The 83,556-nt window shown below is 59.2% G+C and carries 77 protein-coding genes and 2 pseudogenes; 53 read left to right on the forward strand and 26 right to left on the reverse strand.

Annotated features, from left to right (window positions below):
* Positions 1 to 401: molybdopterin-binding protein (locus tag HMPREF0308_RS12110; RefSeq protein ID WP_005532034.1), on the forward strand; the 401-nt coding region annotated here is incomplete at its 5' end.
* Positions 402 to 417: 16 nt separating this feature from the next.
* On the opposite strand, the gene HMPREF0308_RS12115 is transcribed toward HMPREF0308_RS12110, so the two are convergent.
* The 5 genes from HMPREF0308_RS12115 to HMPREF0308_RS12135 all read right to left on the reverse strand — a co-directional run bounded on the left by HMPREF0308_RS12115 (position 418) and on the right by HMPREF0308_RS12135 (position 5,645).
* Positions 418 to 1,020, reverse strand: coding sequence for an NTP transferase domain-containing protein (locus HMPREF0308_RS12115; RefSeq protein WP_005532036.1), 603 nt, complete (start codon positions 1,018 to 1,020; stop codon positions 418 to 420).
* A gap of 3 nt (positions 1,021 to 1,023) precedes the next feature.
* The gene (gene moaC / locus HMPREF0308_RS12120; protein WP_005532038.1) at positions 1,024 to 1,503 is read right to left on the reverse strand and encodes a cyclic pyranopterin monophosphate synthase MoaC; all 480 of its coding nucleotides are present in this window, start codon (positions 1,501 to 1,503) and stop codon (positions 1,024 to 1,026) included.
* 32 nt (positions 1,504 to 1,535) lie between these two features.
* Positions 1,536 to 2,771 carry a molybdopterin molybdotransferase MoeA gene (locus tag HMPREF0308_RS12125; RefSeq protein ID WP_050765480.1) on the reverse strand — a complete coding sequence of 412 codons (1,236 nt, stop codon included), beginning with the start codon at positions 2,769 to 2,771 and terminating at the stop codon, positions 1,536 to 1,538.
* 25 nt (positions 2,772 to 2,796) lie between these two features.
* Positions 2,797 to 3,813 carry a GTP 3',8-cyclase MoaA gene (gene moaA, locus HMPREF0308_RS12130; RefSeq protein ID WP_005532042.1) on the reverse strand — a complete coding sequence of 339 codons (1,017 nt, stop codon included), beginning with the start codon at positions 3,811 to 3,813 and terminating at the stop codon, positions 2,797 to 2,799.
* Positions 3,814 to 3,884: 71 nt separating this feature from the next.
* Positions 3,885 to 5,645, reverse strand: a complete 1,761-nt coding sequence (locus tag HMPREF0308_RS12135) for a long-chain fatty-acid--CoA ligase (RefSeq protein ID WP_005532044.1) — start codon at positions 5,643 to 5,645, stop codon at positions 3,885 to 3,887.
* Positions 5,646 to 6,011: 366 nt separating this feature from the next.
* Here HMPREF0308_RS12135 and rho point away from each other — a divergent pair, with 366 nt between their 5' ends.
* From rho to HMPREF0308_RS12245, 22 genes are all read left to right on the forward strand, one after another.
* The gene (rho, locus tag HMPREF0308_RS12140) at positions 6,012 to 8,015 is read left to right on the forward strand and encodes a transcription termination factor Rho (protein WP_005532045.1); all 2,004 of its coding nucleotides are present in this window, start codon (positions 6,012 to 6,014) and stop codon (positions 8,013 to 8,015) included.
* Complete coding sequence (prfA, locus tag HMPREF0308_RS12145; protein ID WP_005532046.1) at positions 8,015 to 9,091, forward strand: peptide chain release factor 1; 1,077 nt, start codon at positions 8,015 to 8,017, stop codon at positions 9,089 to 9,091. Before rho ends, prfA begins: the two co-directional genes overlap by 1 nt.
* Positions 9,092 to 9,093: 2 nt before the next feature.
* Complete coding sequence (gene prmC, locus HMPREF0308_RS12150) at positions 9,094 to 9,984, forward strand: peptide chain release factor N(5)-glutamine methyltransferase (RefSeq protein WP_005532047.1); 891 nt, start codon at positions 9,094 to 9,096, stop codon at positions 9,982 to 9,984.
* Positions 9,985 to 10,040: 56 nt separating this feature from the next.
* Positions 10,041 to 10,709 (forward strand): L-threonylcarbamoyladenylate synthase, encoded by a 669-nt coding sequence (locus HMPREF0308_RS12155; RefSeq protein WP_005532048.1) that lies wholly within the window; start codon positions 10,041 to 10,043, stop codon positions 10,707 to 10,709.
* A gap of 74 nt (positions 10,710 to 10,783) precedes the next feature.
* The gene (locus tag HMPREF0308_RS12160) at positions 10,784 to 11,959 is read left to right on the forward strand and encodes an MraY family glycosyltransferase (RefSeq protein WP_034657597.1); all 1,176 of its coding nucleotides are present in this window, start codon (positions 10,784 to 10,786) and stop codon (positions 11,957 to 11,959) included.
* A gap of 28 nt (positions 11,960 to 11,987) precedes the next feature.
* Positions 11,988 to 12,434, forward strand: coding sequence for a Cg1360 family ATP-synthase-associated protein (locus HMPREF0308_RS12165; RefSeq protein ID WP_005532050.1), 447 nt, complete (start codon positions 11,988 to 11,990; stop codon positions 12,432 to 12,434).
* A gap of 540 nt (positions 12,435 to 12,974) precedes the next feature.
* A complete protein-coding gene (gene atpB / locus HMPREF0308_RS12170; protein WP_005532051.1) occupies positions 12,975 to 13,775 on the forward strand; it encodes a F0F1 ATP synthase subunit A in 801 nt (266 codons plus the stop codon).
* Between the two features lie 105 nt (positions 13,776 to 13,880).
* Positions 13,881 to 14,120: an ATP synthase F0 subunit C gene (locus tag HMPREF0308_RS12175; RefSeq protein ID WP_005532052.1), complete on the forward strand. Its 240-nt coding sequence runs from the start codon at positions 13,881 to 13,883 to the stop codon at positions 14,118 to 14,120.
* Positions 14,121 to 14,165: 45 nt separating this feature from the next.
* Positions 14,166 to 14,732, forward strand: coding sequence for a F0F1 ATP synthase subunit B (locus HMPREF0308_RS12180; protein ID WP_005532053.1), 567 nt, complete (start codon positions 14,166 to 14,168; stop codon positions 14,730 to 14,732).
* Positions 14,733 to 14,738: 6 nt separating this feature from the next.
* Positions 14,739 to 15,554, forward strand: coding sequence for a F0F1 ATP synthase subunit delta (locus HMPREF0308_RS12185; RefSeq protein ID WP_005532054.1), 816 nt, complete (start codon positions 14,739 to 14,741; stop codon positions 15,552 to 15,554).
* A gap of 59 nt (positions 15,555 to 15,613) precedes the next feature.
* Positions 15,614 to 17,254 carry a F0F1 ATP synthase subunit alpha gene (gene atpA, locus HMPREF0308_RS12190; RefSeq protein ID WP_034657598.1) on the forward strand — a complete coding sequence of 547 codons (1,641 nt, stop codon included), beginning with the start codon at positions 15,614 to 15,616 and terminating at the stop codon, positions 17,252 to 17,254.
* 57 nt (positions 17,255 to 17,311) lie between these two features.
* On the forward strand, positions 17,312 to 18,295 hold the full coding sequence (locus HMPREF0308_RS12195) for a F0F1 ATP synthase subunit gamma (RefSeq protein ID WP_005532059.1): 984 nt from the start codon (positions 17,312 to 17,314) through the stop codon (positions 18,293 to 18,295).
* A gap of 3 nt (positions 18,296 to 18,298) precedes the next feature.
* Positions 18,299 to 19,744, forward strand: coding sequence for a F0F1 ATP synthase subunit beta (gene atpD / locus HMPREF0308_RS12200; protein WP_005532061.1), 1,446 nt, complete (start codon positions 18,299 to 18,301; stop codon positions 19,742 to 19,744).
* Positions 19,745 to 19,754: 10 nt separating this feature from the next.
* Positions 19,755 to 20,126 (forward strand): F0F1 ATP synthase subunit epsilon, encoded by a 372-nt coding sequence (locus tag HMPREF0308_RS12205; protein WP_005532062.1) that lies wholly within the window; start codon positions 19,755 to 19,757, stop codon positions 20,124 to 20,126.
* Positions 20,127 to 20,304: 178 nt separating this feature from the next.
* Positions 20,305 to 20,784 (forward strand): DUF2550 domain-containing protein, encoded by a 480-nt coding sequence (locus HMPREF0308_RS12210; RefSeq protein WP_005532065.1) that lies wholly within the window; start codon positions 20,305 to 20,307, stop codon positions 20,782 to 20,784.
* Positions 20,785 to 20,805: 21 nt separating this feature from the next.
* Entirely contained in the window at positions 20,806 to 21,498 is a 693-nt protein-coding gene (gene nucS / locus HMPREF0308_RS12215) for an endonuclease NucS (protein WP_034657599.1), read from the forward strand.
* Positions 21,498 to 21,782 carry a hypothetical protein gene (locus tag HMPREF0308_RS14270; RefSeq protein ID WP_080548664.1) on the forward strand — a complete coding sequence of 95 codons (285 nt, stop codon included), beginning with the start codon at positions 21,498 to 21,500 and terminating at the stop codon, positions 21,780 to 21,782. Before nucS ends, HMPREF0308_RS14270 begins: the two co-directional genes overlap by 1 nt.
* Positions 21,783 to 21,792: 10 nt before the next feature.
* The gene (locus HMPREF0308_RS12225) at positions 21,793 to 22,101 is read left to right on the forward strand and encodes a thiamine-binding protein (RefSeq protein ID WP_005532073.1); all 309 of its coding nucleotides are present in this window, start codon (positions 21,793 to 21,795) and stop codon (positions 22,099 to 22,101) included.
* Positions 22,098 to 22,988: a tetratricopeptide repeat protein gene (locus HMPREF0308_RS12230; protein ID WP_005532075.1), complete on the forward strand. Its 891-nt coding sequence runs from the start codon at positions 22,098 to 22,100 to the stop codon at positions 22,986 to 22,988. Before HMPREF0308_RS12225 ends, HMPREF0308_RS12230 begins: the two co-directional genes overlap by 4 nt.
* A 275-nt stretch (positions 22,989 to 23,263) precedes the next feature.
* A complete protein-coding gene (locus HMPREF0308_RS12235) occupies positions 23,264 to 24,703 on the forward strand; it encodes a C4-dicarboxylate transporter DctA (protein ID WP_005532077.1) in 1,440 nt (479 codons plus the stop codon).
* A gap of 120 nt (positions 24,704 to 24,823) precedes the next feature.
* Positions 24,824 to 26,401 carry a peptide ABC transporter substrate-binding protein gene (locus HMPREF0308_RS12240; protein ID WP_034657602.1) on the forward strand — a complete coding sequence of 526 codons (1,578 nt, stop codon included), beginning with the start codon at positions 24,824 to 24,826 and terminating at the stop codon, positions 26,399 to 26,401.
* Between the two features lie 47 nt (positions 26,402 to 26,448).
* Entirely contained in the window at positions 26,449 to 26,853 is a 405-nt protein-coding gene (locus HMPREF0308_RS12245; protein WP_005532079.1) for an arsenate-mycothiol transferase ArsC, read from the forward strand.
* Between the two features lie 26 nt (positions 26,854 to 26,879).
* Here the strand turns inward: HMPREF0308_RS12245 and glgB are convergent, their stop codons facing one another.
* Together glgB and HMPREF0308_RS12255 are read right to left on the reverse strand one after the other, a co-directional pair.
* Positions 26,880 to 29,000, reverse strand: a complete 2,121-nt coding sequence (glgB, locus tag HMPREF0308_RS12250) for a 1,4-alpha-glucan branching protein GlgB (protein ID WP_005532080.1) — start codon at positions 28,998 to 29,000, stop codon at positions 26,880 to 26,882.
* A 51-nt stretch (positions 29,001 to 29,051) separates the two neighbouring features.
* Positions 29,052 to 31,058, reverse strand: a complete 2,007-nt coding sequence (locus HMPREF0308_RS12255) for a maltotransferase domain-containing protein (RefSeq protein WP_034657603.1) — start codon at positions 31,056 to 31,058, stop codon at positions 29,052 to 29,054.
* A gap of 94 nt (positions 31,059 to 31,152) precedes the next feature.
* Between HMPREF0308_RS12255 and HMPREF0308_RS12260 the strand changes: the two genes are divergently transcribed.
* The 8 genes from HMPREF0308_RS12260 (at position 31,153) to HMPREF0308_RS12295 (ending at position 40,439) form a co-directional block, all read left to right on the forward strand.
* Entirely contained in the window at positions 31,153 to 31,968 is an 816-nt protein-coding gene (locus HMPREF0308_RS12260; protein ID WP_005532084.1) for an ABC transporter ATP-binding protein, read from the forward strand.
* A 12-nt stretch (positions 31,969 to 31,980) separates the two neighbouring features.
* Positions 31,981 to 32,808, forward strand: coding sequence for an NUDIX hydrolase (locus tag HMPREF0308_RS12265; RefSeq protein WP_005532085.1), 828 nt, complete (start codon positions 31,981 to 31,983; stop codon positions 32,806 to 32,808).
* Positions 32,805 to 33,998, forward strand: a complete 1,194-nt coding sequence (locus HMPREF0308_RS12270; protein WP_005532087.1) for a THUMP-like domain-containing protein — start codon at positions 32,805 to 32,807, stop codon at positions 33,996 to 33,998. The genes HMPREF0308_RS12265 and HMPREF0308_RS12270 overlap by 4 nt, the downstream gene beginning before the upstream one ends.
* 24 nt (positions 33,999 to 34,022) lie before the next feature.
* On the forward strand, positions 34,023 to 34,799 hold the full coding sequence (locus HMPREF0308_RS12275; protein WP_005532089.1) for an electron transfer flavoprotein subunit beta/FixA family protein: 777 nt from the start codon (positions 34,023 to 34,025) through the stop codon (positions 34,797 to 34,799).
* Between the two features lie 8 nt (positions 34,800 to 34,807).
* Positions 34,808 to 35,749 carry an electron transfer flavoprotein subunit alpha/FixB family protein gene (locus HMPREF0308_RS12280; protein WP_005532091.1) on the forward strand — a complete coding sequence of 314 codons (942 nt, stop codon included), beginning with the start codon at positions 34,808 to 34,810 and terminating at the stop codon, positions 35,747 to 35,749.
* Positions 35,749 to 36,858 (forward strand): cysteine desulfurase family protein, encoded by a 1,110-nt coding sequence (locus HMPREF0308_RS12285; RefSeq protein ID WP_005532092.1) that lies wholly within the window; start codon positions 35,749 to 35,751, stop codon positions 36,856 to 36,858. Before HMPREF0308_RS12280 ends, HMPREF0308_RS12285 begins: the two co-directional genes overlap by 1 nt.
* A gap of 70 nt (positions 36,859 to 36,928) precedes the next feature.
* Positions 36,929 to 38,137: an alpha/beta hydrolase gene (locus tag HMPREF0308_RS12290; RefSeq protein WP_005532093.1), complete on the forward strand. Its 1,209-nt coding sequence runs from the start codon at positions 36,929 to 36,931 to the stop codon at positions 38,135 to 38,137.
* Positions 38,124 to 40,439, forward strand: coding sequence for a bifunctional lysylphosphatidylglycerol flippase/synthetase MprF (locus tag HMPREF0308_RS12295; RefSeq protein ID WP_005532094.1), 2,316 nt, complete (start codon positions 38,124 to 38,126; stop codon positions 40,437 to 40,439). The genes HMPREF0308_RS12290 and HMPREF0308_RS12295 overlap by 14 nt, the downstream gene beginning before the upstream one ends.
* On the opposite strand, the gene HMPREF0308_RS12300 is transcribed toward HMPREF0308_RS12295, so the two are convergent.
* Positions 40,411 to 41,595 carry an HNH endonuclease signature motif containing protein gene (locus HMPREF0308_RS12300; protein ID WP_005532095.1) on the reverse strand — a complete coding sequence of 395 codons (1,185 nt, stop codon included), beginning with the start codon at positions 41,593 to 41,595 and terminating at the stop codon, positions 40,411 to 40,413. The genes HMPREF0308_RS12295 and HMPREF0308_RS12300 overlap by 29 nt on opposite strands.
* A gap of 194 nt (positions 41,596 to 41,789) precedes the next feature.
* On the opposite strand from HMPREF0308_RS12300, the gene HMPREF0308_RS12305 reads away from it, so the two are divergent.
* On the forward strand, positions 41,790 to 42,890 hold the full coding sequence (locus HMPREF0308_RS12305; RefSeq protein ID WP_049146429.1) for a glycoside hydrolase family 25 protein: 1,101 nt from the start codon (positions 41,790 to 41,792) through the stop codon (positions 42,888 to 42,890).
* Here HMPREF0308_RS12305 and HMPREF0308_RS12310 read toward each other — a convergent pair.
* Positions 42,871 to 43,692 (reverse strand): spermidine synthase, encoded by an 822-nt coding sequence (locus tag HMPREF0308_RS12310; RefSeq protein WP_005532097.1) that lies wholly within the window; start codon positions 43,690 to 43,692, stop codon positions 42,871 to 42,873. The genes HMPREF0308_RS12305 and HMPREF0308_RS12310 overlap by 20 nt on opposite strands.
* Before the next feature lie 93 nt (positions 43,693 to 43,785).
* Between HMPREF0308_RS12310 and mnmA the strand changes: the two genes are divergently transcribed.
* Positions 43,786 to 44,871: a tRNA 2-thiouridine(34) synthase MnmA gene (mnmA, locus tag HMPREF0308_RS12315; protein ID WP_034657604.1), complete on the forward strand. Its 1,086-nt coding sequence runs from the start codon at positions 43,786 to 43,788 to the stop codon at positions 44,869 to 44,871.
* Positions 44,871 to 45,782, forward strand: coding sequence for a uroporphyrinogen decarboxylase/cobalamine-independent methonine synthase family protein (locus HMPREF0308_RS12320; protein ID WP_005532100.1), 912 nt, complete (start codon positions 44,871 to 44,873; stop codon positions 45,780 to 45,782). Before mnmA ends, HMPREF0308_RS12320 begins: the two co-directional genes overlap by 1 nt.
* On the opposite strand, the gene HMPREF0308_RS12325 is transcribed toward HMPREF0308_RS12320, so the two are convergent.
* Entirely contained in the window at positions 45,783 to 46,691 is a 909-nt protein-coding gene (locus HMPREF0308_RS12325; protein WP_005532102.1) for an ATP-binding protein, read from the reverse strand.
* A gap of 204 nt (positions 46,692 to 46,895) precedes the next feature.
* On the reverse strand, positions 46,896 to 47,567 hold the full coding sequence (locus HMPREF0308_RS12330; protein ID WP_005532105.1) for a 3'-5' exonuclease: 672 nt from the start codon (positions 47,565 to 47,567) through the stop codon (positions 46,896 to 46,898).
* 76 nt (positions 47,568 to 47,643) lie between these two features.
* On the opposite strand from HMPREF0308_RS12330, the gene ligA reads away from it, so the two are divergent.
* Positions 47,644 to 49,680 (forward strand): NAD-dependent DNA ligase LigA, encoded by a 2,037-nt coding sequence (gene ligA / locus HMPREF0308_RS12335; protein WP_034657639.1) that lies wholly within the window; start codon positions 47,644 to 47,646, stop codon positions 49,678 to 49,680.
* A 3-nt stretch (positions 49,681 to 49,683) separates the two neighbouring features.
* On the forward strand, positions 49,684 to 50,445 hold the full coding sequence (locus HMPREF0308_RS12340) for an HAD family hydrolase (RefSeq protein WP_005532108.1): 762 nt from the start codon (positions 49,684 to 49,686) through the stop codon (positions 50,443 to 50,445).
* A gap of 17 nt (positions 50,446 to 50,462) precedes the next feature.
* Here HMPREF0308_RS12340 and HMPREF0308_RS12345 read toward each other — a convergent pair whose 3' ends face one another.
* Entirely contained in the window at positions 50,463 to 51,122 is a 660-nt protein-coding gene (locus tag HMPREF0308_RS12345; RefSeq protein ID WP_034657605.1) for an ACT domain-containing protein, read from the reverse strand.
* Positions 51,123 to 51,320: 198 nt separating this feature from the next.
* On the opposite strand from HMPREF0308_RS12345, the gene gatC reads away from it, so the two are divergent.
* The 3 genes from gatC to HMPREF0308_RS12360 are packed head-to-tail and all read left to right on the forward strand — an operon-like array spanning position 51,321 to position 53,922.
* Entirely contained in the window at positions 51,321 to 51,623 is a 303-nt protein-coding gene (gene gatC, locus HMPREF0308_RS12350) for an Asp-tRNA(Asn)/Glu-tRNA(Gln) amidotransferase subunit GatC (protein ID WP_005532113.1), read from the forward strand.
* Positions 51,623 to 53,107 (forward strand): Asp-tRNA(Asn)/Glu-tRNA(Gln) amidotransferase subunit GatA, encoded by a 1,485-nt coding sequence (gene gatA / locus HMPREF0308_RS12355; protein WP_005532114.1) that lies wholly within the window; start codon positions 51,623 to 51,625, stop codon positions 53,105 to 53,107. Before gatC ends, gatA begins: the two co-directional genes overlap by 1 nt.
* 5 nt (positions 53,108 to 53,112) lie before the next feature.
* Positions 53,113 to 53,922 carry a siderophore-interacting protein gene (locus tag HMPREF0308_RS12360; RefSeq protein ID WP_005532116.1) on the forward strand — a complete coding sequence of 270 codons (810 nt, stop codon included), beginning with the start codon at positions 53,113 to 53,115 and terminating at the stop codon, positions 53,920 to 53,922.
* A 145-nt stretch (positions 53,923 to 54,067) separates the two neighbouring features.
* On the opposite strand, the gene HMPREF0308_RS12365 is transcribed toward HMPREF0308_RS12360, so the two are convergent.
* Positions 54,068 to 54,391, reverse strand: a complete 324-nt coding sequence (locus HMPREF0308_RS12365; protein WP_005532119.1) for a hypothetical protein — start codon at positions 54,389 to 54,391, stop codon at positions 54,068 to 54,070.
* Between the two features lie 47 nt (positions 54,392 to 54,438).
* Between HMPREF0308_RS12365 and HMPREF0308_RS12370 the strand changes: the two genes are divergently transcribed.
* From HMPREF0308_RS12370 to HMPREF0308_RS12390, 5 genes are all read left to right on the forward strand, one after another.
* Positions 54,439 to 55,839, forward strand: coding sequence for a DHA2 family efflux MFS transporter permease subunit (locus tag HMPREF0308_RS12370; RefSeq protein ID WP_034657641.1), 1,401 nt, complete (start codon positions 54,439 to 54,441; stop codon positions 55,837 to 55,839).
* 10 nt (positions 55,840 to 55,849) lie between these two features.
* Positions 55,850 to 56,881 (forward strand): ATP-dependent 6-phosphofructokinase, encoded by a 1,032-nt coding sequence (locus HMPREF0308_RS12375; protein ID WP_034657607.1) that lies wholly within the window; start codon positions 55,850 to 55,852, stop codon positions 56,879 to 56,881.
* A 164-nt stretch (positions 56,882 to 57,045) separates the two neighbouring features.
* Positions 57,046 to 58,551 carry an Asp-tRNA(Asn)/Glu-tRNA(Gln) amidotransferase subunit GatB gene (gene gatB / locus HMPREF0308_RS12380; RefSeq protein WP_005532125.1) on the forward strand — a complete coding sequence of 502 codons (1,506 nt, stop codon included), beginning with the start codon at positions 57,046 to 57,048 and terminating at the stop codon, positions 58,549 to 58,551.
* Positions 58,552 to 58,635: 84 nt separating this feature from the next.
* The gene (locus tag HMPREF0308_RS12385; protein WP_005532127.1) at positions 58,636 to 59,688 is read left to right on the forward strand and encodes an NAD(P)-dependent alcohol dehydrogenase; all 1,053 of its coding nucleotides are present in this window, start codon (positions 58,636 to 58,638) and stop codon (positions 59,686 to 59,688) included.
* Positions 59,689 to 59,840: 152 nt separating this feature from the next.
* A complete protein-coding gene (locus HMPREF0308_RS12390) occupies positions 59,841 to 61,271 on the forward strand; it encodes a YkvI family membrane protein (RefSeq protein WP_005532128.1) in 1,431 nt (476 codons plus the stop codon).
* Between the two features lie 5 nt (positions 61,272 to 61,276).
* Here HMPREF0308_RS12390 and HMPREF0308_RS12395 read toward each other — a convergent pair whose 3' ends face one another.
* A complete protein-coding gene (locus HMPREF0308_RS12395) occupies positions 61,277 to 62,551 on the reverse strand; it encodes an Nramp family divalent metal transporter (protein ID WP_050765482.1) in 1,275 nt (424 codons plus the stop codon).
* A gap of 151 nt (positions 62,552 to 62,702) precedes the next feature.
* Positions 62,703 to 63,371, reverse strand: a complete 669-nt coding sequence (locus HMPREF0308_RS12400; RefSeq protein WP_005532131.1) for a LysE/ArgO family amino acid transporter — start codon at positions 63,369 to 63,371, stop codon at positions 62,703 to 62,705.
* Between the two features lie 69 nt (positions 63,372 to 63,440).
* Between HMPREF0308_RS12400 and HMPREF0308_RS12405 the strand changes: the two genes are divergently transcribed.
* A complete protein-coding gene (locus HMPREF0308_RS12405) occupies positions 63,441 to 64,301 on the forward strand; it encodes a LysR family transcriptional regulator ArgP (protein ID WP_005532133.1) in 861 nt (286 codons plus the stop codon).
* Positions 64,302 to 64,314: 13 nt separating this feature from the next.
* Here HMPREF0308_RS12405 and HMPREF0308_RS12410 read toward each other — a convergent pair whose 3' ends face one another.
* Positions 64,315 to 65,406, reverse strand: coding sequence for a glutathione S-transferase C-terminal domain-containing protein (locus HMPREF0308_RS12410; protein ID WP_005532135.1), 1,092 nt, complete (start codon positions 65,404 to 65,406; stop codon positions 64,315 to 64,317).
* Positions 65,407 to 65,643: 237 nt separating this feature from the next.
* Between HMPREF0308_RS12410 and HMPREF0308_RS12415 the strand changes: the two genes are divergently transcribed.
* From HMPREF0308_RS12415 to HMPREF0308_RS12425, 3 genes are read left to right on the forward strand one after another with little or no spacing between them, the layout of a single operon-like run.
* Complete coding sequence (locus tag HMPREF0308_RS12415) at positions 65,644 to 66,852, forward strand: DoxX family protein (RefSeq protein WP_005532137.1); 1,209 nt, start codon at positions 65,644 to 65,646, stop codon at positions 66,850 to 66,852.
* Between the two features lie 26 nt (positions 66,853 to 66,878).
* The gene (locus tag HMPREF0308_RS13055) at positions 66,879 to 67,244 is read left to right on the forward strand and encodes a hypothetical protein (RefSeq protein WP_005532138.1); all 366 of its coding nucleotides are present in this window, start codon (positions 66,879 to 66,881) and stop codon (positions 67,242 to 67,244) included.
* The gene (locus tag HMPREF0308_RS12425; protein WP_005532140.1) at positions 67,237 to 67,530 is read left to right on the forward strand and encodes a winged helix-turn-helix transcriptional regulator; all 294 of its coding nucleotides are present in this window, start codon (positions 67,237 to 67,239) and stop codon (positions 67,528 to 67,530) included. The genes HMPREF0308_RS13055 and HMPREF0308_RS12425 overlap by 8 nt, the downstream gene beginning before the upstream one ends.
* On the opposite strand, the gene HMPREF0308_RS12430 is transcribed toward HMPREF0308_RS12425, so the two are convergent.
* The 3 genes from HMPREF0308_RS12430 to HMPREF0308_RS12440 all read right to left on the reverse strand — a co-directional run bounded on the left by HMPREF0308_RS12430 (position 67,523) and on the right by HMPREF0308_RS12440 (position 71,348).
* A complete protein-coding gene (locus HMPREF0308_RS12430; RefSeq protein WP_050765484.1) occupies positions 67,523 to 68,779 on the reverse strand; it encodes a glycosyltransferase family 87 protein in 1,257 nt (418 codons plus the stop codon). The genes HMPREF0308_RS12425 and HMPREF0308_RS12430 overlap by 8 nt on opposite strands.
* Before the next feature lie 87 nt (positions 68,780 to 68,866).
* On the reverse strand, positions 68,867 to 70,720 hold the full coding sequence (gene ilvD, locus HMPREF0308_RS12435) for a dihydroxy-acid dehydratase (RefSeq protein WP_005532143.1): 1,854 nt from the start codon (positions 70,718 to 70,720) through the stop codon (positions 68,867 to 68,869).
* A gap of 64 nt (positions 70,721 to 70,784) precedes the next feature.
* Positions 70,785 to 71,348: a PH domain-containing protein gene (locus HMPREF0308_RS12440; RefSeq protein ID WP_005532144.1), complete on the reverse strand. Its 564-nt coding sequence runs from the start codon at positions 71,346 to 71,348 to the stop codon at positions 70,785 to 70,787.
* A 398-nt stretch (positions 71,349 to 71,746) separates the two neighbouring features.
* On the opposite strand from HMPREF0308_RS12440, the gene HMPREF0308_RS12445 reads away from it, so the two are divergent.
* From HMPREF0308_RS12445 to HMPREF0308_RS13440, 4 genes and pseudogenes are all read left to right on the forward strand, one after another.
* On the forward strand, positions 71,747 to 73,594 hold the full coding sequence (locus tag HMPREF0308_RS12445) for an acetolactate synthase large subunit (protein ID WP_034657608.1): 1,848 nt from the start codon (positions 71,747 to 71,749) through the stop codon (positions 73,592 to 73,594).
* Positions 73,595 to 73,599: 5 nt separating this feature from the next.
* Entirely contained in the window at positions 73,600 to 74,115 is a 516-nt protein-coding gene (gene ilvN / locus HMPREF0308_RS12450) for an acetolactate synthase small subunit (protein WP_005532147.1), read from the forward strand.
* An 89-nt stretch (positions 74,116 to 74,204) separates the two neighbouring features.
* The gene (ilvC, locus tag HMPREF0308_RS12455; protein ID WP_005532148.1) at positions 74,205 to 75,218 is read left to right on the forward strand and encodes a ketol-acid reductoisomerase; all 1,014 of its coding nucleotides are present in this window, start codon (positions 74,205 to 74,207) and stop codon (positions 75,216 to 75,218) included.
* Between the two features lie 882 nt (positions 75,219 to 76,100).
* Positions 76,101 to 76,442, forward strand: a pseudogene (locus HMPREF0308_RS13440) (DUF2335 domain-containing protein); the annotation flags it as partial.
* Positions 76,443 to 76,531: 89 nt separating this feature from the next.
* On the opposite strand, the pseudogene HMPREF0308_RS12465 reads toward HMPREF0308_RS13440, so the two are convergent.
* From HMPREF0308_RS12465 to HMPREF0308_RS12485, 6 genes and pseudogenes are all read right to left on the reverse strand, one after another.
* Positions 76,532 to 77,809, reverse strand: a pseudogene (locus HMPREF0308_RS12465) (IS256 family transposase).
* Between the two features lie 306 nt (positions 77,810 to 78,115).
* Positions 78,116 to 78,712 (reverse strand): cytidine/deoxycytidylate deaminase family protein, encoded by a 597-nt coding sequence (locus tag HMPREF0308_RS13445; protein ID WP_174775574.1) that lies wholly within the window; start codon positions 78,710 to 78,712, stop codon positions 78,116 to 78,118.
* 253 nt (positions 78,713 to 78,965) lie between these two features.
* Positions 78,966 to 80,408 carry a mercury(II) reductase gene (merA, locus tag HMPREF0308_RS12470; RefSeq protein WP_005532160.1) on the reverse strand — a complete coding sequence of 481 codons (1,443 nt, stop codon included), beginning with the start codon at positions 80,406 to 80,408 and terminating at the stop codon, positions 78,966 to 78,968.
* Between the two features lie 119 nt (positions 80,409 to 80,527).
* A complete protein-coding gene (locus tag HMPREF0308_RS12475; RefSeq protein ID WP_005532161.1) occupies positions 80,528 to 81,076 on the reverse strand; it encodes a TlpA family protein disulfide reductase in 549 nt (182 codons plus the stop codon).
* Complete coding sequence (locus tag HMPREF0308_RS12480; protein ID WP_005532162.1) at positions 81,073 to 82,038, reverse strand: cytochrome c biogenesis CcdA family protein; 966 nt, start codon at positions 82,036 to 82,038, stop codon at positions 81,073 to 81,075. The genes HMPREF0308_RS12475 and HMPREF0308_RS12480 overlap by 4 nt, the downstream gene beginning before the upstream one ends.
* Complete coding sequence (locus tag HMPREF0308_RS12485) at positions 82,035 to 82,427, reverse strand: hypothetical protein (protein WP_034657644.1); 393 nt, start codon at positions 82,425 to 82,427, stop codon at positions 82,035 to 82,037. Before HMPREF0308_RS12485 ends, HMPREF0308_RS12480 begins: the two co-directional genes overlap by 4 nt.
* 227 nt (positions 82,428 to 82,654) lie before the next feature.
* Here HMPREF0308_RS12485 and HMPREF0308_RS12490 point away from each other — a divergent pair, with 227 nt between their 5' ends.
* A complete protein-coding gene (locus HMPREF0308_RS12490; RefSeq protein WP_370445677.1) occupies positions 82,655 to 83,038 on the forward strand; it encodes a heavy metal-responsive transcriptional regulator in 384 nt (127 codons plus the stop codon).
* Positions 83,039 to 83,100: 62 nt separating this feature from the next.
* Here the strand turns inward: HMPREF0308_RS12490 and HMPREF0308_RS12495 are convergent, their stop codons facing one another.
* Complete coding sequence (locus HMPREF0308_RS12495; RefSeq protein WP_236251949.1) at positions 83,101 to 83,313, reverse strand: alkyl hydroperoxide reductase; 213 nt, start codon at positions 83,311 to 83,313, stop codon at positions 83,101 to 83,103.
* Positions 83,314 to 83,556: the final 243 nt, after the last annotated feature.

An 83,556-nucleotide genomic window follows, 5' to 3' on the forward strand; every position in this document is an offset into this window, starting at 1 on the left:
CCAAGGAGCTTTTGTTGGCTCAGGGGCTCAAAGTGGCGAGCCACGATGTCGTTGCGGAAGGCTACGCCCGCGTGGCCGAAGCACTGCGCGAGCAAGTACGGGCCGGCGTCGACGTCATTGTGGTCATCGGAGGAACTGGCATCGGTCCCACCAACTACACACCTGAAGTAACCGAAGAGTTCATTGCTGCCCGCCTGCACGGGCTGGAAACCCAGGTGCTGATCAAAGGCCTAGAGGGTTCGCACAAGGCTGGCCTTTCCCGCGGGGTCATTGGCATGACTGACCGCGGCTGTGGCTCGCTGATTATCAATTCCGCGTCCTCCCGCGGCGCAGTTGCTGACACCTTGGGTGTCGTTCTCCCTTTGCTCGGGGATATTTTTCGGGACGCGAAGGGTAACTGATAAGCGCGGTTACTTATTAAGCTCGGCGGCGCTCCCACTCGGCGAGTTCAGCCAAAGTATCGTAGTCCATTTCCGCGCCTGTACCCGGCACCGCGATGAGGCGGGGGACTGCGTGCAACAGCCTGCGGGCTGACTTGTTGTGCAGGCAGTCGAAGGAATCTACCGCTTGGCGCAGGCCGTCGTAGTGCCACAGTGCGCACAGCGGCTGAATAAAATCGCCGCTTAAAGCTGCCGCTACCGAGGGAATCGAGCTTTGCGCTCCGCAGGCGGCGAGTTTTTTCAACAACTTTGGCAGCATTTGGGGCGAATCCGGCGCATCCACAGATAACACTGCGATATAGCGAAGTGGCGCTAAACTACGTGCTTCCAGGTTCTTCAGGCCTGCCGCGATGCCAGCTGCAGGCCCACCAAAAAGCGGATTTTCGCATACCTGCGGCAGGCCCAGCGGAAACGGGGAAACCACGCAGACCGGCGCGCCATAAGGAAGCTGTCTGCGCACGACGTCGACAAGCCTTTCGCCCCGCACACGCACCGACCCCTTATCGCGCCCGCCCATCCTGGTGCCGCGGCCGCCTGCCAGGATGATGACTCCTAGCTCGTGCGGTTTGTAGTTCAGCATTGCCTAGGTTTTAGGAAGCTCGCGGCTCCAGTCGCCGGAACGGCCACCGGATTTTGCGGTGATCCCACAGCGGCGGATAAAAGCGGAGCGGTCGACGCCTTTGACCATATCGATGATGGACAGCGCCGCGACGTTGACCGCGGTAAGCGCCTCCATCTCCACACCGGTGCGATCGGCGGTTCGCACCGTTGCCTCGATGAAGACGTGGTCGTCTCGGATTTCTAGATCGACCGAGCAACCATGCACGCCGATGGTGTGGGCGAGAGGAAGCAGTTCCGGAACCTTCTTGGCCGCCGAGATGCCGGCGATGCGCGCGACCGCTAGCACGTCGCCCTTGGGAACCGTGCCGTCGTGAAGCGCTGAAAGAACCTCACGAGAACATGCAACCTCGCCTTGCGCGGTAGCGGAGCGGACGGTGGGCTGCTTTTCTGTCACATCCACCATGTAGGCGGAGCCGGAGGAATTGAGATGGGTAAATTTCATGGGTTCTAGTCTAATTAAGGCCTAATCGAGAATTAATAGATAACCACGCGGACTTCATCGCCAGCCTGAATTTCGGAGGTCACCTCAACCAGGCCGCACGTGCCATGGAGCGAGGCCACGAAGTGGCTGCTCAACCCGCTGGCAAAAGGGTACGCCACGACGAATTCGCCGAACTCCAAGCGCGTGGGCACAAATGCCGTGCCGTGCTTGTGTGCCATGGGGAACTCCTCCCCGGCGCGCGCGACGATGGTGCGCCCGCTGCAGACCTTCGTGCGGGCAGGGCGCCCGCTCAAGGCCTCGAGGAAAGGCGAAACATACAGGTGATAGGAAACAAACGCCGCTACGGGATTGCCCGGCAGGGAGATAACCGGCAAACCTCCATAGAGGGAAAAACCTTGCGGCGTGCCCGGCTTTTGCTTGACCCCGCCAAACCAAGCCTCACAGTCCTCTGCGGCCTGGAGCGCGGTCTGCGTGACGTCGAAGGCGCCGGCGGAAACACCGCCCGTCGTGATTACTACTTCGTGGGAATGAAACAGCTGCTCAATCGTCTCGCGCAGCTGCTCCGGGGCGTCGGAAGAGCGCTTGTGCGTTACCACCGCGTGCGGGATAGTGGAGCGAATCAGCGACTCGATCATCGGCCCATTCGAATCGGGTAGCTGGCCCGGCTCGAGGCTTGAGCCCTCGACCAGTTCGTCGCCGGAGGAGACCACGCCTACGAGAATGGGGCGGTAGACGCGAACGTGCGTGATGCCAGCCGAAATCAGCGCGGCAATAAGGCCGGCATCGACCACGGTGCCCGGCTTGGCGATGGTCGCGCCCTCCCGAACGTTTTCTCCCTTCGGGCGGATGTGCGTGCGCCTGGGTGTCTCGTTGATGGTGACCTCACTCGGCAGCTCGTGTGGGCCGGCTGGAATATCGGTCAACTCCACCGGGACTACAACTAGGCCATCGTTGTCCTCCGGAACCGGCGCGCCGGTCATGATGCGCACCGCCTTGCCCGCTGGCACCTCCTTGGGGGCCTGGCCCGCCGGAACGTCGCCTGCGACGGGCAAACGCGCAGGCAGCTCAAGCAGATCCTTTACGTGTACCAAAAAGCCATCCATCGCAGAGTTGCTAAACGGCGGCACCGCTAGGCGCGCAGTGACGTGTTCTGCAATAACGCGGCCCAAAAGTTTCTCGTTGACCGGCTGGACTTCCGGAAATACCTCTACCGGCACCGGCCGGGCGTGAGACATTATCGCATCGAAGTGTTCTTGTGGGGAGCGCATACTTTTCAAACTATATCCTTAGCCTTTAGCCACCGATTGCTGCCATCAAGCGATCCGGCTGCAAGAAACCCTCGTCATTCACGCCGTGGCCGGGCAGCTTCGCCCACATTTCGGCGGCCCATGCCTCCATGAGCTCTTCATCGCTGGCGCCCGCGCGCATGAGGTCGCGCAGCGAGGTTTCAGAGTTTCCAAACAAGCAGTTGCGCACTGCACCATCCGTGGTCAAACGTGTGCGATCGCAGGAACCGCAGAAGGAGTGGGTGACTGAGGCGATGACACCGATCTTGCCCACATGTTCGCCGCCTCGGTAGGCGTTCCACAATGCCGCGGGTGCGGAGCCGCGCGGTTCACTGGCTGGTTCAAGTTCAAAGGAAGCGCGCAGACGCTCCAAGATATCTTCTGCCGTCACCATGTTCTCGCGGCGCCACTTATCACGTGGCCCCAACGGCATCTGCTCGATGAAGCGCAGCTGCGTGCCCGCCTCGATGCAGTACTCGGCCAGCGGAACGATGGAGTCCTCGTTCACGCCGGGCATGACCACTGCATTGACCTTGACCGGGTGCAGCCCGGCGCGCGTTGCTGCCTCGATGGATGTGAAGACATCCTGGATGCGGTCGCGCCGGGTTAGCCGGGCATAAAGCTCGCGGTCGGTGGTATCGAGCGAGATGTTCACGCGGTCGAGGCCTGCTTCCACCAGTCCATCGATACGCCGGTCGAGGCCCAAGCCGTTCGTGGTCAGTGCGGTAGACGGTGATTTACCTTCGTCGGTGCGCAATTGCTTAGTGGCAGCGACAATCTTCTCCAAAGACTTGCGCAGGAGCGGTTCGCCGCCGGTGAACCGTACCTGGCGGATACCTAGTTTTTCGACGCCGATGCGGATTAGGCGGATCGTTTCATCATCGCTCAAGGTTTCTGTGGTGGGAAACCACTCGAGACCTTCAGCCGGCATGCAATACGTGCAGCGGAGATTGCAGCGATCAGTAAGCGAAACGCGCAGGTCGCGGGCCCTGCGGCCGTATTTGTCTAGAAGCGGATAAGTCATTGTCGTCCTAGTCTATAGGCAGAGTGGTCTTATCCATATTAACCCGGAAATATTCGAGTTTAATCCGGGAGCTAATCACGGGGCGGAAAATGCTGCGGCAAGTCATCTAGGCGCTGTGACTCGCCAGGGCCTTTCAGTCGAATGATGTTGTATTCGCCTTCAGCCAAGTGTGAGCGCAGGTCCTTCTTATCGAACTTGCCCACCGAGGTTTTGTCGATGTTCTTTACGAAGGTCCAGTACTCCGGAAGCATCCAGGAAGGGAGCTCCTTGCGCATGCCTTCACGGATGCGCTCGGCGGTTTCGATTGTTGGAGAAAACCCTGGTGCCAACACCGTTACCGCGAGAGGGCGTTCCACCCACTGTTTATCCGGATAACCGATGACCGCGGCTTCCACCACGACAGGGTTGGCCATGATGAGGTTCTCCAGCTGCACGGAATAGATCCACTCACCACCAGAGCGGATGACGTCGCGGGCGCGGTCCTCCACAGTAAGGAAGCCATCTTCGGTGACGGAGCCGACGTCGCCAGTGCGCAGCCAGCCATCCGCGGTGAATTTGGATTCGGCATCCTCGACCTGCTTGCCGCGGAACTCTTCTGCTGAGCCGCCCGGCTCGGAGGTGGGTGAGTGGTAATAAGAGCCCGTGACCAGGTTGCCGCGCACCTGAATCTCGCCGGCGTTGCGGTCGGAACTGGGCACGACCACGCCGTCGTTGACCACGCGGTATTGCAGCGAGGCAGGAAAACGGCCTTGGGAGACGCGGTAGGCCCAGCGGGTATCGCCATCGGCGCCCTGGGGTGGACGGGCAACCGTGCCCACCGTGGTGGTCTCGGCCATGCCCCAGACGTGGACAACATCAACGCCGTATCGCTCCTCCCACATCTTGATCAGTTGCGGCGGCACCGGCGAGCCGCCTGCGAAGATTTCCGTAAGCGTCATGCGGCTTGGCGGGTTCTTGAGGTAGTGAACGAAGAGCTGAATCCAAATCGTTGGCACGCCATGCGCCACGCGCGGCGACGTTGCCGCGATGATGCTGGCGAGCGTCGGTGCGGAAACATCGGCGTCGGGAAGCACCAACGGCGTACCCGTCATGAAAGCCGCAAACGGAACACCCCAGCTCAACACGTGATAGATAGGGATGCAGCACAGGAAGGTCTCGCCGTGGGTCACGCACAGTGAGTCGGATGCGCGCAGCTGCATGCTCTCAAGGTAGAGCGCGCGGTGGGAGTAGAGCACGGCCTTCGGTGCGCCGGTGGTGCCGGTGGAGTAACACAAGGCTGCCGCCGTATGCTCTTCCAGCTCCGGCCAGTTGTATTCGGTGGAACGTCCGTCAAGCAGCGCCTCGTAGGAGTACACCTCGACGCCCCGTCCAAACTTTCCTGCGTGCGACTGCGGATTGCTGGCCCCGATAAACAGCACGGCGCGCACGGATTCTGCTCCGGCTAGAACCTTAGCGAGCTGATCTGCCAGACGTGGGTCAGCGACGATGACCTCCACCTCAGCATGGTTAATGATGTGCCGGATTTGGTCATTCATCAGCTGCTTGTTCAAGGGAGTAAAAACAGCGCCCTTGCAGGCTACGCCAAACATCACCTCGAGATGTTCCGCACAATTCCACATGAAGGATGCGACACGCTGATCCCCGGTAACTCCAAGTTCGTCGTGCAGCACGTGCGCGAAAGCTGCGGCTCGTGCGCCGATGGCGGAGAAGCTGGTCTTTTCCGGTTCCGAGTTGCTATGCCACGTGGTCACCTGTGTCTGCCCATGAACGGTGGACCCGTATTCCAGGATGCGTGTAAGGGAGAGCGGGATGTCCTGCATGGTGGAAAGCATGCTGTCTACTTTAGCGGTGTCACTTCCAGCTTGCGCGTACAATGCGTTATAGTTGACAGCGACTGGTGCGGATTGGCTTGACAAGTGTTTCCGAGTCGCCGCGCAACCGAGTATTCCGAGGACGCAACCTCGTGTTACTTTCTCGCTCGCAGTCGCCTTCTACTAATTCTCCTCCGTGGCAATCCTTTTCCCAGGGGAGAGGCCTAGATATTTCACCGCCCGCGCAGTTAACCCGAATAATTCGTTACTTCGGAACTTGCTTCGCTCGTGGCGGCATGCACCATAAAAATACAGATTGGCTTCCAGCGCGTAGGCCACATTTCAGGCTACGCAAATCAATGCTGGTGAAGCGACGAAAGGATATCCGTGAGCAATACGGACAAAGCCGCAGCACAGGATTACGCATCCCTGAAGCTGCCGGAACTGCGCAAGCTTGCTGCAGAGCGCGGCCTTCGAGGCGTCTCTGGTTTGCGCAAGGGGGACCTCATCACTGCACTGACCACTGGCCAGGTTCCAGCCAAGGCCGCCAAAGCTGCCAAGGCCGCAAAGCCCGTAGCGGACGCTGCGCCTGGCGACGCCGCGGCGAAGCAGGAATCTGCAGCCGATGCAGCTGAATCGAAGAACGCTGGCGCAAACCCGCGCCGGGTTCGTAAGGCTACCCGCAAGGCTGGTGCTGCACACGACCACGCAGCGAACGACCACGCGGACAACGACAATTCCGCGAACTTCGCAAACGCCGCAAACGCCGCTGCCGCCGAGGCTCAGAACGAGAACAAGGGCGAGCAGAAAGGCGAGCAGAAGGGCGACGAGCAGCGCTATGAGTCCCGTTCCCAGGCCCGTCGTGCCCGCCGTAACCGTGCTCGCCGCCAAGAGCGCGAGAACGCCGAGAACACCAAGTCTGACAACGATGCTGGCAATGGCGCTGCGAACGAGGGTTCCCAAGATTCCTCCAGCGAGCAGCAGGGCAACGAAGACAAGCGCGAGAACAACGACCGCGGCGACCGTGGCGACCGTGGCGATCGCAACGAGCGCAATGACCGCAATGACCGTGGTGGTCGCAACAATCGTCGCAACACCGATGATGACGATGACAACAACGGCGGACGTCGTAACCGCCGCAACCGTCGTAACCGCCGCAACCGTGGCGGCAACGACAATAACGGCGGCGGCAATGACCTGCAGATCCGTGAGGGTGATGAGGTGCAGGCAGTCGGCGGCATCCTCGAGGTCGTGGACAACAACGTAGCTTTCCTGCGCACCACCGGTTACCGCGCGGCAAGCTCCGACGTCTTCGTGAACAACAACCTCGTTCGCCGCCTGGGCCTGCGCTCTGGCGACGCCCTGACCGGTAAGGTCAAGGTCTCCGGCCCAACGCACACCCACGGCAATGGCCGCAACCGCCGTAAGTACAACCAGTTGGTGCAGGTTGACACGGTTAACGGTGCGGATCCTTCGACCGCGCAGAACCGCCCGCACTTCTCCAAGCTGACCCCGCTGTACCCGAACCAGCGCCTGCGTCTGGAGACCGATCCGAAGATCCTGACCACCCGCGTCATCGACCTCATCATGCCGATCGGTAAGGGCCAGCGCGCGCTCATCGTCTCCCCGCCTAAGGCCGGTAAGACCACCATCCTGCAGAACATCGCCAACGCGATCTCCGCAAATAACCCAGAGTGCTACCTCATGGTCGTCCTCGTCGACGAGCGCCCAGAAGAGGTCACCGACATGCAGCGCAGCGTCAAGGGCGAGGTCATTGCCTCCACCTTCGACCGCCCGCCATCAGAGCACACCTCCGTGGCCGAGCTCGCCATCGAGCGCGCAAAGCGTCTCGTGGAGCAGGGCAAGGACGTCGTCGTCCTGCTCGACTCCATCACCCGCCTGGGCCGTGCATACAACAACTCCTCGCCGGCTTCCGGCCGCATCCTCTCCGGCGGTGTGGACTCCAACGCCCTTTACCCGCCGAAGCGTTTCCTCGGTGCTGCCCGCAACATCGAAGACGGCGGCTCCCTGACTATCATCGCTACCGCAATGGTCGAGACCGGCTCCACCGGTGACACCGTCATCTTCGAGGAGTTTAAGGGCACCGGTAACGCCGAGCTCAAGCTCGACCGCGCTATCTCCGAGCGCCGCATCTTCCCGGCTGTCGACGTTAACCCGTCTGGCACCCGTAAGGACGAGCTGCTGCTCGTTCCGGAAGAGGCACGCATCATGACCAAGCTGCGCCGCATCCTGTCCGGCCTAGACTCCTTCGCCGCGATCGACTTGCTCATCAAGCAGCTCAAGAAGACCCGCTCCAACGGCGAGTTCCTCATGCAGGTGGCAAGCTCTGCACCGATGGTTGCTGACAAGGAAGCTGAGGATTACATCTAATGGCAAGCCAAGTTTCACTCGTTGACGACATCGTCTCCGAGTACCAGGGCATCGAAATGCAGATGGGCGACCCAGAGGTCGCCGGCGATCAGAAGCTCTTCCGCAAGCTTTCCAAGCGCTACGCGGAGCTGCGTCCTATCGTTGCCGTCAACAACGACCTGGTCCAGGCACGTCAGGACCTCGAGGACGCCAAGGAAATGGCATACGAGGACCATGACTTCCAGGACGAGGTCGATCGCCTTGAGCCGCTGGTAGTCGAGCTCGAAGAAAAGCTCGCCGACCTGCTCGCGCCGCGCGATGAGCACGACTCCGAGGACATCATCATGGAGATCAAGGCCGGTGCCGGTGGCGAAGAGGCAGCCCTTTTCGCAGGCGACTTGGCCCGTATGTACGAGCGCTTCGCCGACAAGGCTGGCTTCCAGTGGGAAGTCTTGGGACTCAACGAGTCCGACCTCGGCGGCGTGAAGGACATGTCCATCTCCTTCAAGTCCAAGACCCCGTCCCGCGACGGCGCTTGGTCCGTATTCAAGTTCGAGGGTGGCGTGCACCGCGTGCAGCGCGTCCCGGTCACCGAGTCCCAGGGGCGCATCCAAACCTCCGCCGCTGGCGTGCTGGTGTACCCAGAGCCGGACGAGGTCGAGTCCGTCAACATCGACGAGAAGGACCTGCGCGTTGACGTCTACCGTTCCTCCGGTAAGGGCGGCCAGGGCGTTAACACCACCGACTCCGCAGTGCGTATCACGCACCTTCCCACCGGCTTGGTGGTGACCTGTCAGAAGGAGCGTTCCCAGATTCAGAACAAGGCCCGTGCACTGCAGGTGCTGCAGGCCCGCCTGGATCAGATTGAGCGCGAAGCTCGCGAGGCTGAGGCCGGCGAGCAGCGTGCCTCCCAGGTCCGTACCCTGGACCGCTCGGAGCGCATCCGCACCTACAACTGGCCGGAGAACCGCATTACCGATCACCGCATTGGCTACAAGGCGAACAACCTGGATGCCGTGCTCAACGGTGACATGCAGGATCTCATCACCGCCCTGCAGGCCCAAGAGCGAGCGGAGCGCTTGGAGGCGGAAGGCTAAAGGTGGCTTTTCACACCTACGCAGAAGCGCTTCGCGACGCCGCGGAGCGCTTTCGCGCATCTGGAGTTCCCAGCCCCGAGTGGGATGCCCGTTTGTTGGCCGCCGAGCTCATCGGCTGCGGGCACATGGACATCGACCTTGACGCAGCTCCCATCCCGGGCTTCGACATCGCGTATGAGGGCTGGGCGGCGCGCCGTGCTGCGCGCGAGCCGCTGCAACACATCCTCGGTACTGCGTGGTTTGGCCCGCTTGAGCTCGAGGTCGGACCAGGCGTGTTCATCCCGCGCCCCGAGACTGAAGTCCTGGCGGATTGGGGAGTGCGCATGCTTCGCGACGTCGCTAAGCACACAGCTCCTACAGCTCTTACAGTTCCCGCGTCGCCTCCGCGTGTCGTCGACCTGTGTACCGGTAGCGGCGCGCTGGCCGGCTACGTCAAGCACGAAATGCCGGAAGCCGAGGTGTACGCGGTCGAGCTCTCCGATGAGGCGTTTTCCTATGCGCAGCGCAACCTCTCCCGCGTGGCCGGCGAGGGGCTGCGGCTTGTCCAGGGCGACGCGACTGCGCCTGCGACCTTGCGCAAGCTCGACGGCAGCGTCGACCTCGTGCTCACCAACCCGCCCTATGTGCCGGAAACCCCAGATCTCGAGCCCGAGGTCTACCACGACCCACACATGGCAGTCTTTGGTGGGGAGGACGGTATGGCTATAATCAACCGCCTCGTCCCGCGCATCGCGGAGCTGCTCAAGCCCGGCGGGAGAGTGGGCATCGAGCACGACGACGCCACCAGCGCTGCAGTGCAGGCTGTGCTCCACGCTGATGGACGGTTCACCGATATCGCCGTGCTGCGGGATCTGACAGGCACCGCCCGTTTCGTTACGGCGCGCAAAGTGTAAGCGCCTACTCCGCAGGAGTACAGTAGGTTGGTCTGTAAACATGAAGTGAGGAAAGCATGCAGGGAAAGATTTATAACTGCGCCGACCAAGCAGAGCGCGAAGAGGGAATGGCACTCGCAGTAAAGGCTGCGAAGTCGGGCCGTCTGGTTGTGATGCCAACTGACACTCTTTACGGCCTGGGCTGCGATGCGTTTGACAACGACGCCGTGGCAAGCCTGCTGGCCACCAAACATCGCGGTCCTGACATGCCGGTCCCAGTATTAGTGGGATCGTGGGACACAATTCGCGGCCTGGTTGCCAGCTATACCGATACCGCACGTACCTTGGTCGAGGCTTTCTGGCCGGGCGGCCTGTCCATCGTGGTGCCACAGGCTCCGTCTCTGCCCTGGAACCTCGGCGATACCCGCGGCACCGTGATGCTGCGTATGCCGCTGCACCCGATCGCGATTGAACTGTTGCGCGAGGTAGGCCCCATGGCTGTGTCTTCCGCAAACATTTCCGGTCAGACCCCGCCGACCACCGCCCTTGAGGCAAAGCAACAGCTGGGTAAAGCCGTGACCGTTTACCTCGATGGCGGCGAGACCGCAATTGGAAAGCCCTCCACCATCATCGACCTCTCCGGGGAGCGTCCGTACCTGCTGCGCGAGGGTGCGCTGTCCGCGGAGGAAATCGCTGCGGTTATTGGTGTGACCGCAGAGTCTCTGCGCACCCGTCCTGGCGCCTAGGCGCTGAGGCGTAGTAGTGCCTAGGCGCTGAGGCGCAGTAGCAAAGACAAGAACCCGAGCGAAAAGGAGAGTGTGTGGGCGGAACTGGAGTACCGCTGCGCGAGATAGCCCTCGTTATTCTCGTCGCAGCGACCTTTACCTATCTTGCCACTGGCTTAGTTCGGAGCTTTTTGGTCCGCACTGGCCGAGTGGCAGAAATTCGCTTGCGAGATTCGCATTCTCAACCCACCCCGCAGATGGGCGGCGTGGCGATGTTTACCGGGTTTGCGGCCGCGGTATTCATTGCGGGTCAGTTTCCAGCATTGACTCGCGGCTTTATGCCCGTTACCCCGGAGATGAACGCGGTCTTATGGGCGGCGCTGGCCATAGTGCTTGTGGGTGTCATCGACGATCTTGTTGAGCTCAGTGCGGTAGTCAAACTAGTGGGCCAATTACTGGCCGCTGGAATCATGAGCGGCCTCGGTCTGACGTGGACGTTGCTCTTCATCCCGCTGGGGGATGGAACTACGGTTCTTCTTGACCAAATCCAGGGCACGCTCTTGACTACATTCTTTACGGTGCTGCTGATTAACGCTATGAACTTCGTGGATGGCCTTGACGGTCTCGCCGCCGGCCTAGGCCTTATTGCAGGCGCCGCGATCCTGGTCTTCTCCCTGACCGTCTTGCATGATCAAGGTGGTGCGGTCTCCGCATATCCGCCCGCAATCATCGCGGCAGCGCTGGTGGGTATATGTGCCGGATTCCTGCCCCACAACTTTGAGCCTTCTCGTATCTTCATGGGGGACAGTGGATCGATGCTCATTGGCCTGCTGCTGGCGGCGGCTTCGACGTCTGCCTCGGGCAAGATCAATATGTCCTTGTACGGTACTGTCGACATGGTGGCTCTCGCTTCGCCGTTCATCGTCGTGGCCGCTGCTGTATTTATTCCAGTCCTGGACCTTGTCTGGGCGGTTATTCGCCGCCTCTCACAGGGGCGTTCGCCTTTCTCTGCGGACAAAGCGCACATCCACCACCGCCTCTTGTCCTTGGGTCATACTCACCGCCGAACCGTACTCGTCCTCTATTTGTGGGTATCCGCTGTAGCTTTTGGGGCGGTGTCTTTTTCCATAGTCCCGCCGGTTCTCGCAACGACTATTACGGTGCTGGCTTTGCTCTTTGCCTTCGGCGTCACGCTCATCCCACTTCGCCAGGGCAAGCTCGGACGCGCCAAGCCTGGCGCCACAGTAGTAGCCCATACGGATCCTTCATAGACGCGGGCGTGATGTAGGCTTTTTGCCTATGACTAACAACGCCGCGAACGATGCGCCGATTAACAAGGTTGAAGACTTTGATGATCCAGTTTTGCCGCTCAAGCGTGCCTTAAACTTCGGCTCGATGGCACTGGTAGCGATAACTATCTTGTCCCTGGCTGTCTGGGGAGGTATGCGCGGACTACCCGGCATTTGGGGCGTCGTAATTGGCGCCGGCATCGGCGGCGGCTTCGTACTGTTGACTGTGGTGTCTGTGCTCGCTGCATCCAAGACTTCGCCGACCAATACCATCATCGTGGTGATGGGCAGCTGGCTGGTGAAGATCTTGGTCCTCATTATCATCTTGGCCGTGATTCGCGACCTTGAGTTTTACGACAAGATGGCCATGTTCGTGACCGTAGTCCTGGCGCTCTTGGCGACTCTCGGCACAGAGGCATGGGGCGTAGTCAGTGCCCGCGTATCTTACGTGCATTAAATTCTCGCGCTAACCCATTTTTGCCGAACTTATCGGCCTGTACCCCGTGGTGGGTGGACATTCGTTGTCTGCTTGCCCGGGGTGGCTTATGTTTTGCGCCATATAACCCGAATGTGGGGCAGGTACCTTCCTTGGGGGAACGTGTGAAAAGTGTGTAAATTCCACCCCCGGGGTGGTGCATATTTCCTGTGTGTGACAAAGGCCATAAAAGGTCTTTTGCCTAGTCATAAGCCTTAAAAGTGGGAAATAGCGAAGCAGGGCGGGGTGGCGTCATTTCGGCTCCACCCTGCTACACGTCTCAAACGCGCTGAACTGATATTATTTCGTGCGGGTTACCGCGGAACCGAAATATTTTCCTTGCTAGCTGCGAGGTCATTGAAATTTCGGCTCCCGCGCGGTCAATCCCTGTCACTTCTTCGAAGATGTGCGACGGAGTCCGAAGTCGTGACAGAGAGCTTGAGACGTCCATCGCACCGTCCGCAATATCCAATTGCGGCGGCCCTAACACGGGAGAGAACGCTGAGCGTTACAACATTGGCCATGAAAGGGCACTTCCACGCGCCTGATCTGGGTGAAGAATTCTTCCCGGGGCAAGTAGATGCTGACCATCTGTTCTTCGGCGACTTTGCCGACGGATGGTTCGCGCTTGATCGCCTAATGCTGGTGCGCATCTTGATGACGCTGGTATTGGTGGTTCTTTTCATGTTGGCCTTTAAGAACCCCAAGTTGGTTCCAAAGGGTCTGCAGAATGTCGGCGAGCATGCGGTCGATTTTGTCCGCATCTACATCGCCGAAGACATCTTGGGTAAGAAGGAGGCGAAGCGATTCCTCCCGGTTATCGCGACGATCTTCTTCGCAGTCCTGTTTATGAACGTACCGACCATCATCCCGGGACTTAACGTCTCGCCGAATGGTCGTATCGGTATGCCTATCGTTCTTGCAGCGGTTTCGTACATCGCAATGATTTACGCCGGTGCAAAGCGCTACGGTTTCGGCAAGTTTGTTAAGTCCTCGGTGGTTATTCCTAACCTTCCGCCGGTCCTGCACTTGCTCGTTGTGCCGATCGAGTTCTTCTCGACCTTCATTCTGCGACCAGTTACCCTCGCCATTCGTCTCATGGCGAACTTCTTGGCTGGACACATCATTCTGGTCCTCCTGTTCTCTGCTTCGAACTTCTTCTTCTGGCAGCTGAACGGTTGGACGGCACTGTCTGGTTTGACCATTGTTCTGGGACTTGCATTCAGCTTGTTCGAGCTCCTGGTCATCTTCCTGCAGGCCTACATCTTTGCCCTTCTGACGGCGGTGTACATCGAACTGTCCCTCCACGCGGATTCGCACTAAGGACGAGGTCGACGAGCGCGACCGAGAAAAATCTCAACTTCACAGAAACTATCTCCCTGTCCGTAAGAATGCGGACAGGACATACGAAAGGGAACGACTTTCACCATGAACGAAATCATTCTTGCACAGGATGCTGCCGCTAACCTCGACAGCTTGAAGGCTGTTGGCTACGGCCTCGCCGCAATCGGCCCTGGTATCGGTATCGGCATCGTTGCCGGTAAGACCGTTGAGGCTATGGCTCGCCAGCCTGAAATGGCCGGCCAGCTGCGTACCACCATGTTCCTTGGTATCGCCTTCACCGAGGCTCTTGCACTTATCGGCCTCGTTGCAGGCTTCCTGTTCTAAAAAGTTCGCGTTTTCCTAAACCAACCTTTTAAGACTGGAGACCACATGAACAACGTCTTTTATACGCTTGCGGCGGGGGAGGAGAACCCGGGTTCCGGCAGCTTCTCCGTCCTTCTGCCCAAGAACTATGACATTTTCTGGTCTTTGATCTGTTTCGTTGTCATCTTGTGGCTGTTCTGGAAGTTCGTTCTTCCGGCATACAACAAGATGCTCCAGGAGCGCGAGGACCGAATCGAGGGTGGCATGAAGCGTGCTGAGGCTCAGCAGGCTGAAGCTAAGGCTGCTCTCGAGAAGTACAACGCACAGCTTGCTGACGCACGTGCAGAAGCTGCAGAGATCCGTGAGCAGGCGCGCGAGCGCGGCAAGCAGATCGAGGCTGAGGCTAAGAGCCAGGCTGAGGAAGAATCCCGCCGCATTGTCGCCTCTGGTGAGAAGCAGCTGCAGGCTTCCCGTGCACAGGTCATCTCCGAGCTGCGTTCCGAAATCGGACAGAACTCCATCAACTTGGCTGAGAAGCTGCTCGGCGGCGAGCTTTCGTCCGCTACCAAGCAGTCCTCCACGATTGACACCTTCCTGTCCGAGCTCGATTCTGTGGCACCGGCCGGAAAGTAGGCAACTATGAAGGCAGCTAGCCGCGAAGCTCTCGCGAGCGTTGAATTCAAGCTGGATCAGTTTCTGGCTTCGGACAACGCTGTTGCGAGCGCTGCACAGGCAGGTCTCGACCTCTTCGAGGTCGTCGATGTCCTTGATACAGACCGCGAACTGCGCGTTGCGCTAACCGACGCCGCCGTTCCGGCCGACACCCGCAAGTCTCTGGTGCAGAACCTCTTCGGCTCCAAGATTGCTCCGATCGCCGCTCAGGTCATCGAAGCAGCTGCAGCCGAGCAGTGGTCCTCCACTCGTGACTTGGTCAAGGGTCTCGTATCCCTTGGTCGCCGCGCACTCCTGCGTGGTGCTGAGGCTCAGGGCCAGTTGGGCCAGGTGGAAGACGAGCTCTTCCGTCTGTCCAGCATCCTGAAGAACGAGGCAGAGCTGACCCAGTTGCTTTCCGATCGAACTGCTACGTCCGCACGTAAGCGCGGATTGCTGGCAAGCGTGCTCTACGGCAAGGTAACGATGTTCTCTGAGGCGCTTGCGCTCCAGGCCATCGGCCGCCCTGAGCAGAACCCCATCGATGATGTCGCCGCTCTGGCCGACTACGCAGCGCAGCTGCAGGGTCGCACCATTGCACGCGTCACCACCGCGGGTGAGCTGAATGATAGCCAGCGTGCAGCACTCGCTGAGAAGCTGGGCAAAATTTATGGTCGTGCGATGTCCATTCACTCTGAGGTTGACACCAGCCTCCTCGGTGGTATGGCCATCCGCGTCGGCGATGAAGTTATCGACGGTTCCACGGCAGGCAAGATTGCCCGCCTGCGTGCCAAGATGGCTTAGCCGAAACGACAGAAATGATTAAGTAATTGCTGGAAGATACTACCGAGAGCAGGAAGAACATGGCGGAGCTGACGATCTCCTCCGATGAGATTCGTAGCGCGATTGCGAACTACACCTCGAGCTACTCCGCGGAGGCCTCCCGTGAGGAGGTCGGCGTGGTCATTTCGGCAGCTGACGGTATTGCGCAGGTTTCGGGCCTGCCATCCGTTATGGCGAATGAGCTGCTCGAGTTCCCAGGCGGCGTTATCGGCGTCGCACAGAACCTCGACACCAACTCCATCGGTGTCGTTGTCCTGGGCAACTTCGAGTCCCTCACCGAGGGCGACGAGGTCAAGAGGACTGGCGAAGTCCTTTCCATCCCTGTGGGCGAGGAATTCCTCGGCCGCGTTATCAACCCACTGGGCCAGCCGATCGACGGCCTGGGCCCAATCGCCGCTGAAGAGGACCGCGTCCTCGAGTTGCAGGCACCGTCCGTGCTGCAGCGTCAGCCGGTTGAAGAGCCGATGCAGACCGGCATCAAGGCTATTGACGCAATGACCCCGATTGGTCGTGGTCAGCGTCAGTTGGTCATTGGTGACCGTAAGACTGGTAAGACCGCAGTCTGCATCGACACCATCTTGAACCAGAAGGCTAACTGGGAGTCTGGCGACAAGGACAAGCAGGTACGTTGTATCTACGTCGCTATCGGCCAGAAGGGCTCCACCATTGCTGGAGTCCGCCACACCCTGGAGCAGCACGGCGCACTGGAGTACACCACCATCGTGGCTGCTCCGGCTTCCGACGCTGCCGGCTTCAAGTGGCTCGCCCCGTTCTCCGGTGCGGCCCTGGGTCAGCACTGGATGTACCAGGGCAACCACGTCCTGGTTATTTACGATGATCTCACCAAGCAGGCTGAGGCTTACCGTGCGATTTCCCTTCTGCTGCGCCGTCCGCCGGGCCGCGAGGCATACCCGGGCGACGTTTTCTACCTCCACTCCCGTCTGCTGGAGCGTGCTGCAAAGCTCTCCGACGACATGGGCGCAGGTTCCATGACCGCACTGCCGATCATCGAGACCAAGGCGAACGACGTTTCTGCCTTCATCCCGACCAACGTTATTTCCATTACCGACGGCCAGGTCTTCCTGGAGTCCGACCTGTTCAACCAGGGCGTCCGTCCGGCAATTAACGTCGGTGTGTCCGTCTCCCGTGTGGGTGGCGCTGCGCAGACCAAGGGTATGAAGAAGGTCGCCGGTAACCTGCGTCTTGAGCTTGCTGCTTACCGTGACCTGCAGGCATTCGCTGCCTTCGCTTCCGACCTCGACCCGGCCTCCAAGGCACAGCTCGAGCGCGGTGAGCGTCTGGTCGAGCTGCTCAAGCAGGCAGAGTCCTCCCCACAGCCTGTCGAGTTCCAGATGGTTTCCATCTACTTGGCAGACCAGGGCATCTTCGACGTCGTTCCCGTCGAGGATGTACGTCGCTTCGAAGCTGAAGTTCACGAGTACCTGCACTCCAACACCCCTCAGGTGTTCGAGCAGATCGCTGGTGGCCAGGCTCTGTCCGACGAGTCCAAGGATGCGCTCGTTAAGGCTGCAAAGGACTTCACCCCATCCTTCCGTACCTCTGAGGGCCACAACATTGGCTCCGAGGCACCGGTTGAGCCGCTCGACGCGGCTGAGGTGAAGAAGACCGAGCTCAACGTCTCCCGCAAGACGGCTAACTAGAGTCCGCACAGCTCTAAGAATCAACCGTCTAGATAAAAGAAGGGAGGAGCGAACACCATGGCTAATCTTCGTGAACTGCGTGACCGCATCAGGTCCGTTAATTCCACCAAGAAGATCACCAAGGCACAGGAGCTCATTGCTACCTCGCGCATTACCAAGGCACAGGCAAGGGTTGAGGCATCACTGCCTTACGCACACGAGCTTGCGAATGTTATGAACAGGCTCGCAACGGCCAGCTCGCTGGATCACCCCATGCTTCGTGAACGTGAAGATGGCAAGGTCGCCGCTATTCTCGTGGTCTCTTCTGACCGCGGCATGTGCGGTGGCTACAATAACAACATCTTCAAGAAGGCAGCCGAGCTCGAAGCACTGCTCAAGAAGCAGGGCTACGAGACCGTCCGCTACGTCACGGGTAATAAAGGCGTTGGCTTCTACAAGTTCCGTGAAGCTGACGTTGCAGGCAGCTGGGCTGGTTTCTCCCAGGATCCGTCCTGGGAAACCACCCACGATGTCCGTCGTCACATGATTGACGGATTCATTGCAGGTTCGAAGGGGACCGCTAAGTACCGCGAAGGCATCAACACCGAGGGCGAGGCCATCCGTGGCTTCGACCAGGTCCACGTTGTGTATACCGAGTTTGAGTCCATGCTGACTCAGACCGCGCGTGCCCAGCAGTTGCTGCCAGTGGTTCCGGTCATCGAGGACGAGGAATTCCACCTCGGCGAGTCCGCGCTTTCCGACGCCGAGCCCGCTGATCAGGTCACCCCTGATTACGAGTTCGAGCCGGATGCGGACACGTTGATGGAGAGTCTGCTCCCGCAGTATGTCTCTCGCATCCTCTTCGCGATGTTCTTGGAGGCTTCCGCTTCCGAGTCCGCCGCTCGCCGTACCGCAATGAAGTCTGCTACTGACAACGCTACCGAGCTGGTCAAGAACCTCTCGCGCGTGGCCAACCAGGCTCGTCAGGCACAGATTACCCAGGAAATTACAGAGATCGTCGGTGGCGCTGGTGCGCTCGCCGAAAGCGCAGAAAGTGACTAGATTATGACTTCAGCTCTGCAAGAGCAGAACACACAGTCGTCGGCTGTTGCCGGCCGTGTGGTGCGCGTCATCGGTCCGGTCGTCGACGTGGAGTTCCCGCGTGGCGGACTGCCGGCACTGTACAACGCACTGACCGTCGAGATTACTCTCGAGGCTGTTGCAAAGACCGTCACCCTCGAGGTCGCTCAGCACCTCGGTGACAACCTCGTCCGTACCGTTTCCATGGCACCGACCGACGGCCTCGTCCGCGGCGCTACCGTGACCGATACTGGCAAGCCAATCTCCGTTCCAGTCGGCGATGTGGTCAAGGGCCACGTCTTCAACGCACTGGGCGACTGCCTCGACCAGCCTGGTCTGGGCCGCGACGGCGAGCAGTGGGGCATCCACCGCGAGCCGCCAGCATTCGACCAGCTCGAGGGCAAGACCGAAATCCTGGAGACCGGTATTAAGGTTATCGACCTCCTGACCCCGTACGTGAAGGGCGGCAAGATCGGCCTCTTCGGCGGTGCAGGTGTTGGTAAGACCGTTCTTATCCAGGAGATGATTACTCGTATCGCACGCGAGTTCTCCGGTACTTCCGTCTTCGCCGGCGTCGGCGAGCGTACCCGTGAGGGCACCGACCTCTTCCTCGAAATGGAAGAGATGGGCGTTCTCCAGGACACCGCCCTCGTGTTCGGCCAGATGGATGAGCCGCCAGGAGTCCGTATGCGCGTGGCTCTGTCCGGCCTGACCATGGCGGAGTACTTCCGCGATGTGCAGAACCAGGACGTGCTGCTGTTCATCGACAACATCTTCCGTTTCACTCAGGCAGGTTCTGAGGTTTCAACCCTGCTGGGCCGTATGCCTTCCGCCGTTGGCTACCAGCCAACCCTGGCTGACGAGATGGGTGTCCTGCAGGAGCGCATTACCTCCACGAAGGGCAAGTCGATTACCTCTCTGCAGGCCGTTTACGTTCCTGCGGATGACTACACCGACCCGGCTCCGGCCACCACCTTCGCCCACCTCGATGCAACCACCGAGTTGGACCGTGGTATTGCTTCCAAGGGTATTTACCCGGCTGTGAACCCGCTGACTTCTACCTCTCGTATTCTGGAGCCGTCCATCGTGGGCGAGCACCACTACGAAGTTGCACAGCGTGTTATTCACATCCTGCAGAAGAACAAGGAACTCCAGGACATCATCGCGATCCTTGGTATGGACGAGCTGTCTGAGGAGGACAAGGTCACCGTTCAGCGTGCCCGTCGTATCGAGCGCTTCCTGGGCCAGAACTTCTTCGTCGCAGAGAAGTTCACCGGCCTGCCAGGCTCCTACGTCCCGCTGACCGAGACCATCGACGCTTTCGAGCGCATCTGCAACGGCGAGTTCGATCACTACCCAGAGCAGGCCTTCAACGGCCTGGGTGGCTTGGACGACGTCGAGGCTGCGTACAAGAAGCTCACCGAGAAGTAGGGAGTGGCACATGGCTGACATCACCGCTGAATTGGTATCCGTCGAGCGCATGCTGTGGTCTGGACAGGCCACGCTGGTTACGGCTGAGACCACCGAGGGTGAGATCGGCGTGCTTCCTGGTCACGAGCCATTGGTCGGCCAGCTGGCCGAGAACGGCGTCGTGACCATCCACCCAGTGGACGGCGAGCGCCTCGTCGCCGCTGTCCAGGGTGGCTTCCTCTCCGTGTCCAGGGACAAGATCACTGTCCTCGCCAACTGGGCCACTTGGTCCACCGAAGTTGATGAGGCACAGGCTTCCGAAGACCAGAAGTCTGACGAAGCTCTCGTCCACAACCGCGGTGCAGCCGCACAGCGTGCTGTGCGCCGCGCCAACAAGGGCTAGGAGAGTAACGGGCAGCAAAGCCCTTCCGCTCTCGAAGCGCTCCATTTCCTCCACACGAGGAGACGGAGCGCTTTTTCGATCTCGCCATTCATTAGCTCGATTAGTGGCATTTGGTGCAACTAAAGCGCTAGAATTCATTCATCAGCTACGGTTGCCTAGCAGTAAGGAGCACCTGAATATGAATTCATCAGTAATTGGTTTGTTCCTTATTGCGGTGGGGCTCATTGTGCTGGTCTGTTTGTTTCTCGCCGCACGCCGTTTCTTTATGCTGCGTGAGCGCGGGACCTCAGTACTGCTGCGTTCCCTGCCGGCTAAGGATTCCCACACTTGGCGCCATGGTGTGATGCGCTACAACGGCGAGTACGTTGAATATTTCAAGCTGCGCTCCGTTTCACTGCAAGCAGACCTGCGCTTTAATCGCCTCGACGTCGAACTAATTGGCACGCGCCCATTGGACGATGACGAGGCCGCTTTCATGTCTGAGGGGCAATCAGTGCTGCATTTCACCTTTGGCGGGCAGGAGTATGAGATCGCCTCGGATTCGCACGGCATCATGGGGCTTACGGCTTGGATTGAGGCTGCCCCATCGAAGCGTCAGGAGAGGCTGGATTACCGCCAGCTTCGGCAGCGGGCGACCCGCTTTGCTAAAGAACAGTAGCCAACCTATAGGGTAGAGGGCATGCGTTTAGTCATCGCCCGTTGCTCAGTAGATTATGTTGGCCGCTTGGATGCTCACCTGCCCATGGCGGACCGCCTTGTGCTAGTTAAGGCCGATGGCTCCGTGTCCATTCATGCCGACGACCGCGCCTACAAGCCACTCAACTGGATGACCCCACCCTGCACGCTCGAAGAGTCCGCTATCACCGACATTGACGGCGAGGACACCGGCGAGCAACTGTGGCTCGTAGAAAACCCCAAAGGTGAGCAGCTGCGCATAACAATCGCAGAGATTCATCAGGACATCTCCGTGGAGCTGGGTGAAGACCCCGGCCTGGTCAAAGACGGAGTCGAGGCTCACCTGCAGGAGCTCCTCGCTGAGCACATCGACACGCTCGGTGAGAATTATTCGCTGGTCCGTCGCGAATATCCCACCGCGATTGGCCCAGTAGACATAATGGCCAAGGACCAAGACAACAAGTTCGTGGCCATTGAGGTCAAGCGGCGCGGCGGTATCGACGGCGTCGAACAGCTCACCCGCTACCTTGAGCTGCTCAACCGCGATGAACTTCTTGCTCCTGTGCAGGGCGTGTTCGCGGCCCAAGAGATTAAGCCGCAGGCGCGCACACTCGCCGAAGACCGCGGTATCCGCTGTGTCATCCTGGACTACCAGGACCTCCGCGGGATTGAATCGAACGAACTGCGGTTGTTCTAGTGCCACGTCGCAACCGCCGTAATCGCCCTGAACTGCGTCCTCTTCCTAAGGACGGATCCACCTTCTTCGGTTCCCAGACAGTCGAGGGCCCTAAACGGACCCACGGCGAACCTTTCATTATGCGCCACATTGGCAGCGCCGCCGCCACGAAGTTTTATATCTGTCCGGGATGTAATCAAAACATCCCGCCACGCGTGGCTCATATCGTGGCCTGGCCTCGCGATACCGGTGGTAGGGAAGAGGACCGTAGGCACTGGCACCGGCACTGTTGGGAGCGTAGGTAGGATAGCGGGCATGATTGTTGCATTTTCTGTAGCGCCAACCGTCGTTGGCGATGAAACCGCAGAGATGTCCGCGGCCGTAGCCGAGGCAGTGCGCGTCGTTCGCGCTTCTGGGCTCCCCAATGAAACAAATGCCATGTTCACCCTCGTGGAGGGAGAATGGGACCAGGTCTTCGCGGTCATCAAAGAGGCAACCGACGCCGTGCGCCAGGTTTCTCCCCGTACTTCCTTGGTCATCAAGGCCGATATCCGCGAAGGCGTGACCGGGCAACTCACACAAAAAGTAGACTCTGTTAATCGTCGTCTGGAGGAAAAGAAGTGACCGGACCTTACGTAGGCGGTGCCCTCGACCTGGGCGCCTTGAAGCAGAAGGCAGAAGCGCCTAACGATGCCCCCGCAGGCATCGCGGCTTTCTTCGAGGTCACCGAGGAGAACTTCGAAGCAGACTTAATCCGCCGCTCCGCTGAGGTGCCTGTCATTGCACTCATCGGTTCCCCGCGCTCACCTGCTTCCGAGCAGCTCAAAGCTGATCTCAAGTCCCTGGCGGAGGCCGGTAACTTAAGCTTCATCGTCGGCTACATCAACGCCGACGTGGTGCCCCAGGTGGCTCAGGTCTTCGGTATCCAGAACCTGCCGACCACCGTTGCCATCGCTGCGGGCCAGCCCGTCACCAACTTCGAGGGAGCCCAGCCCAAGGATGCCCTTGAGCAGTGGACTGGGACCCTCGTTGAGAAACTCGGTCCGCAGCTGCGCGGCTTAAGCGGTGGGGAAGCACAAGAGGAATCTGAGGCGCCGGATTCCCGCCTGCACGTCGCTGAGGAAGCCTTGAATCGCGGCGACTTCGACGCCGCTATCGCCCAGTATGACGAAATCCTGGCTTCTGAACCCGACAACGTGGAGATCAAACAGGCGCGCAACACCACGGTGCTGCTCAAGCGCCTCGACCCTGCCAATCGCAGTGAGGATCCAGTGGCGGCAGCGGACGCGGAACCGCAGGACGTCGCCAAGCAGCTCGATGCAGCCGACGCCGAGGTAGTCGCCGGCACTCCCGAAAAGGCGTTTGACCGCCTGATTGAGGGTATGAAACGTACCGCGGGTGACGAGAAGCAAACACTCAAGGACCGTCTGCTGGAGCTGTTTGGACTCTTCGAGTCTTCGGACCCGCGTGTACTTAAGGCGCGCACCCAACTCGCCAGCGCCCTGTACTAGGCAGGGGCAAGGGGTAGACAGCGCTCCTGCTTACCCCCATTCTGAAAAGTCCGATTCTCCCATTTTTCTGGACTTGGGGGACTGGCTATTAACCCCGGCTATGGCCCGGGGTTATTTTTCGTATACCCCCAGCGCAGGGCCAATTTCTAGATCCCAATAGGCGCGGTTTAATATCGCCTACATTAAGAATGCTGAGTGAGCCGTAGCACTTTGTTGGGCAAAGTTGTCGAGCAACTCTCAGTGCAGGTTTCTAGTTCCCCCTGAAGGGAGTGTCCATGTCCACCCTCTCACCACAAGGTCCAAAGATTGCGGAGTCCAAGGCTCCGAAGAAGGACCGCACCCACTGGCTCTACATCGCGGTTATCATTGCCGTTCTCGGAGGTATTGCCTTCGGCCTGATCGCGCCTGATTCTGCGTCGAACATGAAGATCGTCGGCACGATGTTTGTCAGCCTCGTCAAGATGATCATCGCTCCGGTCATTTTCTGCACCATTGTCCTTGGCATTGGATCCGTTCGCGCTGCTGCCTCGGTGGGCAAGGCCGGCGGCATTGCCCTCATCTACTTCATCACGATGTCTACGTTTGCTCTCGCAATCGGCCTCATCGTTGGCAACTTCATCGAGCCAGGCGCAGGCCTAAACATCCAGGCCACCGCGGGCGAAGCTGACAAGTACGTCAAGCAGGCTGAGGAAGGCGCTCACGGCCTTTCCGGTTTCGTGCAGTCCATCATTCCAGACACTCTGTTCTCGGCATTCACCTCCGGTTCTGTCCTCCAGGTTCTCTTTGTTGCTCTGCTCTTCGGCTTCGCCGTTCAGTCCATGGGCAAGTCCGGTGAGCCGATCCTGGCTTTTGTGGCCAACCTGCAGAAGGTCACCTTCAAGATCTTGACCATGATCCTCTGGGTTGCCCCGATTGGTGCATTCGGCGCTATCGCTGGCGTCGTCGGCGCCACGGGCTTCGAGGCAGTCAAGTCTCTGGCAGTGCTCATGCTGGCCTTCTATATCACCTGCTTCCTCTTCGTTTTCGGTGTTCTCGGCCTAATTGCCCGCCTGCTCGGTGGCATCAGCATGTGGAAGCTGTGTAAGTACCTGGGGCGTGAGTTCCTTCTCATCGTCGCGACCTCGTCCTCTGAGTCTGCTCTGCCGAACCTCATGCGCAAGATGGAGCACCTGGGCGTCGCCAAGCCAACCGTGGGCATCGTCGTTCCGACGGGCTACTCCTTCAACCTGGACGGCACCGCTATCTACCTGACCATGGCGTCCATCTTCATCTCTGACGCCATGAATATGCCAATGCAGCTCGGTGAGCAGATCGGTCTGCTGGTCTTCATGATCATCGCTTCCAAGGGTGCCGCGGGCGTCTCCGGTGCTGGCCTGGCTACGCTGGCTGCGGGTCTGCAGTCCCACCGCCCTGAGCTTCTCGACGGCGTGGGTGTCATCGTTGGTATCGACCGCTTCATGTCTGAGGCTCGTGCGCTGACCAACTTTGCGGGCAACGCTCTCGCCACCATTCTTGTTGGCCGCTGGACCAACTCCATCGATATGCCACGCGTGCGCGAGGTGCTCAATGGCAATCTTCCTTACGTGGAAACCGCGGACGACGCTGATGTTGACCTCTCCAACCCAACCGTGGAGAATCCGGCAACCGCGCATCTGCAGCCAACTCCGCAGCTCGATATCGACAACTACCAGAAGGGCTCTGGCGCGCTCCAGTAGTGCGAACACTTAAGCTTCAATAAATGACCGGAATATTTCCGGTCATTTTTGCTTTAAAAGTGATCTGCCGTGCTAGTTTTTCTCCAAGTGTTCTATCTCATATTCCACTGGAGGAAATATATGCGAAAGCTTTATGGCGTTTTGGCTGCCGGCGCCCTCGCCTTTGGTCTTGTTGCCTGCGGCAGCGATGCAGGCGATGCGGCTAGCGACGCCAACTATGTCACCGTGCTCGGCACCGAGCCGCAGCAGGGACTCATTCCGGCCATGACCAACGAGAACGGCGGCGGCCGCGTGGTCGATATGCTTTACTCCGGCCTCATCTACTACGACGCAGAGGGCAAAGTCCACAACGAGATGGCCGAGTCCATCGAGCAAGAAGGGGATAAGACCTACAAGGTCACCCTCAAGCCGGACCTGAAGTTCTCCGACGGATCCCCGGTTACTTCCGCAACCTTCGTAGACACCTGGAATTATGCCGTGGCCAACGAGCAACTCAACGAGAGCTTCTTTTCTTCCATTAAGGGCTATGAGCCAGGCGTCAAGGAGATGGAAGGGCTCAAGGTCATCGACGATCGCACCTTCACCATCGAACTGACACAGCCGGAGTCCGACTTCCCGACTCGCCTGGGGTACAACGCCTACTTCCCGCTTCCTAAGGCCGGGCTTGACGACCCAGAAGGCTTCGGCGAGAACCCCGTCTCTAATGGCCCATACAAGTTTGTCTCGTGGAAACACAACCAGAGCCTCATCATCGAGCCGAACCCGGAGTACGGCGGCGAGCGCACCCCGCAGAACGAAGGTATCCAATACACCTTCTACAACGACACCGATGCGGCGTACATGGACCTGTTGGCCAACAACCTGGACGTCCTCGAGGCGATTCCTTCCTCGGCCTTCGGCAACTACGAGGCTGACCTAGCTGAGCGCAGCGAGACCAAGCCAGCGGCGACCTACCTCGAGATGTCCATCAATGAAGAGACCCCGCACTTCAAGGGTGAAGAGGGTGTTCTGCGCCGCCAGGCTATCTCCATGTCCATCAACCGTGCCGAAATCGCCGAGTCCATCTTCAAGGGCACTCGCACCCCGGCCCGCGACTTCACCTCGCCGGTCTTGGACGGCTACGACGACGATTTGCCGGGTTCCTCCAACCTTGACTACAACCCAGAAAAGGCGAAGCAGCTGTGGAAGAAGGCCGACGAGAAGTACGGCAAGTTTGAAGGTCAGTTCCCGATCAACTACAACACCGACGGCGACAATAAGGATTGGGCCGACGCCGTAGCGAACAACATCAGCAACACCTTAGGCATCGAGTCCGTGGGAAGCCCGTTCCCCGACTTCAAGTCCTTCCGCGACGCTTATCGCAAGGAGCGCATGGACGGCGCCTACCGCACTGCGTGGCTGGCCGACTACCCATCCATGGGCAACTTCCTCGGCCCGAACTTCACTAGCGACGTCGCCTCCAACGACGCTAAGTACTCCAACCCAGATTTCGACGAGCTCATCGTGAAGGCCAACGGCGCCAAGAGCTCTGAAGAGGCTGCCAAGCTCTACAACCAGGCCCAGGAGCTGCTGCTGCGCGACCTGCCTGCCATCCCGCTGTTCTACCCGAATGTTGTTGGTGGCTGGTCGCAGAACGTCGATAACGTCGAGTTTAGCTGGAAGTCCCTGCCGGTCTACTACGCCATTACTAAGAAGTAGCGCTACAACTCATCGCGAGGCATAAAACACGGATAAAGTACGGAGTCATGACCTCCGTACTTTTTCTTTGCAACAGCAACCGCGGCAAGTCCCAGATGGCTGCCGCTCTGGCCAAGCAGCACGCGCCCGAGTGGGACGTGTATTCCGCAGGCGTCCAGGTGTCAGAGCCAGGCATTGCCGGCGACATTAACCACGAGGCAGCGGAATCGCTTGCCGCGGTCGGTGCCGACATGGCGCAGGGCACTCCGAAGCCTGTGGACCCTGAGCTCGCCTCACAGGTCGAGCACGTCATCGTGGTAGGTGGCGCAGACTACGACGGTCCCGCTGAGCGCTGGGATATCGAAGACCCGTCCCTGCGCGGCGTCGAGGGCACCCAGCGCATGAACGAGCTGCGCGACGACATCGACTCCCGCGTGCAGGAACTCATCGCGAGAGTCAACAAGCAGGCTTAACGCGGGCCTGCCTCGGGGAGGGGAGCTTAGCCCCTGAACAGGTACCACTGCACGGAGTTCGACGGCAAGTGGAGCTCCGTGTAGTTGCCCTGCGAGTGAATCCAGCGCGGCAGATCGTTGCCTGCTCCTTGGTAGACGGCGTCGTCAGTGTTGAGGATCATCTCCCACGCGCCGTCGCGCGGCAGCCACAGGTTATAGTTGGGCACCGAGCTGCCTGAGAAGTTGCACACCGCCAACAGCGCGGAGCCATCCGTGCCGTAGCGGACGTAGCCCAACATGTTGTTGTTCGAGTCGTCAGACTTGACCCATTGGAACCCTTCAGGTGCAAAGTCCTGCGACCACAGCGCCGGGGTGTCCTTGTACACCGCATTGATATCGCGCACCAAGCGCTTGATGCCGTGGTGCCACTCGTTGCCCCAGCCCTCCAGGTTGGACCAGTCAACCGAGTTGGACTCGTTCCACTCCGTGGTTTGGCCGAACTCCTGGCCCATGAAAAGCAAGTTCTTGCCAGGGTGGGAGAACATGTAGCCATAGAGCGCGCGCAGGCCGGCGGCCTTGTTCCAGTCATCGCCCGGCATGCGGGTCCAGAGCGAGCCCTTGCCGTGGACAACTTCGTCGTGGCTAAACGGCAGCACGTATCGCTCCGAGTAGGCGTAAATCATGGAGAAGGTCAGCTCACCATGGTGGTACTGGCGGTGGATGGGCTCGTGCTTGAAGTACTCCAAGGTGTCATTCATCCAACCCATGTTCCACTTCAGGGAGAAGCCCAGACCGCCCTGATCCGTCGGTGCAGTAACGCCTGGCCAGGAGGTGGACTCCTCAGCGATGGTCAAGACACCAGGATGGACGCGATTCAGCGTGGCGTTGGTCTCCTGCAGGAACTGGACCGCCTCCAGGTACTCGCGGCCACCGTACTGGTTGGGAAGCCACTCGTCGCGGGAGTAGTCCAGGTAGAGCATAGAAGCCACCGCGTCGACGCGCAGGCCGTCAATGTGGAACTCCTCTGCCCAGTACAAAGCGTTGGCCACTAGGAAGTTGCGTACCTCGTTGCGGCCAAAGTCGAAGACGTAGGTGCCCCAGTCGGACTGCTCGCCGCGGCGCGGGTCCGGGTGCTCGTAGAGAGCCTGGCCATCGAAACGTCCCAGGGCGAAGTCATCCTTAGGGAAGTGCGCCGGGACCCAGTCGACGATGACGCCGATGCCGGCGCCGTGGAGGGCGTCGACAAGCGCGCGCAAGTCGTCCGGAGTACCCCAACGCGCGGAAGGGGAATAGTAGCCCGACACCTGGTAGCCCCAAGAACCGCCGAATGGGTGCTCGGCAACAGGGAGCAGCTCGACATGAGTGAAGCCATGCTCCTGCAGGTACGGGATGAGCTCTTCGCGCAGGGAGTTGTAATTGGAACCAATCTTCCAGGAACCCACGTGCAGCTCATAGACGCTCATTGGCACGTTAAGGTCACCAGTGCGCTGCTCTAACCACGCAGCATCGTTCCACTCGTAGCGATTAGCGGAGACCACCGAGGCAGTCTCCGGCGGGGCAATAGTGCGCTTGGCTAGCGGGTCCGCCTTATCGATACGGCGGCCGTCCCTGGTCTGGATGGCGAACTTGTAGTGCTCGCCCTCGCTAATGCCTGGGATGAAGACCTCCCAAACACCAGTTGAACCCAAGCTGCGCATCGGGTACTGGGTGGGATTCCAACCACAGAAGTCGCCTATTACCGCAACGCCTTCAGCGTTCGGCGCCCACACGGCAAAGGCCACGCCGTCGACGGTGCCCAGGTCCGTGTCGTAGCTCTTCAGGTTCGCGCCCAACACATCCCACAGGCGCTCGTGGCGGCCCTCGGAAATCAGGTGCAGGTCCAGCGTGCCCAAGGTGGGCAGGAAGTGATAGCCGTCGGCGACGTCGACAGGCGTCTGTCCCGGGTAGGTAACGCGCAGGCGGTAGTCCTGTTCCTGAGGCAGGGTTTCTTCCCACAAGTCGTGGCCCACCGGGGACATGTCTACAGCGCCAGCCGCGGTAACCAACTGGACTGCCTCAGCGCCAGGGCGGCGGGTGCGGACGAGACCTTCATGCCAGCCATAAAAGGCATGCGGCGCGTGGTGACGGCAATTATTAAGGCGGGAAAGGTCTGGTTCCGGAATGGTCATGTGTCCAAGTTACCTAACTGTGTGCGGGTGCGGGGCTGGTTATGAAAGGCGTTATGCGCGGTAATCGTCAACGTCACGCCAGGCAAGGCGGTTCAACGAATGGGAGTCTGCCTGTGGAAGGACGAACACGTGGGCCACATCGCGCATCGGTTCGAGGCGCACGAAGTTGCGGTTGGACCAGTTATAAGCCGCGCCAGTGATCGCATCGTGCACGGTGTAGACGTCGCCGTCTGCGCGGCCGATGGCCTCCATGTCCACGGTCACGGTGGCCTCCTGGGCATTGCGCGGGTCTAGGTTCACCACGGCGAGAACCACGTTGCCGGTGGCTGGGTCCGCCTTTGAGTAGGCGATGATGTTCTCGTTATCCGCATTGTGGAACTTGAGGTTGCGCAGCTGCTGCAGGGCCGGGTTCTCGCGGCGAATCAGATTCAGCAGGCGGATGTAAGCCTCAAGCGACGCCCCCTTCTTCAGCGCTGCCTGGAAGTCGCGCGGGCGCAGCTCGTACTTTTCGGAATCCAAGTACTCTTCACTACCCGGCGCAACAGCCTCGTGCTCGTAGAGCTCATAGCCGGAGTAGACGCCCCACAGCGGCGACAAGGTGGCCGCGAGAACCGCGCGGATGGCGAACATTGCGCGGCCGCCGGTCTGTAGGGACTCGTGCAGGATGTCCGGGGTATTCACGAACAAGTTCGGGCGGCAGATATCAGCCTGTTCGACGTGCATCTTGGCAAACTCCGTCAACTCGTACTTGGAGGTCTGCCAGGTGAAGTAGGTATAAGACTGGGTAAAACCAGCCTTGGCCAGCCCAAACAGGCGCGGTGCGCGGGTGAAGGCCTCAGCCAAGAAGATGACCTCAGGATGGGTTACGTGGACCTTGGAGATGAGCCAGTTCCAGAAGTTTGCTGGCTTCGTGTGCGGGTTATCTACGCGGAAGGTGGTCACACCCGCATCGACCCACAGCATGATCACGCGGAAAATCTCGTTGTAGATGCCGTCAGGATCATTATCGAAGTTGAGTGGGTAGATGTCCTGGTACTTCTTTGGCGGGTTTTCCGCGTAGGCGATGGTGCCGTCCGGCAGCACCGTGAAAAACTCTGGATTGGTTTGCGCCCATGGGTGATCCGGCGAAGCCTGAAGGGCCAAGTCCAAGGCCACCTCGAGACCCAGCTCCTTTGCGCGGGCCACCAGCTCCTTGAAGTCTTCCATCGTGCCCAGTTGCGGGTGCGTGGCGGAGTGGTCTTGAATAGCCCACGGGGAGCCGACGTCGCCTGGCTCTGCTACCACGGAGTTGTTCTTGCCCTTGCGGTGTACCTCGCCAATCGGGTGAATCGGCGGGAAGTAGACGGTATCGAAGCCCATATCCGCGACGCGTTCCAAAGCCTTCTGCGTGGTTTTGAACGTGCCATGCACCGGCTGGCCGTTCTCGTCCCAACCGCCCGTGGAGCGAGGGAACAACTCGTACCAAGAGTTGAATAACGCTTCGCGACGCTCAACTAATACCTCGTGGATTTCGCCCTCTACGAGGAGATCGCGCAGCGGGTGGGTGTGCAAAAGCTTCGTAGTCTCTTCAGACAGCGCCAGTTGCACTCGCTCGGCGGGGTCCAAGGATTCGTCGCTCAGCGCACGGGCGGCGTCGATAAGCAGCGCTGCCTTATCCGTTGGGGACTGAAGGGATGCACGCTCGAAGAGCTCCGTGCCGTGGAGCAAGTCATTGGACAGTTCCTGCGCTGACTGGCCGGCCTCCATCTTCTTGGTAATGGCGTTACGCCACGTCGCCATCGGATCTGACCACGCGTCTACACGGAAGAACCAGCGGCCGGGGGTCGCCGGAGTAAACACGCCATGCACTCGGTCGGGATTGACGGCATCGAAGTCCATCGTCACGGAAGAAACCGCGGGGGAGTCCGAGTTCCACACCGACAACGTTGCGGCGACTGCGTCGTGGCCCTCCCGCCACACCAGCGCAGTTACTGGAATTACCTCGTCCACCACTGCTTTAGAAGGGACAGAACCGGACAAGCTTGGGCGAACGTCATCGATAGCAAGGCGTGTAGTCATGCCCTTAAGATTAATGCAGCTGTGTCACTTTCACCGGCCAACAGAAATATCCGCCACAATAGAACCTGTGAATCAAACAAACCCAGTGAATCCAATGAACCCAGCTCCCGAGCCAGAGACTGACGAAGACTGGCTCATCGACTTCCGCGGCGTCGAACTGCGACGTGGCGGCAATACCCTGGTGGGCCCAGTTGACTGGCAAGTAGAACTCGACGAGCGATGGGTCATCATCGGCCCCAACGGCGCCGGCAAGACCAGCCTCGTGCGCATGGCCTCCGCGGAAGAGTTCCCCTCCAGCGGTACCGCCTTCCTCATGGGCGAGCGCATTGGCAAGACCGACATGCGCGATCTCCGCGCCGCCATCGGCATCTCCTCAGCTGCCGTGCAACATCGCATCCCCGATAACGAGCGCGTCGATGACCTCGTTATCTCCGCAGGCTACGCAGTGCTCGGCCGCTGGCGCGAGGAATATCAAGACATGGACTTCTCTCGCGCTTATGAAATTCTCGAACAAGTGGGCGCTAGCCACCTTGCGGAGCGCACTTGGGGCACCCTGTCGGAAGGGGAGAAGAAACGCGTCATCTTGGCGCGTGCCTTGATGTCGAACCCCGAATTACTCATCCTCGACGAGCCCTCCGCAGGCATGGACTTAGGAGGTCGGGAAGACCTAGTGGGATATCTGGGAGGCTTAGCTCTCGACCCTGATGCGCCTGCAATCGTCATGATTACTCACCACGTAGAAGAAATCCCTTTCGGATTTACGCATGCGATGATCCTCGATGAGGGTAAGGTCGTGGCCAAGGGCCTCATTAACTCGGTCCTCACCTCCGCGAACCTCACGCAGGCATTCCACCAGCCGATCCAAGTGGATCGCATCGGTGATAGGTACTTCGCCCGCCGCCTACGCTAAACGGAAAGATGCATGACCCAGCCCATCCATGACCGCCTTGACGCGATCGACCATAACGAAACCACCGGGTTCAATGGTGGACGCTTGGCGGCGACTGTCTTGCTTCTTAGAGACGGCGAAGAAGGGCTCGAGGTATGGATTCAGGAGCGCGTGTCCACCATGCGCAACTATCCAGGGCACGCGGTGTTCCCAGGCGGAGGAGTCGACCCACGTGACTTCCCGCCCCGCATGTGGGACTCAGGCGATCTGTGGACAGGCCGCTCCGTTATCTCCCTGGCACGGCGCATGGGAGTAACCAAGTACAAAGCACATGCCTTGGTGTTTGCAGCGATCCGCGAACTGTTCGAGGAATCCGGCACGCTGCTCGCCATTCGCGACGACGGCATTGTCTCCGACGCATCGCGTTATCACCGCGAGCGCGTCCTCCTCGAATCCCATGACATCTCTTTTACCGAGTTTCTCAGCAACAACGGCATGCGCGCCGATTCCGACATGCTCCGCCCGTGGTCCCGTTGGGCAGGCGAAGACGGGGGACAGTGGTTCGACACCTTCTTTTTCATTGGGGTACTGCCCGAGGGCCAGGAGCCGGACGGTCACACCATGGAGGCCGACGACGCCGGTTGGTTTCCACCGCAGCTCGTCCTCGACGGTTGGCGCGCCGGGCTGGTGCGCCTTGCGCTGCCCACGTGGGCACAGATGCTGCGGCTATCCAGCTATTCCACGGTGCAAGAAGCGCTTGACGACGCCTCCTTCTCCGACCTTCGCCCCATCATCGGCGATCCCAAAGACGACCCGCGCTACCGCGAGTACTTTACGACTTTCCCAGTAGACAGAATATGAGTTATACCCTCGCTGAGGTCGATTTCCTCACCCAGCATCTGCCCGAAATCGCGGGCCTAAACCTTGAGTTCAGCAAAGCCTCGCAGCTGAGCGACGTCGCCAAGCTCCAGCAGCTCTACGGTGAGAACTATCGCTGCGTGGCCGAACTGATCAAAGCCCGGCGCAGCGGCAAGCTACCAGCCGACTGGCTCATGGATTCCGACTCTGCGCAGCAGGCCACGCCTTTGGTGCTGGCGCAGTACCGACGCCGCTTTCTGCAAGGCCTGGGCGTGGAACTTGTCCACGATGTCACCTGTTCCATCGGCACCGAAGGGCACGCCTGGAACAAGGGCACCTACATCGGCTCCGACCTGGATGCTTCCCGCATCAAAATGGCCCAGCACAACGTGGCCCACCCCTTCTTCCGCGCCGATGCGCTGACCCAAACCTCCACTGCACGGGTACTCATCGCTGACCCCGCGCGCCGCAAGGACGGCAAGCGGATCACCGATCCCGCCAAGCTTTTGCCGCCTCTGCCGGACCTAGTTGCTGCGCACAGTGCTGACAGTTCGCGCATTGCGCACAGTGCCGAGCTGGCCGTGAAGTGCGCGCCCGGCCTCGACTTCTCGCAGTGGCCGGGACTGGTCTCTGTGGCCAGCGTGAACGGCAACGTCAAGGAAGCGTGTCTCTATACCCCGGGCTTGGCCACCGGCCGCCAGGCTGTGTTGCTCAAAGACGGCACGGAAGACACTGAAGGCACGGATGGCGCCGCAGACATCCTCGACAGCAACGACTTTGACGAGGACAACCTGCCCGAGGCCGGCGACATCGGCAGCTACATCATCGACCCCGATGGCGCCGTGGTCCGCGCGGGTCTGGTGCGCCACTACGCGGCCCGGGAGGGCCTGCACCAGCTCGATCCGCGTATCGCGTACCTCACCGGGGAACGCATCCCGGCAGGCACGTCCGGATTTCCATTCATTGAGGCCGTGCCCGTCAAGCGGCTTAAGGCTGCGCTGCAGGCGCACGGCGCGGGCTCGCTCGAAATACTGGTCCGCGGTCTAAACGTCGATCCGGATCAGCTGCGCAAGAAGCTCAAGCTCAAGGGCAAACGTTCCATGGCGATTGTGATGACACGCATTGGCACGCAGGGAATCGCGTTGCTGTGCGGACCGCGAGTAGTATCGTCCGAGGATAATTACGCAACATAAATCTATCGGAAAGGGAAGTGTCCAATGCCCGCAATCGTGGCTCTGGTCAAACACGTACCGGATACCTGGTCCACCAAGTCCCTCGAGGAAGACCACACCCTCGACCGCACCAGCGTCGACAACGTCATCGACGAGATTAACGAGTACTCCGTCGAGCAGGCCCTGCGCCTGAAGGAGGCTAACCCCGAGTTCAAGGTCGTAGCACTAACCATGGGTCCAGCCGCCGCCGACGAGGCGCTGCGCAAGGCTCTTGCCATGGGCGCGGACGAGGCAGTGCACGTGCTTGATGACGCCCTCTCCGGCGCCGACGCGCTGTCCACCGCATGGACCCTGAACGCGGCCATCAACACTATTGAGGACGTGCAGGTTATTACCCTCGGCAACTCCTCTTCGGACGCATCCACCGGCCTGCTCGCAGGTCTGCTCGCCGAGTACCGCCAGCTGCCTGCGCTTACCGATCTGAAGTCCCTGAGCCTAGATGGCGGCGTCCTGCGCGGCGTCCGCGAGGATGCCCGCGGTCACTGGGAGCTCGAGGCGCCTGTGCCTGCGATCGTCTCCTTTACCGACAAGGCCGATAAGCCGCGTTTCCCCAACTTCAAGGGCCTCATGGCCGCGAAGAAGGCAGAGGTTAGCACCCTCGACGTCGCCAAGCTCGGCATCGAGGCAGTGGCGCCGACCACCACCGTTACGGCCTCTGCTCAGCGCCCAGCCCGTACCGCCGGCGAGGTCATTACCGAGCCGAACCCACAAGAAGCCGCCAAGCAGATCGCCGACTTCCTCGCCGCGAAGAACCTTATCTAGGAGAATAAATGTCTCACGTATACGTACTTGTAGAACACGAAGATAACGTCCTGAATCCTGTCACCGGCGAGCTCATTACCGCCGCTCGTGCCCTGGGCACCGTTTCTGCGGTCGTCGTCGGCAAGCAGGCCGATGCCTTCGATTCCGAGCTCGCAGCACTGGGTGCCGCCCAGATCGTCCAGGCGACCGCCGAGGACTACGACAAGCGCATCATTCTGCCCGAGGTCGATGCCCTGCACGCCCTCGCCGCCGCGAACCCAGCCCCAATCGTGCTGGCAGCCACCCCGACCAACAACGAGATCGCCGGCCGCCTTTCTGCGCGTTTGGCGGCTGGCGCCTTGGTCAACGTCGACGGCATCAACGCCGATAGTTCCGCACACCTGACCATCTTCGGCGGCTCCTACGAGACCACCGCCACCGCAGCCGGTGCCACCCCGATTTACACTCTGCGCCCTGGCGCCGTGACCGTTGATCCGCAGCCGGCTGCCGTCGCTCCCGCACCGATGCCGCTGCCCGCCGCCACCGCGAAGGACGTCACCGTTGCTTCCTTCACCCCGCACGAGAAGTCGGCTCGCCCAGAGCTGACCGCAGCGAAGGTCGTCGTCTCCGGCGGCCGCGGCGTTGAAGACAACTTCTCCACCATCGTGGAGCCGCTGGCTGACGCCCTCGGCGGCGCCGTCGGCGCCACCCGCGACGCTGTTGACCAGGGCTTCTACGACCCAGCACATCAAGTAGGCCAGACTGGCGTCACCGTGTCACCCGATCTCTACATCGCCCTCGGAATCTCCGGTGCCATCCAGCACACTTCCGGTATGCAGACCTCCGGCACCATCGTCGTGGTCAACCAGGACCAAGACGAGCCCTTTTTCCAGATCGCCGACCTCGGCGTCGTGGGCGACGTGCACGAGATCGCCCCGGCACTCGTTGCTGAGTTGGAGTCCCGCAAGTAATGTCTCGCTACTTCGACTATGCGGCCACCCAACCCATGCGCCAGGTGGCCATCGATGCTTGGGTTGCCGCCTCCGGGGCCGTTAACTCGGGAGCCCAGTATGCCTCTGGCAGGCGCGCTCGCTCCGTGCTTGACGACGCCCGCGAGAAAGTCGCCGAGCTCCTTGGCTGCGAACCCATCGAAGTGATCTTCACTTCTTCTGGAACTGAAGCAGACAACATCGCTATCCAGGGCCTTTACAAGGCTGGCAACACGAACCGCGTCATCTCGACGCCCATCGAGCATCCCGCTGTCCGCGACACCGTCGCACAGTTGAAGGGCGCGCAGGTGGATCTGCTGCCTGTCGACAGACACTCCCACGTCAGCGACCTCTCGCTGCTGGATACCCCGGCCGACGTCGCCACTTGCATGTGGGCCAACAACGAGACCGGTGCTATCCAGCCCATCGCTGAGTTCGCGGCGCGCGCGCAAGCTGCCGGGACGCCCGTTCACGTGGATGCGGTCCAGGTGGCAGGTAAGTTGCCCATTAACTTCCACGAGCTGGGGCTGACCACTCTGGCTGCGAGTGCCCACAAGTTCGGCGGCCCGCGCGGCATCGGACTCCTGCTGGCCAAGCGCAGCCCGGCACCGCAGCCCATCGCCTATGGCGGCGGCCAGGAACGTGGAATCCGCCCTGGCACAGTCGACGTCGCCAGTGCCTCGGCTCTAGCCGCAGCTCTCGAGGAGTCCATCGCCGAGATTCCTTCCGAGTCCCAGCGCGTGGGCCGGCTTCGCGACACCCTCCGCGCAGGCATCGTATCCAGCATTGACAACGTGGTGCTCAACTCCTCCGAGCCGATGCTTCCTTCGCACCTGCACGTTTCTTTCCCCGGAACTGATGGCGACAGCCTCATCATGCTGCTCGACTCGTTGGGCATCGAGGCGTCGACAGGCAGTGCATGCCATTCCGGTGTGAATCGCATGTCACACGTGCTGGAAGCAATGAATGTTTCCGAGGCCGATGGAATTGGTTCGCTACGCTTTACCCTCGGACGCAACACCACCCAAGAGGACGTTGACTTCGTGCTCCAGGAGCTGCCCGCAGTGGTAGCGCGTGCCCGCAGCGTTTAGGTAGCGATTCAGTACCAACCTCGCAGCCTTCTCACAGCGTATTCAGCCAGCGCAGGACTAGTGTTTAGGAGTGAATTTTTTCCTAGACCTTCCGCTGGCTGATCCTGTTAATGGCATCATTTACGTGGTCATCCTCGTGGGCGCAGTTGGCTTGATTGCATGGACCCGCAAGATAAAGCCGGTCTTGTTCGCCGTTGCTGCCGCGATCATCGCGTGGCTTTTCCTTCGGCACTGGGACGTTCCCGTCTACATTCTGATCGCGGGTGCCATTGCTATCGCTGCGTTGCTTCGCAAACCTAAGACTTCGACCGTGATCGCTGGGCTGTTGTCCTTGATCGCACTGGCCGGTTTGGTGAATTTGGAGTACCAAACGTACCCGACCGTCGGTTCCCTCGACCCTAGGCCCGTGGCCCAAGAGATCTCACCTTGGCAGTTGCCTACCTACAAGGGCCAAGGCGCTGCGACGGTGCATTTGAACCTGCAAGGGGAGAAGTCAGGCTTTAAGGCGCGGGAGGCCATCGCTTACCTGCCACCTGCTTATTTCCGCGGACAACGACTGCCAGTGATGGTGCTTCTCCACGGCAACCCGGGTGGACCTGAACAATGGTTTGGTTCAGGAGGCGCCGCGCAGACCGCGGACCAGTTCCAAGCAGCAAACGGAGGAGTTTCGCCAATCGTTATCGCGGTGGATGCGACTGGCTCGGAAACTGGAAATCCCGTATGCGCCGACTCTGCCCGTGCCAAGGTCATGACCTATCTCTCGCAGGACGTGCCCGCTGCAATCAAAAAGCAGCTGCGCGTAGACGAGGATCAGTCGCACTGGTCACTTGCAGGCTTGTCCTATGGCGGTACGTGTTCGCTGCAAGTGGCCACGAACCATCCCGCAAGTTACGGCAGTTACATGGACTTTTCCGGTCAAGCTGAGCCCACCCTGGGCAATCACTCGGACACCGTGACGAAGCTCTTCGAAGGCGACGAGCGCGCCTTCCAAGCACAAAATCCTGCGCACCTGCTTCAGAACAAGAAATATCCCAATCTTGCGGTGGCGTTCATTTCCGGCGATAAGGATAAAGATGCCCAGAGCGCGCAGAACGATCTCGCCGAGATGCTCCGGCAGGCAGGCGCTAAGAGCTACGTTGCCACGCTGCCCGGCGGCCATTCCTTCGGGGTTTGGCGGCCCGCGCTTAGACAAACCTTCGCGTGGGCTGCAGCCCGCGGAGGAATCCAAGTAGAACGAGACCCATTCGACGGAATTAAGGAATCCGATGTCCACGCTTAAGAAGCTCAAGTTCTTCCCAGTTACCGCAGCTCTTATCGCGGTGATGTGGGCTTTGCATCTGCTTGACTACGAATGGGTCGTCACCTCTGGGTTGAGTACCGTCACCATTGGTGGCTCGATAGTCGTGACCTTCTTTGCGCTCGTCTTTGGCATCCCCACAGAAAAGGTTTTGGGCAGCAAGAAATACTTCGTCGTTGGCCTTCTGGCACAAATGGTTTCGGCACCGCTCGCTCTTGTTATTGCCCGTGGAATTGAGATCACCGGCTTGAATCGATGGGGCGACGACTTGCTCCACAACTTCTTGTTTACGCCGGTTGGCTGGATCTTTGGCGCAGCCATGTATGCCTCAGCGATTATGCCCCGCCTGTGGAAGCGCCGCTTCCGAGTACTCATCATGGTGCTGGCCTTGACCAACGTCTTTTACGCCGGCTCTCTTGCAGATGTGCTTGGCCTTACCGCTGCGCTGCTTGGGCTTTTCTTGGGCATGTGGAGGCATCCTCAATCGCGTGCGACGCCCTCACTTCGCGAGCGGCGCGTCCTCGTTGCCCTGATTTTGGGCGCGGTTGCCATCAGCCCCGTCCTCGTGGCAATCAATCCCACCGCCGAAGGGCCCTTTTCTGACCTCACCCGACTCATGTGGGGGCCTGTGCTTTCCGACGTCTCCGTCGAAGTTCTGTGCACACTCGATTCCACGTCCGATGCGTGCATCTCGGCAGCTGACATTGCTCGCATGCATGGCTTTGGGCCCATGTTGGCCAACCTGATGCCGCTTCTTCTTCAGCTTGTATTGTGCTTTGGCTTGGTGCGCGGCCGGCGTGTTGCTTGGTCTCTTTCCTTGGTCGTCCAGCTCGCGTCCTTGGGCTTCCTCCTGATTCAGCTTTGGGATCTTGACCAAGATGGCTTCTTTTTGTATGGGGTTAATCTGTTTGAAGCGCTGCTTCCTTGGCTGTTCTGCATTGCTGTGTTGCTCTACTCGCACAAGCTTTTTAGCGTTCACGAATCCCCGCGCATGCTTAAGAAATACGCGGGCATCCTGGCCATTGTGGCTGCTTCCTGCTCGGCTGCGTGGCTGCTCGGAACGCTGCTGGTTAAGTCGGCGTTTGTAGGCGGGGCGTCGTTAAGCACTGCTCTTGCTGAGTGGCCGTTGCGATTCCTTCCTGCAGTGATCACACTGGTCGCTCCACACGAGCTGATCCCCGCCAGCGGTTTCGGCTGGTTCCTTTACGAATGGGTGGGCAACGTATGGTGGCTCGCAGTGATTTGGGCCCTGTGGCGCTGCTTTGCCGCCCCTTCGGATCCTCAGCAGGAGGCCGACCGTGTCAAGGCGCGCGAAATCCTGGAACGACGTTCTGGCGACCACCTCTCTTTCATGACTTTATGGCAGGGCAACCGATATTTCTTCGAGCGAGATTCCTACGTGGCCTACCGTGCTTCCAACGGAATTGCCCTGACTCTGGGCGGACCGGTCGGCGACGATATTTCGCGTGAGTTTGAAGACTTTGTCAGGACCGAAGGCATGACACCGGCGTGGTATTCCGTGAATGCTGACTTTGCTAATAACCACCCAGATTTTAAGCGTCTCGAGGTCGCCGAGGAAGCGGTGCTGAGCTGTGAGAACACCGAATTTAAGGGTAAGAAATTCCAGAACATCCGCACCGCGCGTAACAAGGCGGTCAAGGAAGGCGTCACAACTGTCTGGACCACTTGGGACGAACTCGACGTCGGTGTGGCATCCGCCCTCGTGGCACTGAGTGAGGAATGGGTGAGCGAGAAAGCGCTCCCAGAGATGGGGTTCACCTTGGGTGGTATCGAAGAAATGAAGGTGGCTGGCACGCGGCTCCTCCTAGCAATTGGTGATGATGGCATGATTCATGGCATGACCAGCTGGATGCCGGTCCGCCGTGATGGGCAACTTGTGGGGTATACGCTCGACGTGATGCGCCGCAATGATCAAGGTTTTAAGGGCGTGATGGAACTGCTCATCTCGGAGGCGCTTGTGATTGCGGCAGGAGAAGGCTGCGAGTGGATTTCGCTTTCTGGTGCGCCGTTGGCAGGATCAGCCGAGAAGCCATCCACACTTGATACTTTGCTCGCCAAAATAGGAGAGCAGATGGAACCTCTCTATGGATTCCGTTCTCTGGCTGCCAGTAAGAGGAAGTTTCAGCCTGAAGAGCACAAGTGGTTCCTTTGCTACGAGGACGAGCTATCGCTTCCTTCGATCGGTCTGGCAGTTGTTCACGCATACCTGCCCAACTTGAAAGCATCCGAGGCGCTTAACGCTCTTCGTCTTTCAAACAGTTAGCTCGGGCCTCCCTTCTTCTTGCTGCCACGGCCTCCATGAAAGTTCGCAACCAGTTGCGTTTCTTCGGAGCGAGGGGGCCTTCGGCTCGGGAGAATTCGTAGTGGCCATCGTCGAAGAGCCAGATGATGTCATTGGTTTCTTCGTCCATGATGTACCAGACGCGGCCGTCGGTCTTGAGGTTGTGGTGAGGCTGGCATAGACTCACCAAATTCGATGCTGTGGTTTGGCCTCCGTCTGCGAAGTTTATGCGGTGGTCCATCTGGCATTCCCAGGCTGGGCGGTCACAACCAGGGATGCGGCAGGTGAGGTCGCGCCCTTCGACGTACGCACGGATCGTGGCCGGTGTGGTGTAACTGCTGCTCACCGCGGTCTCGGCCTTTTCCATGTCACGAACGACAGTGGGTTCCAGTGTGTCCGCTACCTCAGCGGATACCCAGCCGACGTCTTGAATGAACGCAGGCGCATCCTTGAGGTCGCTAGCGCGGTACATGTTGAGGATGACTGTGGCTTGGGAATTAGCTTCTCCGCGAATGAGTGTTTCGAGGGCCTCGGCCGGAGTGATCTCTAGCTTTTCGGCGGTGTCTTTGATGTGTTTGTCTAGTTCGAATGCTGTGGCGGCGTCGTATTCGGCGCTGATGGCCTCTCGGCCGCCCGGTACTGGGTAGGTGGAGTAGGAATCATTTCGCTTTTCCTCTTCCTTTGATTCTGGCTCGATGTTGTCATCAAGTAGGCGGAGGAGGTCGTAGATGAATTTGGTGATGGCGCGGTTGGATGGAAGAACCTGCCGCGGCTTAGTGGGAGTGAAAAACTCGCACAACGCCGCGTCAATTTGCTCGAGAGCTTCCGGTGAAGGCGCGCCGAGTTTGTTGAGAGCGAGGTCGATGGCAGTGAGCCTGGATATGTCGAGGAAGTATGACTCATGTTGCAACGCAAGCAATTGAGGCAATTCGTGGATGCGGTATAGAGCGAAGAGAATCTTCTTTGTTTGGTAGGTACCGCGGCCTGTTGTGGTGGCTAGATTTTGGATAACTAGTTCGATATCTGCGTCGTGCTCTGGAATGCATTCGGCCCAGAGCTCGAACTCAAGCTTTCTTACTTCCCTGGCGGCAGTGGCTACAGGGCATGAGGTGTCATTGACCAAGTAGTATCCGTTCATTCCCCCAGGCCCCCGCCGTTAGAATATCTGTTTGTATGTTCATGCCCCTCATTCTAAACATGCACGGAGTTAAACTCAAGGGAAAATCGAAAATATGTACGAAAGAAGTGAAAGAGGTAAAAGTGGAAAAATATTATAAAAGATACGCGTGTTAATAAAGGGATAATTGGGTTTGTCTCGGTACAGTTACGCGCATGACTTCAAATAAGGGAATGCGCAAGGCCATCGTTGCTGTTGTTGGATCCGTTGCTCTAGCTATCGCAGGAACGATGACCGCCGGCGCTTGGACCTCGAGTGCCCCTTCGGGAATTGACATCGCAGCACACCAGCATCCAGGTGGAGCGCTGATTAATTGGAGTGACGTCAAGACTGACGGTCAGTCCTTCGCCTTCGTCAAGGCAAGTGAGGGCAGCGACTGGACAAACTCTTATTTTGTTGCTGATGCCAACGCAGCCTCTGCTGCGGGCCTCAAGGTTGGTGCTTATCACTACGCGCGCCCGGCGTCGTCAGCTTCAGCGCAGGCTGCCCACTTTGCGGCGCAGCTGGCGCTCGTGCCAGGTCAGACCCTGCCTCCTGTTCTTGACATTGAGGTAGACGAGGGCTTGTCACCGGTGCAACTAGCCAATTGGATTCGCCAATTCACCACCGAACTGCGCGCGCTTACCGGCCGTACCCCGATGATCTACACCTACAAGTACTTCTGGATGGGGCAGATGGGTAACACCAAGGAATTCTCCGATATGCCGCTCTGGCTCGCCGCATACCAGGATAAGGCCCCGGAACCAGTGGGTGGCTGGGACAAGATCTCCTTCTGGCAACGTTCCGGCTCCGGCCGCGTTAACGGCATTACCGGTCCGGTGGACATGAACCTGTTTAACGGTAGCGAGGGGCAGCTCGAGTCCTTCAGCAACGGCAACTACCTCGACATCGGCGGAATCCTTGAGGGGCTTGTGCTCGGCGACGCCGCACCAGACCTCAGCTCCAACAGTGGTCCGCTGATCGGAGCCATCCTCGCGTTGGCGGCAGGCATTATCGCGACGCCGCAGCTTGTCGACGCCGCCGAGCAGGCAGGTCTTGGCGGGAACGCTGCGGGCGTGTTCACGGACTTCGTCAAGCAGCTCACCCAGAATGGAACGCTGCCTATCGATGACCTCGTAGAAATGGCAACTGGCGACTTCACAGTCGGCGACTTGGCCATCCTTCTGGACAACGCGGGCCATATCGCTACGAAAAACGGCGTCAATCCAGACCAAGTAGAGCAGGCACAGGAAGCAGTTAATCAGCTCGCGCAGTAGCGCCCTGCATGTGCTTTTTGGTCCACTTCTCGTCTTTGTAATGGGCGGGGACAGCGCCACCTAACAGCAACTTTGACAGTTGTGCGGCTGCAACGGAGCCCGCAGCTGGCATTTCGCGATCAGAGCCCAAGAGGATGATGTTGCCGTAACGCCTGCCTTTGAGCATTGGTGGATCGGCAATAACGGAGATGTGTTCAAAGACCTGCGACATTCCCTGCAGCTCAGCTTTGGCGATAGACAAGTCGTGGTGATCGCCGCAGTTAGCTACGTAGAGGCCTCCGGGAGCGAGGGCGTCGTGAGCCGCACGGAAGAATTCAACCGTGGTGAGGGGATATGGCGTCGTGTCGCCTGCAAAGACGTCACGGATGATGACGTCGCGGCTGGCAGGGGCGAAACTGTCTGTAACCGCGCGGGCCTCGCCGGCGCGAATCTTTACGGTGGGCGAGCGGGGGACGTCGAAAAGCGTACGCACAAGCTCGCCCAGCTTTGCATCGAGCTCGACCACTGTGTGCCGTGATTTGGGCCAGATACTGGCGAAATAGCGGGGAAGGGAGCAGCCCGCGCCGCCCAAGTGGGTCATGCGCAGCGAAGCTGGATCGACTGGCAGAAGCGTTTCTACCGCCGCGGCAATCCACCGCATGTACTCGAACTCGAGGACTTCCGGGGAACCAATCACGATGTGGCTCGATGGCACACCATTGACCATGAGGATGTAACCATTGTCGTGATATTCGTCTGCGAGTACCTCAGCCGTGCCTGTGGAAATCTCGTAAGTGCCAACCAACTCATCCGTTTTGCGCATGTCTTTAAGCCTAGGGAATGTAGGAGCTGCGATTGTCGTTGGGCCTAAAAGGAGAAAAAGAGTAACGTATTCGGCCGAAGTAAAGGAGTATGTGTGCGAGTTCTCGTTGCGATGTCAGGTGGCGTCGATTCCTCGGTGGCTGCAGCCCGAGCGGTGGAGGCAGGCCACGACGTCGTGGGCGTGCACTTGGCCCTACATAAGGATGCTCAGCAGACCCGTGAGAAGGCGCGAGGCTGCTGCTCCTTGGAGGACTCTGCAGACGCGCGTCGCATCTGTGACAAGCTGGGCATTCCTTTCTACGTGTGGGATTTTTCCGAGCAGTTTAAAGAGGAGGTCATCGGGGACTTCGTGGATTCTTATGCCCGGGGCGAGACGCCGAATCCTTGTCTGCGGTGCAACGAGAAGATCAAGTTCCGGGCGCTGCTCCAAAAGGGCATGGCGCTCGGCTTCGATGCCGTAGCCACGGGCCATTACGCCACGCTTGACGACGCCGGCTACATGCGCCGTTCCAAGGACGAGAACAAGGATCAGTCCTATGTTCTCGGCGTGATTTCCGCAGAAGAGCTCGAGCATTGCTACTTCCCGATTGGTGATACCCCAAAGCCGCAGATTCGCGAGGAAGCGGCGCGGCATGGCTTTTCCACAGCGAAGAAGCCTGATTCCTACGACATCTGTTTCATCCCTGACGGCAATACCCAGGCTTTCTTGGGCTCGCGAATCGGATTGCGTCCGGGCATGATCGTGGACCAAGAGGGCCAGGAGCTCAAGCAACATGATGGTGCGTGGAACTACACTATTGGTCAGCGCAAGGGCCTTGACATCAAGGAGCCTACGGCGGATGGTCGCCCGCGCTACGTCACCGACATCGATGCAGCGAGCGGCACTGTGACCGTGGGGTCGCGCGAGGATTTGGCGGTTTCAACGATTCAGGCAGATCGCCTGAAGTATCTGCACCCGGCCATGGACGGCGAGCTGGAGTGCGAGGTTCAGGTTCGCGCGCACGGGTCGGTTGTGCCTTGCAAGGCATACGTGGATCGCGATGGCGACAAGATGACGCTGGAGCTGAAAGAACCGCTCTCCGGTGTTGCACGCGGCCAAGCCGCAGTGCTGTACCTGCCAAGCCCCGATGAGCTGGGCGACATCGTCTTGGGTTCCGGCACCATCTGCGGGACGGCATAGTGACGGGCTTTTCGCTGGGGCCGATGCGTGGGGTTTCCATGACGGAGGCTGCCGACATCGTGATGGGCGAGTCTGGGCATCTGCCGGCGATTCCGCAGCTTCCCGAGCGCGGGCTTGGTGCGGATGCCGTGGGCTCTACGGCCGCGCTTTTAGAAGCGGTCAACGTTGACCGCGGCCCACGCGCGTGGCAGATGACCCAGCGCCCACAGCTGATGATGCGACGCACCTGGGATCTGTGGGAGCGTGATTTGGACGCCATCCAAGAGGTATGGGGCGAGTCTGTTCCCGTCTTAAAGATGCAGGTTTTGGGGCCGTGGAGCTTAGCAGCGGCGGTGGAGCTTTCGAATGGACACCGCGTGCTTTCCGACGCCGGCGCTACCCGCGATCTGCATGAAGCCCTGCAGATGGGCATCGCGGATCACGTGGCTAAGTTGCAGCGGCGTTTTCACGGTCAGGTGCGGGTGCAGGTGGATGAGCCTTTGCTTGGCGACGTCCTTACTGGAAAGGTCCCCGGGACCACCGACTTTGACGAGATTCGCGCGGTCCCAGCGGAAGTTGCTCGGGAGAAGCTCAAGGAGTTGGGTGCGGACTATCTCGTTTCGGGGACGCATTGGGAAATCGCCGATGCCGCGGAAACATTCGTGACTGACTTCGTTGGGCTTGACACGGCAAAGAACATCGATGGCCTTGGCGAGTTCTTAAGCGAAGGCAAGCGAATCGGTTTCGCAATCGCGGGTGTCGATGCGCGGGCAGAAGCAGTGGCTGTGGCCCGGCACTTTGACCGCATGGGTATGCCACGTGAGCTGCTGGTGGATGCGGTGGACGTGGTGCCAAGGGAGGCGTCGGCAAGCACGCTGCGCTCGGTCGTGGAGACGGCGGGCATGTTGGTGCGCGACGCCGGTGATCTCTAGCTAGTCGACCCTGCCGAGTTTGTCGGTGGAGTTGAAGAAGCGCTCCATGTAGGGGATGACGAATTGCAGCTCGCCGTGGGCGGCGGGCTCGATGAGGTCGGCGTCGATAAGCCTTTGGCGCGTTGCCGAAAGCGAGCGGACCGTGCGGCCTTGGCTTTCTGCAATCTCCGTAATCGTGGCGATGCCATCAACGGAAGCACTAGACATCGAGTCAAGGAACTGGCGCTGAGCAGGAGGCAGCGAAGACGCGGCGGGCAAGTGCACTTGAGTGCACAGGATGGAAATGGCTTCGTCGGCAATGCTGTCTACGTCTGAAGCTTCAATCTGGGTCTCGTCGCGGGCGTATGCGCGCTCCCAAGCCAAGGAACCCACCAGCTGAACGAGGTATGGGTAGCCCTTCGACAGCTCGACGGCCTTGCTGATTGCCTCCGATGAGAAATTAAGGCCCGAGTCAGCTGCGGTGGCAGTAAAGGCTTCGGAGGCGTTGCCTGCAGAAAGCGGACCCAGAACGAATCTTTGGGCGCGGCGTAAGAAAGTAACGCCTGGGAGATCGAGCAGGCGGTTGACGCCTTGCGGCAATCCGGCGGCGACAAAGGAAATGTCGAGCTCATAGCGCAGGAGATCCTGGTAGGCCACTGCGATAGAAGTGAGGTCTTCTACTGAGGCGTCTTGAACTTCGTCGATGCTGAGCAGAATTCCGACCCCGCCGATTCCGATGCGGTTGATTTTCCGCTTATCTCGGGGCGCGAGTTGCTCGATCAACCGCGGAATGGTGGTCTCGACGAGCTCCTCGACCATGTTGGTGCGCCCAGAAGCTCGAATGCATATCCAGCCTTGTGCTTTCGCAGAATCCTCCAGTTCATTGAGCAGAACCGTCTTTCCGATACCGCGTGCACCGCTGACGATCATCGTGCGAGCGGAGGCGCCGGCTGGGGACTACAGGGCATTGCGGAATGCATCGAGCACAGCAGTGCGGCCCACCCAATAAAGAGGCGGGACTCCGAAGGTGGGGCGGAAAGGATTACTGCGGGTGCTCATAGACGGCAAGGCTACCTCAAGATGGGAGATTTTGGAGATTTGGGAGACTTTTCGGAGGTTGGAGATTTGGGAGACTTAGCTAATCATCGGCCACGCAGTGGAGACGTCGTTTGCGTCCTTACCTTGGCCTTCCAAGTACTTCTTGAAGGACTCGCGGTCCTTGTACCACTCGACGGCCTGGTACTCCATGAGCTCGGTGGTGTCCATTTGGGCCAGTTCTGGGAAGTGCTGACGCACCTGCATCCAGGCGATGCGAGCTGCGGCGAGTGCGTCCGAGGTTGCTTCGTGAGCGTTTTCGAGGGTGACGCCGTAGTGTGCAGAAACGTCGCCAAGCGTGCGCTTGCCCTTGCGCCACTTGTCCTTGACGCGGTCGATGACGAAGGGATCGAAAACCGGACCGTCAACCGTGAAATCGCCCGTGAGTGCGCGCAAAACGGAGAGGTCATAGGCGGCGTTGTAGACGATGAGCGTCAGACCGTCGTCCCACGCCTGACGGATGGAGCGGACCGTCTGGGCTAGGACTTCGTCGTGTGGCTGACCCTCCGCGCGTGCCTTTTCAGTGGTGATGCCATGGATCTTGGCGGCTGCCTCGGGGATTTCCACGCCGGGGTCTGCGAGCATTTCGCGTTTGTCGACGTCGCGTCCATCAATGCGCACCAACGCAGAGGTAACGATGCGCGCTTCTTTGGGGTTGACGGAGGTGGTTTCGAGGTCGAAGGAGAGCATGCGGGTGGCGTCGAAGTTCATGTGAAACACTCTAGCGCTTGGATCGGACACGGACTGAGGCACTCGGTGTCGGAGGTGATGACTAGACTGGTTGACCGTGACTAACTCTGCAGAAAACTCCGTAGATATCCAACGAAAGTGGTCCGAGCTTGCGCAAGAAGTGCGCAAGCACCGCGAGCTCTATTACAACGGTGAGCCTTCGATCCCTGACGCTGACTTTGACGAACTGTTTCAGCGCCTGCTCAAGCTTGAGGCGGAGCATCCTGAGTTGGCTGTTCCCGATTCACCCACCCAACAGGTTGGTGCGGCGCCGGAGGGCGCTGCGGATATTGAGCACTTGGAGCGCCTCTACAGCTTGGACAATGTATTCAATGAATCGGAGATGCAGGATTGGCTCGACCGAACCCCGGCGCAGACTTACCTGACTGAGCTGAAGATTGATGGCCTGTCCATCGACTTGGTCTATCGGGATGGCAAGCTGACCACGGCGGCAACCCGTGGCGACGGCCGCGTGGGAGAGGACATAACCGCCAATGCCAAGGTGATTACGGATATCCCGCACGAGCTAAGCGGCACTGATGAGTATCCTGTGCCGGCGCTGGTTGAGGTTCGCGGCGAGGTCTACATGCGCCCTGACGAGTTTGCGGAGATCAACGCGGCGCGCCGCGAGGATGGCAAGCCGACGTTTGCCAACCCGCGTAATGCTGCGGCAGGTGGCCTGCGCATGAAGGACCCCAACGAGGTGAAGAAGCGCCGCCTACACATGGTGTGCCACGGTATTGGCGCACGTGATGGCTTCCAACCAAGCTCCCAACATGATGCCTACCAGGCCTTGGAGGCCTGGGGATTCCCAGTCTCGCCGTACACCAAGCAGGTTAAATCAGCGGCCGCAGTGCAAAAGGAAATCAAGCACTGGGCGGAACACCGTCATGACGCCTATTTCGAGATGGACGGCCTTGTGGTTAAGGTCGACGACTTGGCTTCGCAGCGTGCGTTGGGTGCGACGTCCCGCGCGCCGCGTTGGGCCATCGCTTATAAATACCCGCCTGAGGAGGTGACCACCAAGCTGCTGGACATTGAGGTAGGAGTGGGTCGCACGGGCAGGATCACGCCATTCGCGGTGATGGAACCGGTGTTTGTCTCAGGCTCCACGGTGTCGAAGGCGACCCTCCACAATCAGTTCGAGGTCAAGAACAAGGGCGTTATGATTGGGGACACCATCATCATCCGCAAGGCGGGCGAGATTATCCCTGAGGTGCTGGGACCGGTTCTTGAGCTGCGCGATGATAGCGTGTACGAGTGGGTTTTCCCAGAGAATTGTCCTTCCTGCGGCACTAAGCTGGCACCGCAAAAAGACGGTGACCAAGACTGGCGTTGCCCGAATACGCGCAGCTGCCCAGCTCAGCTTTCCGCCCGCCTTGAGTACTTGGCCTCCCGCAAGGGTATGGACATTGAGGCATTGGGCGAGAAGGCCGCGGTAGATCTCATTGAGTCGGGCGTGCTTGTTGACGAAGCGGATCTTTTCGACCTCGACGAAGAAAAGCTTCTGAAGTCCTCTGCCTATACGACAAAAGCAGGCAAGCTCAACGCGCAAGGCAAGAAGCTGTTGAAGAACTTGGAAAGCGCGCGGCAGACTGACTTTTGGCGAGTGCTTGTTAGCCTGTCCATTCGCCACGTTGGCCCGATTGCAGCGCGTGCACTGGCCACCAGGTACCGCTCGATGGAGGCGCTGCGGGCAGCGTCGGAAAGCGAGCTCGCGGATACCGACGGCGTAGGCGGGATCATCGCGGCGTCGTTTAAGGCGTGGTTCGAGGAAGATTGGCATCGCAACATCGTCGAGAAGTGGGCTGCCGCAGGCGTGACCATGGAGGATACCGCTACGGAGCAACACGAGCAGACCCTGGAAGGCTTGACCATCGTGGTGACGGGCACGCTGGAGAACTTCTCTCGCGACTCGGCCAAGGAGGCCATCATTACGCGCGGCGGCAAGGCATCGGGCTCGGTGTCCAAGAAAACGGACTACGTGGTGGTCGGTGAGAACGCTGGTTCTAAGGAAACCAAGGCACGTGAGCTGGGTCTTACCATCCTGGATGAAGCCGGATTCCAGCGCTTGTTGGAGACTGGCGAGGCTTAGGCGATGAAGCTGGCGGCCTTTGACCTGGATGGCACCGTCTACTTCGACGGAAGTGTGCCTGATGGCATTGCGGAGGAAATCGCTGCTTGGCGTGCCGCCGGCAACTTAGCGGTGGTGGCCACGGGCAAGTCTGCATTCTCTGCGCGCCGCGACTTGCGTGGCTCGGGGCTCGAATTTGATTACTACCTGCTGTGTAACGGGACCGTCATCATGGACGGTGAGTGGAACCTGCTCTATGAAAGCCACGTGTCACCGGAGGTGGTCGAAGCGGTTTATACCAAGCTTCACGACGTCCCGGCTATCGACCTGTATTGCACGCGGCTGCGTGAGCGTGACGGGGCGCTGCTGCGCAAGGTAGAAGGGTTGCACAACCCGATTATTAAAGACCCAGTTCCGGTTGAGCTTAACGCTGGTGTCTTTCCGTTGGTGGCGGTGTGGACGCCGGGGCAGAAGAACCTGCAGCTGGAGATCGCCTCGTGGGTGCGGCAGCGCTTCGACGTTGGTACGGCGATGAACCGGAATTTCTTCGATATCACGCCGCCGGGCCATGACAAGGGGTTCGCTATCAACTGGTTGCTCGAGTACCTGCACCGCCCCCGTGCCGAGATGCAGGTGATCACCTTTGGCGATGGACACAACGACCTGCCCATGCATGCGCTTGCCGACGTCTCGGTAACCTTTCCGTGGGCCGCGCCTGAGGTGCAGGCGGCATGCGATGTTGTTGCCGAAGACGTGATCACGGCCTTGAGGGGCCTAGAAAACTAATGCGGCTCTTTGCGCAACTAGCGCAGGAATGCCCCCAAGATAGTTCCCAAGTGTCCAAGGTGCTCGACCTCTGATGCGAGGTAGTCAGGTCCACCGACGCGGCCCATTACGATGACGTAGTTGGTGCCAACGAGGGGGGCAGCGGCTAGTGCAGAATCAAGGAGTGCCCAGGACTCAGGGATCCAGTGCTCGCGCTCAGGGTGAAGGACTCGGGCGGTGTCTACGGCGATGCTAGTGGGGATGGAGCCGTCATCTTCTGGTGCGGCATCGGAGCCAGCCACGCGGCTGATGGGGGCATTGTTGTTGATTACGATGGCCCAGTTAGAGGTAAGTGCCTTCGGGATTGCGGCGCATACTTCCTGCATAGCGGCGGTGACGTTGTTCTTGGAAGCGACGTCGGCAAGCAAGCTAATCTGGCCGCGGCGGTCGACGCGGCCACTAAATGGTCGGATGGAGTCGATCTCTACGCCGTCGACGCCTTGCGCGGCTGTAATAATCTCATCCGCCATGGTCCCTTGCGGAAGTTCGATGACAATGTCATCCATGACAGTTCCGTCGGGGAAGTTTTCCACGATGTCTACCGATTGAATATTGGCATTGACGTTGCCTAACGCGTCCGCCAGCAAGCCTAAACTGCCAGGTGTGTCTGGAATGAGGACGCGTACGAGGAAGGACATGGCTAACTTTCGGTAGGAGGAATAGTTTTTACCATCGTACAAGCCGCAATTGACGCTGTTCAATAAAGACGCGGGTGTATCCATATCGTTACCTGCAGGTGGGACTGGTGCTGTGGTGCCCGGTTGGGTGCAGTAACATGGAGCGATAGCTACAAGCATGTAACCAATCACGTCTGTGAATAAAAGGATGGAGAACGCGTGTCTGAGATTTCGCGTGAAGAGGTCGCGCACCTGGCTAAGCTGTCGCGCCTCGCGCTGAGCGACGAAGAGCTGGAGCAGTTTGCGACGCAGATCGACAAGATTGTCGATTCCGTGTCTGCCGTGGGCAAGGTCGATGCCGAGGGTGTTGAGCCGATGTCCCACCCGCACTCCGTTGTTGCCCCAATGCGTGAGGACGTCATTGTTCGCACGCTGACCGCCGAGCAGGCTCTGGACCAGGCTCCGGCTGCAGAGGATGAGCGTTTCGTAGTACCGCAGATTCTGGGTGGAGGAGACGAATAATGGCTACTTTTATTGCTCCAACCGAGGGAATTTTGTCCATGACCGCTGCGGAGCTGGCGGAGAAGATTCACTCCCGCGAGCTGACTTCGCGCGAGGTTACCCAGGGTTTCTTGGACCGCATCGAGGAGACCGATGGCGAGCTCAACGCGTTCCTGTACGTCGGCGCAGAGCAGGCGCTCGCTACCGCCGACGCTGTCGATAAGGCACTCGACGCGGGTGAGAAGCCGGCATCAGCTCTAGCTGGCGTGCCATTGGCACTTAAGGACCTTCTGGTTACCACCGACGCACCGACCACCGCAGCATCCAAGATGCTCGAAGGCTGGATGTCTCCTTATGACGCCACACTGGTCACCAAGCTGCGCGAGGCAGGCATCCCGATCCTGGGCAAGACGAACCTGGACGAGTTCGCCATGGGTTCTTCCAATGAGAACTCCGCTTATGGCCCAGTCCATAACCCGTACGACACTGACCGCACCCCGGGCGGTTCTGGCGGCGGCACCGCCGCTGCACTGGCTGCGGGCCAGGCACCGCTGGGCATTGGTACCGATACCGGTGGATCCATTCGTCAGCCGGCCGCCCTGACCAACACCGTTGGCGTGAAGCCGACCTACGGCACCGTGTCCCGTTACGGCCTGATCGCCGCCGCATCTTCGCTGGACCAGGCTGGTCCGACCGCTCGCACGGTTCTGGATACTGCACTGCTGCACGAGATCATCGCGGGCCACGATTCCTTCGATGCCACCTCGGTGGACAAGCCGGTTGCTCCGGTTGTCGCTGCTGCCCGCGAGGGTGCTAACGGCGACCTCTCGGGCGTGAAGGTTGGCCTCATCAAGCAGTTCGAGCGCGATGGCTGGCAGCCGGGCGTCATGGAGGCTTACCACGCCGCGGTAGAGCAGCTCAAGGCGCAGGGCGCGGAGATTGTCGAGGTGGACTGCCCACACTTTGATGATGCGCTGGCCGCTTACTACCTGATCATGCCGTGCGAGGTTTCCTCGAATCTCGCTCGCTTCGATGGCATGCGTTACGGCCTGCGTGAAGGCGACGACGGCACGCACTCTGCTGAAGAGGTCATGTCCCTCTCGCGTGCTAAGGGCTTTGGTCCCGAGGTCAAGCGCCGCATCATGCTGGGCACCTACGCGCTGTCCGTGGGTTACTACGACGCGTACTACCTGCAGGCACAGCGTGTGCGTACCCTCATTGCGCAGGACTTTACCAAGGCATTTGAGCAGGTTGACGTCCTAGTTTCCCCAACCACTCCGACCACGGCCTTCAAGCTGGGCGAGAAGGTTGAGGATCCGATGGCGATGTACAACTTCGACCTGTGCACCCTGCCACTGAACCTGGCTGGCGTGTGCGGCATGTCCGTTCCTTCCGGCTTGGCGTCGGACACGAACCTGCCCACCGGTCTGCAGATCATGGCGCCAGCGTTTGCCGACGATCGCCTCTACAAGGTTGGCGCGGCATACGAGGCTGGCCGAAAGTAGCGGCGATGCCTGAGCAAGACTGGACCGAGGGCTTCCGGGCAGGTTATGCCGCCGGATTCTCTGATGGGTTCCGTGCGGCACGTGAGGCTCTTTCTTCTGGCGAGCTAGCCCCCGCTGCGGTGCCACACAAGCATGTTGCTAAGAAGCGGTATGGCACCGCCACCGTGACAGGCAAGCAGCAGCTTTCAGTCGATATGATTCGGGTCTTTGCTCAGGCGCCCGATATGGTCGGTCTTTCCTTAGACAAGACGGATCACTACATCAAGATTTTCTTCGGTGAGCAGACGCGTTCGTACACGTTGCGCAAGGTGGACACCGCCACCGGAGAGATCGCGATCGACTTCTTCTTCCACGGTGATGTTGGGGTGGCAGGACCGTGGGCGCGTGATGTGCACGTGGGGGAAACGTTTTCTTATAAGGGGCCAGGCGGCAAGTGGTCACCGACGACACCGCTGCCCGGGGTTCAAGAGTTTGTGTTTGCTGGCGACGAGTCGGCGGCACCAGCGATTGCTTGTGGCCTGGAGAGGATTCCGGCTGGGGCGAGCGCAACTGCCTACGTGGAGGTCGCAGCACCGGGCCACGAGATTCCGATGCCGGAGGGCTCGTCGGTGGTGTGGCTGTACCGGGAGGGTAAGCCGGCAGGGCAGGCGCTTGTCGACGCCCTGCGTGAACACAACGTAAAGCACGCGCGTACGGCCTGGTTCGTGCGTGGGCCGTCGAGCATAGTGAAGGATGCGCGGCGCTACCTGTTCCGGGAGAGGGGCGTCGCTAAGCAGGATGCGTCGATCTCTGGATACTGGAAGAACCGGCGATAGGGTTTTGAGCGCACGCGTTGTTTGAGGGTGGGGCACACTGTAAGAGAGATGAATAAGGCGCCCTCGGCCACCCTCGCTACTTTAAGGGTGGCTGACAGGGCGCCTTATTTGGTTTTTCTACTTAACTCCTAGGCTGTCGCCGCACCTACTTTGCATCTGAAAGGAAGTATGCAGCGCCCGCAGAGGCTGCAGTCACGGTAAGGACAGACGGCCACGCTCCGATCTTCTTAGCGAGGGGGTGGGAAGCGCCGAATGCGCCGAGGTAGAGCGCAGACAGAGCGGCAGTGGTGGCAGGATTGGTCTTGTCGAGCCAGGAACGGCCGGCCCAGATGCCTGCCGCGCCGAGGATTACGCCACCGAGAGGGCGGATACCCGTTTCTTTGGCGGTTACCCAGCCTCCGATGAGGCCAAGGGCAACGGTGGTTGCGGTGGATACTTGCTTTGGTTTCTTTACATCAATCATGGACATGGGGTCAGTTTAGGCTTCCTTTTGGGGAGATGGCTAGACTTCCGGGCATGACAGTGCCCACTTTTGCAGCCGTCTCAGAGGTGCCACCGGAACGCGATGCGTGGCGCGCGATGTTCGCGCTTTCCCTGGGATTTTTCGTCTCCCTGTTGGATCAATCGATGATTGCGGTGGCCCTCCCTCGCATTCAGGCTGATTTGTCAGCCAACGTCAATGAGGTTCTGTGGGTCTCAGCCATTTACTTGCTAGCGGTGGTCGTGCCACTGTTGTTCACGGGTCGCTTGGGAGACATCTTCGGACAAAAGAAGATGTTCCAGTGTGGAGTGAGTTTGTTTGGTATCGGCGCGCTGATGTGCGCGCTGGCGCCAAATATTCAGATATTGATTGCAGCCCGTGCGGTGCAGGGTATTGGTGCTTCGTTGCAGATGCCGCAGACGATGGCGGTTATTAATCGCGTGTTCGCGCGTGAACGCCGCGGCCGCGCGCTGGGCGCCTGGGGTGTTATTGGTTCGGTTGCTTCGCTGACTGGACCATTGCTGGGTGGCTTTTTGGTCGGTGCATTCGGCTGGCAGGCGGTCTTTTGGGTGCACATGCCTTTCGTTATCGCTGCCGTGGTGCTTTCGGCAATTTGGGTACCCGTGCTCCAGACGACGTCTCGCAAGATTGATGTGCTCTCAGTATTTGTTTCCTTCCTCGCCCTGACGGCGCTGGTGTTTGGAATACAGCAGGGGCCGGCAACGGGATGGCCGGTGTGGATTTGGGCGCTGCTAGCGTTTGGGTGCCTCGCGTTGGCGGGGTTCATGTGCTTGCAGGCAACAGCAGCTGCGCGAGGAACAGAGCCGCTAGTGCCATTGCAGCTCTTTGCAGATAGGAATTACTCGGTAGGCAGCGTGGCCATCGTGACAATGGGCTTTATGGCGGCCTCGATGATGTTGCCCATCATGCTCTGGCTGCAGAACGAAAAGGGTATGCCGGCGGGGACAGCGGGAATCATCGTCGCTCCAATGGCGATTGTTTCGCTGGTGGTCTCGCCATTGGCGGGCATCTTGGCTGACCGCTTGGACCCGCGGCGCTTGGCGATGACCGGATTTAGCATCCTGGTGGCGTCGTTTGGCGCGGCGTTTGCGGTCATCATCAGTGACGTTTCTGCGTGGTGGATGTGTGCTCCTATCGCCTTGCTTGGTTTCGGGCAGTCCTTCATCTGGGGCTCGAATGCTGCGACGACCATGCGCGACGTTGCGCCGGAACTCATGGGCGCTGCTTCGGGCGTGTACAACACTTCGCGCCAAGTGGGCTCGGTGCTCGGCGTTGCTGCGGTGTCTGCGGCGCTGCAAGCGGCGGGGATTGCCACATCGTTGTGGGTGATTGTCGCGGTGCTTGCCGTGGGACTATGCGCCTCGCTCTTCTTCAGAGACACCCTGCACGGTGCGGGCGCGGCCCATCGGGGGTAAGTTGGAGAACATGCGCCTTGCTGTACTTACCTCCGGCGGCGACTGCCCCGGACTGAATGCTGTTATCCGCGCGGTCGTTCGCACCGCTTCCAACGAATTTGGCTCCACCGTCGTGGGCTACGAGGACGGATGGGTAGGCCTCATGGAGGACCGCCGTCGCGATCTTTACGACGATGCCGAGATCGACCGTATCCTCCTGCGAGGCGGTACCATCCTCGGCACGGGTCGCCTGCACCCAGACAAGTTCAAGGCTGGGCTGGACACCATCAAGACCAACATGGCGGATGCGGGTGTTGACGCATTGGTCGCCATCGGTGGCGAGGGAACGCTCAAGGGCGCCAAGTGGCTGTCCGACAACGGAATCCCGGTTATCGGCGTTCCGAAGACCATTGATAACGACGTTAACGCTACGGACTACACCTTTGGTTTCGATACCGCAGTATCCGTGGCTACTGACGCTATCGACCGCCTGCACACCACTGCTGAGTCCCATGACCGTATCCTCATCGTCGAGGTCATGGGCCGTCACGTGGGTTGGATCGCATTGCATGCCGGCATGGCTGGTGGCGCTCATTACACGGTTATCCCAGAGGTTCCATTTGACATCGCTGAGATCACCAAAGCTATGGAGCGCCGCTTCCAGATGGGCGAGAAGTACGGAATCATCTGCGTGGCTGAGGGTGCGCTGCCGAAGGAAGGCACCATGGAGTTCGAGGAAGGCGGGGTAGACCAGTTCGGTCACCAGACCTTCAACGGCATTGGCCAAGTCATCGGCGATGAAATCAAGAAGCGTACGGGCTACGACGTTCGTACCACCGTTCTTGGCCACATCCAGCGTGGCGGTACGCCGACTGCCTACGACCGCGTTCTGGCTACCCGTTACGGCGTGCACGCCGCTCGTGCCGCTCACGAGGGCAAGTCCGGTATGTGTGTCGCTTTGCATGGCGAGAACATCGATCTTGTTCCGCTCGAAGAGGCAGTGGGCAAGCTTAAGACGGTTCCGCCAAAGCGTTATGCCAATGCCCAAGCGTTGTTTGGCTAGATAGGACGCATATAAAAATGTCACCGCTATAAAAATGTCACCGCGCCTGTGCGGTGACATTTTTCGTTTTGCCTAGAAGCGGAATCGAGGTAGTGCACGGGCAGCTTATCGGCCACCCTAGGGGAATGCATGCGCGTTCGTGGCTTCATACTAAGATGGCACCCATGACTGCTGCGATGTATGACCTGATGGACTACGACGAGGTCCTTGAAAAGTTTGAACCCGTGATGGGTATGGAAGTTCACGTGGAGCTCAACACGGAGACCAAGATGTTTTCGACATCGCCGACGAACTTCAATGCGGCTCCTAACTCCAACGTAGACCCAGTTTCCTTGGGTCTGCCGGGCGCACTGCCGGTTGTGAACTCTAAGGGCGTCGAAGGCGCTATCAAGATTGGTCTCGCGCTCAACTGCAAGATTGCTGAATCTTCGCGCTTTGCTCGTAAGAACTACTTCTACCCGGACCAGCCAAAGAACTACCAGATTTCCCAGTACGATGAGCCTATCGCGTACGACGGTTACCTAGACGTCGTGCTGGAGGATGGCACTGAGTGGCGTGTGGAGATCGAGCGCGCACACATGGAGGAAGATACCGGCAAGCTGACCCACATCGGTGGCGCTACCGGCCGTATCCATGGTGCGACGAGCTCCCTGGTTGACTGCAACCGTGCAGGCATCCCGCTTATTGAGATCGTCACCAAGCCGATCATTGGTGCGGGCGAGCGCGCCCCAGAGGTAGCCAAGGCATATGTTTCTGCACTTCGCGAGCTCGTCGCAGCGCTCGGCGTTTCTGACGCGCGCATGGACCAGGGCTCGATGCGTGTGGACTCCAACCTTTCCCTGCGCCCGATTGGCCAGGAGGAGTTTGGTACCCGTACCGAGACCAAGAACATCAACTCGCTGAAGTCCGTCGAGCAGGCAGTGCGCTTCGAGATGCAGCGCCAGGCTCAGGTCATCACCGACGGCGGCAAGATCGTGCAGGAGACCCGCCACTACCAAGAAGCTGACGGATCCACCTCTAAGGGCCGTCCGAAGGAGACCGCTGAGGACTACCGCTACTTCAACGATCCGGATCTTCCGCCGGTTATTGTCTCCCGTGACTGGGTCGAAGAGATCCGCAAGACCCTTCCGGAGATGCCGTGGATTCGCCGCGCCCGTATTCAAGAGGAGTGGGGCCTTAAGGATGAGGAGATGCGCGACCTGGTAAACGCCGGTGCGCTTGACCTTATCGTCGCTACTGCCGAAGCCGGTGCAAAGCCGGACGAGGCTCGTTCTTGGTGGGTTTCTTACCTGACCGGTAAGGCGAACGAGGCCGGTATCGAGCTGGCCGAGCTCGCAATCACCCCGGAGCAGGTCGCACGCGTTGTGGCTTTGGTTAACGAGGGCAAGCTGACGAATAAGCTTGCTCGCCAGGCTGTCGACGGCGTCTTGGCAGGCGAGGGTGACGTTGACGAGGTCGTCGCAAAGCGCGGGCTCGAGGTCGTGCGTGACGACGGTGCCATCGAGGCAGCCGTGGACGAGGCACTTGCCGCTAACCCAGACATCGTTGAGAAGTACAAGGCCGGCAACACCAAGGTCACCGGCGCAATCGTGGGTGCAGTCATGAAGGCCACCCGCGGTAAGGCTGACCCGGCACAGGTCAACAAGCTGATTGCGGAGAAGCTTAAGTAAATAACTGGGTGCCTTTGCACCGTCGCTACATGGGGACGATTTCCATTAAGCGCCGATAATGAAAATTGGCGTAGGATCGTCCCCATGCCTATTAAGACAAAAGCTCTGCAAAAGACCGCGCCCGATGCGCCTTTCAAGGTAGTAGATATCGAGCGCCGCGATCCTCGTGAAGACGACGTTGTCATCGATATCAAGGCTGCTGGCATCTGTCACTCCGATATCCACACCATTCGCAACGAGTGGGGAGAGGCCCACTTTCCGCTGACGGTGGGCCATGAAATCGCGGGCGTAGTTTCCGCAGTCGGAGATAAGGTCACCAAGTTTAAGGTCGGCGACCGTGTGGGCGTTGGCTGCCTCGTGAACTCCTGCGGCGAGTGCGAGCAGTGCCAGGCCGGAATGGAACAAAACTGCCTTAATGGTGGCGTCGGAACGTATAACTCTAAGGACGTGGACGGCACCATCACTCAAGGTGGTTACGCCCAGAAAGTCGTGGTTAATGAGAACTTCGTCCTGAACATCCCTGACTCCCTTGACTTCGACGTCGCGGCACCTTTGCTGTGCGCAGGTATTACTACGTATTCGCCGCTGGCTCGCTGGAACGTGCAGGAAGGCGACAAGGTCGCGATTGTGGGCCTTGGCGGTTTGGGCCACATGGGCGTCCAGATTGCTGTAGCCAAGGGTGCTGACGTAACTGTTCTTTCTCGTACCTCCCGAAAGGAGAAGGAAGCAAAGGAACTTGGTGCGGCGCGCATTCTTGCGACGAATGAAGAGGAAGACTTCTTCAAGAACCATCGCGGCGAGTTCGACTTCATCCTGTCTACGATTTCTGCGCAATACGACCTAGAGGCTTACCTAGGGTTGCTGAAACCACGCGGCATCATGTCCGTTGTTGGCTTGCCACCAGAGGCGCTGTCGCTGCGTATGAACCGCATCATTAGCGGCGGCAAGGTGCTCACCGGTAACAACATCGGCGGCATTGCGGAAACCCAGGAGATGCTGGATTTCTGTGCCGAACACGGCTTTGGCGCAGTGATTGAAAAGGTCAGCGTCGACGAGGTCGATGCGGCGTATGACCGCGTGGTCGCGGGTGATGTGAAGTTCCGGTTCGTTATCGATACGGAGACTTTCCCGGAGTAGGAGCTGGCCTTGGTGCATTCCCCACGGGGTGAGGTACGTCATGCTTTTTATGGAAACGGCGTAATCTCACCTCGTTCTTTAACGTCATAACGTGCGGCTTTCCGTATCCTGGAAAGGGACTATCGTCTATCAAGTAAGGCATTGAGACACCCGTGTCTTTGAAAAATATCCTGTCCATTTCTTTGTCCTTCGTTGGACTCCTTGTCGGTGCTGGTTTTGCCACTGGCCAGGAAGTCGTGCAGTACTTCACGTCCTTTGGCCTGTCCGGCGTGTGGGGAATTGTTGTCGCCGGCATCGTTATGACGCTTGCGGGCACCGTGTTCCTTCAGCTGGGAAGCTACTTCCATGCTTCTGAGCACAATCAGGTCTTCCGCGAGGTAACTCACCCATTCATCTCGCGAATCCTTGACGTGGCTGTCATTTTGACGCTCTTTGCCGTGGGCTTCGTGATGCTCGCCGGCGCGGGTTCCAACATGGAACAACAATTCGGCTGGCCTGCTTGGGTTGGTTCTTTGCTGATGCTGGTCATGGTGATTGCCGTGGGCATGATGGACGTCAGCAAGGTTTCCCAGGTGATTAGCTTGCTGACTCCGACCATCATCATTGCGGTCCTCGGTGTTGGTATCTATACAGCGCTGAATATGCCGGCAGACCCGAGCGCGGCCATCGCTGCATCCGCAGAAATCGAGTCACCGATCTCTAACTGGCTGGTATCCGCGCTCAACTACAACGGTCTGGCTCTGATTCTGGCCGTGTCCATGTCCCTTGTTATTGGCGGCGACAATATTAGCCCGCGTGAGGCCGGCTGGGGCGGCGTCGTCGGCGGCGCTCTCTATTCGGTACTCATGGGCGTTGCCGGGTTTGCATTGCTCATGAACTCCCGAATGCTTGGGGATTCTGATATTCCGATGTTGACCTTGGTGGATTCCATTCACCCAGTGCTCGGCGTGATCATGGCGGTCATCATTTATCTGATGATCTTTAATACCGCGATCGGAATGTTCTACGCCCTGGGTAAGCGCCTTTCCTCCGGACATGAAGCCCGCTACCGCATCATCTTTAGCGTTGGTTGTGTTGCTGGTTTCGCGGTGTCCTTCGCCGGCTTTAAGACGCTGATGCAATACGTGTACCCGGTTCTTGGTTACATGGGCATTGTCCTAGTCTTCATCTTGGCGGTGGCGTGGCTCAAGTCGCTCGGCCAGATTAAGGATGAGGGCATACGTCGTGAGCGAATCCGCGCACTGCTGCACCTGAAGCTGCACCCGGACAAGGAATATGATGCGGAGCGCTTTGACGACGAGCTCGGCCAGCACATCGTTGACTCCAACATGGAGGATGAGGCGCTTTTCGACGACCTTGCTTACGAGGTCGCCGAGTCTCTCGACAGCGATGACGACGTTGATTTCGATAAGGAAGTGTGGGAGGAAAACCGCAACGATGCTTCCTTCTATACCGAGCGTGACGCTGTAGAAACAGATCGCACGGAGGAAGAGATCAAGGCCTGGATCGAAGAAACGGGCGCATCCGGAGACCCGGAGGAACCCGTTGAAGAAGCTACCGAAGGGGAAGAAGTCGCGAAATAGCTTAACTAGCCGCCAACGAAGATCTTGATGAGCTCGTTGACGCAGATATATACAAACGCCGCCGAGATAATGGCCATCAACGTGTTGACGAACCAACCGTTGCGCCACTCGCGCGGCGTGTGCCTTGTGTTGAGCAATATCAATAGGGTGAGGCCGAGGAATGGCATGAAGAATGCGCCGAGGACACCGTAGGCAATAACGAGTGCCGTGGGCTTGCCCAGGAAGAGCAGCAGCATCGGTGGGAAGGTAAGCCACAAGACGAACCAGCGGTAGTACTTGCCACCCATCTGCGTATCGGGGTGTTCCTGGGGCAGCTTTTTGATGTGCCCGACGTAGTCGGCGAACATCATGGAAACGCCGTTCCACACGCCAAGAACGGAAGACAGCGCGGCGGCCCAGAATCCAATCAAGAAGACCGGTGCCATGAAGCTGCCATAGCGGTCACGGAGCACGTCAGCGAGATCAATCAGTCCCTTATCGCCCTTGGAAACAGCGATGTTGGCCGAGTAAAGCAAGTCGCCGCCGATGATGAGCATTGCAGCAACAAAGATGCCGGTGACCACGTAAGCCACGGTGTTGTCGAGGCGCATGACGCGCATCCACGGAGGGGAGTCCCATCCTTTCTCATGCAGCCAATAGCCATAAGCGGCAAGTGTGATTGTGCCACCCACACCACCGGCAAGAGAGAGCACATAAACGAATGAGCCCTCTGGCAGCGTTGGTACCAAGCCCTTGAGGATTTCTCCGATGTTGCTTAGCGATAGGCAGGCGATTCCCACCACGGTGAGGAACATGATGCCCACCAAGACGGCGATGGTCTTCTCGAACATTCGGTATTGGCCGGCCCAGGTTAATCCGAAGCCGATGAGGCCGGAGATGACGGCCCAGGCTACGAGTGGGACTTGCGGGATGAGCGCGTGGAGAGCCATGCCGGTGGCGCTCATGGCGGCGGCACCGTACACAAATCCCCAGATGATGATGTAAGGGGCGAAGTACCAGGAGGTCCATTTACCGAGGGATGACCAACCATGGAACATGGTGTTGCCGGTGGCCAGGGTGTAGCGCCCGACGCCCTCGACCAAGACGATCTTCATGATGGTGCCCGCGATGCAGGCCCAGAGAAGCGCGAAGCCGTACTTCTGACCGGCGATGAGCGTGGCGACCAAGTCACCAGAACCAACGCCGGTAGCGGCGGCGACGAGGCCAGGTCCGATTACTTTCCACTTCGGTACGTCCATATGCCCACTAGCGGGAGGTGATGAGGATGCGGGGGTGCTCATGGGTGCGCCTTCCTGTAAATCGAAATGTTTTACAGGTCACAATAGAGTAGCGCCCGGCGCTCTGGTGTGGTTTTGAGCACTCGACTTTGTAACCGGGCGGCTTTGGCGCCGCTGAGTGCGACTAGTGAAGGCACGACTGGTGAAGGCGCGATTAGTGGAGCAGGAGCTTGGCTGTCAGCAGCATCATGACGCAGCCGATGGCGAAGTTGACGTAGCGCCAGGTAGTGGGCTTTGCCAGGACGTGGGACAGTTTGAAGGCGCCATAACCCACGGTGGGGAACCAGACTGCGCTCGCCATGATTGCGCCTGCAGCGAAGACCCAGCGTTGATCGCCGTAATGCTGGGCGATACCGCCGAGCATCACCAGGACGTCGACGTAGGCGAGTGGGTTGAGCCAGGTTAGAGCCATGGCGCCCATGACTGGCTTGACCCAGGTGCGCGACTTGGTGCGCTGCTTGGTCATGACGGTGGTGGCGCCGCCAAGCTCTGTTTCATTAGGGGCAGACGGGGGCGTGCTTGAAACGACGAGTGCTTCCTGTTCCTTTTTGAATGCATCCCGGAAACAGGTAAAGCCAAAGTAAATCAGGTAAGCCGCGCCGAGGTACTTCATGATGATCAGGCCGGTGGGGAACTTCTCCACGAGCACGCCCATGCCGCCTACGCCGGCGTTGATGAGGATGACGTCGCTAAGCAAGCAGGCAAGGATTATGGCACCGATGTGGTCGCGTTTGACGCCCATCTTGATGATGTAGGCATTTTGGGGGCCGATAGCGACGATGAGGGAGAGGCCAAGGAGGAAGCCTGCGAGCAAAACTGACATGCTTTTAGTGTGCCCACGCTGCAAGCTGAAGTCCAGTTAAAGAAACTAAACCTAGTTTAGAATAGCTTCATGAACCCAGTCCATTTGGAAACTTTGCTGGCCATTGTTGAGGAAGGCAGTTTTGAGGATGCCGCCGCTGTGTTAGGAATCACTCCTTCGGCGGTGAGCCAGCGTATCAAGGCGCTCGAGCACAACACCGGTCGCGTGCTCTTGCATCGCGCCACTCCGGTCACTGCCACGGAGGCAGGAGAGATTCTTGTGCAATCTGCCCGGCGCATGGCGCTGGTGCAGGCGGAGACCGATGCACGCTTGCAGACGAGGCTTTCCCGTGTGCCCTTGACGGTTGCAGTGAACTCGGACTCCCTGGCCACCTGGTTCAAGGAGGTGGTGCGTGATGTCGCGACGCGCGGCGAGGTGGCCCTGCGTATCCGTATTGAGGACGAAGCTCGTACGTTGGCGATGCTGCGTAGGGGAGACGTGCTTGGTGCGATTACGCGCGAGCACACTCCCGTTTCAGGTTGTGAGTCGACGTACCTCGGCACCATGCGCTATTTCGCGGTGGCGGCGCCCTGGCTGGCGGAAGGCTTTGATAGTTGGGAGACGCTGCCGCTGGTGGGCTATGGTCCCAATGATCAGATTCTGGACGACGCCATGCGCGAGCGCTTCATCGATTCGCACGTCATTCGTGCCCGGGTTTCCCAGGTGCCCTCGTCGGAGGGCTACTTGGACGCGGTGCGCTACGGGCTGGGCTGGGGCTTGATCGCCGAACTCCAAGCGCGGCCGCTGTTGGACAACGGGGAACTGGTGCTTCTCGACGATAAGCCAATGGACGTTGAGCTCTATTGGCAGCGGTGGCGCTTGGAGTCGGAGGTTTTGGAGGAGTTAACGCAATCCGTGGTGGCTGCGTCGAGCGTCCTCCGCGGGCAGTAAGGAGACTCGCCTTTTAGTAGGTTGCAAACAGTGCCTGCTGGAAGCTCTCCGGGTTCTTGACCTCTTCACCTTTAGGCACTGGGCCAGGAAGGACGGTGCCTGCGGCGAAAGGCTGACTGCCGAAACGGTCACGGTCGTGGTCTTCCATGAGCCATTCCATGTTCGGGCCGACAGGAACGATCTTCGTCGGGTTAATCTCGGTGTGGACGATGAAGTAGTGTTCCTTGATTTCGGTGAAATCGGTGGTGTCTCCGAAACCTGGGATCTGGAAAAGCTCCTGTAGATAGCCACGGATATTTGGCATCTCAGCCATCTTGGTCCGTGAGCATTTGAAGTGGGAATAGTAGACCGGATCAAAGCGTATGAGGGTAACGAAGAGGCGGATGTCAGTTTCCGTGATGTGATTTCCGACCATATAGCGCTGTTTGTCTAGGCGTTCCTCGACCCAATCAAGTGCCTCCCACAATTGGACGTAGGCAGCCTCGTAAGCCTCTTGGGAGCCGGCAAAGCCACAGCGGTATACGCCGTTGTTAATGTTGCGGAAGATGTAGTCGTTTATTTCTTCCATTTCAGACGCGTGCTCCTCGGGGTAGAGGTTTGGCGCACCTGGGGTCTGGAACTGGGACCATTCCTTGATGAAGTCACGGACGATGGAAGGGTAGTCGTTAGTGACAACGCGCTTGGAAGATTCCTCCACGATTGCTGGAACAGTGATGCCGCGTGGGTACTCGGGGAAGCGGTTGAAATAGGCATCCTGGAGACGAGGAATGCCCAGTACTGGATCCACCCCGCCCTCATCGAGGTCGAAAGTCCAGGAACGAATGTCGTGGGTTGGGCCGGCGAGGCCGAGTGAAATTGAGTTTTCCAAACCCATGAGGCGGCGGGTGATGACAGCACGGTGCGCCCATGGGCAAGCGCGGGCGGCAATGAGGCGGTAGCGATCTGCTTCCATTGGCCAAAGGAAGGTGCCGTCTTCTTGTGCGGTTACCTCGGAAACCTGGGAAGAGATGCGGTCCTCGATGTAGTTGGTGTCGCGGATGAACTCGCCGTCGGGCGAGGCATTCTTTGCGTCGCCCGCCCAGTCCTTATCGTTTGTGGCTGTCACAGTTCATTCCTTTGGGTTGATGTTTTGATTCTTAGAGCATTGAAAAATGCGGGCAGGTAGGTAAACCACCGATTTTGTTAACGTGTCAACAAAATATATTTTTGATGATACATACTCAAAGTTGCGATGGCAATATGGTTCCGGCCGCGCCCATTTCGGGGACTTAAAACACTTTGCGGCCGCGCCGCGCCGTGTGATGTGCACCATTAGCGCTGCGTGCTGCCCTAAGTTGGAAGTATGAGCGATAAGAATGTACCCGATAAAGCGACGAGCTTCGACGACGATCTCGATCTCCCGACCTATAGCCGCGACAAGGCCGCCGCAGATGCGGCTGCGGACAATGCCGACGCCGCTACCGAGGTCACTCCCGCGGCTGCACCAACGCGGTCCCGGCCATTCCAACGTCCGGGCCGAGCGGAGCCGCAGGAAATCAAGCCCAAAGAACCTAAAGTCCATGACTCGGAACCTGCTGAGACTGCATCTGTTGAGCCCGAGCCCACCGAGGTCTTCGCGTCTGCCTCAGAGGCTGACTCTACAGTGGCATCTCAGGCTGTTCAGGCTCCGGAGAACGGGCACAAGGAAGGCGAGGGGCTGTCCTTTGACTCTTCTCGCAAGCATTCGCAGGCCGCTCCAGTCGCCGCCCCTGCAGGTGAGCCTATAGCTGAAGATGCTGAACCGGCTGCGGAAACAAAACAGTTCGTTGCCCCGCGCGATGAGGAGCCCGCTGTTGCCGAGGATCGGGCAGAAGATTCCTCTTATGACGATGCTGACTTTGCTCCCACGGCTGTTGCCGCTGCGGCGCCAGCGGCAGCGACCACCGTTATGCCGGCCAGCGTCTCGGATGTTGACCTAGAGGCAGAGACAGAGGAAGAAAAGTCGGATCGCCTCAAAGCGGAACAGGCCGAGCGTGATGGATACCGCGAGTACGGCCGCCGCGGCACGATTGACTTCGGTCTTCTCTTTGTGCGTATTGCATTGAGTGCTTATCTGCTTCTGGCTGGCGCAACGACCTTCTTTAAGCTGGGTGGCGGCGAGGGGCTATCCGGCCTCGAGTCTGAGTTTGCCAACTATGCATTTGCGTCGCCGTTGGCCATTGCTGTGCCGGCTATGCAGCTGATCGCGGGTGCATTCCTCCTGCTGGGCCTAGTCACGCCGTTGGCTGCGATGGTCGGCCTTGTCGTCACCGGCTTTATGGCTCTCCACGAGCTGGCAGCTTCGGGCGCGGGACTCGATGTCTTTACTTGGCCAGAGTCTGTGTGGCTGTCTTTGGTGCTTTTTGTCATCGCTATCGCGCTTCAGTTTACCGGCCCTGGCTTTATTTCTTTCGATGTCAAGCGCTCGTGGACCCGCCGTCCGCTGGCCACCTCTTGGATCTTCGTCATCATCGGTATCGCCGTGCTTGTCGCACTGTGGTGGTTCGGTGCGGGAGTTAATCCAATCGCTTAATCGCTCTGAATCCGCCTGCCAGAAAAATGGTGGGCGGATTTTCTTTTGTCTTTCCCCTATGCTTGCTGGCGGTGGGGGTAGCGCCAGAGCAATGGGGATGGCCTGTATTTGCGGTGGTCATGGTCGTGGCTGTTGCCGCGTGCATTTTTGCCTGGAAGAAACGCTTCAAGACCCGCATGTCTTATCGCCAAGACCCACGCAAGGAACCTAAGCCGGACAAGAAATACTATGCCGGGATGGCAGTGCTGTTTGCGCCTGCTCTGCTTATGTGGGCTTTTGATGAAAAGATATGGCTTGGGATCGCCGCAGCTTTCATCTGGGGCTGCGCGATGTTTTGGGCGCTGCAAAGCGATGCGCTGGATCTAAACAAGAGGGCGAGCCGCAATGCGTGAGTCACTATCTGCTCTAAACCCCATCATCCAGCCACTTAACCGATTCAAGATCTGTGCGGCGCTCAGGGCTTTCGGGGCAGTCGAGGGCCAGCAGCGGAAGGAGATGCGTTTCGGTGCGCTGCGCGATGAAACGGGACTCACAGATGCGATGCTGTCGAAGCAGCTGAAGGTCTTGGAGGAGGCAGGCTTTGTTACCCGCTTCCGCGAGTACGGCTCAACGCGCGCCAAAGACACCGTCTGGGTCATGCTGACCGCAGAAGGAAAAACGTGTTTAATTCTCACTTAGCGGCGCTGCGGGAAATCGCAGGCGACGGTGTTACATAACGCAGGCAGTAGGCAAAAAGTGCTACTACGATGAAGGTCAACCACACAAAGTCGTCCACGAGGAACTTCTGATAGAAGGGCTGGCCGTGCACGTCAATGGAGTCACCGAACCACCACTTTGGTGGCACCGTAATGACCATCGCGCCCCACGCTGCCATAACCGCTAGGAAGGAGCCTGCGACCCACGTGTTGTTGCGCCATGTCCATGCACGGTAGGTGAAGACCGGGATAACGAGTGCGAGCCAGACCCAGTGGTGAGACCAAGAGACTGGGGAAATCAGCAGCATGACTAGTGCGGTGACCAGCTGGGCGTCGACAAGCATGTTGCGTTTGAGCAATGCCAAGATGAGCAGCGAGCCTACGGCGACCACCGCAAGCGCCAGCACCAGCCAGATGATGTTGATGAGGGTTCCGTTGGCCTCCATCGACTCCGTGGAGGGGAACAGGCGCTGCACGACCGCCTTGAGTGAGCTGTTGGACTGGTAATCGGTGGCCACGCCGAAGTCGGCGCCCGAGCCCATGTCGAGCAGCTTTGAGGTAAAGAACTCTACGAATGCCTGCCAGCGAACCGCTGCGGCTGCCAGCGTAGCCGCGGCTGCAGTGCCGATAGCAATCAGGATCGGCTTAAGCTCCTTGCGCAGCAAGAAGTAGAGCAGCATTGCCAGGGGAGTGATCTTGATGGCTGCAGCGAGACCGATGAGGATGCCCTGCGGTAGCCAGCGCTTGCGCGGAACGAGATCGAAGATGACCAGGGCCATGATGACGATGTTGACCTGCGCAAAGCCGTTGTTGAGGCGAATTGGTTCGAAGGCCATCGTCAGAGCCCAAACCAGGGAAACCACCGGCAAGAGCCATGTGCGGTCCTTGAGCAACGCGCGGAAAATGAAATACAGGCAGGCGAGCACAAGTACGTCCGACAACACGTTCATGATGTTGCCGGCCATGTCGTGGGTAATCCAGTCAGGCGCCGTGAGTGGCACCATCGCGAGCGCGCCGAATGGCGGGTAGATGAAGGGTAGCGCAATGTCGCCGGCCATCATGGGCTCCGAATACATGGAGCGGCCCTCGAGATAAGCCTTCACGCCTTCCCGGTAGATGACCATGTCGATGGGGAAGTCTGTCATGCGCACATGCAGGATCATTCCCACAGTTCCGGCAATGAGGCCGAACAGCGTTAGTGCCCATTTCAAAGTTGTATTCGCGGGTTTCATCGGATTCAACAATAGGACACTTTCGCCCATGCGCTGCGTAGGACGTGGCGCATGGGCGAAGTTAGTTGGAATAAGCAGCGGGAACGCTTAGTTCACGTGGCCATCCACCACGCGGACGGCACCGCGGTCAGCGGAGGTTGCCATGTTGGCATAAGCGCGCAGAGCCTTGGAGACAGGGCGGTTGCGCTCCACCGGGGTCCATGGCTTTTCGCGCTGCTCTTGCGCTTGGCGACGTCGCTTCAGCTCCGTCTCATCAACGTCCAAGGAGAGCTTGCGCTCGTGGATGTCAATGGAGATGGTGTCGCCGTTTTCAACCAAACCGATGAGGCCGCCGTGGGCTGCCTCAGGGGAGATGTGGCCGATGGATAGGCCGGAGGTCCCGCCGGAGAAGCGGCCGTCCGTGATGAGCGCGCAGGCCTTGCCTAGGCCTGAGCCCTTGAGGAAGGACGTCGGGTGGAGCATCTCCTGCATGCCTGGGCCGCCGGCCGGGCCCTCGTAACGGATGACGATGACGTCGCCCGCCTGTACCTCGCGCTTCAAGATGATGGAGACGGCCTCTTCCTGGGACTCGACCACGCGGGCCGGGCCGGAGAACTTCCACAGCTCTTCCTCGACACCAGCAGCCTTGACGATGGCGCCGTTCGGTGCGAGGTTGCCGCGCAAGACCACGAGGCCGCCGTCGGAGGAGAAAGCGTGTTCTGCATCGTGGATGCAGCCATTGGCTTGGTCGGTATCCAGCGACTCCCAGCGGTTGGACTGGGAGAAAGGCTCGGTGGTGCGCACGCCGCCCGGTGCGGCGTAGAAGAGCTCGCGGGCCTTGTCTAGAGCCTTGTCGTTACGGATGTCCCAGTCGTCCAACCACTGTTCAGCGTTGTCGTAGAGCGCGGTGTGCACCTTCAGGTTAAGGTGGCCGGCGCGACGTAGCTCGCCAAGGATGGCGGGGATGCCGCCGGCACGGTGGACGTCCTCGATGTGGTAGGTGCCGTTAGGCGCGACCTTGGACAGGCACGGTACGCGGTAGGAGATCTCGTTGATGTCCTCCAAAGTGAAGTCCACCTCGCCCTCCTGCGCTGCGGCCAAGGTGTGGAGGATGGTGTTGGTGGAACCGCCCATGGCCATGTCGAGTGCCATGGCGTTGGTGAAGGCTTCCTTAGTGGCGATGCTGCGCGGGAGGACGGATTCGTCCTCCTCGCCGTAGTAGCGGCGGCACATGTCCACGATGGTGGAGCCGGCCTCTTCAAACAGCGCCTTGCGGGCTGTGTGCGTGGCCAGGGTGGTGCCGTTGCCCGGCAGTGCCAAGCCGAGTGCCTCGGTCAGGCAGTTCATGGAGTTAGCGGTGAACATGCCGGAGCATGAACCGCAGGTAGGGCAGGCAGACTGCTCGACGGTGAGCAGATCCTCGTCAGAGACGTCGTCGCTTGCCGACGCCGTGATAGCGGTGATGAGGTCGGTCGGGGCCTTGGCGACGCCGTCGACTACGACGACCTTGCCTGCCTCCATGGGGCCGCCGGAGACGAAGATGGTGGGGATGTTCAGACGCAGTGCTGCATTGAGCATGCCCGGGGTTATCTTGTCACAGTTGGAGATACACACCAGTGCGTCCGCGGTGTGGGCATTGACCATGTACTCGATGGAATCAGAGATGATTTCACGTGAAGGCAGGGAGTACAGCATGCCCTGGTGGCCCATGGCGATTCCGTCGTCGACAGCGATGGTGTTGAACTCCTTTGGGACGCCACCGGCTGCGCGGACCGCATCGGCCACGATGTCGCCCACATTTTTGAGGTGAACGTGGCCTGGCACAAACTGGGTGTAGGAGTTAGCAATCGCCACGATTGGCTTGCCGAATTCGTGCTCCTGGGTGCCGGTTGCGCGCCATAGGGCACGCGCACCAGATGCCTGGCGGCCAACGGTGGTTACTTTCGAGCGCAGCGGAAACATGGGGTGATAATCCTTTATCTCTATGGCGTGCTACTAGACGCTTACTGGTGGGCTGAGAAGGTCGTTAATGCTCAGCTTTGGGGGCTCGCTCGGGGTGTTTTTCGAGGTATTGGCTGTATTCTTCCTTGGACATGAGAACCTGCTGACCATCGCGGTGCACGATCACCACTTTCTCGTCGGCGGCGTCACGCCCGGCGGTTAGCGCATCGGGGATGCGGCCGCGGGAGGCGTCGGAAAGCCTTGGCAACGAATTGAAGGTGACGCCCGGAAGCGTGAACTGCTTTCCGGACTTCGTGCGGGCGAATGCTTTGGCACGCTGGAAACCAATGCCTGCGAAGTTGTCCCAAGAGATGTTTTGGGAACCCTTGAAAGCGTAGCTGATTGCAATGCCCTTTTCGGAGACACGAGTGCGGGACTTCAATACCCACCAGATGCACAACACTGGAACGATGAGCAGCCAAGCCAGATACTTGGGAGCCCAACCGATGCTGAGCAGTGCGATGGCGGATAAAAGAATGATGCCCAAAATGTGGTCTCGAGCGGGCTTGAATTCCTCTGCCTGGGCGTGGGTGGCCCGGGCCTCCGAGGCGGGAGCGGAGTCGGCGTTCTGTGGGTGAGATGACGTCATAGGTGCTTATGCTAATTGACTTTGCCCCCTCCGTGTTAACCGCCCCACCTGTGCTATCTCGCAAAATGGAACGTCGCTCCCAAAAGTGGGGGTATTTCCAGTGGACCGATATCTATATGTGTATAGTAATTCCCATGATCATTATTCGACTTCAGCTAGTAGTACCGGCGCGGCGTTTGCCGTAACGGGTTGCCGAATCAAACTTCAGCGACGTCGAAAAGCAAGCGCCCTCGTCAACTTCTTAGCGGAAGTTGAGACGGGGGCGTTGGCATTTTCTGGTCAGTTCAGCAAATGTGGCACCGCACCCAGGGTGTTTCATTAGCAAACGGACATCCCACCATCCCCGGGGTGTCACCCAAAGTAGATACAGCAATTCATCAACAAGGAGCTCATTCCCCGTGGCAGCTACACATCCGCCCACCCCGGCATCGGTGGCCTCTGCTAAGAAGCAGGGGGCCGAGATTATCACCGGCGCGCAAGCGATCGTCCGCACCCTAGAAGACCTAGGCACTGACCTAGTATTCGGCATTCCGGGCGGCGCAGTGCTGCCGCTCTATGATGCATTGCACCATTCCACCAAGCTGTGCCACGTGCTTACCCGCCACGAGCAGGGTGCGGGTCACGCCGCAGAAGGTTATGCCCAAGCCTCCGGCAAGGTGGGTGTGATGATTGCGACCTCCGGTCCGGGTGCAACCAACTTGGTTACGCCGCTTGCCGACGCCAACCTGGACTCCGTTCCTGTTGTGGCCATCACCGGCCAGGTGGGCACCAGCTTGCTGGGGACGGACGCCTTCCAGGAAGCGGACATCCGCGGCGTGACGATGCCGATTACCAAGCACAACTTCATCGTTACTGATCCGCAGGATATTCCCACCGCTATCGCCGCAGCCTTCCACCTGGCTTCGACTGGGCGCCCTGGTCCGGTGCTAGTCGATATCCCGAAGGACGTGCAGAACGCCACGCTCGAGTACGTATATCCGCCGCAGATTGACCTGCCAGGTTATAAGCCCACCACTACGCCGCACCCGCGTCAGATCACGCAGGCTGCAAAGTTGATAGCGGAGGCTGAGGCGCCTGTTCTCTACATTGGCGGCGGCGTCATCAAAGCGAATGCCTCTCGCGAGCTGGTGGAGTTTGCCGAGCTTTCTGGGATCCCGGTTGTCACCACCTTGATGGCGCTGGGTTCCTTCCCCGATTCGCACCCGCAGCACATGGGTATGCCGGGCATGCACGGTACGGTTCCGGCGGTGGCTGCGATGCAGCGCGCGGATCTGCTTATCGCCATTGGTGCACGTTTCGACGACCGTGTTACGGGCGATACCGAAACCTTCGCACCGAACGCACAGGTTATCCACGCGGACGTGGACCCGGCCGAAATTGGCAAGATCCGGGAGGCGGCCGTTCCAATCGTCGGTGATGCCCGCGAGGTGTTGCTGCAGTTGACCAAGGCTTTCCAGAATGATGCGAAGCTCAACCCACCGGCGATCGGGGAGTGGATGGCCTACCTGGAGGATCTAAAGAAGCGTTTCCCGCGGGGCTATGAGCCCACGCCGGACGGTTTGCTCAATCCGCAGTTCGTATTGGAAAAGCTCAGCTCCATCGTCGGCGCTGAGGCAATCTATTGTGCCGGTGTGGGCCAGCATCAGATGTGGTCCGCTCAGTTTATTGACTTTGAAAAGCCGCGCACCTGGATTAACTCCGGTGGTGCGGGCACGATGGGCTACGCGGTTCCCGCTGCGCTGGGTGCTAAGGCTGCTTGCCCGGATAGGGAAGTGTGGGCTATCGACGGCGATGGCTGCTTCCAGATGACCAACCAGGAGCTGACCACCGCGGCGGTGGAAGGCTTTCCATTCAAGGTGGCTGTTATTAATAACGGCAATTTGGGCATGGTGCGTCAGTGGCAGACACTTTTCTACGACCAGAACTACTCCAACACCAAGCTGCGTGAGCACGATGAGTATCTCCCGGACTTTGTCAAGCTCGCGGAGGCGCTGGGCTGCGAGTCGATTCGCGTCACCAAGGAAGAGGAAGTCGAGCCGGCCATCAAGCGGGCGCGCGAAATCAACGACCGTCCAGTGGTCATCGACTTCATCGTGGGGCAGGATGCTCAGGTATGGCCGATGATTGGTGGTGGCGCTTCCAATGAGGAGATCCAGTATGCATTGGGACTGCGACCACTATTTGATGAGAACGAGTCCGCTGCTGAGGATCTCGCAGAAATCCACGAGATGGTCGAGGAGGCCTAAGAATAATGGCAACGAATGAAATCACCCGCCACACCCTGTCCGTCTTGGTGCAAGACATCGAGGGCATCATCTCTCGCGTTGCGGGTATGTTTACCCGCCGCGGCTACAACCTGGTCTCGCTAGTTTCTGCGCGTACGGAAACGGAAGGCGTCAACCGTCTTACCATCGTGGTCGATGCTTCCGACGTCGTCATTGAGCAAGTTACCAAACAGCTCAACAAGATCATTCCGGTTCTCAAGGTTGTGGAACTGAAGGAGGAATCCACCATCGCCCGCGCCATTATGCTGGTGAAGGTCTCTGCAGACAACACCAATCGTCCGCAGGTGGTTGATGCGGTCAACATCTTCCGCGCGCGCATTGTCGACGTCGCGCAAGAGTCCGTAGTTATTGAAGCCACTGGTACACCCGACAAACTGCGGGCGCTGCTTGATGTCTTGGAGCCTTTTGGTATCCGTGAACTCGTCCAATCGGGTCACGTGGCGCTGGGGCGCGGACCAAAGACGATGGCTCCTTCGAAATGAAAATCTCACATTGTGAACAAACCATCCCGTTGTGTGGTACAACTATAGGTAGTTCATCGCACAGCAATATCTATGTAAGGAATACTGACATGGCAATCGAGACTTTCTACGACGCTGACGCAGACCTCTCCATCATCCAGGGCCGCAAGGTCGCCATCATTGGTTATGGCTCCCAGGGTCACGCACACGCACAGAACCTGCGTGATTCTGGTGTTGAGGTTGCAATTGGTCTGCGTGAGGGCTCCAAATCCCGCCCAAAGGCTGAGGAGGCCGGCTTTAAGGTTCTCACCAACGCTGAGGCGGCTAAGTGGGCAGACGTCATCATGTTGCTGGCGCCGGATACCTCCCAGGCCCAGATCTTCTCCGAGGACATTGAGCCGAACCTGGAGGACGGCAACGCGCTGTTCTTCGGCCACGGCCTGAACATCCACTTCGGGCTCATCAAACCGGCAGAGAACATCACCATCGGCATGGTTGCCCCGAAGGGCCCAGGCCACCTGGTTCGCCGTCAGTTTGTTGACGGTAAGGGTGTTCCTTGTCTTATCGCTACCGAGCAGGATCCGAAGGGGGAGGGTCACGACCTTTCCCTGTCCTACGCTGCGGCAATCGGTGGCGCTCGTGCGGGTGTTATTCCGACCACCTTCAAGGACGAGACCGAGACCGACCTCTTCGGTGAGCAGGCTGTGCTCTGCGGTGGCCTCGAGTACCTGATGATGGCGGGATTTGAGACCCTGACCGAGGCTGGCTACGAGCCGGAGATGGCCTACTTTGAGGTTCTTCATGAGATGAAGCTCATCGTCGACCTCATCTGGGAGGGCGGCCTGGCCAACATGAACTACTCCATCTCTGATACCGCTGAGTTCGGTGGCTACGTTGCTGGACCGCGCATCATTGACGATTCCGTTAAGGCTCGCATGAAGGACGTTCTTACCGACATTCAGGACGGCACCTTCGTCAAGCGCCTGGTTGCCAACGTTGAGGGCGGCAACAAGGAACTCGAGGATATGCGCGCTAAGGTTAACGCACACCCAATCGAGGACACCGGTGCCAAGCTGCGTGACCTCATGAGCTGGGTCAAAAACCCTTTGGACGCTACCGCCTAAGAATTCGCAGGTGAAAGCGTTAGACACCCTTTTTCAATAGGCGGGGATCCCGCAAAAATCCCGCAATAGATACGAAAGCGCCCCGGCGATTTGATTAGATTCAAGAGCCGGGGGCGCTACTGCTGTTCTGCCACTCGCCGACCGCCCGCAAAGCCGGACGGCCTGGCGATAGGTCTTTGCCCACATGGGCGCTAATCGCCGCCGTGATACGGTCCTGCGAACCTGAAAGCACATGCGCATACGTAGACAACAAAACATTGGGAGAATGCCCCATCACGTGGGCCACGTCCTGAAGGGGATGCGGACGAAATCTTGGAGGATTTCCCGTATGATTAATGTGCGATACACGGATGCCCAGCGGCTCAAGGCTTAGAGGTATTTGATAGAACATAATCTGCTACCGATTAAACCAGCAGGGGTTTCACATCAAACCTGAGCGCTTCAGAAAGTGGGTGGAAAGAGGAGCGTTAGCGACGCGAAAACAAGCGGATGGGGTTAACTTATATGAAGTAAACGAGGTTCACGATGTCTTGCGCATCAGAAACGGCTACAATCAAAAGCCCATAGAACCGTGACCGTCTAGCGAAAGGAGTAGTGATGTCAGATGGCACGCCGGAAGATGAACTTCCAGACGCGGAGTCGGAAGCTACTAGCGACGACGAACAGCGGGGAAAAGATTTACGGAGTGAGAACTCCGAGGCCCGAGACCCTGGTCGTGGAGGGCTGGAAAGACACCGGTCGAGCATTGACGAGTGCAATGCAACAGATCCCGATCTCGAGGTAATAACTCCAGACGAAGAACGCCAAATCACTTCGGCTGAGTTCCAAACGATGATAGCGACTCACACAGGGCCGCTACCATGAGTAAACGATTTCGCTGGGTATGACGATGTTCTTCCCGGTGCTGCGGATCGTATTGTCCAGATGGCCGAGAAATCAATTGATGCCTACCATCAAACTGCTTCGGCTGATGCAGAAATTCAAAAAGCAACTGCTCGTTCGATTGACAATCGAGGATTAATTGAACGACGTCAGCAAGGGTTGTTTTCAGCGGTTGCCATCATCGCTCTTCTTGGCACGCTTATTATGGCTTGGTTCGACAAACCGGTCCCCAGCGTAGTGGCGCTAATTGTTACTGCTGCAAGTGCATACATGGCGTATCGCACGGGTAAAGAAGGTCTGCAGGTGAATCCAGTGCGACACGATGGGGAGAATGACGACTGAGTTTTGTCACGCTGTGTGATATAATCGATGCGACTATTTATATCCTGCCACCGGCGAGGGTGTCTGTCCGTTTGTGTACGGGGGTTGATTTACAAGTATGCGGCGAACCTGTTGGGGTAGGCCACGGATAGCTGATTGATTGCCTGCTTCCAGTTGCTGGTCTTGCTGCCTTCGATAGGTTGCTTGGCTGAAGCAGAAGCTTTGGCTCCTTCTTTAGCGCGGCGGGCAGGACGACGGTTCTCGATGTTACAGATCATCAACCACAGCGTCTTCACTGCCGCTGAATCCGACGGGAACTGAACTCGGTTTCGTGTTGTTTTTCGCAGCTGACTGTTCATCGATTCGATGGAATTGGTGGTGTAGATAACCTTCCTTGCCGCTGGCGGGAACTGCAGGAACGGAATGAACCTGTCCTACGCGTCGCGCCAGACTTTCACTGATTACGGATACTTCTGGCCAAGCTCGCTGGTCTCAAACTCATCGAGTGCACGTCGAGCTTCATTCTCGTTGACAGCGGTATAGATGCCTCGTAGTTGCTTCGAGATCTCTTTCCGGTCGCCGGAGGCTACCCACCTGTTAGCGGCACGAATCAGATGCACCACTCAGGTTTGGACCATGGAGTCCGGCCAGGTTGCCTGGATTGCTTCGGGAAAACCTTTCAGTCCGTCACAACAGACAATAAAAACATCGTTGACACCGCGGTTGGCGATTTCTGCGCATACCTGCGACCAGAATGCTGCACCTTCATTGGTAGCTACCCACAAGCCCAAGATGTGCTTGATGCCTTCCATGTCCACACCGACAGCCATGTAGACCGCCTTGTTGACGACGCGTCCGTTGTCACGGATTTTTACACGTAGGGCATCAAGGAAGATGACTGGATAGAACTCGTCGAGTTGCCTGGTCTGCCACGCGGTGACTTCCTCTAAGACCGCATCGGTGACCGCGCTAATGGTATCTGGCGACAAGTTCACGCCGATGGTGGTAGCCAGATGATGTTCGATGTCACGCACGGTTATTCCACCCGCATACAAACTAATGACCATGTCATCGAGGTCGGTAAGTCTGCGGCTGCCCTTGGGAACCATACGCGGCATATAGGTGCCTGCTCGATCTCGAGGAACACTGATATCAACTGGTCCGTATACCGAGTCCACGGTTTTGGGATAGGAGCCGCTACGGCTGTTCGATTGGCCGGCAGCTTCCTTAGCAGCCCGGTCGCCATTGACGTAGCCCAGGTGTGCATCCATTTCCGCGCTGAGCCCACTGTTAATCGTGGCCTGCAGCAGGCCACGCACCAGCTCGTTGGCGTCGGCGGTTGATTCACCCAGCTCCTGGATCAACTTGGCGGTTTCCGGGTTCTACATCAGCCGGCGGTTGATATCGGCGACGCGCTCAGCGTCATCATGTTTCTTCGGGGACTTAGGCAGTCATTGTTGCGCACTCTTCTTCGTGATTGAAGATTAAACCTCATGCGCAAAGATTCCGACACCCTCCATCATCGGGAGACACATAATTTTCTGAGGGAAAATACCTCTTTAGTAAATGGCGTATCCCCTGGTAAAAAAATTTCTAAACTCCACGCCTCCGCCATAATTCACACTCCGTATTTCACTAGGCTGCATAACTTTGGTTAAATTGCCTGGGTCTTCACTATAGCTAAGACGGTACAGTCACAGGGGCCTAACCCCCGACGTGTCCACTTTCCGGGGGTCAGGCCCCTGTGCAGGAATGGTGACGACCTCTCCGGATTCTTTCTCGAAGACAATGTGGGCACTTCCTTCATGGAAAGGAACATCTACTCGGATGGTTTGTTGCTTTTCTCCGCTACGAATTGATTCCTCGTAGCCTTCCCACATGTAGATGCGCTGCTCTTGTTCTATATCTCGCCAGTTGAATGCGAATGGTAAGAGTTCTTCTACGGTAGGTGCTTCAAGTCCATTGCTTCCGCGCACGATGCACCGGATGGACGGATCAACATCAAAAAGCACCTGGCGGCATTTACCGCAGGGAGGAATAACTTGACCAGTAGGTCCGTATACGGCGACTACTGCTTGGATTGGGTCCTCTGGATAACTAGCAGCATGGTTAGCTAAAGCCGAGACTTCCCCGCAAGGACCACCGAGGAAGTGGTGCGCGTTCAAACCGAGTACGTGTTTGCCTGATTTGGTGAGGAGTGCTGCGGCTACAGTGTGGTCTTCTCCGTCTTGAAAACGCTGTGCATGGGTGGTTGCTTTGGCTAGTAAATTTCGAAGTTCGTTGGTAATCACTCTTTAAGGGTAATAAATGCTAACGCGCTTGATCTATGCGAAGACAGAGATCGGGAACACCCCCCCCGGATCATTTTCAGACAGGGACGAAAATAAGCCATACCGAAGCCAGCGACTAGTTCCACTGCCACAAGGCGGAAGGAACGCAGATAAACATAGCTTGCCCCAGCATGGGGCTAGGAGTACGAATCCTGGGCTCCTTCAAGCGGAACTGCCAACAACGTAATGGGATTAGGCTGGGATCTGGCGCGGGTCAGGAGGCGCAGCAGGAGAGTTTGGAGACGTCGGTGGTGAAGGACTGTGCGGCGATTTTGATCCCTTCGGCCATGGTCAGGTATGGGCACCAGAGGTTCGCGACCTGGTCAACGGTCATGCCGGCCTCGAGGATGTAGACTCCGGCGGCGGCCAGGTCACCGGCCTCCTTGCCGACGGCGGTGATCCCCACAATCCGTCCGGTGTCGGCGTCGGCGACGATTTTGATGAAGCCGCGGGTGTCCCGGTTCACCAGTGCCCGGGGAACGTATTCCAGGGGCAGGACCCGGCATTCACACCGGATGCCCGCCTCGTTGGCTTCCTTGTCGGTCATGCCGACCGCGGCCAGTGACGGGCTGGTGAACGTCACGCGGGGCAGGTGCCGGTAGTCGACCTCGCGCCCGGCGTTGTTGAAGGCGTTCTCCACCATCAGGGTTCCGTGGGCGGACGCGACGTAGACGAATTCTCGGTGCCCGGTCACATCCCCTGCGGCCCAGATCCTGGGGTTGGAGCTGGCGAGTGTGCTCTCGACCAGGATCTGGCCGGTGTCGCCGGTCTTGACGCCGACGGCGTCCAGGTTCAGTCCGTCGGTGACGGCGCGTCGGCCGGTGGCTACCAGCAGCTTTGCGGCGCGGAATTCCTCCTGGCCCCCGGCGACCGTGGCGGTGACAAGGACCTCTGCGCCGGCGGGATCTGTGCGGACCGAAGTTACGGCTGCGCGGCGGACCACGCGGATGCCCTCGTCGGCGAAGACGCCCATCAGCGCACGGGAGGCTTCCGGTTCCTCGTGCGAGGCAAGCCTGGAGCGGACCAGCAAGGTCACTTTGGATCCGAGGCGGGCAAAAAGCTGCGCCTGCTCCAGGGCCACGTACCCGCCGCCGAAGACGATCAGGGACTCGGGCACCTCGTTCAGTTCCATGGCGGTGGTCGAGGTCAGGTAGTTGACTTCATCCAGTCCCGGCACCGGGGGTGCCCACGGGGTCGAACCGGTCGCGACCAGATAATGGGCGGCGGTCAGGGAGTCGCGGGTGCCGTCGGGTCCGGTGATTTCCAGGACCGGTTCCTCCGGGGTGCCGGCGAACACCGCGGTGCCCTGGCGCAGGTCCCATCCGTAGTCGGCGGCCAGATCCACGTATTTATCCGAGCGCATTCCCTCGACCAGGGAGCGTTTCCCGTCTATCAGTACACCCATGTCCACCGGGGCGGCGGAAGTGCTGATCCCGGGGAACCTTCCGGTCGCATCCACAGCGACATGCCGGGCTTCGGCGGCGGCCAGCAGGGCTTTGGAGGGAACGCACCCGGTGTTCACACAGGTCCCGCCCACCGTGGAGCGTTCGATCATCACGACCCGATTGCCCAGCTTGGTGGCCCGGATGGCGGCGGCGAAGGCGCCGCCTCCGGAACCGATCACGGCTAAATCAAAATCTGGTGCTGCCTCAGGCATTAGTCCTCCTTGGAGTCTCGAATGAACACCCCGGGGGCGTTCCTTTTTGCATGCTGTCCCCAGTCTGCACCTTCCCCTGCACGGGAAGGTCAAGAACGGGAGCGAAGAGATCGGTGTTGCTACGGAAGTGTTGTGTCAAGAAATTCCTTCAGGGCATCGGCCTTCATGGGCCGGGAATCGGCCCGGCCCAGGATGTCACCGTCAGGTGCGATGACGACGGTACTGTCCAGGGATGTGACCGCGTACTTTTGGGTGAGTTCCCCGGTCCGGTCGACAACGAAGGGGTATCCGGGTGTGCCGGCCATTTCGCGGAACTGGTCCACTTGGGTTTTTGTGTTCTCCGGCGTCACGTCCACGGCGACGAAGTCTGCCTTATCGGCATATTCCTGTTCCAGTTCCTTCATCGCTTCTGCCTGCGGAACGCAGGTATAGCACCAGCTCGCCATGAAATACAGCACTGTCGGGCGGGTGGAAGGGACGGTGAGGGCCTTGCCGTCCACAGATGTGATCTCGATCCTGTCCACGTTGTTTGCGCCCGCTGGCCCGGCGGCGGGAGCGGTTTCGCTCCCGCGGTTCAACGCAGTGAGGGCCAGGACCAGGATGAGGGCCGCGGCCGCTACGACGGCAGTAATGGTGAAGATCCGCCGGTGGTTTCTGGTCGTTGTCATGGGTTTCCTTTCTGGTTGGTGCGCCCTGGCGCCGTGTCGGGAAGAAGATGTTCCGGGCCGCAGCACGCTTCGGTGCTGTCGCTGCTCTCAGCCCCATCCGTGATTGCGCTGTTGTCCTGTGCCTTGCTTTTACTGCGGCGCCGCAGGGCCAGGGCCGCGGCGGCGAGGACGGCGGCCACCGCGGTGAGGGTGATGATGGGCCAGTTGCCCGAGATGAAACCGGACAGCGCCACGCTGGCTTCGGTGACCGTCCCGCCCATGATCTCCCCGGCCTGCCCGCCGGACAGGGCCGGAACCCAGTAGAGCAACAGGTAGATCCCTGCGAGGATAAGCGCGGCTCCGCCGAGACGATTAACAAACGGCAGGATCCTTCGGACGTGGCGTGCCAGGACGTCCCGCGCTACCGCTGCACCGAGGGACAGAAGGACCAGCACCACCGAGGAGCCCAAGGCGTAGGCGGCGAAGACCGCCAGCAGCCCGGCCAGGCTCCCGGTGGACACAGCCTGGGCGACAACAGCCAGCAGCAGGGCCAGGCTGCAAGAGAGCGCAGCCACCGCATAGGCCACCCCGTAGCCAAAGACCGCCCTGAGGCCCGAACTGGTCCCGTCCGTCTTCAGAATCCGGGGCAGGTTCAACCTCGCCCCGGGCAGCTGCCATCCGAACACCATGCCAAGGCCGGCAACCACAATAACCGCTCCGATCAGCGCCGCCGCCCAGGGAAGCGCCGACGCCACCGACCGCAGGCCTACAGCGGCGAGCAGGCCGGCCGTAACAAAGACAGTGGCGAAACCGGCGCTGAGGGCAACCCCGGCCTGAAGACCTGCAAGCAACGGCCGCTTCCGTCCCGCACCGGGGCCTGAACCAATGAAATACGCCAGATAGGTTGGCAGCATCGCAAACCCGCATGGATTCACCGTGGCAAGCATTCCGGTCAGAAAGGCCAGACCCAAAACACCCGTCATCCCTGTGACCCCGCATCCTCAGAAGCACCGGCCCGGGACTGCCCGGACCGCTCCTGCTCCGACGATGAATGAGGTGTTGGAGTAGAATCCGCGGACAGGCTGGCCCCCGGGCGGGAACGGGCGCAACAATCCGTCCCCGGGCTGCCCCGACGCTGCGCCCGCAGGAGCAGGGCCCCCGCGGCAAGGGCTGCGGCGGCAAGGGCTGCGGCGGCAATGAACCAGAGGTTGCCGGCCATTGCGCCGGCCGCGGCGAAAACACCGGCTGCAGCCGTCAGAACGGGTACCCCGCAGCACACCAGCGCCACCATCACAACACCAAGGAAGGACAGCAGAGTGCCTGCCGCAAGCACCAGGCCAGAGCGCTTCCGGCCCTTCACTTTTATTGACATGATCATCCCTTCATATGTCCGGCTCGTGTCCGGGACCCCGACAGGGGACCCCAACACGAAACCGGACGGCCAGTAGTACGTCACACCCCATTATCAACCTTCCACTAAGGGGGAAGGTCAAGCTGGCGACGGGACCTGTTGGTTTGCGGGTGCCGATGCGGAACGTTCCAGTACGATGGAAGGGTCATATGCGATTTTTTGGAACGAGATGAGGACCCGAAATGCGAATCGGTGAAGTTGCTGATGCTGCCGGTATAACAACCAAGACGATCAGGTTCTATGAGGACCGGGGCCTGCTCCCACCGGCTGAGCGCTCGGCCAACGGCTATCGTGACTACACCCACGACACCCTCAGCCGCCTCGAATTCATTCGCCGCAGCCAAGTCGCCGGGCTGACACTGGCGCAGATCCAGGGCATTCTGCGGATCCGCGATAGCGGTTTGACGCCTTGCACCCACGTACGGGATGTCCTGGGGAAACAGTTGCAGGACCTGGACCGGAAAATCGCGGAGCTCACCGCGCTCCGGGTGACCGTGGCCGAACAATATGCAACCGCCGAGGTGGCCGACCCTCAGCGCTGCGATGCTGAACAAATCTGCAGTTACATCTGAGCCCGCCGCAGGCTAAGGGGCTTCACTGAGCCGGCTCCCGCCGCGGCCAGTGCCGTCCGCAGTTACGCAGCACCCGGCTCCACGGCACGGAAGACCTCCGTGCCCGCGGCGTCTAGGATTACAGCGGTGCTTACCTGGTTTATCCGGTAGGCGGTGATGAGCCGCGTATCGGTATCAGAGGCAAAGGCCAGGGATGACGCCCCATTTCCGGCCAGGAATTCCCTGATTTCATCGGCCGTCTCGTAGGACGCGATGTCCACCGCGACATAGTTCACGGCAGCAGGAGAGCTTCGCTGGACCTTGGCAAGCGCCCGGGCTCCCGGCTCGAAGGTCAAGCCCCATGGTGATGCCGTGGCCCGGCGAGTAAGCGAGGTCAGGCCGGTTGGCGGCGGCTTTCGGTGGGAATGATCTGGGGTAGGAACCGGACGTAGAGGATCATTCTCTGATTCTTATCCTCTCCGAGACAGATAACACTTGTAAAAGTTGATTACACCCTATTGTTACGCCGGTTCGGGGTT

The organism is Corynebacterium striatum ATCC 6940, from assembly GCF_000159135.1.
GTDB classification, from domain to species: Bacteria; Actinomycetota; Actinomycetes; order Mycobacteriales; family Mycobacteriaceae; genus Corynebacterium; species Corynebacterium striatum.

Excerpts from the sequence above, each read along its gene's own strand:
- HMPREF0308_RS12115 (WP_005532036.1), bottom strand. The coding sequence starts at position 1,020 with ATGCTGAACTACAAACCGCACGAGCTAGGAGTCATCATCCTGGCAGGC.
- moaC (WP_005532038.1), bottom strand. The coding sequence starts at position 1,503 with ATGAAATTTACCCATCTCAATTCCTCCGGCTCCGCCTACATGGTGGAT.
- HMPREF0308_RS12125 (WP_050765480.1), bottom strand. The coding sequence starts at position 2,771 with ATGCGCTCCCCACAAGAACACTTCGATGCGATAATGTCTCACGCCCGG.
- moaA (WP_005532042.1), bottom strand. The coding sequence starts at position 3,813 with ATGACTTATCCGCTTCTAGACAAATACGGCCGCAGGGCCCGCGACCTG.
- HMPREF0308_RS12135 (WP_005532044.1), bottom strand. The coding sequence starts at position 5,645 with ATGCTTTCCACCATGCAGGACATCCCGCTCTCCCTTACACGCATCCTG.
- prfA (WP_005532046.1), top strand. The coding sequence starts at position 8,015 with ATGGCAAGCCAAGTTTCACTCGTTGACGACATCGTCTCCGAGTACCAG.
- HMPREF0308_RS12155 (WP_005532048.1), top strand. The coding sequence starts at position 10,041 with ATGCAGGGAAAGATTTATAACTGCGCCGACCAAGCAGAGCGCGAAGAG.
- HMPREF0308_RS12165 (WP_005532050.1), top strand. The coding sequence starts at position 11,988 with ATGACTAACAACGCCGCGAACGATGCGCCGATTAACAAGGTTGAAGAC.
- atpB (WP_005532051.1), top strand. The coding sequence starts at position 12,975 with ATGAAAGGGCACTTCCACGCGCCTGATCTGGGTGAAGAATTCTTCCCG.
- HMPREF0308_RS12175 (WP_005532052.1), top strand. The coding sequence starts at position 13,881 with ATGAACGAAATCATTCTTGCACAGGATGCTGCCGCTAACCTCGACAGC.
- HMPREF0308_RS12180 (WP_005532053.1), top strand. The coding sequence starts at position 14,166 with ATGAACAACGTCTTTTATACGCTTGCGGCGGGGGAGGAGAACCCGGGT.
- HMPREF0308_RS12185 (WP_005532054.1), top strand. The coding sequence starts at position 14,739 with ATGAAGGCAGCTAGCCGCGAAGCTCTCGCGAGCGTTGAATTCAAGCTG.
- atpA (WP_034657598.1), top strand. The coding sequence starts at position 15,614 with ATGGCGGAGCTGACGATCTCCTCCGATGAGATTCGTAGCGCGATTGCG.
- HMPREF0308_RS12195 (WP_005532059.1), top strand. The coding sequence starts at position 17,312 with ATGGCTAATCTTCGTGAACTGCGTGACCGCATCAGGTCCGTTAATTCC.
- atpD (WP_005532061.1), top strand. The coding sequence starts at position 18,299 with ATGACTTCAGCTCTGCAAGAGCAGAACACACAGTCGTCGGCTGTTGCC.
- HMPREF0308_RS12205 (WP_005532062.1), top strand. The coding sequence starts at position 19,755 with ATGGCTGACATCACCGCTGAATTGGTATCCGTCGAGCGCATGCTGTGG.
- HMPREF0308_RS12210 (WP_005532065.1), top strand. The coding sequence starts at position 20,305 with ATGAATTCATCAGTAATTGGTTTGTTCCTTATTGCGGTGGGGCTCATT.
- nucS (WP_034657599.1), top strand. The coding sequence starts at position 20,806 with ATGCGTTTAGTCATCGCCCGTTGCTCAGTAGATTATGTTGGCCGCTTG.
- HMPREF0308_RS12225 (WP_005532073.1), top strand. The coding sequence starts at position 21,793 with ATGATTGTTGCATTTTCTGTAGCGCCAACCGTCGTTGGCGATGAAACC.
- HMPREF0308_RS12235 (WP_005532077.1), top strand. The coding sequence starts at position 23,264 with ATGTCCACCCTCTCACCACAAGGTCCAAAGATTGCGGAGTCCAAGGCT.
- HMPREF0308_RS12240 (WP_034657602.1), top strand. The coding sequence starts at position 24,824 with ATGCGAAAGCTTTATGGCGTTTTGGCTGCCGGCGCCCTCGCCTTTGGT.
- HMPREF0308_RS12245 (WP_005532079.1), top strand. The coding sequence starts at position 26,449 with ATGACCTCCGTACTTTTTCTTTGCAACAGCAACCGCGGCAAGTCCCAG.
- glgB (WP_005532080.1), bottom strand. The coding sequence starts at position 29,000 with ATGACCATTCCGGAACCAGACCTTTCCCGCCTTAATAATTGCCGTCAC.
- HMPREF0308_RS12255 (WP_034657603.1), bottom strand. The coding sequence starts at position 31,058 with ATGACTACACGCCTTGCTATCGATGACGTTCGCCCAAGCTTGTCCGGT.
- HMPREF0308_RS12260 (WP_005532084.1), top strand. The coding sequence starts at position 31,153 with ATGAACCCAGCTCCCGAGCCAGAGACTGACGAAGACTGGCTCATCGAC.
- HMPREF0308_RS12265 (WP_005532085.1), top strand. The coding sequence starts at position 31,981 with ATGACCCAGCCCATCCATGACCGCCTTGACGCGATCGACCATAACGAA.
- HMPREF0308_RS12270 (WP_005532087.1), top strand. The coding sequence starts at position 32,805 with ATGAGTTATACCCTCGCTGAGGTCGATTTCCTCACCCAGCATCTGCCC.
- HMPREF0308_RS12275 (WP_005532089.1), top strand. The coding sequence starts at position 34,023 with ATGCCCGCAATCGTGGCTCTGGTCAAACACGTACCGGATACCTGGTCC.
- HMPREF0308_RS12280 (WP_005532091.1), top strand. The coding sequence starts at position 34,808 with ATGTCTCACGTATACGTACTTGTAGAACACGAAGATAACGTCCTGAAT.
- HMPREF0308_RS12285 (WP_005532092.1), top strand. The coding sequence starts at position 35,749 with ATGTCTCGCTACTTCGACTATGCGGCCACCCAACCCATGCGCCAGGTG.
- HMPREF0308_RS12295 (WP_005532094.1), top strand. The coding sequence starts at position 38,124 with ATGTCCACGCTTAAGAAGCTCAAGTTCTTCCCAGTTACCGCAGCTCTT.
- HMPREF0308_RS12300 (WP_005532095.1), bottom strand. The coding sequence starts at position 41,595 with ATGAACGGATACTACTTGGTCAATGACACCTCATGCCCTGTAGCCACT.
- HMPREF0308_RS12305 (WP_049146429.1), top strand. The coding sequence starts at position 41,790 with ATGACTTCAAATAAGGGAATGCGCAAGGCCATCGTTGCTGTTGTTGGA.
- HMPREF0308_RS12310 (WP_005532097.1), bottom strand. The coding sequence starts at position 43,692 with ATGCGCAAAACGGATGAGTTGGTTGGCACTTACGAGATTTCCACAGGC.
- HMPREF0308_RS12325 (WP_005532102.1), bottom strand. The coding sequence starts at position 46,691 with ATGATCGTCAGCGGTGCACGCGGTATCGGAAAGACGGTTCTGCTCAAT.
- HMPREF0308_RS12330 (WP_005532105.1), bottom strand. The coding sequence starts at position 47,567 with ATGAACTTCGACGCCACCCGCATGCTCTCCTTCGACCTCGAAACCACC.
- HMPREF0308_RS12340 (WP_005532108.1), top strand. The coding sequence starts at position 49,684 with ATGAAGCTGGCGGCCTTTGACCTGGATGGCACCGTCTACTTCGACGGA.
- HMPREF0308_RS12345 (WP_034657605.1), bottom strand. The coding sequence starts at position 51,122 with ATGTCCTTCCTCGTACGCGTCCTCATTCCAGACACACCTGGCAGTTTA.
- gatA (WP_005532114.1), top strand. The coding sequence starts at position 51,623 with ATGGCTACTTTTATTGCTCCAACCGAGGGAATTTTGTCCATGACCGCT.
- HMPREF0308_RS12360 (WP_005532116.1), top strand. The coding sequence starts at position 53,113 with ATGCCTGAGCAAGACTGGACCGAGGGCTTCCGGGCAGGTTATGCCGCC.
- HMPREF0308_RS12365 (WP_005532119.1), bottom strand. The coding sequence starts at position 54,391 with ATGTCCATGATTGATGTAAAGAAACCAAAGCAAGTATCCACCGCAACC.
- HMPREF0308_RS12370 (WP_034657641.1), top strand. The coding sequence starts at position 54,439 with ATGACAGTGCCCACTTTTGCAGCCGTCTCAGAGGTGCCACCGGAACGC.
- HMPREF0308_RS12375 (WP_034657607.1), top strand. The coding sequence starts at position 55,850 with ATGCGCCTTGCTGTACTTACCTCCGGCGGCGACTGCCCCGGACTGAAT.
- gatB (WP_005532125.1), top strand. The coding sequence starts at position 57,046 with ATGACTGCTGCGATGTATGACCTGATGGACTACGACGAGGTCCTTGAA.
- HMPREF0308_RS12385 (WP_005532127.1), top strand. The coding sequence starts at position 58,636 with ATGCCTATTAAGACAAAAGCTCTGCAAAAGACCGCGCCCGATGCGCCT.
- HMPREF0308_RS12395 (WP_050765482.1), bottom strand. The coding sequence starts at position 62,551 with ATGAGCACCCCCGCATCCTCATCACCTCCCGCTAGTGGGCATATGGAC.
- HMPREF0308_RS12400 (WP_005532131.1), bottom strand. The coding sequence starts at position 63,371 with ATGTCAGTTTTGCTCGCAGGCTTCCTCCTTGGCCTCTCCCTCATCGTC.
- HMPREF0308_RS12405 (WP_005532133.1), top strand. The coding sequence starts at position 63,441 with ATGAACCCAGTCCATTTGGAAACTTTGCTGGCCATTGTTGAGGAAGGC.
- HMPREF0308_RS12415 (WP_005532137.1), top strand. The coding sequence starts at position 65,644 with ATGAGCGATAAGAATGTACCCGATAAAGCGACGAGCTTCGACGACGAT.
- HMPREF0308_RS13055 (WP_005532138.1), top strand. The coding sequence starts at position 66,879 with ATGGTGGGCGGATTTTCTTTTGTCTTTCCCCTATGCTTGCTGGCGGTG.
- HMPREF0308_RS12425 (WP_005532140.1), top strand. The coding sequence starts at position 67,237 with ATGCGTGAGTCACTATCTGCTCTAAACCCCATCATCCAGCCACTTAAC.
- HMPREF0308_RS12430 (WP_050765484.1), bottom strand. The coding sequence starts at position 68,779 with ATGAAACCCGCGAATACAACTTTGAAATGGGCACTAACGCTGTTCGGC.
- ilvD (WP_005532143.1), bottom strand. The coding sequence starts at position 70,720 with ATGTTTCCGCTGCGCTCGAAAGTAACCACCGTTGGCCGCCAGGCATCT.
- HMPREF0308_RS12440 (WP_005532144.1), bottom strand. The coding sequence starts at position 71,348 with ATGACGTCATCTCACCCACAGAACGCCGACTCCGCTCCCGCCTCGGAG.
- ilvN (WP_005532147.1), top strand. The coding sequence starts at position 73,600 with ATGGCAACGAATGAAATCACCCGCCACACCCTGTCCGTCTTGGTGCAA.
- ilvC (WP_005532148.1), top strand. The coding sequence starts at position 74,205 with ATGGCAATCGAGACTTTCTACGACGCTGACGCAGACCTCTCCATCATC.
- merA (WP_005532160.1), bottom strand. The coding sequence starts at position 80,408 with ATGCCTGAGGCAGCACCAGATTTTGATTTAGCCGTGATCGGTTCCGGA.
- HMPREF0308_RS12475 (WP_005532161.1), bottom strand. The coding sequence starts at position 81,076 with ATGACAACGACCAGAAACCACCGGCGGATCTTCACCATTACTGCCGTC.
- HMPREF0308_RS12480 (WP_005532162.1), bottom strand. The coding sequence starts at position 82,038 with ATGACGGGTGTTTTGGGTCTGGCCTTTCTGACCGGAATGCTTGCCACG.
- HMPREF0308_RS12485 (WP_034657644.1), bottom strand. The coding sequence starts at position 82,427 with ATGTCAATAAAAGTGAAGGGCCGGAAGCGCTCTGGCCTGGTGCTTGCG.